The sequence below is a fragment of the Lacrimispora sp. 38-1 genome (assembly GCF_049890855.1).
GTDB lineage: Bacteria > Bacillota > Clostridia > Lachnospirales > Lachnospiraceae > Lacrimispora.
Genome location: NZ_JBANEW010000006.1, coordinates 57,672 through 173,014, shown reverse-complemented (window position 1 = coordinate 173,014; position 115,343 = coordinate 57,672). Strand labels below are relative to the sequence as shown.

Genomic DNA, 115,343 nt, shown 5'->3' with positions numbered 1-115,343 from the left:
CTTCCCCATTTAATACAATCAAAAAATCCTGTTTGTTCTGAGCTGTTGGTGCAAGCATTGCAGCTTCCATTCCTTTCCTGAACCACTCCGGCATATCCCGATCCGCTTTAAATAACTGCTCCATTTTTTTCGATTTATGCGGTACTCCCTGCGTCGTTCCGTATCCCAGTGCCAGTACGCATACCAGCTTCTCATTATCTCCTATGACAGCTTTACTCCTTCCTTTCTTATAGGTGACTGCCACCCAGCAGGTATTTAGTCCCAGCTGCTGCGCCTTTAGCGCAATATGTTCTCCATAATACCCCGCTTTTTCTTCCAATTTTTCTCCAATTGGTCCCACAAGTGCAATATAGTTTGAAACTCCGCGAAAACCTCCATAATGTGCCATTAAACCTTTGAAAACATTCTTATCATTTAAAATCAACTGTGTGGTTAACGTTCCCTCATGATTGCATTTGTTGATTTCTTCGTTCAACGCCTCAATAACACTTTCTTCTATTTTTTTATCTTCATAACTCCTTACTGCGTGACGAGCTTTCATTGCCTCATAAATAGTCATGTTTTTCCCTTTCCAGATTATGTTTGCTTATAATAAATTAATTTTTGTATTTAAAAGCTTCTCCGTTAGCCCGCCCCAATCGCCCTCATAATGGAAACCTTCCATATTGGCCATAGCAGCCAATCCATGTACTGTTGCCCACATGACAATCAGATTATCACGATACTTTTCTTTACCTACGTGATTGTATTCCATACACTTTAAAGCAACTTCCTTGAAAATGCGGAAAGGTTCAAAATTCCCCTCAAATGTATCATCCTCTAATTCAATCCTATAATCTTCATTGTCATAAATGTACGAAAAATAGTGTGGATTTTTCGAAAAAAAGTTCACATATGCTTTTCCCATGCTTATTGCAGCGTACTTAAGTTCACCTTCATCTACTTTCTCCAGTAAGGCATCACAAAATTTCTTTGTAACATAATTTTTCATCTCTCCCAGCAATTCTTCTGCGTTAGAATAATGGTTATAGCAAGCAGTAGGGGATACGCCTAACCTTTTTGCCAATTTTCTTAATGAAAAATTCCCTCGGCCTTCTTCGTGAATAAGCGCTAACCCCTCCTCAATTAATTCTGTTTGCAAATTTCCGTGATGGTATGGTTTCAATTTCATGGCACGCCCCCTCTTAATATTGACATCTGTTAACATTAACAATATCACGAATATTAACAGATGTCAACATTTTAGGATAGAGCTGGCCATAGTAACCTTTTCCACAAAGCGGTAATTTCCTGATACTGATGAATTTTTAGACTCTGTAACTCTGAAACAAATGCATTTCCAGTTGCCCCATAATAGAATAGCCACACCGCTTTCAGAATAAACGATGTGGCTATAAAGAGAATAATTTATCTAAGGCAGCTTTGCTCAATTTAAAAACGGCTTAACTACTTTTATCCAATTAATAATTGTGTCAAGAACAAGTTTAGTGTTTCCAGCGTTGCAATGATTTTCAGCGCTCTCTTTTTCAGTAAAAAGCCTATATGTAAGAGAATTAACATTTTTCAACTCGTCGATGATGGGCTTATAAAACTCAACAGGAATAAAATGATCTTTTTCAGCGCCTATAAGCAGAAAATCCTGGGTTATCTGGGTGGCAACATCCATGTATTGGAATTGATTTATCTTTTTCAAATACTCATATGGAGTATGAACACCCATGTTATGTATTCCATGATTTAGGGCCCATTCAATCAGCGGATCTTTTTTCATTAAACTCTTCATTATTAAATTAATAACTTCTTCATTTTCCATTTCCATCAGTAAACGGGTCAACTGTTGAAAACTCTTAGGCATATCATACAGAAACAGGTCAAACAGATTGGGCAGCAAACTCCAGGCAACAACCCGTTTAATCCTTCCTTCAAACGCAGCAGCTCTGGGTGCCAGCATTCCTCCAAGAGATAGTCCGATAATCGTTACATCATTCAGGTTGTAAAAATCCAATATGGTTTTTACCGGAATTTCCCATTGGGGAATAAATGCCAAGCCTTCTTTTCTTAGTGCTCCCCCCTGACCGGGTCCTTCAAAAAGGTAAACTGCAAAGCCGTTTTCGCGAAGATAGAGCATCATTGGTACAAATTCTTCCATATAAGAATCATATCCGCCATGAATCAAAATGGTATCCTTAAATTTACCGTCTTCGGGAATCGTATATAACACAGGAAGGTGCGCCTCACCATATGGTACTAAATCTCTTTTAATCATTCCAGATTTGAATAAATCGGCATGATAATCATAGAAAAGATTAACGGCTTTGTCATACGTCGTGATTTTAGCAGGATGTCCGTCATACATAAAAAATTCCGCCATGCGATAGTAAGCGATAGCATTTTCCATACGTTTTTCCTGCAAGGCTTTTTCCGCTAATTCCAGTAGTTCCTTTTCCCATGTCGCAGCATCCGTAATTTTGGTAGCGGCGGTTTTAAGTTCTTCCAAATCGCCATTGCTCCAGGCATAAGTCCGATTTAATTGATAATTGAAGTTTGGATTGGTATGAAACTTATAAGTTCCCTTTTTAAATTTAATTTGGCTTGTCATCGTAGATCCTCCTTTAATGATGGTTAGGTTGAGACAACTGCTCTGTTTTCAAAATGTCTTAAAACTTAGGCAGATAGCGCAGCGCGGTTTCCTTGTTTATACGGGTTTCACCGTTTTGAAGGGCTTTTTTAGTAATAACCTTTTTTATGATTTCTTCGAACGCAGGAGGAATAGTAGCTTTTAAAGCGTCGAGTGCTTCATTATCCCAGTTAAGCGAATCCTTTACCCCAGTTAAATCAAGATCAATCTGATAGTCTTCTTTGGGTAAGACCCCAGACTTCCAATAAGTTTCTAATCTTTGGCTGATTTCATCGCCAGCCAGCATTCCGCCGATTACATTATTGACGATATGTGCATTATGCTCAAGCGCCCCCGGAGCGGAAAATCGGTTAAAACCGACTGTCGTATCGTTTTCATTTGTATGCTTTAATTCCCCGCCGCAAACTGGACAGATTAAACGTCCATCCTGATAAATTTGAAACACATCCGATAAGCAATGTGGGCATACCAATTTATCTTCACATTCATTCATTGCTGATTTGATGCAGCAATCTTCTTCAATGGAACGACAAAGGTTTTCACCAAGTTCTGACACCAGCTTTAGCTTACTTGGTGCCAGCAAAACCTCTCCTTTGTTAAAAGCATGCCCGATGGTCAATTGACCGGTAATTTCACAGTTATATAATCCCAAAAATAAACTGGTAAAAATTCTCTGCAGCGAAAATTCAATTGGTGCCCCGCCGGCAACCGACACTGCTGCTCCATATTTTTTTTTGCTGCTATTGGCTGTTTTGCTAATGGCCCAAGAAGCAGATCTATCCATAATTGCTTTTAATGTGGACGGTGCAGAAAGGTAATAGCAAGGTGATGCCAACGCGATGGCATCCGCCATTTCGATCTTTTCCTTAACCATATTCAAGTCATCTATCAGAACACAATTATGAGAGTTACTGCAAGCAAAGCATCCTTTGCAAGGTAAAATATTTAATGCCCCCAAATTTAAGATTTCAATTTCATGCCCTGCTTTTCTGGCTGGCCGCAGCAGTTCGTTTAATATAATCGAACTGTTACCGTTTTTGCGATTACTAACGCAGATTCCTAATATCTTTTTAGAATTTATCATCATTTACTCCTTCCATTCAATTGTTTCCGAAACAATCATCTACAATAGTACTGCATATATAAGTTAGTATTATTTCGACTTATTATCAATCACCAAAAAAGCCTCAGGTATTTGATAAGCAACAATTATTGAAATAATTGTTGCTTATTTATATTAATCTAGAAGCCTTGATGGTTTTCAACCTCATTTAACTACAGGAGATTCGCAAATGCTGTATAAGATTACTGGACATAATGTTGTTTAACATTCGTATGTTTGCTTTTCCCTTCTAAATTTAGTAAAATGGAAATAGAAGAAGGTGTACCTATGGATTACAAATTAGATCTGCGTGTAATTAAAACACGAAACAATATAAAAAATACATTTATACAATTACTTAATGAAAAGGATTTTGAACAAATAACAGTTCAAAATATTCTAGAAAAAGCATTAATAAATCGTTCAACTTTTTATAAACATTATGCAGACAAATTCGAACTTGCTAAAACTATTTCTGAAGAAATTCTTACTGACTATTCTCTTTTTCTGGAGGAAAGATTTGCAGACAAAAATAGCGATGATTTATCACAATATATAACAGCCGTCTATGACAGACTTCTGAATCAAAAAGATATAATATGCGCTCTTTGGAAAATTAATACATATTCTATACATGTTTACGATGATATGCAGCTGCTGTTGAAAAACAAATACAAGGCTTATATAGCCACGCACAACGTGTCCAATCCAGAACTTGCCGATTACCATGCATGTATCTATGCATCTTTAGTCACAACCACAATAAAATATATTTTTGATAATAATGGACAAAATATGACTCAAAAGATTGTTGAAAGTTTAAAACCTTTTTTAGATTCAGTTGCCTTTCATCAAGATATAAGCTTGAAGTAATACTAATATTACGGTACATTAAATACGGTCAAAATGACTTTAACTGATGAAACTTATTCCGTGCTTTGCTCTTTGCAGTGCCCTTCTGCTTTTAACGAGGATAAAATAATTTTCGAGATTTCTGCATTGGGACATGTGATCTGGATCTTCAGCTACACCCTCGGATCACTGCTGAGACAAGCCATTCCTTTTGACATGACGGGAATTGATTTTTCCGCAACTGCATTTTTTACTGTTGTTGCAGTCAACCAGTGGGGACAATTTAAAACCACATTCCGGCCATCACAGGGCTAGTCAGCGCTCTTGTCTTTTATTTGTTACTGGGAGCCAATCATTTTATCCTTCCGTCATTGTCTGTCAGTTTGCTGGTATTAGCCGTAATGAAAGCCCCCATTCTCAAAAAGACAGGAGGCGTTCCCCATGCCGACTGACGTACTTACAACTCTTTCTGCTATAGCAATCATTAGTTTAATAACCTGGGTTACCCGTGCACTGCCTTTTCTAATTTTCACTAGCAAGAAAGAACTGCCAGCGACCATACACTATTTAGGATCAGTGCTGCCAGCAAGCATCGTAGTTATTTTAGTGGCCTACTGTATGCGGAATATTGACTTTTCAAATTTTCCTTTCGGCGCAGCTGAGTTAATTTCCATAATATTGGTGATTGGATTGCAGGTATGGAAGAAAAACAATTTTCTCAGTATACTTACCGGAACAGCCTGTTACATGATTTTGATCCGCACCGTTTTCTCTTCAACATAATACATTCTTGGTAAGCCTAATTTCTTTATCTCCTTTTGACTTGTTGTACTTTACGTTATTTTTCATGTATAATATAAATTTAGAGTACTTGTCAGAATTTATATACTATTGAAAGGGGCGTATACCATGCAGGAATTTTCCATCAGCGAAGTCACTCAGATTACAGGATTGACACGCACAACAGTTTTATACTACGAAAGTAAAAATCTGATTCATCCCCGATTAGAAGGAAATGCTGGCTATCGAAAATACTCTATAGATGATATCTCTCAGATTATGTTCTATCGGCGACTAAAGCCTCTTGGCATTAGTGTGGATGAATATGCTGCTACTGTAAATAAACATAGTACCATACACAATCATGATGTGTATGAACTTATTCTTATGAAAAAAACCGCCTACATGAAACGAATGAGTTTCTATATCACAATGTGGGAGGAAACGTTAACTTTTACTCATTTAATTCGAAATAAGGGAATCTACTATCAGATACAGGATAGTCGGGACGCATGGTCATTCATAATTGATCAAAAAAACACTCCCACTCAGCAAAATATACTAAAAAATTGGGATCAATATTTTTTACAAAGAAATCTTAGTTATTTTTTTGATAGAAAAGAACTTCAAAATGGCAATTTAAATTTTTCCAGAGGATTATCTTGTTATGCCGATTGTGCACTTTTATTAAATAGAGAACTTCGTGAAAAACTAACCTATATTCCTAGTTGTAGATGCTTACTGATTGCACTTCCAATGAAACTTAAAGAAGAGGACTTTAATCCAATTTTTAAAAAAGCATTAAACTTACTGAAACAGATGCATATGGAAATTTGCGATGACCCATGGGGAAATATAGGCTATCGGAATGAATGCAGCGATGAAACGAATGACTACTTTTTTCTCTGGATTCCAGTAACAGAATCTGGCTGTAGCTAATTATGTGTTGACTAAGGTAGACTATTGAATGAAATTATCTATTAAAGATAATTTCATCAATAATACCATATCTTTTTGCTTCATCTGCTGTCATATAAAACTCTCTATCTGTATCTTGATTAATTTCATTTATTGTTTTACCTGTATTTCCTGCTAATATTTCATTTATTTTCTGCTTTATTCTCGCTATTCTTGTAGCCTCAATGTCGATATCAGTTGCCTGTCCCTTTGTTATTCCTGCTATTTGATGTATCATAACTTCACTATTAGCTAAAGCATATCTTTTGTGCTGTGCACCTGCTGCAAGCAGGAATGCTCCCATACGAGCTGCAATGCCAATGCAAATAGTCAATACATCGCACTTTATGAAATTCATTGTGTCAAAAATTGCCATACCTGCTGTCATGCTTCCTCCAGTTGAATTAATATACAAATTAATATCCTTTTTTGAATCTTTACTTTCTAAAAAAAGCAATTGTGCTATTACAGTCGATGCCACATCGTCTGTTATTTCATTATTTAGAAAAATAATTCTATCCTCTAGCAAAGTAGAGTAAATATCATTTTCTCTATCTCCATTACTAGTAGTTTTAATTACGCTTGGTATCATTTTCATCATACACAATTTCCTTTCCTGCATTTAGCACTATATAAGAAAACAACCACCCAAAATCCGTCTAACATTAGGTTGTATGCATAGGCCTTCCTCTTTTGGATACGCCCAATAAGCTGACATCTCAATAATAGAACCATTAGAATCATAGAACATCAACCTGAGCATGCCCACTACTATAATTACTATCGTAAACCCGTCTATTATAGACAAGTCAAGAAGAGATTTGAGTTATCTTGATTATTGGCACCCACAAGAACGCACTTTTTTGTGGTGTGGTTTCCCAGAAGTTACACAGTATATTTTTTAATCTCAAGTAAAAAAACCACTTCAAATGTTCTCAGTGAACAACGAAGTGGTTTACCATTTGTGTTGGCACGTTTTTCTTCTTCAAAAACAGCCTCCATTAACTCTGCAATTTTAATTATTACATTTATTTTCTGATTTTTTCACGAATAAGTTTCATATCTTCCGGCAGTTCATCTTCTGTCATATTATCGGGCGCGGAAGTGGTTCCAGCTTTTTTAGCAGTTTCATAATACCAGCATTTATAGCTTACAATATCCATTGTTGTCTGAAGTGCTTCCAACTGTTTTTCTACTGCGTCTTTTTGCTTTCGGAACAACTCAAGACGCTCATCAATTGAATCATCGCCACGCTGCACCATTTCAATAAATACCTTTATGTCCTTGAGCTGCATTCCTGTAGATTTAAGACACCCAATAATTTTCAAAAATTCATAATCAACATCCTTAAACATTCTCATTCCACCTTCCGCCCTCTCTACAAAAGGCAAAAGTCCTTCTTTATCATAGTATCTCAAGGTAGATGGCAATACACCTAATTTTTTTGCCATTTCACCTACTGTATATAGCATAAAAATTCCTCCATAATTTTTTTCAAAACCCCTTGACTTAAAGTCGTCTTTAACTTTTACAATCTACTTTATGGCATTATATCTTGTTTATGTTTTGATGTCAATTACTAGAAGGAGGTTATATACGTTATGAACCAAAACGAAATAAGCATATTCCCACTCGGTGAGGATAATAGAACTTATGCGAAATATTTTATTGGTAAAAGCTATTTAAAAATGCTTTCAACCGAACAAGTTGTCGTTGCAAACGTCACGTTCGAACCTGGTTGTCGCAATAACTGGCACATTCATCATGCTCAAAATGGAGGTGGTCAGATTTTACTTGTTACAGCTGGCAAAGGTTTCTATCAGGAGTACGGTAAATTGCCAAGAGAACTTCATCCTGGTGATGTTATCAATATTCCTGCAGGTGTTAAACATTGGCATGGTGCTGCTCCAAACAGTTGGTTTGCACATTTGGCAATAGAAGTACCTGGTACTGTCTGCTCTACTGAATGGTGCGAACCAGTAAATGAAAAAGAATATAATAACTTAGTGCAGGAGGATTGATTATGGAAAAAGTAACTGCCGGCAGAGATCAAGTGGGTGATTTTGCTCCAAAATTTGCACAACTAAACGATGATGTTCTCTTTGGGGAAGTGTGGTCAAGGGAAGAACAGCTTTGCGCAAGAGACAGAAGCATTATTACCGTTACAGCCTTGATATCCAGCGGTATATTAGACAGTTCATTACAGTTTCATATTCAATATGCAAAAAATCACGGTGTAACAAAAGAAGAAATGGCTGAACTTATCACACACACTGCCTTTTATGCAGGCTGGCCTAAAGCGTGGGCAGCAATGCGTATTGCAAAAGAAATTTACAAATAAAATTTAGGAGGAATTAATTATGTTAGGAAATTTTAATTATTGTAACCCGACAAAACTTTATTTCGGCGAAAATGCTATCGAAAATCTTAGGGACGAACTATCAAGTTATGGAAAGAATGTGCTGCTTGTTTACGGTGGTGGTTCTATTAAGAAAAATGGTATTTACGATAAGGTTGTACAGATTTTAAAAGACTGCGATAAAAACATCTTCGAAGATGCAGGAGTAATGCCAAATCCAACCGTTAATAAGCTGAATGAAGGCTGCGAAAGGGCAAGAAATGCCAAGGCTGATTTAATTCTTTCTGTAGGCGGAGGATCATGCTGTGATTATTCCAAGGCAGTTTCTGTATCTGCTTACTGTAATGATGACCCCTGGGAGAAATATTTTTTACGCTTTGAGGACGTTCATAAAGATACTAAAATTATACCTGTTGCTTGTATTTTAACCATGGTGGGAACAGGCTCTGAGATGAACGGTGGTTCTGTTATTACAAACCATGAAAGCAAGCTGAAAATCGGTCATGTGTTTGGTGAGAAGGTATTTCCAAAGTTCTCAATTCTCGACCCAACCTACACCTATTCTTTACCGAAACAGCAAATGGTTGCAGGATTTTTCGATATCATGTCCCATATTTTAGAGCAATATTTCTCTGGAACCGATGACAATACATCGGATTATATTATGGAGGGCTTACTGAAATCGCTGATTCATAGTTCAAAAATTGCTGTCGAAAATCAAACAGATTACGAAGCAAGAAGCAACATTATGTGGACGGCAACCTGGGCACTTAACACACTTGTTGCAATGGGTAAATCTTCAGACTGGATGGTGCATATGATTGGACAATCAGTAGGCGCATACACCGACGCAACCCACGGTATGACGTTATCTGCGGTTTCTCTTCCATATTATCGTCACATAATGCCGTATGGACTTGCAAAGTTCAAGCGTTATGCAATTAACGTGTGGAATGTAGACCCTTCTAACAAATCGGAGGAGCAAGTGGCAGAAGAAGGTCTAATTAAAATGGAAAACTATATGAAGTCACTTGGGCTTGCAATGAATATTCGTGATTTAGGTGTAACAGAGGATATGCTAGAAGGAATCGCAAACAGTACTCTCATTTTGAAAGGCGGGTACAAGGTACTTGACAATGCTGAGATTAAGCAAATATTGAGAGATAGCATGAGGTAATTAAGTGGAACTGAAATCTTTTTTAGAGCACGTTAATAATGGAAAGCCTATACTGATGAACTCAGAAATGCATCAGTTTATGGTTTTTCTAAGTAACGAAGCATTGCAGATAACCGCAGAATTAAACGGCTCATATCATACACAAGAAGAAATTCGGATGTTGATGTCAAAACTAACTGGAAAAGAAATAGAGGAAACCTTTTCTATGTTTCCTCCTTTTTATACTGACTGCGGAAAGAATATTAAAATTGGTAAAAGCGTATTCATAAATTCAGGATGTCGATTTCAAGATCAAGGCGGAATTGTTATTGGTAATGGTACATTTATAGGACACAACGTTGTTCTTGCCACTCTGAATCACGGTATTTCACTTAATGACAGATGTAATACATTTCCTAATCCTATTTTTATTGGGAATAACGTATGGGTTGGTGCAAGTGTGACAATAACACCCGGTGTTACGATTGGAGATGGTGCTGTAATTGCCGCCGGTGCTGTTGTTACAAAGGATGTACCAGCCAACACCATTGTTGGAGGTATTCCTGCAAAAATAATAAGAAAACTTACATTGGATGAATTACAATGAATAAAAAAATAACATTCACATTTCTTTCCTTGGTTATAGTATTTTTACTTACTGCCTGTTCGAATGCGCAAAGTAGCACAACACCTTCTGATTCGGAGCTATCTGTTTCAGAAAATTATGTTCCAGGTAACGATAATTCCTCATTATCAAAAATCATAGAGGAACCAATCGAGAATAATCAGTTAATTAAAAACAGCGATTCACCTGCGGCAGAAAATAGTACAAAGTTAACTGTTTCTATTGATGACTATCATTTTTCAGCGTTTCTATATGATAATGATTATTCTAAAGCTTTTTTCAAGATGCTTCCCATCACATTAGAAATGAGCGACCTAAATGGAAATGAAAAATACTATTACCTGGATAATACTCTCCCAACTGATTCGGAAAATCCGAAACAAATTAAAAGTGGTGATATTATGCTGTATGGTGATAATTGCCTGGTTCTGTTTTATAAAAGCTTTTCTTCCTCCTATAGTTATACAAAGCTTGGTTACATTGAAGACACAAGCAATTTAGAGAAAGCTGTTGGAAGTGGCGATGTACCAGTAACAATTAGTATTCCTTGATATTATGATAAAAGTTTTTTTAGAAAAGAGCCTTCAATCATTCATTAAGGCTCTTTTCAAATTATAAGTTCTGTTTTAATTTACTAATATTTTTCTTCAAAGCATCACTCAGTCTAATCATATTCTCAACTAAAAACTGCTGCATACCTTTTTCGTTATAACAAAACTATAGCCCAAACCGTTCATACCTGCGCCATGTCGTCAAGACCTGGCGCGGCCTTGGCAGTAAAGTATTCACTTTATTCGTCAATCATAACTACTCTAAAAATAACATTACCATTGTCAGGGCACGCCAACTTCCCTTTTGATTTAGGATTATCTTCAAAATTGAATCTTGCACCATTGAATAATGCAACTTGGATCGGAAAAAGTGCGATGTAAGCCCCACCACAGAAATGAGTATCTGGTGTATTCATTCCTTTACATCTGATAATATCCCCAACCTTATATCCACAGGAACAATACCCCAATACTGATTCTACATGATATTCAAATTGCTTCATAAGGTATTTGCCCAAGTAGCGATTTTAGGTAATATAAGCATTTTGACGCTTTGCTTGTCAAGGGATTTTACAAAATCCTCAGCATCTTTATCTTTAAAAATCTTTTTTGAAGCTTGCTTTAAGTCGTCTTTAGAATTCCAATGCTGTATCATATACCATTCATTCTCTTCATCATGATAAAGTAGTTCTGTATCAATAAAGCCTTTCTGCCTTGAATGAAAATTCCTTTCAAGTCCATCAACAATTCCAATAAATTCATCTTTTGTGATTCCTTCAACTGTCTTCATCCTTACAATTTCCGTTATTATCATAACACAATACCTCCTGTTTTTTCTTAATTATAGTAAGAATACAACAGAAATTATTGTACTAAATCGACAGAATCAAATGTAAATGGTATTTTCAATTACTGTATTTTTTTCCTGTCGAAATGTTCTTGGGGACACTCCGGTAAACGTCCTGCACTCCTTAGTAAAATAAGCTTGATCTGTGTAATTATGATCATAAACAATTTCAGATATCTTTGCAGACTTATTAAACAGCAATTGATTACTTGCAACCATATAACGCTTTATCCTACGTAAATTTACCGGTGAAAAACCCGTCATATTAACAACAAACCTTTCAAACATCTTCTGACTTATTCCATTATTTAAACAAAATACCGATATCGGAATATCATCATTTTTCATGAATTCATCAATAATCTCCGCTCTTTTCAAGCAACTATCAGTTATTTCCAATTCAGAATCTAAAGACTCCATGATACTTTTAATTTTACACTGAGTTGTTTCATTCGTTACAGCTACTTTCAATTTATCAGCCAATGATATCGATAAAGAATTCAAGTCTATTATTTCATTCTGAATATTTTTTAATGATTTATTAATAAACGGATACAATCCAAAAGCATAAAAAGAAATGCCCCATACATCAATATTTCCTTTCTGATGCATGAAACTATGCCAACCTCTTAAGCCGTTTACATGTAGTTTGGGTGCAGTTATCCTATCAGTTGTTGTTTCATATACCATATCGTCCGCCAAATTTATAATTATATCAATACTATCCATCGGCAGGAGCTTGTGATCAACATCTACATGATCTGCTTCAAAATGCCAGATAAATTTTACCCAATTCTTAAGATTATCGTTCGATAATTGATATCGTTTTATCTTAAACAACTCAAATCCCCTTTCTTGGCTAACTCTAATTCCGTTGCAAAAGACAAATGCTCTCACAATGTGTCGTCCACGGAAACATGTCACACCCTCTTACCCTAACAAGCTCATACCCTCTCTCCGCCAGATATTTCAAATCCCTTGCCAGAGTTGCCGAATCACAGCTGACATACACCACCCGCTTGGGTTTCATCTTCACAATGGTCTCCAGACATTTCTCATCGCACCCTTTCCTTGGCGGGTCCACAACGATCACATCAGCATAAACATGATTCTTTTCATACTGTTCCGGCAATACCTCCTCTGCCTTCCCTACGAAAAACTCCGCGTTCTCAATACCATTCAGTCTTGCATTCTCCCTTGCATCATCAATTGCCTGGGGAACGATCTCCACTCCATAGACCTTCTTCGCCTTCTGCGCCAGAAACAGAGATATGGTTCCGATTCCGCAATACAGATCCCAGACAGTCTCGCCGCCGGTAAGCCCCGCATACTCCAAAGCAGTTCCGTATAACTTCTCTGTCTGCACCGGATTCACCTGATAAAAGGATAGAGGGGAAATACGGTATTGTACGGAACCAATAGAATCCGTTATATATCCGGGGCCATAAAGGTTCTCCACCTTGTTTCCAAGAATCACATTGGTCTGTTCTTTATTTACATTCAGGGATATGCTTGCCATTCCGGGAATCTCAAGCAGACTTTTCACCAGCTCCTCGCTGTGAGGCAGCTTATTTCCGTTGATTACCTGACACACCATCAGCTCACCTGTCTGAAACCCTTTCCGGATCAGCGTATGACGAATCAGGCCCTTATGAGTGCTCTCCTCATAAGGAGCCAGATGATGCCGCTCCATGTGAGCCTTAATCCGCCTCAATACCTCCTGGTTCTCCTCAACCCCTAACAGACAGTCCTCGCACCCGATAATGGCATGAGTCCTTCCTGCATAAAAGCCTGCGACAGGTCTTCCTTCCTTATCCAGCCCCCAGGGAAACTGCGCTTTGTTACGATATCTCCATGGCTCGTCCATTCCCATAATGGGAAGCATGGGGACTTCCGTAAAACCGCCGATACGGGTAATGTTGCCATATATTTTACGTTCCTTATAACGAAGCTGTTCTTCATAGCTCATGGCCTGCAGCTGACAGCCTCCGCACTGCCTCGCTACCGGACACCGGGGAGTGATTCTGCCTTCTGACGGCTTGATGATCCGCTCTAAGTGTGCAAAGCCGTAGGATTTTTTCATCTTCATCGCTTTTGCTTCCACCAGATCCCCAATTACCGTATCCTTTATAAACCAGGTGAAGCCATCGGTTTTTCCGATTCCTTCTCCGGTTTCACTAAGATCCTCAATCAACACCTGGATCCTGTCATTTTTCTTCCACTCTGCCATTTCGTCCTCCAATTGACTCCTCATTTGAACTAATTGTATCCTGTTTTCTTTCAGGAAGCAAGAAAAAAACAGGAGCTAAACACCTCCGGTAAGACAGGCCGTCTTCCTTCGTTGTTCAGCTCCCGAAAATTTATCTGCCTTTTCCGTTGGCTTTTTCCATATGGATATTTTTACCTTTGATTTTTACGTCCTTCATGGCAGTTAACACGGCATCAGCACTTTCTCTTGGAACTTCTACAAATGTATATTTGTCATACATGTCGATGCTTCCAACCATCTTGCCGGGCATACCGGATTCTCCGGCGATGGCACCAAGAATATCTCCTGGTTTTACGTTCTGGTTCTTACCAATGTTAATGAATAAGCGGGCCATGTCATCTCTGGAAGAAGAATCATATCTTCCGCCGTTTCCTCCGCGGCCGTTGCCTCTTCCTCTGCCTCTGCTGCCATTTCCGCCTCCAAAGCCTTCCAGCTCGTCAAGGGAACGTGGTTCTCTGGTATCGATGATGTCTTCGTTTTCTTCACCCATCATCATGCGCAGGAGGGCTGCCGCCAGATCAAGAGAAGTGTAATCCTCTTCCAAGAGCTTCTTCTCAATGATGTTAACAGTCTTGCTTATATCTGTATCACCGATGGTAGCTGCAACGCCTTCCAGAATCTTATCTACCTTGATGGCGGTTACATCGTTGAGTGATGGAATTGCCTGAGGTACGATCTTGGTTTTACAGTAACGCTGAATGTCACGAAGCTTGTATACTTCCTTGCCTACCACGAAGCTGAATGCGATTCCTTCACGGCCGGCACGGCCTGTACGGCCGATACGGTGTACATAATACTCGTCATCCTGGGGAAGGTCATAGTTAAATACCGCTTCTACGTCGTCTACGTCGATTCCACGGGCTGCCACATCGGTTGCCACAAGAATCTCTGTCTTACCGTTACGGAAGCTGTTCATAACGCGGTCACGCTGGATCTGCTTTAAGTCTCCGTGAAGACCTTCTGCAAAATATCCTCTGCCCTGGAGTGCCTGTACCAGCTCATCTACCTGCTTTTTGGTGTTGCAGAAAACAACGGAAAGCTTCGGCGCATACATATCTAAAAGACGGCACATTACTTCCACTTTGCTCTTTTGCTTTACCTCATAGTAATACTGGGTTACTTTCGGTACAGTCAGTTCTTTCTTTACTACCTTTACATTTACCGGCTCCTGCTGGAACTTTCTTGCAATATCAAGAATTGCCGGAGGCATGGTAGCGGAAAACATCACTGTCTGACGTTCTTCGGGAAGCTGGCTTAAGATCGTTTCCATATCCTCTAAAAATCCCATGTTCAGCATCTCATCTGCCTCATCCATAACTACCGTATGAACAAAGTCAAACTTAACGGTTTTCCGGCGCATATGGTCCATAACACGTCCCGGTGTTCCGATGATGATCTGAGTACCGTCTTTTAAGGAACGGATCTGTTTCACAATGTCCTGGCCGCCATAGATCGGGACAACCTTCACACCATGCATATATTTAGCAAGCCTGCGGATCTCATCTGCCACCTGAATTGCAAGCTCTCTGGTTGGACAGAGGGCCACCGCCTGAAGCTTTTTTACCTTAGGGTCAATTTTCTGTAACAGGGGAATTCCAAAGGCTGCGGTCTTTCCAGTTCCTGTCTGGGCCTGACCAATGATATCTCTTCCTTCCATCTGAACCGGAATTGCCTGGGTCTGGATCGGAGATGCCTCTTCAAATCCCATATCTGCTACTGCCCGCAGAATTCTTTCATCTAATTGTAATTCATCAAATCTTACTGTTTCCATAAATGATTAATTCCTTTCTCATTGCCAGCCGGGTTCTTATGTTGCCGACGGCCGCACAAACACACTATCGCAAACAAAACGAGAGGTATCAGGCACGTCTCAGACCTTCATCCTCTCGTTTCACACGAAAGTAAAGTATAGCAGAATTTTTTTTCCGTGTCAAGGGAATCATATTAATTTTATATTGATTTAATTTAAGCAAATTCTTGTGAATACTATTTTTTTAACCACCCTTTTCTGGTGAAATACCATATTTCCAGAACAATCAGAAGTATGCTTATGAGGATACAAAGCGGATATCCGTATGTCCAGCTAAGCTCCGGCATATTTTTAAAATTCATGCCATACCAGCCTGCAATGAGAGACAGGGGAGCAAAAACAGCGGTCACCATGGTAAGAAAGGACAACGCATGATTCTGTTTCATTTCCATACGAACCTGATACATCTCACGGATCTGCTGGGCATATTCCCGCAGTTCCCTTCCGTACTCCGAAAGCCTTGCCATTCTCCCTGTAAATAAGTGAAACAACGCCCGTTCTTCCTCCTTTAACAGCCCGTTGTAATTCTCCGTTAAGGTCTGGCTCATGTTCATCAGCTGCCCGTAATAGGACGTAACCTTTGCAAGTTCCTTCCTGGCCTTTAGAATGATTCCCAGCACGTCTTCCTTTTCCTTTCTGCCGCTCATGATTCTGTCTTCCATTTCTGTTAAGTGTTCCTCATATTTCTGAAGATATTCAATCTCGTCCCTGACCTGGTATTCCAGAAACTCAAACAGCAGATGTGCCGGGTAAACTTTGTCAAAAATCTGCGTCTTATCCATCTCCTTCAGCATTCTGTCAGCTTCCCCACTGTCATCAATCAGGATCAGGCGTTTCTCATTCATATAATAACCAAACACCAGCGGGCGCTTTAAAGGATTTTTCTTCACAGGAATTATCAGCGTACCTACAATACATTCTTTTAATAAATCCGTCCTGCAGTACTGGCCCCGTTCCAGATTCCGGATCAGCAAATGATCCTCATAACGGGTATGATGTCTGTTTGTATACTCTTCCCTGCTTAAAATTTCAATCAATACATCATCCTCTGATACAGATTCTTCCGCCTTCACAGGAATCAGTCTTTTGTTTAATTTATATCTCACATCTGTTTCCTCCTAAAACCCGATACTTGGTCTTTTCCCAGACCTGCCTTTTTAAAGTTTAGTACCTGATATTCCTGTTGTCAATAGAACAGGCCCTTTTGGCAAAAGCTACGGACTCTCATCCTGGTTTCACCAAAAAGGCCTATTTTAATAGGAAACTTCTGAATTCATTTTATACTTCAAATAACTGATGCACAATCTCTGCAATCAGTTTTGCAGTTCCGGTCACACCAAGTAAAGAGGAGTCAATCATCAGCTGTTTATGCTCCGGATCACCGGGTAGATAGCCTGCATATTTTTTGTGGTATGCATTCCGGGCTTTATCTACAGAGAGGATCATTTTTTTCGCCTCAGCCTCTGTCATGCCAAGGGTCTCCACACAGTTTTCCAGACGTTTCTCATAAGAAGCGTAAATAAAAATGTTGATGTTATTCTTATGTTTCTCCAGAAGAAAATCAGAGCATCTGCCAACCAGAATGCAGCTTGATTTTTTTGCCAGATCCAGAATAATACCTTTCTGCACATCAAAGATAATATCCTGCATGTATTCCTCATCAGTTCCAAGAGGAAACATTCTTGGCAGAAAGCTTTGCCTGGACTTTTCCTCTTCGTTGCTCACCGTAGAGACCGGCAGATTCAGCTTGTTTGCAACTTCCTCCACAATATCCCGGTCATAAAACTCAACCCCCAGAATCCTCGACAGCTCCTTTGCAATAGAGCGCCCAAGGCTGCCAAATTCGCGGGTAATGGTGATCGTAAACTTCTCCATAACAGATGTACCTCCCTAACCGGTTACAATTGTTTTCTGATATCCCCTGACTACACAGCTGAGCGTGAAGCAGATGGCAAAATAGCAAAGGGCCTCAAAAGCAAACAGCATCATCATTCCCCGGACATCGTAGATGCTGCCCAGGACTACGGCGCAGTTCCTCATGAATTCGGCTACGTCCACCATTTTTAAGAATGAGGTATCTTTGATAATGGTAATGACCTGGCTTAAAAGAGCCGGAATGACCTTTTTATACGTCTGAGGCAGTACTATATACCACAATGTCTGTAAAAAACTAAAGCCCTGTGACTGCGCCCCTTCAAACTGCCCCTTTGGAATGGAGTTTAATCCACCACGGAAGATCTCCGCCATAACTGCAGAAGTGAACAGGGAAATGGCAAATACTGATACTCCCACTTTATTCCCTTTTACCGTAAAATAGATCCAGAGAATCCACAAAAGGTTGGGGGTGCAGCGGAAGAATTCTGTATAAACTGCAACCAAAGTCCCGGCCCATCTCCATTTGCCGGAAGAATAGGTCCGGATCAGTGCCAGTATTGTTCCGAAAAATATACTGATTATGGTAGCCAGTACGGCGATCATTACCGTCATCTGCAACCCCTTCAGCATGAAAAGTACATTTGCCGGTGTAAATATCTGTTGAAATAATTCTAACATGCTGCCTCCTCGTCTGCCTGTATATCAAGCTTTTTTGCAACCGGCAGCCGCATGGAGCGGATCTCTAAATATCTTGCCAGTCTGGCTAACGGGAAACAGATAATAAAGTACATCACTGCACTGGTAAAATATGCCTGGGCAAAATACCCTCTGTCAGCGCCCCAGGAATCGGTAAAATACATCAGATCCATACCGGCAACCATGGCCAGGATGGAAGTATTCTTAACCAGATTTAAGGCCTGGTTGGCAAGAGGGGGCATAATAATCTTAATGGTCTGAGGCAGAATGATATGATACATGGTTTCCAGATAGCTAAAACCCTGGGATGCTGCTGCCTCGGACTGCCCCTTCGGTATGGCTTCAATTCCGGTTCTTATAACCTCGGAAATATAGGCACCATGATAAACGCCTACACCGATCACCCCTAACACAAACTTGGGGATTCGAAACCCGGAACTGGAAAATAACATGGGAAGAACCGAGTAATAACACATGACCTGCAAAGCCAGAGGCGTATTCTGTATAAATTCCACATAAATTCGTGAAATGATCTTGAGCAGCTTCCACTTGGATGATGAGAACATGCCGAATACCACTCCAAGGACCAGCGCAACCGCCAGTCCTACCAGTGATATTTTAAGTGTCATAAGAAATCCAGGGATATAATATTCGGGGAATGCCGCAAAGAGGGCACTCCATCGTTTTCCATCAAAAAGACCTTTAATCATGTCATTTTTCCTTTACTTAAAACAGCTTACTGTAATCCCCACTGATCCTGAAGTTTCTTCATGGAACCATCAGAAAGCATGGAAGTGACTTTTTTCTCAACCGCCTCTGCAAGACCTGTGTTGCCCTTTGCAGCTGCAATACCGTAATCCTGCTCTGCAAAACGGTCTTCCAGAATCTGATTGCCGTCATTTACATAACCTGCAAGAATCGCACGGTCAACAGAGAAGCAGTCAATCTGCTTGGTTGCCAATGCCTGAGCCAGTGCAGGATATCCGTCAAATTCCTGGAACTGCGGGTTAACCTTTAATCCCTTTTCATCCACGTATTTCTTAAATCCGTCCTTTGTTGTGGAGGACTGGGCAACTCCGATTATTTTTCCGTCTAAATCCTCAATGGAGCTGATGCCGGAATCTTTATTTACTAAAAGACCAACTGCATCGGTATAGTATGGGGTGGAGAAATTATAGGTTTCTTTTCTTTCCGGTGTAATGGTAAAGGTTGCAATAACCAGATCGATTTCGCCATTCTCTAATAAAGGTCCTCTTGTTTTTGCAGTTACACCCTGGAATTCCACCAGTTTCTTTTCCTTCGCCTCGGCTGCGCTGCATCCAAAGATCGATCCGGCGATCTCATATGCCAGATCATCTTCAAAGCCTTCGTATTCTCCAGTCGCTGTATTTTGTAAGCTGAACTTGGGAATATCTGACTTACAGCCAACTTTTAACACACCGCGGTCAATAATCTTCTGTACATCTTTTGCATCAGCACCTGCTGCGCCTGCTCCGGTTGTTGCTTCTGCAGAAGAACCTGCAGCTTTCGTATCTGCCGGTGCAGCGGTTGTCTCCGGTGCTTTGGAACCACATGCAGTTAAGGCAGCTGTCATGGCAAACGCCATTGCCAGGGATAACATTTTCTTCATCATAATTGTTTCCTCCTCAATATTTTTATTATATTAAACAACACCCTAATGAAGGATTTTGCTTAAGAACGCTTTTGTCCGCTCATGTTCCGGACATTCAAAGAAGTGTTCCGGTGTTCCCTCTTCCAGAATATACCCGCCATCCATAAAAATTACCCGGTCTGCAACCTGACGGGCAAAGCCCATCTCGTGCGTTACACAGATCATGGTAATATTTTCATGAGCCAGCTCCACCATAACATTTAATACCTCCTGCACCATCTCAGGGTCCAGGGCGGAAGTCGGTTCGTCAAATAAAATCAGCGGCTGCTTCGTGCATAAGGCTCTGGCAATCGCCACCCTCTGCTGCTGTCCGCCGGAAAGCTGAACCGGATAATTGCCCGCTTTTTCTTTCAAACCCACACGTTCCAGACATTTCATTGCCATTTTTTTTGCTTCTTCCCTGGGAACATGCTGAAGTTTTACGGGTGCCAGTGTCAGATTTTCCAGAACCGTCAGATGGGGATATAAATTAAATTGCTGAAATACCATAGATGAGTATTTTTTTGCCATTTCCAAATGATTTTTCTTTGTTACCTGTGTTCCTGCCACGGTAATGGTGCCGCTGGTAGGTTCCTCCAAATAGTTAATACAACGGATAAACGTGGATTTTCCGGAGCCGGATGGTCCGATGATAACCAGTTTTTCCCCTTCCCTGACCGTAAGACTGATATCCTTTAATACCTCAAGGTCTCCGAAGTTCTTTTTTAAGTTTTCAACTTTCACCATATCTGGCATGTTTCCAGCCCCTCTCTGTATAATTTCCGAAAAAAAGCACAAAGACGCCTAAGAATCTTAAGTTCTTAGGCGTCTTTGCCCTGTTACGTTTTTATATTGTTGTTATTATAAAAAGTTTTGCATCAAAAGTCAAGAATTATTTTCCCTGGCATAGGGGCAGGATACGAAATGACCGGGAGAAATTTCCATCATTTCCGGAATGTGATTTTTGCATTCTTCCCTGGCATACACACATCTCGTATGGAAATGACAGCCGGCTGGTACACTCATGGGGCTTGGAAGCTCACCGCTTAACATAACCCGTTTTGACCGGGCCGCCATCCTGGGATCGGCCAGGGGTATGGCAGAAAGCAGTGCCTTTGTGTAAGGGTGAAGAGGATTCTCATAAAGCTCATCACTGTCCGCAATCTCCACAAGCCTTCCTAAATACATCACACCGATTCTGGTAGAGATGTGGCGGACCATGGATAAGTCGTGGGCAACAAACAGATAGGTAAGCCCCATCTCCTTTTGTAAATCCTCTAACAGATTAACCACCTGGGCCTGTATGGATACGTCAAGGGCAGAGATGGGTTCATCGCAGAGAAGGAACTCCGGTTCCACTAACAGCGCTCTGGCAATTCCAATTCTCTGACGCTGTCCGCCGGAAAATTCATATGCATATTTATACATATCATCGGGCTTCAAGCCCACCTTTTTTAAGATTTCTTCCATTCTGCCTTCCATCTCATCCGAAGATAAACCGGATACTGCAGTCAGGGACTCTTTTAGAATCTCCCGCACATTGTGGTGGGGATCTAAGGAAGAATATGGATCCTGGAAAATGATCTGCATCTGTTTGTGAACTGACAGAAGCTGCCTGCCTTTTAAGCCGGTGATATCCTGACCCTTAAACAAAATGGAACCGGAAGTGGGATCATACATACGGATTAAAGTACGGCCAAGAGTAGATTTTCCGCATCCGGATTCTCCTACCAGACCGAAGGTTTCCCCTTTTCGAATCGCCAGATTAATTTTATCTACCGCCTTTACCTCAGCTTTTTTCCTGCCGAAAAAGTCTCTGGCCGGGAAATATTTACAAAGATCTCTGGCTTCCAGAAGGATTTCATTATTTTTATTATCCATGCGGTTATACCTTCCCCTCCTTATGATCCAGTTCTTCCCCTGAATAGATGCACATGGCTCGCTGGGTGGGGCTGTAAGTGCGGTACTGAGGAATTTCCTTCCTGCAGTTTTCGCAGGCAAACTTACACCGCTCCGCAAATGGACAGCCGGAGGGCGGATTGATCAGAGATGGCGCCATGCCGGGAATCGGCTCCAGACGTTCTTTGCTTCCCGACTGGGGTTTTGGAACGGCATGAAGAAGCGCCCTTGTATAGGGATGCTTCGGGGAATAAAAGATCTCCTCTGTGGTCCCCTCCTCCATTATGAGGCCGCCGTACATGACAGCGATTCTATGGCTTAAACTGGCTACCACTCCTAAATCATGGGTAATGAGAATGATGCTCATCCCGGTTTCTTCCTGGAGATTCTTAAGCAAATCCAGAATCTGGGCCTGAATTGTCACATCAAGGGCAGTGGTAGGTTCATCAGCAATCAGAAGCTTCGGTCTGCAGCAAAGAGCCATGGCAATCAGAACCCTTTGTCTCATACCACCGGAAAACTCGTGTGGATACTGTCCTAACCGTTTCTCCGGCGAGGGGATTCCTACCTGGTTTAATACTGCAACAGCCTCTTTCTTCGCCGCCTCTTTATCCATGCCGCGGTGGCGCTTTAACACTTCCATCAAATGGGAGCCTATGGTCTTTAAAGGATTTAAGGCAGTCATGGGATCCTGGAAAATCATGGCGATTTCTTTTCCCCGCATCTTTCTCAGCTGCTCCGGATCCATTGTGAGCATATCTTCTCCCGCAAATGTAAGCTGATCTGCTTTCACCTCTGCATTATCAGGCATCAGCCCCATGACTGACTTCATAAGTACACTTTTTCCGCTTCCTGATTCCCCTACAACTGCCAGGATCTCACCGGATTCTACATGCAGGCTGACTCCGCGCACTGCCTGCACGGTTCTGCCATGAGTATGAAAGGTGGTACGAATGTCTGCAGCAGACAGTATATTTTCTTTATTTTTTAATGTCTCATCCAATTCTTCGTCCCTCCTTTACTCTTTCTCTCCGCTCATCACCTTTGGCTCTACATAAACACGAAGCAGATTACCCAGCTTATTAAAAGCAAATATCGTAATAATAATCAGAAGACCAGGAATTAGTGCCATATGAAAGCTGTTCTGCATGGTTCCCTGGGCATTCTGCAAAAGGCTTCCCCAGGAAGACATGGGCTGCTGAATACCAACTCCAAGAAAGCTTAAGGAAGATTCCGTCATAATGGCATCTGCCATGCTGGTAGTTGCCGCTACAATAATGGTCGGGAAAACTGATGGTATTATATGGCTGATAATAATCTTCCATTTGCTGACTCCGGAAAAGCTGGCATAGAGAATAAACTCCCGTTCTTTTAAAGAAAGTGTCTCGGCCCGTACAAGCCTTGCGATCTCCATCCAGGTAAATAGACCGATAACCAGAATAATGGACTGAATTCCGGGCTTTAAAAAAATACTGACAACGGTAACCAGAACCATCCACGGAATAGAGTGGAGAATGTCAACAATTCTCATCAGAATCATATCCACGATTCCTCCGGTAAGTCCTGCGATAGTTCCTGCCGCCACACCGATGGTTAAGCTTGTGAGCATGGCTAAAAATGCCACAATGAGTGAAACTCTTCCGCCATAGATTACCCTTGCAAAATAATCTCTCCCCACTTCATCCGTACCAAACCAGTGGGCAAAAGACGGTTCTTTCAGCCTGTTGGCAATATCCGTAGCATTGGGTTCCATGGGCAGAAATGGAGCCAGAAGTGCAAACAGGATAATGATGCTTAAAAGGATCAGGGAAATGACTGCCGCCTTATCATGCTTTAATGCCAGTTTCACACTTGCGATACGTATTGATTTATCTTTACTTCTCTTTTCATTTTTCATATCCCGTCACCCCATTTCCTTAATCCGTGGATCGATCAGACAGTACAGGATATCTGACAGCAGATTTCCTAAGATAACCAGAGTAGAGGACAGCACCAGAATAATCATGACGATGGGGTAATCCATACCCTGAATCGCTTTAATAAAATATGGCCCCACTCCCGGCCAGCTGAAAACTGACTCCGTGATGATGGCTCCTGTCACCAGAAGAGGCAGTGCCATACCGAGGCGCGTGATAACAGGCAGAAGCACATTCTTACACACATGCTTAAACATGATCTCACTCTTTGTTGCGCCAAACGCCCGCTGAACCAGAACATAATCCTCAGAAAACTGGGTCAGAGTAGAAGAGCGGACAAATTTTATGTTGGCCGGCATAAAGGAAACCGTAAGAGTGAGAAAAGGCATAATAAAGTGCTTTAAAAAGTCAGCTATGGAATTTTCCTTCCCTACCGCATGCATTCCCACAATAGGAAGAAGCTTCAGCTTATAACCCAGAACAAAGATAAGAAGCATGGCAAACCAGAAGGAAGGAACTGCAATCCCCACAGAAGTAACTGCATCTATAATCTTATCAGCCCTTTTGTTCTTATTAGCACCCGCTAAAAGCCCCAGCACAACAGCCAGGATATATGCGGTTATAAATGCAGGAAGCACCAGCCTTACCGTATTGGGAAGTCTGACCGCAAGGTCTGCAGCAATACTCTGTTTCGTCACAATGGAATATCCGAAATTACCGTTCATAATCCCGTCAAGCCAGCGGATGTACTGAACATACACCGGCTGGTCATAACCGTATTTTGCTTTGATTAAATTGATTGTCTCCTGTGACATCTTCGGGGATGTCATGGCATCAATGGCATCATAGGGCGCAAAATGCATCAGCGCAAAGCATAGAACCGTTATGAGAAGGACCATGGGGATGGCTGTTAATATCCGTTTCAGTATATATTTGGCCATATCATTTCTCCTTGATAAAGAAAGAGGTGTCTGCTGCAGCTAAGGCAGCGAAACACCATTCTCTCTCTTATTTTGCAGATGCAATTACTTTTTCTGTAACTTGGAGGTATCCTCAAAGGTATAAACAGGAACCAGCTTTGCATCTTCAATTCCTGATACATTTTTAGAAACCACTAAGAGGCGTTTGTTGGAATATAACGGATAGAAGCAGGCTGTATCCTGAATTTTCTTCTGAATATTGGTGTAGATTTCTTTCCGCTTTGTCTCGTCAGTTTCTTTGCGTCCCTGTGCAAACATCTCATTGATTTCCGGCTTATCATAATGCATGTAATTGAATGCACCGCCTGATTCAAATAAGCTGGAGAATGTGTCAGGGTCAATTCCCATGATATAACCGCCAAAGTACATATCGTAAGTATTGTTCTTATCCTTCATCTGCTGGCTGAGTGCCTTGGAATCAATACCGGATAAGGTAACCTTAAATCCTGCTTTCTCAAGCTGCTCCTGAACCAGTAACGCTGAGGTGGACTGTAAGCTGTCTGATCCGCTGTATGCGAGGTTCAGTTCCGGTTTCTGTACGGCGGAAGCCGCAAGATACTCTTTTGATTTATCAAGGTTCTGTTCGTATTTTTCTACGTCCTCTGTAAAGAACTTGCTGTTAGGCGGCATGAAGCTCCATGGAAGATCATAATAATCTGAGCTTAACAGAGCTGCATCTGCAATTGCCTTCTTATCCAGAGCATACAGAATCGCTTTTCTTAAATCCTCATTCTGTACACGTGCTGCATTGATCATCATATATCCCACACGGCCTTCCTGATAAGGATAAACCGTTAAGTTGGCAGAATCCAGATCCATCTGCGCTACCTGGGCCGGAGTTCCGATCCATGCATCTACTTCGCCGCTCTGAATCGCTGTCATGGCTGTATTCTCATTCTCTATAATACGGTATACGATGTTGTCAATGGAAGGAGCTCCAAGGAAATAGTTCTCATTCTTTGTGAACTTCACATAGGAACCTGCTGAGTATTCAGACATTACATAAGGACCGGTTCCGACTGGTTTGGTATTCACATCATTGGTTTCAAAATTGGTTACATTTTCATAAACATGCTTAGGCATGATAAAAATCTGGGAGAACATCTCAACTGCTGCGGAGTTTACGAAAGGCATGGTTAACTTAACAGTATAATCATCAACCTTTTCAATCTTTACCGCACCTTCCGGATAAACTAACTGGGAATAGGCCCAGCCCGCATTCTCTTCCTTCTCCATAGCCTCAAATGTAAAGACAACGTCATCAGCGGTAAATTTCTCTCCGTCTGACCACTTTACGTCATCCCGTAAATGCATGGTATAAGATAAATTATCATCGGAAGTATCAATGCTCTTTGCCAGGAAATAGTTGATTCCATCCGCATTATACATATATAATGGAGAATAGATCATCTTGAGAGTCATAAGACCGAAACGGTCACTGGTTGTAATTACATTCACATTTGCACCCGGATCTCCCGCTATGGCATAGGTAAATGTACTCTCTCCACCTTCAGACGGTTTGGCCGCCTCCGCTGTTGTCTCGCCTGCTCCTGCCGTGCTGCCGGATACTGCTGTGGTTCCTTCTGCTGACGGATCTTTTCCGCCACACGCGGTAAGTCCTCCAAGCACCATAAAAGCTGCTAAAAGAAAGCCCGCACGTTTCATAAAATTCTTTTTCATAATTTTCTCCTTTCTTTTACTGTCCCATAGAACTCATCTGTCCTTAACCAGAAAAAGTTAAAATCATTATATACCGATCTGCATACTTTTTTCAACATATTTCGACACATTTCCTATTTTTCTATAGTTTTAATATGTTTTATGCAGTATTCCAATAAATCAGGTAGTAAAAAAGACAGTTGTCAAGCCGCACAACTGCCTCCTTTGGCATATCCTTTATCTATTATGAACAACATTGTAATTATGGCTCTGCCCTTTTTATATAGTTCGAATGGAAAATGTTCTTTCATAAGGGGTATAGTCATTGAAGTAAAGAGTAAAGCCAGTGGTGTTGATCTCTTCTCCTGAATAATGACCGCCGAACTCGTGGGTTCCATATCCGGGTCCTATCAGAAGCTTCTGATCTCCGTGAATCAGATTGATAAAACCATCGCGAAGCACCATCTCCCCGGCTTTTTCCGCTCTGATGTGGAAATGCTCATTTTCCAGAACACTTCCTGCCGGAATACAGATTTCCACACGGAGAGGCGCCTTATCAAGTCCCTCTGCCTTAACCGTCACTTCCATACCGTCAGAGAGTTCTTTCAGCGTAACTGTCATACGGATTTCACTGCTGTTTAAGATCTCACGCTTCTTATGATCCATCTTCCACCAGTCAGTTGTATTCTGCTTTTCCTTAAACGGAAGATAATACCACCCCTTTGCTACAGAAGTTAACACACAGACACCGTCTTTTTCTTCAATCGTCTGTGGAATGAAATTACGGATATCACAGTAGCTTTCTCCTATTTTTAAGTATATCAGTGTTTCTTTAAATTTCAGAAACAGAAATGCGCTCTTTCCCTTCAGGATGCTGTAGCCATATTCAGAAGTCTTCCCTCTGATTACGCCTGCTTCCTCAAAATGCTTGTGGTAGGTATCCAGAAATCCATAGCCCTTAAACTCATATTTCTCCATAAAATCATGAAGCATAATAATATGCAGGCATTCCGGAGCCATATCGCCCCGTTCCATATTGTCTTTTATTATTTTATGAGCAGCCCGGTCAAAGATTTCCTCTCCTGTTTTTGCCGCCATATATAAATACTGGTACAAATACTTGTCCGGATAATCGGCTTTGCCCTGATCCTGTCTCGTAGAATTCTGAGTGAAAATGGTATCGTCCGGATCAATGTAAAAGAGCATCATTTTTAAATTCCGCTCCACATATCCCAGATAGCTTTTATCACCGGTTTCTTCATACATCGCCATCATGGCATTATTTACCACTGCATTATAATTGCCGGTAGAGCGTTCTGCATACTCCCCTTCTTCATTGCCGTCAATGCCTTCTGCCAGATACTGGTCTGCACGGGCGAGCAGCTGGGCAGCAAACTCCGGATTTTCTTCTTTTACAAGATTAGCACCCTGCATGAGTGCTGCAGTGATTCCCCAGCGGTGATTTGGCGTATGAAAGCCGCCGGTTAAAAGAGCATTTAAGGATTCTTCCAGTATAAAACGATAACCGTCTTTCAGTTTGTCCAGTTCGCCCTCATTTGTATATTTTAAAAACAGACGGTACGTTGCAATGAGACGTTTAAAGCAGAAAGAGGTATCCGGTGCAGATTTAAAATTGCAGGAAGGATAATCGAAGCTTCCATCCTCTCTCTGGCAATTGGCAATAAAGGTCACAGCCGCTTCCATGGCACGAAGAAGATCAGCATCTTTATAATACCTGCTTTGAGAATTTAAATATACCGATGCAGCATCTGCCATAACATAAATGGTTGGCTTAACCTCTAAAATAGCCCGTTTCATTCCTCCGTAAAAAGGGTCCTTCTCATCTGTTACCTGTGTGCTTAAAAAGTGATCCACCCGCTTCTCAGCGGAACGTATCAGATGTCCCATATATCGTTTCATAATTTCTGTCCTCTTTTCTTCTATTCTAATAAGGCAGCTCCTATGAGCCCTGCAGCATTGTCTAACCTGGCTGCTGCGATCCTTGTCCTGCGTTTTGAGGTTCTTGCATAATCTTCCTGGTCAATGATTCTTTTTAACGGATCTAAAAGTAAATCTCCGGCTTTGCTGATGCCTCCGCCGATGCAGATTAACTCCGGCTGGAAAATATTGATTAAATCCAGAAGACCTGCCGCCAGATATTCGATGTACCGGTCAAATACAAAAAGTGCCGTTTCATCCTGCCTTCTGACACCGTCAAAGAGCGTCTTACCTTCCACATGGTCAATCTCCCCGCCGCACAGTTCCCAGAGAACGGATTGTGGGTTTTCAAGCATTGCAGCCTTTGTCTGCGAAATCAATGCAGTGGCAGAGGCATAAGCCTCAAAACACCCTTTTCTTCCGCAGTTACATGGAATACCGTTCCGTTCAATGGTAAAATGACCGAATTCTCCCGCTGCAAAGTTGATCCCTTCATAAAGCTTTCCGTCAAGAATGATTCCGCCTCCTACGCCGGTGCCCAGAGTAACCGCCAGCATGGAGTTCGTACCTTTTCCGCTTCCTGCCGTATATTCTCCCCAGGCAGCCGCATTGGCATCATTATCAAAACGAATTTTTTTACCAGGAAGCACCTTCTCCATCATGGAGACTACCGGTTCATCATAAAACCCCAGATTATTGGCATATTCCACCATGCCGGTCTCTTTATTGGCTGTTCCCGGCACTCCAAGTCCGACTGCTTCGATCTCCTCCCAGGAAACATTTCCTTCCTCTGCAGCCTTTTTAGCAAGGTCTGCCATATCCTGAACGATTTCCATTGCGCTTCTTCCGCTTCTGGTTGGTACAGACAGGCGGGTAAAAAGTGTTCCATCCTCTCCTACCAGACCGGCTGCTATATTGGTTCCGCCTAAGTCTATTCCGATATAATACTTCATTCTCTATCCGCTCCCTTCCCGCGCACAACTGCCGGGGCGCAGCTGCGCTCCGGCATTCTTTACTTTCATTATCCTCTCCGCTTGCGAAGAAACCAGGACTTTAACTGTTCCTTATCTGCATTCACCACCAGCTCTTTGGGAAAGTCCAGGCTGTTTAACATGGAAAGAGCCTCATCAAATACTCCCACACTCCGGCAGAAATGTGCATCTGAACTGACAATGACAGGAACGCTGTATTTCATGCATAGTCTGGCAATGATCCGGCAATTTTCTGCGGAGCTTTTCCTGACGCGGAATGTTCCTTCGTTAATCTCCACCAGCTTTCCGTTCTTTCCAAACTCCGGTATCACCCGTTCATAATCATACTCATAGCAGGCAGTTCCGCTGTGACCGATGATATCCACCATCGGATTTTTTGCGGCACAAAGATACGCTCTTGTATGATCTTCCATACTTCCCGGCGCAATCACATCTTCATGAAAAGAGGCTATGGTGTAATCCAGCCGGTTTTCAATGGTATCGGAGCTTAAATCAATCCCACCTTCAAAACTGGTAAAATTCAGTTCTGCTCCCCGATATACACGGATACCGTCCACCCATTCCGGAATCACCCGGAGATTTCTAAAATGCCCCTCAGGCGCTCCATCGGGGTGGGCCGGACAGTGATTGCTGATTCCTACAGCCAGAAGACCGGCATCCTTTGCTGCAGTTATATTTTCATAAACGGTACTGTAACCGTGCCTGCTTATATCTGTATGGGTGTGTAAATCCGCAGCAAGATGTTTTATCATAAATTTCTCACTTCACTTATTCTCATTTTTCTTACTCAATGAGTATATCCCTTTTTATTGCAAAGCTTCTACCTTATTTTTGTCTTTCTTCAAATATTTATTGCAATTTTTGTTTTTATGATCCTATCCATTGACAGAATCAATCCGTTTATCATTAGACAGACGTATCACAAGATCATTTTTTTCATAACCGGCCGGATAAAGTAAATCCAGTTCGATCTTGGTACCATCCTTGGACTTTCCTATTTTTACATTCAGCACTTTCACCTTTTCTTCGTTGAGCTTATGAAACAGCTCTGTAATAACGGCATCGTAATGAGATGTGCTGATTTTAAGCATACACCGGTATGGCTCCTTTGACAAAAAGGGAACGTCATGGAGCAGAACCTGTATCATAATCAGAAGAAACGCAGAACCACAGCCCAGATAATAAGCACCGGCTCCTATGGCCATTCCCACTCCTGCTGTTGCCCAGATACCCGCAGCGGTAGTCAGTCCGCTGACCGAATTATTCTTTACAAAAATAACACCAGCTCCCAGAAAGCCGATTCCTGACACGATCTGAGCTGCAATTCTGGAGCCGTCAAAATTCGGAATATCCCGAAAGCCGTACTTGGATACCACCATCATAAGAGCAGCTCCCATTGCCACAATGGCATGGGTTCTCATTCCAGCTCCTTTATTCCGGTTCTTTCTTTCATATCCGATTAAATACCCCGAAAAGCCGGCGGCAATGATTCGAAAAAGCAAACTGGTCTGATAGACCAGATCATACCGCTCCACCCAGCCAATCAGCATCTGTTCCAATTGATACATGATAACTCCTCTTTTCTGTAATGAACTATATCTTATAAAATATGCTATTAATTTAACATGTTTAAACCGAAACGTCAGCGCAGAATTTGCTTTTTCCATGCTGGTTTCTATGCACTTTTTGTACTTTGCCGTTTAACCGGAGGATATTGAAAAAAAGACCTGCCAGGAAGCGGCAGGTCCTTACATTTACATTGTGATTTCAGAGATTTTAACCGGTCTGTGCTCTTCAACCGATTTCTTTGCTGCGATTCCCATTAATACCGGTTTTAAGCCATCTAATACGCCAAGAGGGGTATCTGTATCATTTACAATGGCCTCGATGAAGCAGTTTACTTCCTTTGCGAAGGACTGCATATAACGCTCTAAGAAGAAGTAGAGAGGCTTCTCGCCTGTCACACCATCAGCAGTGCTTAATACTGCGCTGGATTCTGTGTCGTTGGAGGTTGCAACCATACCTTTGGAGCCGAATACTTCTGCTCTCTGGTCATAGCCGTAAACAGCTTTTCTGGAGTTATCAATCACTGCAATTGCGCCGTTCTCCATCTTTATGGTGATAACAGCAGTATCCACGTCACCGGCTTTTCCAATGGCAGGATCAACTAAAACTGCAGACTGAACATAGATCTCTTCTGCATCACAGCCAGCCAGGTAACGTACCATATCAAAATCATGAATGGTCATGTCAAGGAACATACCGCCGGATACAGCAGCGTATTCTGCGCTGGGCGGCTCAGGATCTCTGGAGGTCACCTTGATGATATGGGGATCTCCGATTTTTCCTGCTGCAACTGCATTTCTCACTGCCTCAAAGTTATGGTCAAAGCGGCGGTTAAAGCCTACCTGATATTTTACCTTGCTGTCCTTTAATGCATCGATCACTTCTTTGATTTTGTCAATATCATGATCAATTGGCTTCTCGCAGAATACATGCTTGCCAGCCTTAATTGCTTCTACAGAGATTGGAGAATGTGTGTTTGTAGAGGAGCAGATTAAAACTGCATCGATCTCCGGATCTGCCAGGATCTCTTTATAATCCTTGGTTGTATTGGTTACGCCCATGCTCTTTGCCCAGTTTGCTGTTTCCTCGTTCATAAATGGGTCAGCGATTGTTTTAATTGTTGCATTCTTAACGATATTGCAGATGCTTGTGGTATGAACCTTTCCGATTCTGCCTGCTCCGATAATTCCTACGGTTACCATAATATTCTTCTCCTTTTATCCTCTAAATTAAAGACCAGTTTTTTCAGCAATGAATTTTCTTGCACGGATTGCATATTCTAACGGATTCGCCTTAGCCGGATCCTGCTCTGCTTCCACTACCATATATCCCTCATAGGCTGCATTTTCCAGCACCTTGAAGATCGGATCAAAATCTACACAGCCGTCGCCTGGAATTGTGAATGCGCCTGCACGTACGCCTGCTAAAAAGCTCATCTTCTCTTCTCTCACCTTTTTTACTACTTCCGGACGGATATCTTTTAAATGAACATGTTTAATACGTTTGATGTGCTTTGTCACCATCTCAACCGGATTCTCTCCGCAGTATGCAAAATGGCCGCTGTCAAAAAGCAGGCTTACGTATTCCGGATCCGTATGCTCCATCATACGGTCTGTCTCTGCTGCAGACTGTACTACGGTTCCCATATGATGATGGAATGTTAATGCCACACCGTATTTCTCTTTGGACAGCCTGCCAAGGCGGTTTAAGCCTGTGCACAGAAGATCCCATTCTCTGTCATCCATCTCATGCTTTCCTTCGAAAACCGGCTGGTCCTGAATTCCCTGTGTGCTGTAGCTCTGCTCGGAAACACCCACTACCTTAGCGCCCATGGCAGCTAAGAATGCTACGTGCTTTTCAAACTCTGCCTCAGTCTCTTCATAAGGCTTGCTGATTAAGAATGTGGAGAACCATGCGTTGCAGATCTCAACACCTCTTAATTCCAGAGCCTTCTTTAAAACCTCCGGATCCTTCGGGTATTTATTACCCACTTCAGAACCGGTAAATCCTGCAAGTGCCATTTCGCTGACACACTGCTCGAAGGTATTCTCCTTACCTAAATCCGGAAGATCATCGTTTGTCCATGCAATTGGTGCAATTCCTAATTTAACTTTCTCCTTGTTTAACATTTTTGTTTCCCTTCCCTGTCTTATCATATTTTTATACCGCTGGTTTCGCGGCGATTAACCCCTATGTTGTTTAAAACTCGGCATCATGCAGCCACACGTACCGTTCATCTTCATTGCGGTCTGTCTGATTCCATGGATTGCCCTCCAGATGGCGGATCATCCAGCAGGTATACATCTGGTATCCCGGAGCCACTGCCTGAGGATGAAGCTCCCCTCCCGGAATTGCGGAAAAGCTTCCGTCTGTGCTTTTAAATACCTGGTCGCCTACAAAGCTTGCTCCAAATCCTTCCGGGTGGTCAAAAAGGAAATAGTAGGTCTCCGGCTGTGGATGTCTGTGAGGAAGATAACCGGACCAGTTTCCCCGGTCATTTAAAACCTCTCCTAAAACCATATTGGAGTAAGGAGCGATCTCTATGTCAAAAATCGTATTCACCCGCCGTTTTGCCACATTGCCAAACTTACCCACAGAAGAGTATTTCCATGGTGCATCTTCGGGTTGATACAGTTTTGCTTCAAAGGTTCTTTTATTTTCTGCTGACTGAACTAAAATTTCTGAATCCTCTTTTGCTTCCACGGAAATCTCTGTTCCTGCACAGCCATGCAGACACCATGGTCCCTCTGTAAAAACATCAATTCTTGAGGCCTCCTGTTCCACATTGCCGCCACGGTATACGATCTTTCCCTTTAAAAGAAGCACAGCAGTTTCCTCTTCCTCTTTTAAAAAGGTTCTGATTTCCCCTGCTTTCATGCGGTAAACACGGATGTCCATGTTCATCTCCTTATACTCATTGGTATAAGTTGTTAAAATCTTTTCTCCGGACTCATCAAATTCCGGATATCCGAATACCTGACTCATATTATCTTCCTTTCCGGTCATGTCCGGCCGATTAATACTTTCTTGCTGCGTTTCTGCCTTCCATGACTCTTCCAAACGCTTCGTTTACGCTGGTTTTTTCAGACGTATCAGCAAGTCCCACATTCCACCAGGATTCATATCCGTCGGACATGGTCTTAGGAATTACCTTTAAGTCAAACAGACAGGCTTTTTCCTGGCTCTTGGCATCATTTAATGCATCTTCCAGCTCTGCGATGGTGCGACAGGTATAAGTCTTTAATCCGTAGCCCTCTCCCACCTTTGCATAGTCAACAGGGATTAAATCGCCGGTTGGTTTTTTTCCGTCTGTATAGCGGTACTCCGTTGCCAGGCTTCCGATTCCATGGTTCATCTCCAGGTTGTTGATACAGCCAAAGCCACAGTTATCAAAGATCAGGATATTGACTTTCTGTCTTTCCTGCATAATGGTCATGATTTCACTGTGCAGCATCTGAAAACTGGAATCGCCGACTACGCAGTAAACCTCATGTTCCGGCTCCGCAAATTTAACGCCCAGGGTTGCTGCCACTTCATATCCCATACAGGAATATCCATACTCAGCATGATATCCGCCCCGCTTATCAGTGGTCCACATACGCTGCATACAGCTTGGAAGGGAACCTCCTGCCGTAATGATTGTGGCATCTGCATCAATCGCTCTTCGGATCGCTGCCAGTGCTGCGGTCTGGGTGATCTTACCATTGGTCAGACGGACAAATTCCGGAATTGTTCTGGGATCTCTTGCTTTGATAATGGGTTCGAAATCATCTCCTGTATACTCAATGCTGCCCAGGCGAACCATCTCTTCATCCCACTTTTTCTTTGCGTCTGTAATCTCATTCCGGTACTGGGACACATACTGTTTTTCTCTCAGTTTTTCTGTCAGTGCCTCTACCGTTACTTTTGCATCTCCCACTGCCATGGATGCATCCATCTTATAGGCATGGAATCTGCTGTTATTTATAGTAACAAATTTAACGTTTTCTCTTTTAAACAGCCACTTGGAGCTGGTAGTAAAATCGCTTAGTCTGGTTCCGATGGCGATTACCACATCTGCATCCTTTGCAATGACATTGGAGGCATAAGTACCGGTTACTCCGATTCCGCCAAGGCAGTATGGATGGCTTGATTTGCAGGCACTCTTTCCAGCCTGACTCTCTCCAAAGGGGATCTTAAATTCTTCACAGAATTGTTCTACAACTTCTCCTGCATCCGAGTAGCGGACTCCTCCGCCCACAATCACAATAGGTTTCTTCGCTTCAGCAATAATTTCAGCAATCTCTTCCAGTTCTTCTTCCACTGCCACAGGTCTTGTAATCTTATGAACCCGTTTCTTAAAGAAATACTCCGGATAATCAAAGGATTCTCCCTCTACATCCTGACAGAGGGAAATACAGCAGGCTCCCGTCTCAGCCGGATCTGTGAGCACACGCATGGCATTAATTAAGGCGCTCATAATCATCTCAGGTCTGGTAATTCTGTCCCAGTACTTGCATACCGGTTTAAATGCATCATTGGTGGTAGTTGCAAGGCTGCTGCTCTGCTCTAACTGCTGAAGCACCGGATCAGGCTGTCTGGATGCGAAGGTGTCTGCAGGAAATACCAGCAGCGGAATGTTGTTGACGGTTGCAGTGGCACAGGCAGTCACCATATTGGCAGCGCCAGGTCCTACTGAGGAAGCACAGGGAATAATTCTTCTGCGCTGATTCTGTTTGGCAAATGCAATGGCTGTATGGCACATACCCTGCTCGTTTCTTCCCTGAAAAACCCGAAGTTGTCCCGAATTTGTGTCCAGAGCCTCTCCCAGACCAACTGCAATTCCATGGCCGAAGATTGTAAAAAAGCCTTCAACAAACTTAATTTCTGTTCCATCCACTGAAACATACTGGTTATCCAGGAACTTTACAAGTGCCTGTGCTGTTGTCATTCTTATTGTTTTTGACATGTTCCGCTCTCCTTTATATTTTTATACACGGGCGATCATCTCACCGAATTTTTCCTTTTCCTCTTTTATAAATGCATGCACTTCCTCTGGCGTAGGAAGAGAGTCCGAGCAGTTATTGCTCTTTACCATCATGGACGCTTCTGCAGAACCAAATTCCAGGCAGTCAATAATATCCCATCCCTGATACAGACCATATAAGAAACCGGAACCATATCCGTCTCCGCCTCCAAAGCCCTTTCTTGCCTCTACCGGAAACGGTTTAATGGAAAATGACTGGCCATCCCGGGTATATGCGGTAGACCCCTTCATACCATGCTTGATCACCACGATTGCTGCATGATATCCCTGCCATAAGGCAGCGCTTTCTTCATCTGTCATGCCCGGTTTAATCAGCTTTTCTGTCAGATCAAATTCTTCTCTTGATCCCATAATAATATCCGCTTCTTTTGCAACAGTTGAGTAGTAAATGGATAACTCGTCTGTATTTTTCCAGTTGTATGCCCTGTAATCAATATCAAATATAATTCTGACATCGTTTCTCTTAGCCAGCATCACAGCTTTAAGAGCCGCTTCTCTTGACGGGCTTTCGGCAAGTGCCGTACCTGAAATTAAAATAGCTTTCGCCTTTTTAATGTATTCTTCGTCGATGTCTTCCACACTCAACTGTAAATCAGCAATGCAGTTTCGATACATCAGAATGCTGCTTTCGCTGGAGGACAGCATTTCAGTAAAAGTAAGTCCCAGTTTTTCTCCGTTTTTGCATTTTGTAATGTGGGAGGTATCGATCCCCTGTTCATTAAAATAATCCACTACAAATTCGCCGAACTGGTCATCGGATACTTTTCCGATAAAACCAGCTTTCATACCATGTCTTGTCACGCCTACGGCAATGTTGGCAGGAGAACCGCCCACAAACTTTTCAAACATGTGAACCTTCTTTAACGGTTTAAATTCTTCCTTTACCTGCTCATTGTAGGCAGGGTTAAAATCAATTGCCACTCTGCCAAGAAGTATTAAATCAAGCTCTCTGGCTTCGTTAAATTTTACATATCCCATTGTTACACCTCTCCCATCTGTTTGCGTGCTTTTTCGTTCATCTCATGTGCCTATATTATACCACGCACGCAGTCCGCGTGCAAGTGATTTCGCTCTGATAATAAAAAAAATCAGGACCTGTTTTTTATCATTAACAGATCCCTGATTTTATAATCTTTTAAATATTGTATTTCGTTTTTATAATTATATCCGTGTAAAAAAATTCCTGTTCTTCCCTGCTTCCGGCCTGCATGATATCGGCAAGAATGAACAGGGCACGGTACCCTTGTGTATAGCCGTTCTGGTCAATCAGAAAATCCGCGATCCCCTCTTCCAGCGCTTTCATGTTCCCTGTAGTCAGATCATAGATAATAATATGAGGCTTTCTCTCCAGCTTCAGCTCTTCAAACGCCTTTTTAACGCCCCCCTGACCTCCTGAGAATATCACCGCACCCTGGAGATCCGGATAAGCAGTCAGGGTGTTGACAAGGATTTTTTCCACCTCTTCCTTTTCATCAAAACTGCTCTGCACTCCCACAAGCTCAAGACCGGGAAATGTCCTCTTTATCTCATCCACAAACCCATCCACGCGCATACTGTTGACACTATTCCCAAAATATCCCGTAATAGCGAGAATCTTTCCCTGTCCGCCGGTGAGCATTCCCATAAGCCCAGCCGCCGTGCGTCCGCTCCGTTTGTTGTCCTGGCCTACAAAACAGCTTCGTTTTGTACCTACAATATCCGTATTAAAAGTCACGACTGAGATCCCCTGCTCAATCAGGGAATTGATTTTGTCCCTTATTTTATCGCACTCCACAGGCATGATTGCAATGCCTGACACCTTGTTTTTTTCCAGCCTTTCTATGGCTGCAAGCTGCTCTTCCTCGCTTACAGTAACACACTCTTCCATTACAAAGACAATTCCTCTTTTTTTCAACTCTTTTTGTGCATCTTCTAACCCTTTTCTGATGGGAATCATAAATGACGATTTAGCCAGCTGGGTTACAATGCCGATTTTAACCGATTCCTTTTTTACTGCCGTCTTTTCTTTTTTCGGCACATAACCGATTTCGTCTGCAATCTGAAAGATCCGCTCTTCCACTTCCTTGTCAATCCGCCCCCGTTTATTTAACGCGCGGTCAACAGTACCTCTGGACACACCTGCCCGCTCCGCTATTTCCCGAATCGTTCCCGCCATCTGTTCTCTCCTTTAAGCAATTCACTTCACCAATCATATCACACATAAAAATAGCACGCAAGTGTATGCGTGCTATTTTTTCAATAAAAACAACGTTTAGATTGTTCCATCCCAGGTATTAACAGCCGTGGACTCTCCGGTTTCTTCGTCGAACCATCTGGTGGTAACAACTTTATTCTCTGTATAGAATCTGAAACCATCTTTTCCTAAGCAATGAAGGTCTCCGATAAATGACAGCTTATTGCCGTTGAATGGGAACATACCAACCGGAACCGGAATTCCTACGTTGATACCGATCATACCGCCGTCTGTATGTCTTGCAAACTCTCTTGCATAGCGACCATTCTGTGTAAAGATAACAGAACCGTTGGCAAATGGATTGGCATTCATTACCGCAAGTCCTTCTTCGAAGGTCTTCACTCTCTTAATGCAAAGTACCGGTCCGAAGATCTCTCTTTCGCCTACGCTCATTTCAGGAGTAACATGATCAAGAATTGTGGGCCCTAAGTAGAATCCGTTTTCAAATCCTTCTACTACTACATCACGGCCGTCCAGTACCACCTTGGCACCTTCTGAGATTCCTGTCTCAATCCATTTTACAACAGAATCTTTGTGTGCCTGATTGATAACCGGTCCAAGATTTGTGGTTTTATCATAAGCTGGTCCCACTTTTAATTTCTTGGCCTGAGCTACGATTTCTGCTACAAGTGCATCAGCAATATCTTCCTGAACAACCACTACCGGAAGAGCCATACATCTTTCGCCAGCACAGCCAAAGGTGGAGTTGATGATACCTGCTGCCACACGTTTAACAGGAGCATCCTTTAATACAAGAGCGTGGTTCTTGGCTTCGCAAAGAGCCTGAACTCTCTTTCCTGTTGCTGCAGCTGTGGAATAAATATGCTTTCCAACAGATGTGGAACCTACGAAAGTAATTCCCTTAACATCATCGTGTGTAAGAAGAATCTCTGCTTCGTTTCTGGAACAGGTAACGATATTAATTACACCGTCCGGAAGTCCTGCTTCTTTATACAGCTCAGCGATACGCATGCTGGACTGAGGAGTAAAGGATGCTGCTTTTAATACGATGGTGTTACCGCATGCGATACACATAGGAGTCATCCAGCCCATTGGAATCATAGCTGGGAAGTTAAATGGCACGATACCTGCAAATACGCCCAGAGGCATACGATATAATACTGTGTCAAATCCGCTGGAAGCGTCCATTAAGCTTTCTCCCATCATCAGTGACGGAGCGCTGATGGCCTGCTCGGTTCCTTCTTTTGCTTTCAGCACATCACCCTGAGCTTCTTCCCAGTTTTTACCGTTTTCTTTTGCTACCAGCATAGTCAGTTCATCCATATGCTCGATCAGTAAATCTCTCAGCTTATAAAGAATCTGAACTCTTTTAATAACCGGAGTTGCTGACCAGGATGGAAATGCTGCTTTCGCTGCTGCTACAGCCTCTTCCACTTCATCCGGAGTACAGCATGGTACTTTCGCAATCACTTCACCAGTGCTTGGATCAAAGGCATCTGTATACTTCGTTGTTTTAGATTCCTTCCACTGACCGTTTACAAAATACTTTAATGTTTTTACTTCTCCCATCTTTCTATCCATTCCTTTCTTAGCGGTTTTATTTATTTAATAGTTAATATTATAGCGGCTCTACACAGTTAAAGATCTTTATATGCTGCTTCACATTTTCATATACTCCATGGACCATGGCTTCATTCAGTCCAAAGTAATCATGCTTTCCTTCTGCTTTTAAATATTTTTCAGCTTCCCTTGTCAGGCTGTCAAAGCTGGCTGTTGCAATATTGATCTTACGTATTCCAAGACCAACTGCTTTTCTAAAGTCTTCCGGAGTAATTCCGGTTCCGCCGTGAAGGACCAGAGGAACATCTGTCTTTTCATCAATGGCCTTTAAAACATCAAATGCCAGTCTGGGTGCTACCGGATAGTTGCCGTGTGCATTGCCGATGGCTACTGCCAGTGCGTCCACACCTGTCTTTTCGCAAAACAGTTTCGCGTCTTCCGGATTGGTGCAGCGGATTCCTTCATCTGTGCTTCCGTCCTCACTGCCGCCAACCAGACCAAGCTCCGCTTCTAACGTGGCTCCATATTCTCCTGCGAGCTGAGCCGCTTCTAACGTCTTTTTTATGTTCTCTTCAAAGGGAAGAGTGGAGCCGTCCATCATGACTGATGTAAATCCATAATCCAGGGCCTGCTTTAACACGCCGATGGTCTTGCCGTGATCTAAATGAACTGCAATCTCTACCTTTGCATTCCTGGCAGCTTCTACCATCATAGGTCCCATTAGTGACAGCGGGGAATGGGGAAGGCGTACTTCCGCAATCTGTAAGATAATGGGAGTGTTCATTTCCTCAGCTGCCTTAACAGCACCTTTCACCATCTCAAGATTCCCCACGCTGAATGCTCCCACCGCCCGGTTTTGCTCTGATGCCTGATTCAGCAGATCTTTCATTTTTACTAATCCCATGCCTTGTTTCCTCTCTCTTCCTCCCTTTATGAGTATGTTTTGATTTTGTTTTAGTTATGTGTTGGTTATATTCTAACACCATATTTGAGATTGGTCAAGATGTACTTGAAAAATTTTTTTTGAATTTGGTGATCTATTGGTGATTTCTTGATATTTTTGTTTGTGTCTGTTATAATAGGGGAATAACAGCACATTAAAGGAACCGGAATATAAGGAGTATACGCTATGAGAATTTCCCGAATTGAACAACTGGAACAATATATCCTCGAACACAAAACCGCATCGATCGATACCTTATGTGAACTATTTCAGATATCCAAAAATACGCTGCGCCGGGATCTGGAAGTGCTTGTGGGAAGAGGAACTGTGGAAAAGGTATATGGAGGTGTTATCGCATCCGAAAACATTTTACCCATACCGGACCTTGTCACTTTTCAGGACAGAGCCAGCCGTAATTTTTTAAGCAAGCAGCGGATTGCATCTCTTGCTGCTTCATTTGTACGGGACAGAGATATTATATTCATTGACAGCGGTACCACTACCATGAATATTGTGGACTTTCTCACCCATTTAAATACAGTCACGGTCATAACCAACAGCATTCAGGTCATTAATAAATCCATGAATTATCCCAATATTGATTTAATTGTGCTCCCAGGCACTTTAAAAAGGGATACGGCATCTCTGACCGGCAGCTCCTGCGTGGAGTATCTGGAAGATTATAACATTGTGCGTGCATTCATGGCATGTACCAGTATCTCAGTTGAGTCAGGAATCTGCAATGCATCAACGGATGAATATAATATTAAAAAAGCAGCATTAAAAAAAAGCCAGAAGCATTATCTTCTGGCAGATTCTTCCAAGTTTGGCCGGGCATCTCTTATGACCTATGGAGATATGAATCAGTTCGATTATATTTTAACCGAAAAGATGCCGGATGACGCGTTCTGCTCCTTTTGCAAAGAACAAAACTGCGCCATTTCCATAGCATCTTATGAGGATTAGACCGTGATTTCTTCCGCGTGGCTTAAGGTGACATCCTGCTTGTAGAAAGGTCTCATGCTATCAGCCACCCTGATCTTTACATGATCAAACCGGATATCCTTTGCATACTCAGCATAAATTCCGGATATCTTCGTGCGAATCAGTCCATCTCCCTGGCAGGGGCGGATATCATATCCCTCAATCTCCCAGCGGGAGTTTTTCTCCAGCGTGAGGTGGATGTTTTCAAAGCTTACGTCTTCAATATAGTTGTCTTCGCTTCCGCGGATAAAGATTCCGTTTTCCCCTTTGCAGCTGATATTTTCAAACCGCACATTTCTGATTTTTCCGGCCTTTACGCCCGGTTTTCTGTCGTGGGCCGTGATGCAGATTGGTTCTGCCCTTCCCCACCACTCATGAGAAAAGCGGCGTGTTTCAATGGTAATATTGGAGAATACCACATTCTCCACATTTCCTCCATCCCGGATCTGTATGGAGATTCCACGGTTGCTTTTACTGATGGTACAGTTTTCTACAAGAACATTTCTAAAATCACATTCCCCTTCCGTACCGAACTTAATGGCTGCACTGGTGGAGATTAAGGTGCAGTTTGAGATCACGATATTTTCACAGGGTCCGTAATGGTTATAATCGCCGGAATTTTTTAATACAATCGCATCGTCACCGCATTCAATGTGGCATCCGATGATCCGTACATTCGTGCAGTGATCCGGATCAATGCCGTCGGAATTTGCCATCTGTAAGTTATTAAGAAGACGGATTCCCTCAATCAGAACATCGTTGCATCCCACCAGATGAACGGTCCAGAATGCGCAGTTTACAAGCTTTACGTCACGAATGGTAAGATGATTGAATTTCTCTAAAAGCATCAGAGGGATTCTGGGGTAATAAGTTCCTTCAATGTGATATCCGGAATTATCTCCGTAAAATATGGATTCATTGGCATCTATGGTACCAAAACCGGTGATTGCCACATTCTCCTGTTCATAGCCATAGATAAATGCATGAAATGGCCTGCCGTTATATTCGCTGTTTAAAAAGGAAGGAAGACCTGATTCATGAGCAACGATCCTGCCGCCGTTTGCCAGAGGATAATAATCGTTTAAATCATCACTCGCCTTTAATACGGCACCCATCTCCAAATGAAGCTCTACATTTGACTTAAGAAGGATCGAACCGCTGTTATAGATATGTCCGCCCGGAAGCAGTACACGTCCGCCGCCTGCTCCGGTGCATTCATCAATCGCTTTCTGAATCGCCGCAGCATCATTTGCGGTTCCATCACCTTTTGCTCCGAATTCCAATACATTGTAAATCATAATTTCCTCCATTTCCTGTATCCTAATCAGATTGCACTACCAAACTGCCCAATTATACCAATTTAGCCTGCCAATTGAAAGGTCTAACTATAAAAAAATAGCAGAGGCGCACAAAAAAGCTGTTTTTTGTACTGCCTCTGCCATTTTTTAACCTTTTAAACCAGAAGTGCTGATTCCCTCCACCAGATACTTCTGCAGACAGATGAAGATTAATACTGCCGGCATGATAGAAAGCGTTGCCATCGCAAACATGGCTCCGTAATCGGAGGATGAGCCCGGATCGGAGAACAGTTTTAGCGCAAGGCTCACCGGATACTTTGCGGACTCATTGATGTAAAGCAGAGCGGAAAGGAAATCGTCCCATCTCCACATGAACGAGAAAATGCTTGCAGTAATTAAAGCCGGTGTGATAAGCGGCAGTATAATTCTTGCAAAAATACTGTAATAGGAGCATCCGTCAATCTTAGCCGCTTCGTCAAGTTCTCTTGGAATTCCGTCAATAAAGTTAATCATCAGGTAGATGAAGAAACCCTGGATTGCAAAATAATAGGGGACTATTAATGGCCTGTAGCTTCCTACCCAGCCCAGCTTCTGATACCATAAATACTGAGGAATCATCAACACCTGCGCCGGCAGCATCATGGAAAGAAGCATGGCCACAAACAGGAACTTTCTTCCGAAAAATCTGCATCTGGCAAGCCCATATGCAACAAAGGCAGAAGAGAATACCGTACCAAGAGTCGCAACAATTGCAACAAACAGAGAATTTCTAAAAAATACAACAAATCCGGTCTTTGCAAACCCCTTCCATCCGGTTGCATAGTTGGAAAACACGAACTTCCTGGGGATCAGCTGGCCTGCTGTTGTAAAAATGGTGTTGCTCTCCTTAAACGAGCTCATGATCATCCATACCAGAGGGTATATCATGATCAGACCAAGGCCGCAGACGATGACGTGATAGAAGATCCCGCCGATTCTTTTCCTTGTTTTCATGAATATTACACTCCTTCCGTATAGACCCAGAATTTTTTAGTAGCAAATAAGAGCAACGTAATCAGGCCGATGATCCCAAGCATAATCCACGCCAGTGCTGCTCCATATCCGGTATTATAGAACTCAAAGGATTGCTGGTACATATAAACAGTGTAAAACAAAGTGGAATTTAGGGGTTTCCCCTGTGTAATAATAAAACACTGAGTAAATGCCAGAAATCCATTGATCGTCTGCATAACCAGATTGAAAAATATGGTGGGTGTAAGAAGAGGCAGCGTGATCTTAAAAAACTGAGAAAACCGGTTTGCCCCATCCACTCTGGCCGCTTCATAGAGCGTTACCGGAATCTGTTTGAGTGAAGATAAGAAGATCAGCATGGAAGAACCAAACTGCCAGACTGCCAGTATGATCAGTGTCCAGATCGCTGTATTTACGTTTCCAAGCCAGGGAAAACTGGATTTGATTCCTATGATCCGCAGAAGATGATTCACCACTCCGTCAGTTGCAAACATTCGCTTCCAGAGAATCGCCACTGCCACGGAACCCCCGATAATTGACGGGAGATAGTAGGCAGCGCGGTAAAATGCCGTGGCCTTTGTGGTTTTAAACAGAATCAGTGCTACAATCAAAGCAAATACCAGACGCATTGGAACCGATACAAATGCAAAATAAAAAGTAACACCGATTGTTTTTAAAAACACCGGATCGTCAGTAAACATTTTAATGTAATTTTTCATTCCTACAAAGACCGGCGGTGCCAGAATATTGTAGTCACAAAAGGAATAATAAAGGGATAAACCCATGGGAACTACCATGAACAGAAGAAATCCAATGGTAAACGGAAGGCTGAATACGAATCCTGCCGTGCTTTCCCTGTTCATAAAGTGTCTGAAGTTCTCCCTCTTTTTTTCTTTCATATACGTCCCCTCCGTTCACTATGACTGCTCTTATTGAAAACCGGGGCAGAGCTTTCTCTGCCCCGAATTTACCGGCAATTATTTCTGGCTCATGATCTTGTTGGCGCTGTTAAAGAATTCTTCTGCAGCCGTTTTTGAATCGTATGTACCGTAACAGAGCTGTTCCTGAACCTGATTTAACAGATTAAATACTTCGCTCGCTCCATCCGGCTGGGGAGGATTGATCGGTGAGCTGTTCGGAGTAACAACATCGTTGATATAACGGATAATCTCCTGGTTGATTGCATCCATTTTGGGTGAAAGCTCATCTGCAATCTTGCTGGATGCAGGAACGCCTCTTTCGCCTAAAAGAATGTTGTTTGCATCGCTGGAATTAATCAGATAATCTAATACTTTTACTGCTTCTTCCGGATTCTTTGTATGAGCTCCGATGGAAAAGAACTGGCTGGATTTTAAGTAGCCGGACTTCTTGGGATCAGGTGACGGCCAGGTAGTCATACCGATGGTCACGCCTTCCGGAGCCGCATTCTGAACAGCGGTCAGCTGATTGGAGTTTGCAAATGCACACCAGGACATGGTCTCAGGGCTGGAACCGTATACAAGTGGATCCTGTTCAACAGAACCTACGGAAATCTCCGCATATACGCCCGGATCAATGAGCCAGCCTTCTTTTAAGCCGGTTTCATACATCTGGAAGAATGGAATGTAATCCTCTGCTTTTCCGCCCATTTTTTTATCGCCGAATAAAACCACATCATATGCTCTCATAAAATAATCCAGATAAGTCTGAGCTGTACCATAAACAATGGAAGTCTTATATCCGGTTTTTTCATATACCTGACGGCATACTGCCTCAAAATCGTCAATGGTCATATAGTCCTTGACTGTAATGCCGTTCTGATCAAGTAAAGTCTTGTTATACATCATGGCTGGAGAGTTAATACCTGCACAGATTGCATAAACTCCTCCGTCTACTGTACCGGAAGCCATGGTGTTTTCCGAGATATTGGATACGTCCAGTGTGCCCTTTTCAATATAAGGTTTTAAATCAACCAGAAGGTTGTTCTTCACATACTGGTCTATGTACATGTAATCCATCTGAACCACATCCGGAAGTGACTGGCCTGCTGCCGATGTAGCCAGTTTGTTCCAGTAATCAGACCACTCGGAAAACTGGCCTTCAATGGTTACTCCTTTATTCTGCCCGGAATAAAGGTCTAAAGCCGCCTGCGTTCTCTCATTTCTGACCTGGTTCCCCCACCAGCTCATAGTCAGCTTCACGTCACCGCTTCCACCGGAGGCTTCCTTAGAAGGAGCCGTAGTGGCCGCCTGTGTCGTTGCAGGTGCCTGAGTTGCAGCTGTGGTAGCAGTTGCCGAACTCCCCCCGCATCCTGCCAGAGAGGCCGCCGCCATACAGCATGACATCAGTAATGCAATTTTTTTCTTCATAATACCTTCCTCCTTAAATTTATTACTCATCTTAGGTAGTTTTATTATACGTTTCTAAGGATGCGCCGTAAATGCGTAAAACCGAGTTCAAAGTGGAAAAAACCGAGTTTTTTGTATATTTTGTATATTTTTTCCGGTTTTATGTTGTATTATTATCACATTTTATATATAATCTCTTTATCACACCAGAGCTGTCCATTTAAGGAGGACGTATGAAAGCATTTATCCGGAATCTTACATTAAAAAAGAAGATCCAGTCTATTGTGTTTCTATGTATCCTGCTCCTTACTTCTGTTTCTTTTTTTAATATCCGCATGACCTCAGTCGCCCACCAGAAGGTTCTTTATCAGACAGTGGCATCATCTCTGTCCTTTTCTGCCAAAGAGCTTAATAACCATCTGGACGTGATCAGTACCATGGCAGATATGGTGCTTGCAGACAATACCATGCAAAAAAATCTGGGGATATTAAAGGATACAGAACAGATTCAGGAACGAACGGTAGCTTATAAAGCAATCTATGGAATGTTAAACGAATACTATTTTAACTTCAGAAAAAATAACATCCGCTACATGAGCCTGTACCAGGGTAATTTTTCCATTCACACCCACATTATCAACAAAGAACAGCTGCCCGATTCCATACGCAGGGACTTAATCGCACGAGCCGAGGCAGGAAAAGGAAAGACAATTCTGGTGACGGATTACAGTGACCAGTACGGGCTTTTTATGGTTAAAAACATACGCCGCACCCAGTTTTTGAAGCTGGATTCCATTGGCAGTCTGATTGTAAATATTGACATGAATCAGCTGATTGATTCCTCTACAGATAGCAGTCATCTTTATGAGTCCGCGGATTATATTCTATATGACGGGGGGAATCTGATCTACCATTCTTCTGCTATTACCGCTGAAGATCCGTCTGTGGTTTCAAAAATCTCCCTCTCACGGTACGGACTGTTCCAGTCTGTGGGAAAAAACTACTTTTATGTAAGACAGGCTCTTCCCAATTATAACTGGGATTATGTCTGCATCATTCCATATGACAACATATCCGCTTCTCTTAAGAAAAGCTTTCGGTTCTCTTTTTTTATTACCATCATCGCAGTAATTATTTCCAGCATTCTTTCTTCCGCACTGATTGACTCCATTATCAGGCATTTTAATAACCTGCTGTTAAAAATGAAGAACTTCGCTGACGGGCAGAAAGACGCAATTAACATTTCTTATGATTATACAGGACGAACCGACGAGCTGGGCATTCTTCATACCCGGTTTGACCAGATGGTAAATGAGGTAAATGAACTGATCCGCAGTTGCTACCTAAATGAAATTTTAAGAAAGGAAGCCCAGCTGAAGGCTCTGGAAAATCAGATGAATCCCCATTTTCTCTACAACACTCTGGAATCCATTAACTGGAGGGCCAAATCGGTAGGCGCAAAGGATATCTCTTCCATGGCTGAGAATCTGGGTACGCTTTTAAGAATTACCCTGGATCAGAAAAACAAAGAAGTTCCCTTAAGGAGGGAACTGGAGCTGGTGCAGTGCTATATGACCATTCAGAAATTTCGTTATGAGGACCGGCTGGAATATAAAGTCACTGTGCCTGAAGATCTTTACTCCTGCTGTGTATTAAAACTGACCCTGCAGCCACTGGTTGAAAACTCCATACGATATGGCCTTGAGGAGAATACCGAGGGCTGTTTTATTCACATATTGGCAGAGCGGTTATCTGATGTACTTTATGTTTACATAAAAAATAACGGATCTGTTTTTGAAGACCAGCTGTTAGAAAAGCTGAAGACCAATCAGATCAGCCCCCATGGCTTTGGAATCGGCCTGTTAAACATTCTGCAGCGGATGCAGCTGACCTATGGGGAAGAATATGGTCTCACTCTTTATAATGAAAATGAACAGGCAGTGGCAAGGCTTGCCTTTCCTCTTGTCCGAAAGGAGAATGGAAATTGCTGAAATTAATGATTGCAGATGACGAACGTATGATACGGGAATCCATTTCCTGTTTAATTGACTGGAACAGCCTGGGAATTGAGCTGATCGGCAGCTGCGGAGATGGAATCGAGGCGTATAACATGATACTTGATGAGTCTCCGGACATTGTCCTGACCGATATCCGCATGCCGGGTATTTCCGGTCTTGAGCTGGTTGAGCGGATCTCACAGACAGACATGGATATTCAGTTTATTATTTTGTCCGGATTTGGGGAATTTGAATACGCCAAACAGGCCATGAAATACCGGGTTCATCATTATCTGTTAAAGCCCAGCAATGAAGAGCAGATTATTGAAAGCATGAAAGATGTGATTAAGGAATATTATCACAGGCGGGCATTTAAAGATCTGCAGGACCGGCAGAAGGCACTGACCTACCATCTTCATCACAGTGTACTGGCAAATATCATTAACGAAGGGATATTCACGGAGGACTGTACCCAGCCTGCCTGGGATGTGTATTCCGGATTTATGGATTTTTGCTATACCGGTTATGAGCTTTGCTACCTTCATTATCTGGAAGAACCACTCCTGGAATCCGCCCTGCAGCTGATCTATGATTACATGACTGAAAGTGCGCCCGGAATTGCCGTATACAGCATTTACGTTAAAAATACCCTGATTCTGTTTTTCGAAAGCCATCAGGTTTCCTATGAATTACTGGATGATTTCATGAGCCGGCTTTCATTTGAAGATCAGTCTGTTATACTGGATTATCACAGAAGTACATATCCCAATCTGATTCAGCTGATTGAGGCCTTAACTGCAAAAATCAGGCGGTATGGAATGATCTATTTCATGAATGGACTAAGACCTGTGCCAATCTGCAATTATAAAAATCTCATTGAGAAGATAGAGCATCTGACCAGTCTTTTAACAGAAGTTGATACAGCAGAACAACACGCTGGTTTTAAAGAACTTGAGAGCACTCTTCATGATATCAGTAACCCTGATTTTTTAAAGCAGGCCGGTTCCCGTATTATTATTAAATTAACAGCCGGAAACCGTTATGGCTCTTCAGTCGTGGCGACAGAATATTTAATGACACTGAACCAGCAGACCGATCCGGAGATCATCCGCAATATGCTTATGGAAAAAATCAGCAGGATACTGGAAGACTCTTTGGAGGCTTCCAAATCATACAGTCCGTTCATTGAAAAAGTCATACAGTATGTGGAAAATAATTTAGACAACCCAAGTCTGACACTGAAATGGATTGCAGATAATTACCTGTTTATGAATGTGGATTACGTCAGCGCACGATTTATGAAAGAGACCCGGCAGAAATTTTCCAATTACCTTACAACCCAGCGGATCCAAAAGGCAAAGCAGCTTCTTTGTGAGGGACATGCAGAGCAGATTCAATGGGTCGCGGAAAAGGTGGGCTGCGGTAACAATCCCCAGTATTTCAGCCAGATTTTTAAGAAGAATACGGGAATGTCACCAAGTGCTTACGTGAAGCGTATAAACGGCGGGGATTAAAAAAACCGCCTCTGTCCGGAGTTATCCGGCTGAGGCGGTACGGGTTATTGATAAGTTTTCATTTATGAAATGGAATTCAGTATTTTTACCAGAGCATCATGAGCCATGGTAAACGCTTCTTCTCCGCTCATTTTTTTCTTCTGCTCTCCGTGCTGCTCCAGTGCGGAGAAGCCGGCAAAATCACTGAGATGGGGTTCCAGGGATAAAAAGCCCTGATATCCACTCTCTTTCAGGTTTCCAAGTATTTTTTCCACATTTCCGTCTCCCATTCCTGCAGGAACCACGCTTGCATCTGCCCAAAGTGCATCCTTTATATGAATGTAGGAAATATAGGGTTTTAACATCTCATAAGCTTCCATCGTATCCTGTTTGCATTGGACAAAGTTGGCAAAATCAAATACTGCCTTAAAATGATCCCCGTAAAATTCTTTCATTATTTCCAGGCACCGGTCTGCCATATCCCCATAGATATCCTTCTCATTTTCATGAAGAAGAATTACTTCATTTGCTTTGGCATAATCCACAAACTGGCCAAGCTGATCCATCACCTTATTTTTATAAGGCTCATAGCTGGAATTCTCCGGCATAAAAAAGCTGAACATACGGATATTTGGAGTTTCCATCACATGTGCCAGTTCCACGGTATGTTTAAACAACTCCATATGAGGAGCAAATTCATCTGCGATTTTAATTTTACCAATGGGAGAACCAATGGATGATAATTTAATTCCATTGCTGTCAAGGCGTCTTTTAATCTCTTTTGCCTCTTCTGTCGTATGCTCCACCAGACCCTTACCATTTACTCCGCGCATCTCTACATAAGACATTCCCAGTTTTTTCAACACGTTCATCTGAATGTCTAAATCCATATCAATCTCATCTGCAAATCCGGATAGTTTTATTTTGTCCCACATCATGCTCTCTCCTTTTCTCAATAACTTCCTTCTGTATCAAATACCACGCCAGTTCCATCTTTTTTTCTGGAAGCAGCACGTCGTTTATTTAATTCCTCTAAAAACAGATTTTCATCAAACGGAATCTCTACTTCTCTGTTAAGCCAGCTGGATAAATGCATGGCGTTTGATAATGTCAGTCCATTGATTCCTTCCACTCCTTCTGCCACCAGAGGTGTACCTCTTAAAATTTTCCCTGCAAATGCCTTTAACACTCCCACATGCTGCTCATTGACACCGTCTGTCTCCACCTCTGTGATGGTACATTCCGGTGTATCAAATCCGCCTTTTGCTGTTTTGCAGAAAGTACGCTCATTTTCCGCCAGTTTATAAAGCATAAGACGGTCATTTTCACAAACCACTTTTCCCATCTCCATGGTAATCTCGAACCGGTTTGTACCGGGAGCATCCGCTGTTGAGGTTACAAAGACTCCCGTTGCCCCGTTTGGATATTCCAGATAGGCTGTCACATCATCCTCCACCTCAATATCATGCCATTTTCCGTTGTGACAGAAGGCACGTACCTTATCCGGCATTCCGCAGATCCATTGCAGCAGGTCCATATTGTGAGGACACTGATTTAAAAGTACACCTCCGCCTTCTCCGTCCCAGGTTGCTCTCCAGCTGCCGGAATCATAATAGGACTGCGTTCTATACCAATCAGTCACAATCCAGTTCACCCGTTTGATTGCTCCTAACTCTCCGCCAGTTACCAGCTCGTGCAGTTTTCTGTAAATGCAGTTCGTTCTTTGATTAAACATCATGGCAAATACCCGGTCAGATTTTTGCGCTGCTTCATTCATCTTACTGACCTGAGCTGTGTAAACACCTGCAGGCTTCTCACACAGGACATGATGGCCATGCTCCATAGCATAGATTGTAAGCTCCGGATGCTGATAATGAGGTACAGCAATTAATACAGCATCACACACTCCTGCATCGATTAAGTCCGTTCCTTCTTTAAAATACAAGGTCTCAGCAGTCAGATATTCTTTCGCCCAGGCAATCCGTCCATCCTCCCTGTCAGCCACTGCTGTCACTACAATCTCCGGAACCTTCCCTTCCTGAATACTCTTCAAATGGTTCGTCCCCATATTACCAATTCCGATAATTCCCAGTCTCACTTTTCCCATGGTTTATTTCTCCTCACTTCCTGCAGATTCATAGATATCCATCATTGTATCAAATGTAAGCCGAATCGACTTAAGATCATTTCCATAAGCTTTTCCTGTACTGACACAGTCATAAAAATCGTGAATGCAGGCTTCATGTCCACTGCCCCAGTAAGATTTTCCCGGTACAAGGCTTTTTTTCGAACGCCAGATAACAGGTTCCATCTCTCCTGCCTCCTGATAAGTGACTGTATCTCCTTCCACCCGGATAAATCCTCTTTCCCCTGCAATCTCTATGAGAACAGGCGCGTCACTGACGTATGCAGTCGTAGCGTAAAAGCTGGCTCTTACAGGATCTTTTCCCTGGGTAAACTCCATATAGGCTTCCAGGGTATCTTCCACCTCCACAATTCCTTTTAAATGATGATTCCTCATAGAAGCTTCCGTTCTGACCGGCCTGCCAAGCCAGCGAAGCAGCAGGTCAAGAGCATGTATCGACTGATTCATAAGGGCTCCGCCGCCTTCTGACTCCAGCTTTCCTCTCCATCCGCTTTCTGTGTAATAAGGTGCATTCCTTTGCCAGGTGACAAAGGCTCTGCCTCCCCTCAGAGCTCCGATTTTACCTTCCTCAATCAACTCTGTCGCTTTTTTCGTTGTTTCGTTATACCGGTTCTGAAAGCAGATTCCAAGTCTTGCGCCGCTTTCTGACGATGCCTTTTCTAACTGTTCAAATTGCTGCCGGTTAATAGCCGGCGGCTTCTCCATAAATACGTGAAGGCCATTTTTTAAGGCCATTTCCGCCATGGGAACATGACAGAAATGAGGCGTACAAATATGAATTCCATCCAGATCTTCTTTCTCAAGCATCTCTTCTAACGATTCATATGCATGCCCTTTTCCTTCCGTATATTGGCGGCAGAATTCCTCCGCCCGGTCTATACGAATATCAGCCATGGCACAGAGCCTGACTTCTTTTAATTCCTTTAAGATCATGGAATGGACTTTTCCGATATTTCCGCAGCCAATCACTCCAACCCGAACCATAATCATTCCTCTTTTCTTTTCCTTGTTTCTTCTGTATTTCTATTATATAATTGTTTTAACGCAATTTGTTTGCGCAGATTGACTATAAACATGCGTAGATTGTCTATTTAAGGAGGTGCTCATGAAAAAGGAAAGCCCCTATCATTACAGTGAATTTACCGATCCCATCAGCTGTGATTTCACCACCAGCAATATGGCTGGTAATGTGGATTTTCACATGCATAACAGCCATGAAATTTATCTTCTGGTAGACGGCCATATCCAGTATTTTGTAGAAAATGCATGCTATGACATGAGTCCCGGCAGCCTGATTCTGTTTTCCAACCGGGAGATTCATAAAGCAATCAATACCTCCAATGAACCATTTACCAGGCTGGTAATTCACGTTAATCCATCTTACATCCGGCCTTATTGTACCCCATTAACCAATCTCTTAGACTGCTTTCACAGAGATCCCGGAAAAAACAATCTGGTATTGCTGTCCCAGGCTGATCATGAACTTCTCATTTCCATGGCAAAAAATCTGGAGAAGGCAATAAAAAATCGCCACCCATACGGCAGCGATTTAACAGCGTTAACAACCATTATTCAGATTCTCATACTTATTAATCAGGCCTGGCAGAATACCGGCTCTGTAAAAACAGCGCCAAGGCCTCATAGGGCACAGACAATCATGAATTATATTGATGACCATCTAACAGAACCACTTACACTGGACTCCATCTCCCTTGCCCTGTCCCTTGACAAATATTATTTAAGCCACTTATTTAAATCAGAGACAGAAAGCAGCATCTTCCAGTATATTGTAGTGAAGCGGGTAGCTCTTGCAAAGGAAATGCTCTTAAAAGGTCATACGGTTTCAGAAGCCTGCCATCTGTCAGGTTTTGTGGATTACTCCAACTTTATCCGCACCTTCCGTCAGACAACCGGCTGTACACCAGGTCAATTTAAAAGGCTTAATCCGTAGTGATCAAAACAGACTATTTCTGCTTATAGGGGGGATCAGCAGGATATCCTCCCCTGATCTTTTGCATACCGCGCTGAACGGCATCCTTTGACTGCTTCCAGTCCGCATCCCTGTTTAGATAATCATACTTTTCAATAAACCAGTCTATGTCACCGGAAACCCGTTCCATGTTCTTTAGCATCAACGGAAAAATCACAGAATACAACTGCGCCCGTTCTCCGTCATTTAAGTACCGGTCTGACTCTCTTAACAGATCTCCAAAGTGATGAAGACAAAAACCTTTGCTATTTTTCAGCTTTTCAGTGAAGGAAGCATCCTTTTTATACAGATGATAAAACGTAGCGATATAACGATCATAAACCGCCGATGACCTGTCGCAGATATAGCAGGTCTTCTCTTTTCCATCAATCCAGCGGCATATGGAATTTTCCTCTGCCTTCCTGCCGGTGATCCGGTCTTTCAACGATTTCTTTCCGGGAGAAAAATTTTTAAATTCTTCCTGCATTTCCGAAATCATCTTCTTGTAGTAGGTTTTTAAAATCCAGCCATTCCCAAGGGCATTTCCATATTCAAACATCCGCTTCTGATGGGTCCGGCAAAAACCTGCACAGTCCGTTTTCTCTCTGGTGTCACTTTCCATATAGGAAGCACAGGACCCCAGTACGAAGTCCATCAGCTCTTCTTCCCCTTTCCGTTCCAGATAACAAAACGGGCATTCATCGTCGGCATCCATCGCGTCATTTAGGGGAATCTCGTATAGTTTTTCCTTCATCATTACACCTTAAAGCGGTAACCTACGCCCCAGATGGTCTCAATATACTGTGGCTTCGCCGTGTTGAATTCAATCTTCTCCCTGATCTTTTTGATATGCACCGTAACTGTGGCTATATCTCCGATGGATTCCATATCCCAGATCTTATTGAACAGTTCTTCTTTTGTATAAACATGGTTGGGATTCTGCGCCAGGAATGTAAGCAGATCAAATTCCTTGGTAGTAAAGTTTTTCTCTTCCCCATTCACCCATACGCGCCTTGCAGTCTTATCGATCTTAAGGCCGCGGATCTCGATCATCTCATTATCGGGCATACCGCTGCCGATCAGGCGCTCATAGCGGGCAAGATGTGCCTTTACACGGGCAACCATCTCACTGGGAGAAAACGGCTTTGTAATATAATCGTCGGCACCAAGCCCAAGCCCCCTGATCTTATCGATGTCCTCTTTTTTAGCGGAAACCATGATAATGGGAGTATTCTTCACTTCACGCACCTTCCTGCATATCTCAAATCCATCCACTCCAGGAAGCATCAGATCCAGAATCAGTAAATCAAAATCCTCATGGAGCGCCAGCTTAAGCCCTTCTTCTCCGTTATTTTCAATCTCAACTTCAAATCCGCTTAACTCCAGATAATCCTTCTCCAGCTCCGCGATGCTTACTTCATCCTCCACAATCAATATTCTGCTCATTCCTGCATGACCTCCTGGTATTTTCTTAAAACAAAGTGTATTTCAGTTCCAATTCCTTCCTTGCTGGTGGCCCAGATTCTGCCTCCGTGATCCTCAATAATCTTCTTGACAATGGATAAACCGATTCCGCTTCCTCCCTGGGAAGAATTTCTTGATGAATCAGTCCGGTAGAAACGGTCAAATATGCTGGGTAAGTCCTTAGCCGGAATTCCCTTACCGTTGTCTTCAATCTCCACCTGTATAAAATCACCCACATCCTTAATCCGGATATTGATAATGCCGCTTTTCTTATCCATATATTTTACAGAATTGCTGATAATGTTGTTGATGACCCTTCGCATCTGCTCTGCATCTGCTATAATAATCACATCTTCATCTACATAGTTGAAATAACCAAGCTCAATGTTCCTTGCCTCCATCTCGAGCCCTACTTCATCGATGCAGTCACCGAAATAATTGGATACATTGATTTTGGAGAACGTATAAGGAATCTTATTGGTATCAATCTTGGAATAAAAGGTAAGCTCATCTATCAGCTTATCCATATCATTGGCTTTATTGTAGATTGTTCTGATATAACGGTCCAACTTCTCAGGGGATGAAGCAACCCCATCCATGATTCCCTCCACATATCCCTTGATGGCGGTAATGGGAGTCTTTAAATCATGGGAAATATTGCTGATCAGCTCCTTGTTCTCTTTGTCATACTGCACCTTTTCCTCGGCGGATTCCTTTAAGCGGATTCTCATCTCTTCAAAGTCCTGGCAGAGCTGTCCGATCTCGTCATCGTTCTCTACCTCAAGATTGAAATCCAGGTTTCCGTCCTTGATCTTCTTGGTGGCAACCTGCAGCCGCCCCAAAGGACTTACGACTGACCGGTATACCCACATCATTAAAATAGCGTCGGTAAATAAAATAATCATAATGGCCGCAAACAGCATCTCTGCCATCATGACCTTGATCTCGGGAAGAAGCCCGTCTACATTGGATACAATAAATACACTTCCCTTTTCCTGGTCTGAATAAAGGAAGTCCATCTGCTTAACAAGATGCTGTGTCTCCCCGTCCAGATAAATCGCACCGTCAAGAGTGCTGTCTATCTCCTCATACCTGGGCAGCTGTTCGTAAATACCCTGAGTAATATGGCTGTTGCCGTCATAAATCAGAGTATCCCCTTTTCGCACAATCATATAAGCATACTTGGATGCCAGATTATCATTCAGCTTTTGTAAAAAATCCTGATCATTAAACTGGTCAGGATCGCTTTGTAAGATCCTTTTGATCTCCTTTTGCTCTTCTCTGGTTAAACGGTTAAATATCTGCAGGGAGTTGCCGGATAAAAGATCCACATGCTCCGTTAAATTATAGGCTTTGCGGAATGCCTTCATCTGATAGCTTCCCAAACCTGCTACTACTGCAAAAATCATGGTCAGAGGTATGACCGTTATGATTATAAACGCTACGACCAGGCGTGTTCTTAATTTTAATTTCACCTTTTCGTCTCTCCCACGTTATCATTGAATTGATATTTTATAAAATATTTAATAATATGTAAGGTATTATAACACACATAGCTCTCAAAATTTATAAAACAATTCTAAAATTTAAGTCATTCTGTAAAATAAACAATCTGGTGGATTTCCTAATAAGAAAAAAAATGCTGCATCCTTTCGTAAGTGAAAGGATGCAGCATGGATGATTCTTAAATATTCCGCCCTTATTTATAATTCCTTTGGATCAATTCCAAAATGATCAAAAAGAATCTTTTCCGCTTCCCCATTCCATAATCCCTTATGGGCTTTACAGGATTCACTGAGCTTTTTAAACAGCGGATCAGTCTTTCCCAGCTCTTCAAATTCGTCAATTGCTGTTAAAGGCATATCAAATTGTGTATAAGTAAGTTTTTTCCCTCCGGGTATGGAAGGCAGATTTTTTGTCGCCTCTGCGATACTGTCAATTCCTCCTACATGGGTTACCATAACAGCCGCTTCAATGGCTCCTTGGGCCGACAGCTGATTGGCCTCTACCAGATCATCTGTGTTGCCGCCTGTGGTTCCCATAATATGTGTGCTCGTGTAGTGGCAGTTATAAAGATTGATTTCCGCCTTAAACTGGCTGTCAGAAGGACCGGCAAAAAAGTTCATGCAGCCGTCAAAGGCAAGGAGTTTATCCCCCATCTCTGCCACTTCTTTCACAGGAACATACACAAATACATCATCATAGCCATGGCCTCCGGTAATGGCCGTAAGTTCACAAATGGGATCATCCATTTTAGCTGTATTAACATAGAGAAGCTGAATTCCTCTCGCCAAAGCAGACTCTTCTGAAATCACTTCCCTGGCCCGGGCAATCCGCTCATCGCTGATATCCGTAACCACAATCATTTTGGGTTTATTTTCAAACTGGAGGCCATAACTGACCGCTCCAAGCCCCATGGGACCGCATCCTCCCATAATCAGGATGTTTCCACCGGCTTTGGTTCCCATGGCATGATCATAATTCCTTTTGTTGGTATGATAATTGGCATGGAATCCGCCAATGATGCAGCTCATCGGCTCTCCCAGGGATGCTTCAAAAAAGCTCTCTCCGGTATAATCCAGAAGACATCCAAGCTCCATTACCTCGTTGGGCATGATACAGTAAGTACAGGCTCCTCCACAGAATTCATAAGAATATCCCGGTGAATCCAGCTTTCCCATGTAATTTAACGCTGGCTGCAGAGAAAATTTCTGCCCCGGCTGAAACTGGCCCTTCCACTTGTTCCCAACTTCTACAATCAGCCCCGAACATTCATGACCGACAATCACCGGATTGGTATCCATGTTTTGCGGCGCCCTTTTATGCTTTTTCCCCTGCTTTACCAGCTTGTAGGTGGACATACAGATACTGTCGCTCATGATTTTTACAAGAATCTCATCTTCCTTAATCTGTGGAAGTTCAAACTCCTCCAGTCTCAAATCATCCGTTCCATACATTCTTACCGCTTTTGTTTTCATAGTTCCATCCTCCAACCTTATTCACGAATTTTAATATTAAAGTTCCTGCAGTTCTACCTGCCTGACCAATTCATCCACCAGGCTGCGGTGAGGCGGCTTAGTCCCTATGCTGGTGACAGCGCCTGCAGAAGCTCCCATGCATAAACGGATACAGGTTTCAAGGGGCAGCTTTTCATCCCAGCTGTATGCCATGGCCGCAACCAGAGCATCTCCGGCGCCTACGGTGGAATGGGCTTTTACCCGAAGTCCCGGACAACGGTACCTCTTCTCCTTTGTAAAAAAAATGGCACCCATCTGCCCGAGGGAGATTGCAGCCATGGAGACTCCGTGATCAAGAAGCTTCTCTCCCATGGAAACCAGCTCCTGTTCGGAAGCCCTGTAATCCATCTGATAATACCGCTCCAGCTCTGAACGGTTCGGTTTTAACATATCCGGCTTTCCTTTTAAGGATTCAGAAAACAGTGTGCCGTCCGCATCCAGCAACACCTTTGCCCCTTTTTGGTGAACCTGTTCCGTGATCTTTCGGTATATATCCGTTGGTATCCCCGCCGGTATGCTCCCTGCCAGTACAAACAGGGTATCTGGATTTGCATAGCCATCCAGCCTGTTAAGCAGATCTTCAAGCTGTTCCTTTGATACTTCCGGTCCAGGTTCATTAAGCTCTGTCACCTCACCGGTTTCCTCCACCACCTTTAAATTGGTTCTCGTCTCCCCTTTTACGTCCACGAAATCGGTCCTAAGTCCGAGGTCAGCCAGGACCTGTCTGATGATGGTGCCGCTGGTTCCTCCCACAAAACCTGTGGCAATGCTTTCTCCTCCTAATTCCCTGATTGTCTTGGAAACGTTAATGCCTTTCCCGCCGGCGTCAATTTCCACCCGCTTTATTCTGTTTAAATCTCCCCGTTCAAATTTTCCAATATCCACTGTTTTATCAATGGCAGGATTCATGGTTACAGTAACGATCATTAAGACCACCCCTTTCCGGTAAACATGGTATAGATCTCCTGTGCACTGCACCTGGTGATCCGGTTCACATCTTCCGGATCAGCGAGGCACTGTGCAATGACAGAAAGTATCTCCAAATGCTCCTCTCCTGCTCCTGCGATTCCTATGACCAGTTTCACCATCTCTCCTCCCCAGTCGGTTCCGTCAGGAAACACCATGACTGCAATGCCGGAGCGCCTGATTTTTTTTTTCGATTCCTCCACACCGTGAGGAAGCGCGATCCCATTGCCGATGTTGGTAGGAAAGGTCAGCTCCCTCCGGAGCATTGCCTCTATATACGACTCATCCACACAGCCACTTTCGCAAAGCATTCTCCCCACTTCCCTTATGACTGTCTCTTTTTCTCCAGGTCTGCAATTCAAACGGATATTCCCAGGTTCCAGAAGTTCTGTATTTTTTTCTTTATTTTTTTTTCCGTATCCAAACACGATATTCCCCTCCTCTGCTGGTGTTCTATTAAATTATAGGGTCTCTGTCTTATCTTTTTCAACGAAAACAAAATGGCATTTGGCATCATCAGATGGCGCCAAAACTAAAAAGCACAAAAAAACCAGGTTCTTTACGAACCCGGCTTTCCTGTTTTTATTCCTCACATTTTGTCCAGATAATGTCTGAAATATTGATTTAAATACTGGGAAACAAAGGCTCTTATCTCCTCTTTTCCTCCATGCCTCACAGCTTCCAGAAACTCCTCTTCTTCAATCAGCCTCTCGCTTAAAACCCCCAGAATCTCACTGTTTTCTGCTTCGTGGTCATCCTTTGGCACCAGCATAACCAGCACAACACATACTCCTTTAAAATATGGATCGCTAAATGGCGTTCCGTCTTTTGTCTGGCAAACCGAGAATACCGGTTTTACCACCCCTTCCGTCCTGGCATGAAGCAGGGCAAAGTTTAAATCAGGAAATATCTGGCTGCAAAGCCGTTCTCTCCTCATTAAATCCTCCTGGATCATGATCTGACGGTCTGCGAAGGATGCCAGTTTTTCACTGACGGCTATGAGCAGTTCCTCAAATGTGATCCCATTGTCTACCCGATGGTACTCCATGAGCCTGATGACATTTTTAATCTGAACCGCCATAAAATTCACCTGGTCCAGCTGAATGGTAAACTCCTTGTTATCCTGCTTTTTAGGCATATATTCGCACTGGCGCACCTTACCGGCGATCCGCTCCATTTCCTCGGCGGAAAGCAGCGGACTCACATACAGGATGTCCGCCTCCTCCTTTAGCGGTACCGTGGATACAAAAAAATCTGTTTTGTTCAGCACATAGGGAGATAAGTCCGTCATACCATAAACAGACAGCTCCACCCTGTCTGAAAAATCTCTGGCAATTTTGGATGACATAAGCCGTGAAATGCCGATCCCGCTGGCGCATACGATCCCTATATTCACCTTTCTCCGGCTTTCCTTCCTGCTTTCCATCCGGACTTCAGCCGCACCGAAGTGTACGGCAAGAAACCCGATCTCCGGCTCCGGTACCTCATATCCATATCGGTCTTCAATTACCCTGGCAACGGTCCTGCACCGCTCAAATATAGCGGGATAGTCCCGTTTAATCTGCTCCAGTAAAGGATTCTGGATCTTCATACCATTGGCAAGGCGAACCAGAGTAGGCTTTAAATGGGCAATCAGTCCCTGTATTACAAATTCCTCATCCTGCTTCAGCAAATAAGCCATACCGTCGTTATAGCAGTCAATCATTTCATTGACCACCTCCCACAACTCCCTGGATTCTTCAATTTCACTTTTTGACTTCTCGTCTATATTGAGCTGCTGGATCTTGGAACCTTTGATGTGAAGACAGATATAGGCACACTCAATTTCCGGAATCTGAATCTGAAACTCTTCTTCCAGAGATCTGGTTATGGTTTCAGCCAGATCATAATCCTGGTCTTTCTGCAAAAAATCCGCCATAAGGGGATTTTCCTCAATGATTTCCTGCCGGCGGATCCGGTTCACGGCAATTGCCACATGGATCACCAGACCAAGGTAGGAATCCTGGGTCAGATTCAGTATTCGCTTATCCCGTAACCTTAAGATGCAGGCAATCACCCGTTTTACAATATCGTCATCCAGAATTCTGTAAATGTTCCTCTCACTTTTATTCTGAATTACATTTAACACGGACTGGTTCCGGTCTTCATACAGCCCCTGTATCATCTCTGTATGAATGTTTTCATCGATAAATACCCTGAGGGCCCGGCGGAAATCCCGTTCGCTGCCCTCAATGAACACACCGTATCCCGGCTTTCTCTTTATTTCCAGATGATACTTGTGAAACCACTCTTTGACCGCTTCCAAATCCGAGCTGACAGTGGCCTCGCTGACTCCGAATATATCACTGTAATAATACAGCTTTTTTAACGTCTTATCCTTGAGAATTTCCAGGACCAGACGCTTCTGGCGTTCAATCCGGTCAGAAACGTCAAGGGCATCATCTGCTTCAAGTTCAGCCTTTAAGGCTTCCATTTGGGTCCTGTCTCCTTCCAGCCAGATACCAGTCCCGGTTTTGGAACAAAAAGTCAGACCGTATTTCTTAAGTGCCCTGGGAATGTATTCCAGCTCCCTTTGCACCGTTCTTTTACTGATACGGATCTGGTCTGCAAGCTGCTTTACGGGAACAGGCCCGTGCTCTTTCAGCAAAGCCAGAACGATTTGCTGCATTCTGGGCGTAAAATCATTACCCGCCATTTCATCCACCTCCCATTAACCAGTTCAGGAGCTCCTTATAACCAGACATATCTGTTAAATTATCCACCGTAAAGCATGGAACATGAATTTCTGTCAGGAAACGGGCAAAATCCTTCTGGCAGACAACGGCATCTGCATCAGCAGGAATGCGGTCAGCTGACACATGGAATACCTCTACACCTGCCAGGCCTTCCAGTTTCAGTTTTTTCTTAAACAGGGCACTGGCCATGGCACTGGATCCCATTCCTGCGTCGCAGACAAAATATACTCTGGCATGTTCCATTCTCTTCATCGGCATCTCTTCACCCTTTTGCTCTTTTTCTTTATCAATAAATGGTTTCTCTCTCTTCCCCAACAGGATCAGGCAGGACAGAAGGCAGGACACCGCAGCAGAGACAAAAATCCCCATAACAATCCCCAGCCAATGCTTTTTGTCCGCCATAATCAGTATGGTAATGATGCTTCCAGGTGAAGCCGGACCCAAAAGTCCGCTGCCTGTCATCATAAAACAGTAATTTCCCGCAATGCTGCCGGCAATGGCACCAGCCAATAACCGGATATCTGACAGTACATAAGGAAAATAAACCTCATGGATGCCCCCCAGAGACTGGATAATAAGGCTGGAAACCATTGTTTTCCTCATATTCCGGTTAACCAGGGTGTAAGCAAGAAGGACCCCGAATCCCGGCCCGGGATTGGTCTCCAAAAGAAACAGAATGGAACTACCCTGGGTTTTCAGCTGTTCCAACCCCAGCGGCAGAAAAAAGCCGTGATTGATCCAGTTATTAAAAAAAATAATTTTCAATGGCTCTACCACAAAGCTGATAAAAGGGATGATGCCCCTGTCTATCATAATCGATAAACCATTCCCCAAAAATCCCAGCAGCCATTCTGCCACCGGTATCACAAAAACATAGGCAGCACCTCCGGCAAGCAGCCCTAAAGATGCCAAGTATAAGTTGCAAAAGAGCATCTCAAAGCCGGGGGGGATCCAGTTTTTGATCCGGTCCAATCCCCTTTTGCATAAAAATCCGGCCATACTGCCAACCATAACAGACAGAATCATGGCAGAAGCAGGCTCTGCCATAACAACAACAGAAGCGGCAAGGGTGCCGGCTAAACCGCCGACTTCCCCGCCGCACATAGTGCCTGCTTTATATCCCATAAACACCGGAATCACCAGAAAAGATAAAATTTTAGACATTTCATACAGGTGTTCATTCTGGAATATGCCTGCTGAAAAGACTGACAGCAGCCCTGCTGTCACAAACAAAGGTATGCATTCAGCGATCACCCTGCTGTAATACTTCAGTACTTTCCCCGCTAATTTCATCTGTGAAACTCCCCTTCTGAACCCATTATATATTTTTGTAAGTATTATATCATGGTTTATAATCAGATGAAAGGCCGTAGTTTACTATGAATTTTTATCTAATTGCCTTTTAATGTTTCCACCAGCTGGTCATATTCCGGAGCTGCCATAAAATTAGTGATCAGAACCAGTTCTGCCTCCGGATTGCTGTGAGCCGCTCGCTCCTTCAATTCCTTATGAGTCACCACAATCTGAGCATCCAGCGGAATTGAGGATACCGGTGAGTGAACCACTTCGATATCTCCGAATCCTGCTGCCGCCAGCTTTTTTTTCAATACGGTAGCTCCCATGGCGCTGGAACCCATACCTGCATCGCAGGCAAATACAATTTTTTTAACAGGGCTCTCAGATACCGTTTTCTTTTCTGCTGTCTGATTTCCTTTGGATTCCTGCTTCATCTTCTTAACTTTATCCTTCGATTCATCCAGATCTCCGTTTTTACCTGTAAACCGAAGCAGAGGAAGAGCAACAAGGAAGGAAACAGCTGCAGCTACTGTAACACCTGCCAGCGTACCAAAGTATCCGCCTCTTGGTGTCATTGCAAGGACAGCCAGGATGCTTCCAGGAGATGCCGGTGAGGTCAATCCCACACCAAGAAGCTGGAACACAAAGATTCCGCTGGCTCCGCCTGAAATAACCGCCAGAAGTAAAAGAGGGTTCATCAGGATGTATGGGAAATAAATCTCATGGATTCCGCCTAAAAAGTGAATGATGATTGCGCCGGGTGCTGAGCTTTTGGCAGATCCTTTCCCAGCAATACAATAAGCAAGCAAAATACCGAGTCCCGGTCCTGGGTTTGCCTCCAGAAGAAAGAATATGGATTTTCCCATTTCTTCTACCTGCTGGATACCCATAGGAGAAAGAATACCATGGTTGACGGCATTGTTTAAGAACAGGATCTTAGCAGGCTCAATAAAGACGCTTGCCAGAGGCAGCAGCTTATGATCCACAAAGAAACCTACCCCTGATTCCATCACACGGTTCATAACCTCTACAAAAGGCGCAACTCCCTTCAAGGCGATCACTGTTAAGATGGCACCGATGATGCCCAGGGAGAAGTTGTTAACCAGCATTTCAAAGCCGGCAGGGACCTTCCCCTCTATTTTACGGTCAAACTGCTTAATCACCCAGGCACTGACAGGACCCACGATCATTGCCCCCATAAACATGGGAACACTGGAGCCGACGATTACGCCCATCGCTGTGATTGCGCCGATCACGCCACCCCGCTGGCCATAAACAACCGTACCGCCTGTATATGCGATTAATAGCGGCAGAAGCATGCTGGCCATAGGAGAAACCAGAGCCCCGATGGCTTCATTGGGATACCAGCCCGTTGGAATAAACAATGCCGTAATCAGTCCCCATGCAATAAATGCACCGATGTTAGGCATTACCATACCGCTTAAAAAGCGGCCAAATACTTGTACCTTCTCTTTCATTTTACATACCCTCACTTCATGTTATAGTATTTACTGTGTGATCCGTGGAAGGTATGATTGGCCAATCAATTCCTTTTCATAGCCTTATTATAATCAATGTGAGCTTTAAATTTCAACACGAAGTAACGGGGATTTGGCGCTAAGTTTAGTGCCAAATGTTAAAAACCATAAAATCTTTGCTCTATTCACAAAAAGAAAGATGCCGCTCCCAGCTATAATCAGCTGTTTTTGCGGCATCCTTCTCATATAAGGATTATAAATATTCTTTTAAAAGGGAAACCTTGTCAAGCTTTTCCCATGGCAAATCTAAATCGTTTCTTCCAAAATGTCCGTAAGCAGCAGTCTGTTTATAGATCGGGCGGCGTAAATCCAGCATTTTAATAATACCAGCCGGACGTAAGTCGAAGTTTTCACGGATAATCTCAACCAGCTTTTCATTGCTTACTTTTCCGGTACCAAAGGTATCTGCCATGATGGAAGTGGGGTGAGCCACTCCGATGGCGTAGGATAACTGTATTTCACACTTATCTGCAAGACCGGCTGCTACGATATTCTTTGCAACATAGCGGGCTGCATAAGCGGCTGAACGGTCAACCTTGGTGCAGTCCTTTCCTGAGAATGCTCCGCCGCCGTGACGGGCATATCCTCCGTAGGTGTCCACAATGATTTTACGGCCGGTAAGACCACTGTCTCCCTGAGGTCCGCCGATTACAAAGCGGCCGGTGGGATTAATAAAAAATTTGGTATGATCATCTATAAGCTCAGCCGGAAGTATCTCGTCAAACACATATTTTTTGATATCTTTATGAATCTGTTCCTGGCTGACATCCTCATCATGTTGGGTGGATAATACCACCGCATCAAGGCGGAGAGGTTTGCCGTTCTCATCGTATTCTACCGTAACCTGAGTTTTTCCATCAGGACGGAGATAAGTTAAGGTTCCATTCTTACGCACTTTTGTCAGTTGAAGTGCAAGCTTATGAGCCAGTGCGATGGGATATGGCATATATTCTTCTGTCTCGTTGCTGGCGTAACCGAACATCATACCCTGATCTCCGGCTCCGATGGCATCGAGTTCTTTCTCTGACATCTTGTTTTCTTTCGCTTCCAGCGCACGGTCAACGCCCATTGCAATATCCTTGGACTGTTCATCCAGAGCTACAATCACTCCGCATGTGGCACAGTCAAAACCGTATTTTGCACGGTCATAACCGATCTCTCTTACCGTTTCACGCACTACCTTCTGAATGTCCACATATGCCTGGGTTGTGATCTCACCCATAACCATAACAAGACCGGTGGTGGTACAGGTCTCACAAGCCACCCGGCTCATCGGGTCCTGTTTTAACATCTCATCAAGTATGGCATCAGAGATCTGATCACACATTTTATCCGGATGTCCTTCTGTAACGGATTCGGATGTAAATAATAATTTTTCCATGTTGTCATTTCCTCCTTTACTTTACATGGGGGAATAACAAAAAGAAAAGTCCGCAGCAACGCGGACTTGATTCAACTTTGTATCAAATCCTCTTATTGCTCGATTTCTCGCTCAGGTTGGCACCTTCCAGACGCTTCTTGTGGTTAAAACCACAAAATCGGCCGGGGTTGCCGTGACTTCACAGATCCTTTGTATCTCCATCACTCTGAATAAGGGATATTACGACTTTTCATTTGTTATTCAATTAGCAGTTATGATATCTGCTTTTTCATTCTACTCTAATAACGGACATATGTCAATAGTCTTGCGGATTTTCTGTTAGTCCCAGAGCTTTTCCGGATAAAGGCCTGCCGCCTTAAAACCTGCAATGGCATCAACTACCGTCTTTTTATCTTCCTGATAGGTAACTCCATACCAGCGGTCTGTACTTTTCAGCACAGTTACCTCTGCTTTATTCTCTTTTAAAAGCTCATCAACCACAAACGGCAGGAAGAACTCACATTTGAGGGGATTGTCTTTTAACTCTTTGTTTAAGAAAATAGGGAACCGTTCTTTCAGCTCTTTTAAAACGCTTTCGGTAAATCCCCATAAATTCATGGATACAAGTGTATCTTCCGAAAGCCCGGTCCAGGTTGCTCCGTCATCTTCCGTATATTCCGCTCTCTCCCCATGCTTTTCTATTCTGGTTCTCTCGCAGATGTCGGTCAGCAGTCCGTCTTTTGAAACCGTGCATACCCCTCTCGCCACATGACCATTCTCTGTCAGTGTGTTGTAGAGCTTATAACCAACCATGGAAAACTGATATCTGTCCACTTCCTGGACTTCAGATAAGAAGTTGAAAACAGAAACAAAAGCACTTTTCCCATAGTAATCGTCGGCATTAATCACAGCAAAGGGACCATCAATCACTTCTTCACAGCACAGGATGGCATGACCCGTTCCCCATGGCTTTACTCGCCCCTCCGGCACTTTATATCCCTCAGGGAGTTTAGAAAGTTCCTGATAAACATATTCCACTTTTACGTGCGCCGCCATACGGTCTCCGATGTGTTCCTTAAACTCCTTTTCAATTGCCTTCTTAATGATGAATACTACCTTTTCAAAGCCGGCTTCCACCGCGTCATAAATGGAAAAATCAATGATCTTGTTTCCCTGGGCATCCACCGGATCAATCTGTTTTAATCCGCCGTACCGGCTGCCCATACCCGCCGCCATAATAACCAGCACCGGTTTCTTCTTCATTTCCATAGCCCCTTCCTCCTGTCAAGCAAAACGGCGGGGGAATCCCCCGCCTAACCTACTTTTAATTTAAATTTCTGAGCTTCTTTTTCTGAATCCACCTTTTCAATCATGGCACCCAGTCCCTGAAGCTTATCTTCAAAGCATTCATAACCCCTTTGAATATAACCGATTTCATCCACTACGGTATATCCATCTGCTGCAAGACCTGCAATCACCAGCGCTGCTCCTGCACGTAAGTCGGGAGCATTCACGAAGGCTCCGGTCAGACCGGTCACACCGTCAATTACAGCGACGTTGCCTTCCACCTTTACATTGGCACCCATGCGGGAAAGCTCATCCACATAGCGGAAGCGGTTCTCAAAAATACTCTCAGTCACTACACTGGTACCTCCTGCCAGAGCCAGTGTTACTGCCATCTGAGGCTGCATATCAGTCGGGAATCCCGGATAAGGAAGTGTCTTAATATCTGTGTGTTTCTGATTGGTTTTTCCCACTACACGGACTGCATCATCAAATTCCACCACTTCACAGCCCATCTCAAGAAGTTTGGCCGAAATGGCTTCCAGGTGCTTGGGAATCACATTCTTTACCATAACATCGCCCCGTGTAATTGCTGCTGCACACATAAATGTGCCTGCCTCAATCTGGTCGGGAATAATGGAATATTCCGTTCCGTGAAGTCTGGAAACGCCTTTGATTCGAATGGTATCGGTGCCTGCTCCCTTAATATTGGCACCCATACTGTTTAAAAAGTTAGCGACGTCAACGACGTGAGGTTCCTTTGCCACGTTCTCCAGAATGGTTTGTCCTTCTGCAAGAGTTGCAGCCATCATAATGTTGATGGTAGCTCCTACGCTGACCACATCAAGATAGATATGGCTTGCTACAAGATCAATCGCGTGGGCGATCACTGCTCCCCGTTCAATCTTAACATCGGCTCCCAGTGCACGAAAGCCCTTTAAATGCTGGTCAATGGGTCTGCTTCCAATGTTGCAGCCTCCCGGAAGGGGAACCTGGGCACTTTTATATTTTCCAAGCATAGCTCCGATAAAATAGTAGGAAGCTCTGATTCTGCGTATATATTCATCATCAACCGATACTTCACGGATTGTCTGTCCGTTAATACGGACCGTATGTCTGTCAATCCGCTCCACTTTCGCTCCGATTTCTTCGATTGCTTCCAGTAACACGTTAATATCTCTCACATCAGGCAGATTATCAATCAGCACATCCTCATCTGTCATGATAGCTGCTGCCAGAATTCCCAAAGCGGCATTCTTGGCTCCCCCTATGGTCACTTCTCCAACCAGGGGATTACCGCCTTTCATAATATACTGCTCCATTTCACACCTCTGACTATCCTTTTATCTATTACAATTCTCTTAATTTTTAACATTCGCCTTTCATGATTATAACATATCTTACGAATTTGTAAAGAGAACGCATTTTCTTATTCCAAAAATACTCCGCAGACAAAATCGTTTCCAAGGCCTGAAAAGTAAGCAGAGGCATCATTTAAGCCCATTTTCTGGCTGTCTTTGGTTTCCGGATTGTAGAGGGTCACATTATACTGGTCATAGCCCGAAATGAGCAGAAACCCTCCCTGTCCTGTGTAAGCGGCTACCGGACAGCCCTGTCCGATGAAATAAAGGATCTGATTTAAGGCAGCGCCCCTGGCGTCAATCATAAAGACACCATCCGTTAATCCGTTTTCCGTAAATCCTGACAGATTCCGGAAGAAGGCCGCCCCGGTTTTCAATGGATCCTTCATATTTTTAACAGGAGGCCGGTTAACCCGGTTCCAGAGCATCTCCTGATTCTGGTCTGTCACAACCCCCATCTTATCATAGGCAAGCTCCAAAGCCTTAATGAAGCTTTTACTGCTTCCCAGATAATGACCTCCTGCATAGGCCAGAAATCTGTTTTCCTGAGTTTTGGGGCGGCTCTTTAATTCAACCACCTCAGTCGTTTCATAAGCTACTTTTTTCGGAACTGCAATGGTTACATTCCGGCTTGCTGCTTCCTGGTCTAACTGGACGAAGTAAATCTTTTTACGGTCCTCTGAAGCATACCAGCCGATTCCTTTCAATTCTTCAGAGGTAAGCTCCTGGTTGCAGACAATGGTATCCTGTCTGGAAACCGAATAGGACTGATCCCCGGTTTTTAACACCTGGGTTAAATGAATCCGGCTTCCGTCCACTGTAACATCCGCAATATAAGACTGATCCTGTTCATACTTCTTTACGATGGCTCCGCTCTGGTCCATGATCTCAATCCGATACATGGGAGCATCCAGAACTCTTCCGTTTTGTGTCCAGATATCACCGCCTTTTGCGATTCCGTATATGAAATCATCGCCTACAAAGCCCAGGGGACGGAACTTATTATCCTCTCCTCCGTTGATCTCCCTTTTAATACCTGTATCTAAATCCATCAAATGTATGACACTGGCACCGTAAACGTCACTGCCTTCCTGCCATGCAAAATGGCGTTCTGTACTGCTGACTGCATAACCTCCCTCAGAAAGAGAATCTGCCAGTACCATATATTCGTTGCTGTTTAAATCAATTCCATAAACCGATCTGCCCGCCATAAGGTAGAGCATTCCGTTGGTGCCCAGATGAGAAAGCTGATCCACCTCTTCCTTCAGCATCTCAAAGGATGAAGTGACCGGTGTAAAGAAACGCTCTCCTATGGCATTCTCTCCGCTGTCATAGCGGTAAAGAGCGATTCCCATACTTCCTTCGTGAATTCCCCTGTTCATATAGCCGTAAACAAGAAAATCCACATCGCCGTTGTCACTCACTGACAGAATCTTAATGTCATGCTGGTTATATCCGCTGCGAAGGCCGTCGTCTTTTCCGCTTCGGAAAGAAAATACCTTTACTGCATGCCCCTGTTTCTGATCATATGTCCATAAATCCCGGTTAATTCCATAGGCAATACAATTTCCTCCGGGACTTTTTTTCGTCTGTACTTCATCCGCATTGGTAATTCCCAGTGTAATCCGTTTTCCCGAAAACAGTTCTTTCTGTCCGGAGAAGATCTGATTGGTACTCCGTTCAAAGTCCATCAGATAAATGCGCTTGCTATCCCATTTCATCGTGAAGGAATCTTCCACTTCATATAGCTCTCTGTCATCCCCTTCGCCTGTCCGCGCCGCCTGATACTCCAGACTGACACTGCACATCACGCCGTCTAAATCCTTCAGGGTGGCACGGATCTCCCCTACCGGCTCCATCGTCAGCCCGCCCCATGTGAGTTGGGAAAAGCTGGACCGGATAGACACATGTCCAAGAGAACTGTTATCCTCGGAATTACTGGTCTCAAGATACGTGGTTAAATCTCTTGCCTGATCATAGTGAAATGTCCTGGTGGTGAAATCTACGGCAAAATCGATCATGTCCTTCCCATTGGTACTGTCTGTCCACATGATCCGGGTATAATAATAAAGTGTTCCGTTTTCCGATGTGTCCAGAGTCAGTATCAGTATATATTCCTTGTCTTTTGTCAGCAGATTCTGTATGGGAAGCGCAGCCTTTACTGTTCCATCTTCCTCATCCCACTTACTCAGGCTGGTCCGTTCCACCAGACGGCTTAAATCAAGACTGCGCACTTCATACTGAATGCCGGTTATACTTCCGTTATAATCTGCAATCCCAAGGCTTAAATTCCTGTCCTGGGGAAGAACGGTAAGGGCTTCCCTTGATACAGTCTGTGCCATATCCTGAACATAGCCGTGCAGCAGATTCATCTTTCTTCCGAACATATCCGCGTATACAACAGGAAGTGATGCCTCATCCATGGAGGTATACACCATTACATCGCTTTTTTCCGTATTTCTCTGATTCCACATAAAATAAACTGCGATAGCCAACAGGAATACCACAGATAAAATTCCGATTTTTTTAGCCAAACGATTCATATAAAACATCCTTTATTTTTCCAATTTAATCTACTTTATTGTATACAATAATGGACAAAACTACAACGAAAACTTTCTTAAACATTCGTTAATTGGCAAAAAAACCCGGTTAGCGTAAATTCCATATCCTGTCTTAACTGCTGATATTCCTAAACTGCTCCGCCAGCTGATAGGAAGTACCTTCTCTGGTAATTACGAAGATCGTATTATTCCCAGCAATGGTTCCTACAATTTCATTCCAGCCCAGTTCATCGATAACCGTACATACAGACGCCGCCATGCCTGGCTCACAGTCAATAACAACCACATTTCCTGACAGCTCCACTGCCCTGACTGCCATGGAAAACAGTATAAAAAGCCTGTGGGAAATCTGGTGTCTGGATATAATACTGCTTTGAATATATCCTTCCCCGCTTACTCCCTTTATCAGGTTCATCTCCCTGATATCCCTGGATAAGGTGGCCTGGGTGACATCAATCCCCTCCCTGCTTAAATATTCCTTAAGCATTGTCTGTGTCGTGATGGGCTGCTTCCTGATCAATTTAAGAATTGTCTTCTGACGCCTGGTTTTTACATTATCCTTTTCTAATTCATTCACCTTATTCCCCTTTTACCTGTTCACCTAAAGAATCTCAACTCCAGCTTCCATGTCACGGTCAGGAATCATAAAGGACACATTCCCTTCCCGATCCTCCGCCACCATAAGCATCCCTTCCGATTTCATACCTGCTATTCTGGTGGTTTTCACATTTTCCAGAACCATCACTTTTTTTCCGATAACTTCTCCGGTTTCATAATATCCTTTCAGACCGCACAGGATCTGACATGTCTTGTCCCCAATCTCCACCTGAAAGCATAAAAGCCTGTTGGACTGATTTACTTCCGAACATTTTACAATCTTTCCAACTTTAAATTTCATTTTGAACAGATGATCACATGACACATACTCTTCTTTCTGGTATTCCATCTTTTTCCCTCTTTTTTCATCAGTTGACAAGCACAGCCTGGGCTGCCCGAAACTCATTGGGCAGAACATGCCTGAGCTGGATAAAGTTTCTGCGGAATGTCTTTACCGTTCCATAGCCTACTTCTATAGCAATATCAGTAATCGATTTATCCGTATCAAGAAGCAGTTCACAGGATTTGTCAATCCTTAACCGGTTCACAAAATCAGAAAAATTACATTCTACCTGCATCATTAAATGCCGGTTCATCTCCTCTATGGATATGCCGAATCTTTCTGACGTTTCAAACGCCTGTATCTCCTCCTGATAATTTCTGGAAATATACTCCACCAGCTGGTAAGCCATCTTTTTCTCTTCTATATTTGTTATGTTCAAAACTCTTTGATACGTTCTTCGGTAATTGCTGATCTTATTTTCCATACGGTAGGAAAATACCTTGGATATATGTGCTGCATCCACATATCCAAGAACAGGCGCTATTTCCTCCAATGTCATATCCGTATATAATAAATAATTGATTGTTTTTACAATCCGCATTTCACTGACCAGTTCATGAAATGCAAGTCCTGTCTTTTCGAAGATATACATCCGGACCGATGATCTGCTCAAATAAAACTGTTTCGCTATTCTCTCCAGAGTAATCTTCTCTCCCAGATGCATGTAGATGTAACGCAGGATCAGCAGCCGGTTATCCTCTGATCCGTTTTTTATACATATCTTTTTATCCCTGTTATCAATCACACGGCAAAATGCAATGATCAAAGAAGAAACAAGCATAATTATATTTATCTCCTGATAGGATCTTCTTTCCCTGAAATCCATTACAGATTCCACCCCTGCCTCTTCCCTGATTTTAAGAAACAGATATCCCACCTCTTCTCTCATTTCCTCCGTAAGATACGCATATGGAGTTTCTTCCAGTTTCTTTAAAACAGAAACAGGATCCGACATGGAGGTAGAGGATTTTATCGTTTCCGCCACCACATCATAATTATATTTAACAATTTCAAAGCTTAAGACCTCTTCCACCTCTACGATTTGTGTGCACTCCCATGGCAGTACAGAAAGCAATACTCCTGATTTTAGTTCGTACCGTTCCCTGTCTATCTCGATACTGCCTTTTCCTTCTCTCACTAAAATGAATCTCGGACTTTTGTGATACAACGGCAAAGTTCTTTCCGCGATTGTTTCGTAATCAAAGGTGCATATTTTTTTAATATCTATTTTTGAGCAGAAATGTGACTGCAGCTCAATATACTCCTTCATCTTATCAAATCCTTCCAGATTTTGCGTAATACGTTAATAAGTTATCGTATATTCATTTGTTTCATGATAATATAAGTATTTCTATTCATACCTGGAGGAAAAGTATCCCATTTTACCTGATATAAATAAAATGGGATCGTATTTTCTCCATTAACTTATTTGCTTATAATTCTTGTTCCGGCTTTTCCGCTTAAAGCTTCCGCCGCCTTTTCCAGAGAGCAGATAATGGATACGCCCTCTTTTTTCTGCTCTATAAATTTCATGGCAGCCTTTACCTTGGGAAGCATACTTCCTGCAGCAAAATGCCCCTCCTTAATGTACTGTTCTGCCTGGGCCAGTGTAATCTGGGAAAGATCCTGCTGATTTGGTTTACCAAAGTGAATGGAAACCTTATCTACAGCTGTCAGTATGACAAATGCATCTGCGTCCACCAGTTCTGCCAGCTTTTCAGCCGCCAGATCCTTATCAACTACTGCATCGACTCCATGATAAGAGCCATCCGGCTCCTTAACTACGGGAATTCCGCCTCCCCCTCCTGCAATGACCACATGGTGGGAATTGATCAGCGTATTTAAGGAAATTCTTTCATAGATACTTACCGGCTGGGGGGAAGCAACTACCCGGCGGTATCCCCGTCCGGAATCCTCCGCATACTTCTTACCTGTTTCCTCCATCAGGCGTCCGGCTTCTGCTTCATCATAATATCTTCCAATCGGTTTCGTGGGATTTTGAAAAGCCGGATCCTTTTCATCCACGATTACCTGTGTCAGCATGGTAATTACAACCGTATCCTGAATTTGCTTCTTAACGAGCTCCTGATCAATTGCCTGCTGGAGATGATAACCGATATACCCCTGACTCATTGCCGTACATTCAGGAAGATGCATTTCGGGGACAATTAATGCCTCATGACCTTTCTCAAAAGCAAGGTTGATCATTCCTACCTGGGGACCATTTCCATGGCATACAACCACCTCATATCCTTCCTTCACGATATCCACAACAGCTTCTGCCGTAATTCTTACCCGTTCCAGCTGTTCTTCTGATGTATTGCCCAGAGCATTTCCGCCCAGCGCGATTACAATTCTTTTCACCCTGACCAACCTTTCTAGCAAAGCGTTGCATACATCACAGCTTTAATGGTATGCATACGATTTTCTGCCTCATCAAATACCCTGGAATATTTTGCTTCAAACACTTTATCTGTCACTTCCATCTCAGCCAGACCGAATTTCTGATAGATATCCTCACCAATGGTTGTTTTTCTGTCATGGAAGGATGGGAGGCAATGCATAAAGATGGCCTGACTTCCGGCATTTTCCATGACCTTTTCATTAACCTGATAAGGGCTCAGAAGCTTGATCCGTGTGTCCCATACACTATCCGGTTCTCCCATGGAGACCCATATATCCGTATATACCACATCAGCCCCCATTGTTCCTTCCTGTACATCATCCGTTAATGTTATGGAGCAATGATTTTCTGCAGCAATCTTTCTGCATACCTCAGTCAGCTCTTCAGCCGGCCATAAATCCTTTGGAGCACAGGCTGTAAAATTAAGCCCCATTTTGGCACACGCCACCATTAACGAATTTCCCATATTATTTCTGGCATCTCCCATAAAAGTAAAGTTTATTCCTTTTAAAAATCCAAAATGCTCTTCAATGGTCAGGAGGTCTGCAAGCATCTGTGTGGGGTGAAACTCATCCGTTAACCCGTTCCAGACGGGAACGCCTGCATACTGAGCAAGCTTGGTAACCAGTTCCTGGCTGTAACCCCGGTATTCAATTCCATCATACATTCTTCCAAGGACTCTGGCTGTATCTTCAATGCTTTCTTTTTTTCCCATCTGTGAACTGCCCGGGTCAAGATATGTAACTCCCATTCCCAGATCATTGCCTGCCACCTCAAAGGAACAACGGGTTCTTGTAGAAGTTTTTTCAAATAAAAGAACAATATTTTTTCCCATAAGATATTTATGAGGAGTATTGCTTCTCTTTAAGTCCTTAAAATTCTTAGCCAGATCAATCAGGTAACGGATTTCCTCCGGTGTAAAATCCAGTAATTTTAAATAGCTTCTTCCTCGTAAATTAACTGCCATTTCTTTTTCTCCTTTTTCTTTAGTAATTGACCGGCTCACGGTCAAGCGGCATGCTCATGCAGCGGGGACCGCCTCTTCCCCTGGACAATTCTGCACTTGGAATCTCCAGTACATTCAGCCCCCGCTTTTTCAATAATTCATTGGTTTTTGTGTTGCGCTGATAGGTGACAATGGTTCCCGGTGAGATGCAAAGAGTATTGGAGCCGTCATTCCACTGCTCTCTTTCTGCTGCAATCATATCCTCTCCTCCGCATTTGATCAGCTCAACCTTATCAATTCCGAGGCTTTTCTCAAGAACGGTCTCAAGATCAGAATTCAGAACCTCTACCTTAATATCGCCTTTGCAGTTTCCTTTTTCAATCTTGTAAATCCGCAGAGGTCCCAGAATTCCCGGGTGAATGGTAAATTTGTCGTAATCAATCTGGGTAAACACCGTATCCAGATGCATAAATGCCCGGCTGTTTGGAATATTGAATCCAAGGATTGTCTCAATAGTACTATTCTCATTTCCGAAAATATTCTTTGCCAGCAGCTCCAGGGCATCGGGTTCCGTTCTTTGGGAAATACCAACAGCAAGAACCTTATCATTGATGTTTAAAATATCTCCGCCTTCAATATGAAACGCATTGTAACGGTCATAATACTTATCAACCTTTCCCTTAAAATCCGGATGGTATTTGAAAATATACTCGCCATAAATCGTCTCCCGGTTTCTGGTAACAGAATACATACGGTTCAGACTGACTCCATTCCCGATGCATGCGAATGGATCACGGGTAAAGTAAAGATTCGGCATGGGATCAATCACCAGCTTAGAGGGGTCGCTCATAAGATCAACCAATGAATCGCTTTTCGTATAATTAAGCTCCTTTAGTACAATGCCTTCCATGGATTTCAGCACGAGTGCTTTGCTGTCATCCTTAAACTGCATCATATAATCGTAAATTTTCTTCTTATACAGTCCGGTGGAAATTCCAGCTTCATTGATCCATTGCTTTATGAACTCATCTCTGACTTCATCGCTTAAATCCAGTACCTCAGCCATAACATCTTCCAGATACAATACCTCTACACCATTGTTTCTTAATGTTTCGGCAAATGCATCATGCTCCTGCTGTGCTGCCTCTAAAAAAGGAATATCATCAAAGAGAAGCCTCTCCAGTGTATCTGGTGTCAGATTTAATAATTCCTTTCCCGGTCTGTGCAGCAATACTCTTTTTAAGCGGCCAATTTCACTTTTTACATTAATACTCTGCATAATTAATAACCTCCTTTTATGTTTTATCATTGGCATTTTGTAACGCTTCCGCTTCTTCGCGTTCACGTCTCCCAAAGAATAGCATCAAAAAATCGGGTTTGGAATAAACCTTTTCATTTATTTTTATGAATAATTATACATTTTAGACAAAACCAAGCCTAAACCTTATACATTTTGCACAATTTTTCTTGATCTCTGCTCTCCAGTTTGCTATACTGAAAGAAAAAAGCTCAAAGGTAATTATGAATCTGTTACTTTACTTATACGACAATATACTTTTAATTTTATACTTTGGAGTGTGCCTTCTTGCCTTCTGCCGCTACTTAAGTGAGCGGTGCTGCAGCGCTGCCAGTTTATCCGCACTCTATCTCTGTTTATCTGTCAATCAGCTTGTTGCAGCTATGGCAGAATTTCTCCCTGAATTCGGCCGGTTCTACCAGGCTGTCTATTTCACTATGCCCGTATGGAATACGGTTATATCCATATCCGCTGTTATCTGCCTCTTAAACCTGGGTTATCAGCTAAACCACACATCAAAGCTTCCATTTCATGAATACATGATTCTGTGTATATTCATATTTCTTCTGTTGCTGATTCCCACCTTAAAAAGCAGCAGTACTACCTTGTTTCTTTACAGCTCTCTGTTTCCTCTTTCCTTAATTTACAGAGGCTTTTCCTTTTACGCGCTTATGAATCAGGCAGCCTGCAGTCAAAGCAGGAAGCTTTTCTCTTATTTTCGGCCTGCGCTATTCCTGTCCGTTCTCCTCTTTTCTCTTTCCGGCATTATAGAAAACTATATCAGGATTTTTGTTTTCCCTGCCCGCAGCGGTCGGTTCTTCTGCCGTATCTTTTCCATTGATCTTTTATTTGGTTTATCAGCCCTGGTTTATATCTGTTTTTTTCTGAAGAAAACAGCAGCTCTGCACACATGCAAAGCTGCTGTAAATTCCCGGGAACAGGTACCGGAATCTTTCGCTTCTCCAGATACCGAAACTGCTTCTTATTATTCTTTTTGTAAATCCTATTCCCTTACTCTTCGGGAACAGACCATCCTTACGGAGCTGTTAAACCACACCACCGATCAGCAGATCAGCGCCAAGCTTCTTATCTCATCCTTTACCGTACGTTCCCATGTCCATAACCTTTTAAAAAAAACAGGTTCAAATTCCCGGCAGGAATTATACGCCCTTTACGAGAGCTCAAAAAAACAGAAGTCAGGTTAACGGAGTCTGCTCCCGGCTTTCATAAAACTTCTCATATCTGCCAATCAGTTCCGACCGGTTCCTGGAATCCGTTTTTTCATAGATCCCATGAGCATGAAATTTTACGGTTCCCACAGACAGCCCCAGTTCTTCCCCCATTTCCTGATAGGTCTTGTCCTTCAACAGCAGATACAGTACATCACACTGGCGATTGCTTAATCCGTAAGCCCTGACAAAAGGGTCTTCCGGATAAGGAGTTTTTACCTCGCAGACTGCCGCAGCAGAAAGAGGAATCCCAGGCTCCGGAATCTCAGCCGGTTCTCTTCTTTGTATCAGCTGCGAGAATCCGCTTTTTACTCCGATCATTGCCAGGATCACGAAAAATGTGTCTTCACTTAAATTATGTTCCATAAACACCTTCAGATTCAACGTATTGATCACATATTGAAAGTGGAAGATAACCATGCTGTCTTCAGCAAAAATCAGTACAGAGAAGATGCCTCCTATGACAAAAATAAACCGGTAATGCCTGATCCTTATTTTATACTCCCTGTCTTTCGCAGACGCATAATGGATAAAATAATAAAGGACAAAACATGCCAGATATATCTGCCGGATGGTATAAAATATCCAGTGCTGACTGACTGATCCATTTAAATCTCCCACATAGACCGTCACACAGATCAAAGGCATCATAATGATTACATGAAGAATTCCCGTCTTTTTTTCAAGCAAAGAAGCGGTAAGCAGCATATACAGAGTACTTATGGCAATTCCACAGATAACCTTAACGCTGAAATAAGTCAGTACATTATAGGCACCTTCAAAAAGAGGCAGTTTAAGCAAAAATTCTGACATGAAAATAATCATGGAATTCAGGCAATAAAAGAACATAAGCATGCCGGTCTCAAACTCCCTGACATGCTTTGTTTTACAGTATGCAGTTACATTAATCGTACAGGAACAGGCAAATATTATAATTAATACGATGTCGAAGATAAAAATTGTTGTACTCATTTGGACCTCACATTATCCGTTCTGCTTCTCCTCTGAAACACCTTGCTTCACTGCCGTTTCCAATCATTCTCCTTATGTCGAATCATATCATTAAAAGTAAATTTTTGTCAATTTTGCCGCCTGAATTTTATGTAAGCAAGTCCACACAGGGCCATATAATAGATCCGAATTTCATGATCAGACAGCAATCCCACCAGTTACCAGCATGTAAACAGATATCGCCGCACCAATAAGAATGAACATAATTACTATTCGTTCTTTTGTGGAAAAGACCTTTTCTACTCCGTTTTCTTTTCCTGCTTTAACATAGAGGAAAATGCCAATAATATAAACCAGCATACATAGTAGAAAATACCCTATTCCGGATGCCCATATTGCCCATGCATAAAAAACAGTTCCAAGAAGTCCTATTGCCAGCTGTCCTGCTTCTCCCTTTTTACCTCTGTTTTCATAAGAAAGCTTCACCTGATATACACATACCAGAATCCAGGTTACAAAAATTGCAGCAGTACAGAGTGAATATGCAAAATTATAGGCTTTATCCGTAAACAGCAGAGTGAAGATGAAAATCTGTGAAAGAGCCGTCATAAAAACCAGAGAGAAGGTTGGAACATTCTTGTCATTTACTTCTCCGAATTTTTTGGGAAGAAGATTCTGCTGAGCCATCAGCAGTGTAGTTTCAACCGGAAGCATGGTCCACGACAACCAGCATCCTGCAACAGATATAATCATTGCGATATTAATAAAAGCTGCTCCCCACGGACCAACAATATAAGAAAGAAGATATGCCATAGTGGGCTGCTTCAATTCACATATCTCGGCACGGCTCATCAGCCCATACGGTAACAGAGACAAAAGGAGATAAACACATAAAAGCCCAGCCAGCCCCAACACAGTCGCCTTTCCCGCAGTTGCCTTTGTTACGGCTCGATCTGACATCATAGCCGCTCCCTCGATTCCTACAAATACCCACATAAGCACCATCATGCTGGAATTTACCTGAGATACCATATCCTTTAAAGAAAAGTTTCCTGACAAAGTTCCCCAAAAGTCTGCGGCAAATATATCTGCCTTAAATGAAATAATTGCCGCAACGGCAAAAAGCAAAAGAGGGACCAGCTTACAAACGGTAATTATGGTATTTAAAAATGCAGCGCTTTCAATCCCTCTGTTTACGACCAGACACATGATCCAGAGAATCACACTGGCAATAATAATGGAAAGAAGATTACTTCCATCACCAAGCGCAGGAATAAAATAGCTGAGTGCGCTCATCATGATGGTGGCGAAAGCAATATTTCCCAACCATGCGGATAACCAGTAACCCCAGCCGCTGATAAATCCCCCAAAAGGACCAAAGGTTTCTGTTGCATAGCTGAAAATCCCGCTTAATTCAGGCCTCTTATTAATGATATTGGTAAGTGACAGGCACAGCATGAGAACTCCTGCTCCTGTAATGATCCACGCTGCAATGGCTGCCCCCGGGCTTGTCCCCTGTGCCATATCTGATGAAATCCCAAAAATTCCGCTTCCAATGGAAGAGCTGATTACCAATGCAGTCAGGGCCATCAACCCCAGTTTTCTATTCTCTTTTTCCATAAAAACCTCCTATGTATTGATTCTTTTATAGTAAGGAATTTCAGAAAAAGATGTCTGCCACATTCAGGCTGTTTACTTGTAATTTTGTACTTTATTTTTGCAGATGAATCCGCTTAAAATTCATATTATTTTTTTAAAAAAGCTTCCATGATGATTTTCATACATGATTACCTGATTAAAATTACTTTAGTCGTCCATACCAAATAACAACAAATACTGGTTTTTTCTTCCCTTCAGAATATTCTGCCAGAGGCTTCAGGCTATAAAAAAACAGCTTTCCTTTTTAAAGAAAGCTGCTTTTTTATAGCCTATCTGCACCGTCCGGAATTACATCTTCTGCGGTGCATTTCATTAAGAAGCAATACAGACACAATATCACCCAGCCAGTTATTCCCCTGAGGTGGTCCGGGATTCACCCCCCAATAAGGCGGCTTTGGTCCGGGACCAGGTCCCCAGTACGGCGGCTTTGGTCCAGGGCCGGGTCCCCAGTACGGCGGTTTTTGTCCGGGCGGCCCCCAGTATGGAGGTCTTGGTCCGGGGCCGGGTCCCCAGTGCGGCGGCTTTGGGCCGGGCGGGCCCCAGCCGGGAGGTTTTGGTCCGGGCGGTCCCCAGCCCGGAGGTCCCCATGTGGAGTAGCGGTCATTCAGTTCTGCCTTTTCTACCTCTTCATTCTCCCAGTCCATCGGCTCTGGCTGCGTCTGCGCGGCCGCTTTTGTACTGTCATTGTTCCCCATCAGCAATTCGTCAGTTATGGTCCCCTCCTCGCGAATCTTTGCGCAAATAGAATCACAAACCTGATGAATAAGCAGACGATCGGGAAATTCATCGTACATTGGACTGTCTTTATAATCCAGATGATCACATGCGGAAACGACGTATTCCTGCAGACGTTTCATATGTCCCGGGTACATTCCCTGTAAATATTCCAGATCCTTTGCAATGATATCCTTCGGCTCCAGAGAAATTTCCCTGATACTCCTGTCGCCATAAAGCACATATGGAGGCAGGTTCTCACTATCCTTTCCATAAGTATAGTCCGGGTTGCCTGGCACGGTTGTTATCACTCCCTGCTTTTAGCTTATACAACACCATTCTATGCTAAGGAACGTGAAAAAGTTCAGATATTATCGTTTAAAAAGACGATCCGGATAAATTCCTTTTGAAACCAGTTCTCTGATGGCCGCAGAAACAGCCGGTTTATCTTCCTTATAAGTTACACCAAACCACTTATCCCTTGTTTCCAGCACATGGACTCTGGCTTTATCCTGGCTGATCAGCCGGTCAATGATCTTGGGAAGCAGATATTCAGACTTTATATCCCCTTCCTTCAGGTTTTCCAAAAAGGCCGGAAATCCACGTTCCAGCTCCGCCAGAAATGCAGGTGACAGCCCCCACATATTCATGGATACATTCTGTTCTAACGGTACTTTCACCGGATTACCCGCCTCATCCTTACCGCAGGCTTCACCGTTTTCCATAACGAGCTCATAGGTTTCCGTAACTTTCTGTAAGACACCATCAGTTCCTACCTGACATACCCCTCTGGTCACACCCCCGTTCTCACTTAAGGTGTTGCCCAGAATAAATCCGCTCATACAAAGATCAAAGGGGTTTGCATCCGTATCCATCTGGTTAACCAGATAATCATGTATCTTTACAAACCCTTCTTTGCCATAATAATCATCTGCATTAATCACTGCAAACGGCTCCCGTATCACATCTTTGGCACAGAGAATTGCCTGTCCTGTTCCCCAGGGTTTGGTTCTTCCTTCCGGCTTATGAAAGCCCTCAGGCAGATCATCAAGCTCCTGAAAAGCATATTCCACCGGTGCAATTTTTTCAATCCGGTTGCCGATGATCTCTTTAAAATCCAGTTCCAGATCCTTACGAATGATAAACACAATTTTGTTAAAACCGGCATTTAGAGCATCATAAATGGAATAGTCCATTATGATCTCTCCGCTGGGCCCAACCGGCTCCAGCTGTTTAATCCCGCCGCCAAACCGGCTCCCGATGCCGGCTGCCATAATGACTAATGATGTTTGTTTCATAATACATTCTCCCTGTTTGATTTTATCTGTTCCTTAGTATAACATAGTTTGAGCAGATAATCCACAATCCGGGCTGTTTCCAGTATGTCTATCCACAAAAAAGGGACTTAAACCGCATAAAACGGTTCAAATCCCTATTTGTTATTTTGTAAGCGAAATTCTTACAAGCGCCTTTTTTAACGCTGTTTCCGCTCTTACTATATCTATTTCTCCGCTCTGCTCTTTCAAGCGGCGTTCTGCACGAACTTTTGCCTCTTCTGCACGGCTTAAATCAATCTCCTCAGGCCACTCTGCCACTTCAGCCATTATAACGATCTTCTCCGGTAAAATCTCAAGAAATCCTGACATAAGAGCAGCTTCTTTTATGCCGCCTGCTTCGTGAATTTTTAAGACTCCCGGTGCTACAATAGCCGTCATGGGAATGTGTCCGCGGTATACACCGATCTCGCCTTCTGTGGTGGTAAGCTCTACCATTGAGGCATCTCCCTCATAAAACTTTCTTTCGGGAGTTATGATCTGCAGTTTAAATAAATCAGCCATCTTCCCACCCCCTATTTTTTCACGCGGGCAAGAACGTCATCAATGCTACCTGCATTTAAGAAATAGCTTTCCGGCACATCATCGTGCTTTCCTTCCAGAATCTCCTTAAAGCCCTGAATGGTATCAGCAAGAGGAACATAACGTCCCTCCAGACCGGTAAACTGGCCTGCAACGAAGAAAGGCTGGGATAAGAATCTCTGAATCTTTCTTGCACGGGCTACAGTCAGCTTATCTTCTTCAGAAAGTTCATCCATACCGAGCATGGCGATGATATCCTGAAGCTCTTTATACTTCTGAAGAACTTCCTGCACTCCGCGGGCAACATGGTAATGCTCTTCGCCCACAATACGCGGATCAAGAATTCTGGAAGTTGAGCCTAACGGATCAACTGCCGGATAGATACCAAGCTCTACGATGGAACGGTCAAGAACCGTGGTCGCATCCAGATGAGCGAAGGTATTGGCCGGAGCCGGGTCAGTTAAGTCATCAGCCGGCACATAAACTGCCTGAACGGAAGTGATAGAACCATTCTTTGTTGATGTAATACGCTCCTGAAGTGCACCCATCTCAGTCTGAAGTGTGGGCTGGTAACCAACGGCAGAAGGCATACGTCCAAGGAGGGCGGATACCTCAGAACCGGCCTGGGTAAAACGGAAGATGTTGTCGATGAATAAAAGCACATCCTTACCGCCCTGGTCACGGAAATATTCCGCCATGGTAAGTCCTGTCAGACCTACTCTCATACGTGCACCCGGCGGTTCGTTCATCTGACCGAATACCATGGTTGTTTTATTGATTACGCCTGATTCCTGCATTTCGTGATATAAGTCATTTCCTTCACGGGTTCTCTCACCAACTCCCGTAAATACAGAATATCCGCCGTGCTCTGTGGCAATGTTACGGATCAATTCCTGAATTAATACGGTTTTTCCAACTCCGGCACCGCCGAACAGACCGATCTTACCGCCCTTCTGATAAGGGCACAGAAGGTCTACGACTTTGATTCCGGTCTCCAGAATTTCCGTTTCCGTAGACTGTTCTTCAAAGGTGGGAGCGGATCTGTGAATCGGGAAATGCTCTTTTACTTCCGGTGCTGGTTTCTTATCGATTGGATCGCCCAGAACGTTAAAGATACGTCCCAGAGTTTCTTCTCCAACCGGCACAGTAATAGGAGCGCCTGTTGCTACGGCTTCCATACCACGTACCAGTCCATCGGTTGTGCCCATGGCGATACATCTTACGGTATCATCGCCAAGATGCTGGGATACTTCTACAACCAGTCTGCCGCCGTCTTTTGTGTTGATATCAATGGCTTCATTGATGTCCGGCAGCTTACCCTGGCTGAACTTGATATCCAGTACGGCACCGATGATCTGGGTGATCTTACCAATATTTTGTTCTGCCATCTTGTTTCTCCTTTATTTATATTTCATTATTTATTAAGGAAGTTCGGCTCGTTTCGCTCTCCGAACAGTTATGATATTGCATTGGCACCGGCTATAATTTCGGTAAGCTCCTGGGTAATGGAACCCTGTCTTGCCCTGTTATAAATCAGCCCAAGCTCTTCTATCATATCTTCCGCATTATTGGTTGCAGAGTCCATGGCAGTCATTCTGGCCCCGTTTTCACTGGCTACAGCCTCTAATAAAGCGCCATAAATCAGACTGCTCATATATTTGGGAATAATGGAATCCAGAACCTCATCTTCATCCGGCTCATAGTTCATAAGTGTCAGATCCGCTTTTTCGCTTCCCTCTGCCATCTCAACAGGGAGAAGTTTCTTTAAGGTCGGAATCTGGGTCACCGTATTTTTAAATGAAGTATAAACCAGATAGATCTCTCCGATCCGGTTTTGCCCGAATGCGTCCAAAAGCTCCATGGTTATGTCAGCAGCATCGCGGTAAATGGGCTCATTGATTACCTCAGAATAATCCTGGGCAATATTGTAACCCTTTTTCCCCAGCGCTTCCTTTCCCTTACGGCCAATGGCATAGATATCGGTAAGCTCCGGTTTTAAACGCTCATCCTGAAGGACAAGCTTTGCAATATTGCTGTTGTATCCGCCGGCAAGACCTCTGTTGGAAGTAATGACTATCACTGCCTTCCGCTTTGAATCTCCTGCCTTTAGATACTTATGCTCTATTGTTCCGGACTTCCTAAGCATGGAGTTTATGGTATCGTACATCATATCATAATATGGCTTGGAAGCTTCTGCTTTTGCTCTGGATTTCTGCAGTTTTACGGTAGATATGAGTTTCATGGCTTTGGTAATCTGTTCGGTACTTTGAATACTATCTCTTCTTCGTTTGATATCCCTTATGGATGCCATGATTTTCACCTGCCTTTAAAAAACACCTGCTTTGCACTCATTGATTGCTTTCACCAACAGTTCTTCTGTCTCAGGTGTAATCTGTTTTGTTTCACGTATACTTGCAGGAATCTCAGAATATTTGCTGTCAATAAAGCTCCTTAAAGCCTTCTCAAAGTCGAGGATTTTCGCTGTTGGAATATCCAAAAGCAGTTTTCTCGTCGCTGCAAAGATAATGATGATCTGATATTCAACCGGAATTGGCTGATACTGACCCTGCTTTAATACTTCCCTGATTCTCTCACCCTGTGCCAGCTGCTCGGTTGTTTCCTTGTCAAGCTCGGAACCAAACTGGGCGAAGCTTGCAAGCTCTCTGTACTGAGCCAGCTCCACACGGATCGGAGCAGCGATCTTCTTCATCGCCTTAATCTGGGCAGATCCACCAACTCGGGATACGGAAAGACCTGCGTTGATTGCAGGACGGAATCCTGAGTTAAACATCTCTGTTTCCAGATAAATCTGACCGTCTGTGATGGAAATAACGTTGGTCGGAATATAAGCCGATACGTCGCCTGCCTGTGTCTCAATAATCGGAAGTGCAGTTAAGGAACCTCCGCCTAACTCATCGGAAAGTCTGGAAGCACGTTCAAGAAGTCTGGAATGAAGATAAAATACATCTCCAGGATAAGCTTCACGGCCCGGTGGTCTCTTAAGAAGAAGTGACAGGGTACGGTAAGCTGCCGCATGTTTACTTAAATCATCATAGATAACAAGCACATCTCCACCATTCTCCATCCACTCTTCTCCGATTGCACAGCCGGAGTAAGGAGCGATATACTGAAGAGGAGCTAAGTCGGAAGCAGTGGATACCACGATAGTGGTGTAATCCATAGCGCCGTACTCTTCCAATGTTTTTACGATTGTAGCAACGGTAGATGATTTCTGACCGATGGCTACATAGATACAGTGCACGCCCTGGCCCTTCTGGTTAATAATGGTATCGAGAGCAATGGCTGTCTTTCCTGTCTGGCGGTCTCCGATAATCAGCTCTCTTTGTCCTCTTCCGATGGGGATCATGGCATCAATCGCCTTAATACCGGTCTGAAGCGGAGTATCTACTGACTTTCTGTCAATAACGCCATGAGCAACACGCTCAATTTTACGGAACTTGTCTGTCTGAATCGGTCCTTTTCCATCGATCGGCTGTCCAAGGGCATTGACTACACGCCCGGTCAGAGCATCTCCTACCGGAACCTCTACCACTCGTCCGGTAGTTTTTACTGTATCGCCTTCACTGATCGCGCCGGTACCAAGTAAAACTGCACCAACGTTGTCTTCTTCCAGGTTGAGAACCATGCCGTAGATTTCTCCCGGAAATTCCAGAAGCTCTCCCTGCATTGCATTCTCAAGACCGTGAATACGGGCGATACCGTCCGCTACCTGAATGACTGTACCGACATCAGAGACTTCCAGCTTCGTTGAATATCTTTGAATCTGTTCCTTGATGACGGAACTGATCTCTTCTGGTCTTAAATTCATTAAGGTCTGCACCTTCTTTCTGCAAAGTTTCTGTTACGATATCTGCAGCTTTGACAAGCTGCGGCGCAGCTCATAAATCTGCGTCTTAATACTGGAATCCACTACCCGGTCACCGATCCGGATTACCAGTCCTCCGATAATGGAAGGGTCAACCTGATAAACCATCTCAAACTCCTGATAGCTGGTTGTTCCCAGCAGTTTCCCCAGAAGCTGGGCTTTCTGTTCTTCTTTTAATTCCACAGCGCTGGTCACATGTGCCACGCCGATTTTTTTATATTCCTTGACAGCGTTAATAAAGTACTCACAGATTGCATTGATTTCCTTTTGTCTGCCCTTTTCGACAATGACTGTCAGGAACCCCATGAGAGTTTCCGATACCCGTCCGCCGAATACTTCCTGAATAATTCCGTTTTTTTCTTCCTTGCCTATCTTCGGATTATCAAGAAGTCCTGCAAGATCCTGATTCTCAGCAAAGACTGTCTGCAGGCTCTTTACTTCCTCGAACAAAGCGTCCACTTCCTGTTTTTCCAGGGCTTCCTCAAACAATGCATCACCGTATACTTTTGATACTAGCTTTGCCATGTACTCTCACCCATCTCTTTCAAGGTTTCATCAATGAGAGAATCCTGTATGGAAGTATCAATGGATGCAGCCACGACTTTGCCAGCCATGACAGATGCGATGGATATGATCTGTTCTTTCATATCATCAAGCGCTTTCTTTCTCTCCAGTTCCACTTCACGATTTCCTCTCATAACAATGCGGTTCGCTTCTTCCCTGGCTTCTGATAAAATCTCTGCCTCACGCTGCTTCGCTCTTTTTCTTGCATCTTCCAGAATCTCTTCCGCCTCTTTTTTAACTTCTAAAAGTCTGGCCTCGTATTCTTCCTTCATAACATGAGCTGCTTCTTTATCTTCGGCAGCGCTTTTCAACTCTCCTGCAATCTTTAACTTCCTTTTTTCCAGAGCATCACGCACCGGATTAAAAAGCTTATAGGATAAAGCAAAAAACAGAAGAAATACGTTAATGCCAGTGATAAACGCATCGAAAAGCAGCTGTGGGTCAAATCCCAATAATCGTTCCAAGGTTTCGCCTCCTCTCGCTCTTTCTTTTTATTCCTGCCAGACCTCTGTTTAGCTGAATGGCTTTAAGAACATAAGAATAGCGGCAACTGCGAAACCATAAAGACCGGTTGTCTCGGCAACAGCCTGTCCTAAAAGCATGGTAGATGTAATATCAGATTTTGCACCTGGATTACGTCCTACTGCTGCAGCTGCATGTCCAGCTGCAATACCCTGTCCAACACCAGGTCCGATACCTGCGATCATGGCAATACCTGCGCCGATTGCTGAGCAACCGTAGATAAAATCCTGTCCTGAAATTCCGTTCATAGAAAAATCCTCCTGAATTAAAATAATTAATAGAATGTTTGATTAATCCAACTTATCATTTACATATACCATGGTCAGCATACAGAACACATAAGTCTGTATACAGCCTGAAAACAGATCACAGTATACATGTAAGAATGATGGGATACCAATCTTGACAAAGATAGGCATCATCCCATACCACAATCCCATGATTACAACTCCTGACATCATGTTTCCAAACAAACGGAGTGCCTGGGATAATGGGTTTGTAATCTCTCCGATTAAGTTAATCGGAAACAAAACGGGAAACGGCTGTGCAAGACTTGTAAGATGCCCGATTCCGTGGTTTTTGATTCCCTGGTACTGAACGATGCAGAATGTGAATACACCGAGCATAAATGTGACACCAAAGTCTCCGGTCGGGGTTCTAAGCCCGAACAAACCGCTTATATTGCAAAATAAAATGAAGAGGAAGATTGTTCCGATATAATTGACAAACTTCCTTGCATTATGCCCCATAGTTTCCTTCACCAGTTTATCCAGTGATTCAACCAGCAGTTCCATAATGTTCTGGAATGTACCCGGAACTTCCGTAGCCCGCTTCATCTTCCGGTCTGTGACAAATGCGAGAATTAAGATCACGATTGTCACAATGCTTAGACCGATTTCTGTTGTTGTTACCCATAGATCCTGCCCGAACGCGTGAAACTTTGTGACACCTTTAATCATAAAGTCCACATTACTGGCATTCGCAATGACCATACGCTATAGCCTCCTTTCTTATAATAATGCACAAAACCGCAGCAAATTAAACTTTATTTGTTTCCCTTACGGGATGCGATCCTGTGGATAACAGGCTGCAAAAATGCTCCTGCCTTGAGTCCTAAGACTCCGATTACAACTGCTACCGGATTAAACCAGTCTGAAAACCAATTGATGACTATTACCAATACGGCAACAAGCAGCAGATAACGGATAGCTGCACTTATCATTCCCCGTTTCTGAACGATTCTGGGATCCTGAGATTTCATGGATCGGTCAAGCACCAGTGCCATGGAAAAAAACATGGCAAGAGCGAGCACCATTCCAAGAAGCAGACCTGCGTAAACGGAGGTCCTGGGATAAACGAAAAACGCCCCCAGCAAAATAACCGCAGTAAAAAACACAATTCCTGCCGAAACCTCAGCAATCAGATTCTTTGTTGCTTTTTCCATTACAAGTCCTCCTGCTTATTTAAGCTTCTCGTCACTGCCCTTTTTTATACGGCTTGGCTGCTTGGGTTTACTCACCACAGGCATTCCTTCTCTTTGCCTTTCCATGCGTGCTTTCCGCTCCGCTTCCTTCTCTTCCCTCTCGTTCATTGCAAGTGTGGCTTTTGCAATCTTATATGCGTTTAAACCGCCTGCCAGAAAACCCACAACAAGGAATAACAGCAGCAGATTTGTTCCTGCATACCGGTCAAAGTAGTAACCGGCAAGAATACAGACAAATACAGGCACCATGACACTTAACCCCAGCTGGGTTACCATCAAAAGACTCCTCATTACACTTTTGTTATGACGCATGAATTCACCTGCCTTCTGCCTCCTGCACATATAATAGATATTATACCTAATAAATTTTGCTTTGTCTATTATATACGGAAATTTAACTTGTTTTTTATTAAACATGTATAAAAAACGAGCAATTGTACATAAATGAAGCATAGATATCCATTAATATTTGTAACCAACAAAAAACATTATTATTCTACATTTTTCTCCTGAAAATAGCAAAGAAAATACCTGGTTCTCAACTGGATTAACCAGAAAGAACCAGGTATTTTCATAAGACTGATTTAAACTTCTTTTGCTGCAGGAAGAATTGTTTCAACTTCTGCATGTGGACGAGGAATTACATGTACGGAAACCAGTTCTCCTACACGCTGTGCTGCTGCTGCGCCTGCATCAGTTGCTGCCTTTACAGCTCCTACATCGCCTCTTACCATAACAGTAACAAGACCGCCGCCTACGAATTCTTTACCAATTAAAGTAACGTTAGCTGCCTTAACCATAGCATCTGCTGCCTCGATGGATCCAATTAAACCTTTAGTCTCGATCATTCCTAATGCATCATATTTCATTTTTAAATCCTCCTGGGTTTTTATAATTAATTTTTAATAGTTCCCTATTTTACAATAGTCACCTTAGATGAACCGGAAAGGCCCATAGCATTGGCTTCTTCCGTATCTAAGTGGCATTCTAATGCTGAAGTCTCTGTTACGCGGATTGCCACGTTGTTAAAGATACCTCCACGGATGCCTTCTGTCTCAATTTTAACCGTCTCACCGTCATGTACGCCGAATTTTAAAGCGTCAGCCGGTGACATGTGAATATGTCTCTGGGCAATGATTAAGCCCTCTTTTGTCTCTACGGTACCTTTGGGTCCTACCAGTGTAATTCCTGGTGTTCCTGCCAGTTCTCCGGACATTTTAGGTGTTGTGTTTCTGCCAAGTTTAAAGCAGTCGGCAGCCAGAATTTCCACCTGGGTCTGCTTTCTTACAGGTCCTAAAATGCGGACTTTTTCAATGGCTCCCTTGGGACCGCATACCGTTACCATTTCCTTGCATGCATACTGCCCAGGCTGAGACAGCTCTTTCATATTGGTCAGCTCGTAGCCTTTTCCAAAAAGAGTATCCAGATCTTCCTGAGACAAATGCACATGGCGGTTGGAAACGCCTACCGGAATCGTCAGCTCATCACTGCCGGATTCTGATTTTACAGCATCCATTAAGAGCTTGATTACCGCTTCATACTTATCCATTGCTGTTCTCCTTTTTCAGTTCAGATTACTGGCCTTTCATAGCCAGAACGATTTCCTTTACAAGAGCCGCAAGCTTGTCATTATCTTCGCAGTTACTCTGGCAGGAAGCTGCCGGAGCACTTTCCTTTTTCTCAAAGGAAGCAACAAGCTCAGCAGGGCTTAAGGAAGAGGAAGCCTGTGATTTTTCTTTCCACATGAAAGTTGGGTCGTCATCTACAATGGTTGCGCAGTCTTTTAAGCCGAATGCTACTGTCTTAACGTTCAGTAAATGTTTCGGGCTTACATTTTCAGAAACAGAGCTTCCGCCGCAGGTTCCGCAGCCTAATGTGAAGGCAATTGGAAGACCTGTGCTGATTCCGGTTCCGCCCTGGCTTCCTCCTGTGTTTACAAGAATTCTGGAAGCTGGTTTTGCTGCAAATTTTAATACCATATCTCTGTCCTGAGTATGAATGCTCATGGTATGTCCGATACCGTTCTGTAACAGACGGTAGCTTAATCCACATGCTTCTTCCCAGTCCTTAACAGTATAGAAACCAAGAACAGTTGTCAGCTTTTCGTAGGATAATGGGTATCCTTCGCCAACGCCTTCCTGCTTACCGATTAACACTTTTGTACCTTCCGGAATGGTGATTCCTGCAGCTGCAGCAATCACTTCAGGAGAACGTCCTACAAACTTTGCGTTCATGTTATGACCGTTTTTGAATAACAGGTTGCAAACCTTGTCAGTTTCTTCCTTCGTCATGAAGTAACCGCCCTGGCTCTTTAACTCTGCTACAACTTCTGCATGATTGCTCTCTTCGCAGATGATGGACTGCTCGGAAGCACAGATGGTGCCGTAGTCAAATGTCTTGCTGGCCATAATGGTTCTTACTGCATGTTTTACATCCGCTGTCTTTTCGATGTATGCCGGAGAGTTTCCTGCGCCTACGCCGATTGCTGGTTTTCCTGCACTGTAAGCAGCTTTTACCATACCAGGACCGCCTGTTGCGATGATTAAAGAAACTTCCTTACATTTCATCAGCTCATTGGTTGATCCCATGGAAGGCATGGTCACACAACCGATAATTCCTTCTGGTGCACCAGCTGCCATTGCAGCTTCACGCATAACCTCTGCTGCCTTCTGAGTACATTTTGCTGCAGATGGATGTGGGGAAAATACGATTGCATTTCCTGATTTAATTGCAATCATGGATTTAAAGAATACAGTGGAGGTTGGGTTTGTGGAAGGTACGATACCCATTACAAGACCTACCGGCTCTGCTACGTCAAAGGTCTGCTTTACAGTATCTTCGCAAAGAATTCCCCTTGTCTTCATATCCTTGATCTCTTCATATAAAAGTGTGGAAGCTGCATGGTTTTTATAAGCCTTATCCATCACTTTACCGAATCCTGTTTCTTCAACTGCCATTTGTGCAAGACACAGGGAATGTTCTTCGCCCGCCTTTGCCATACTTCTTAAAATGGCATCAATCTGTTCTGCCGTATATCCGGCGATTTTCTTAGCAGCCGCTTCTCCGCATCTGGCTAAATCCCTTGCTTCCTGGATGGAACGCAAATCATAATCAAAATTTTCCATGTTCCGTATCTCCTCTTCTAAAAATCTTAATCATTTTGTCCGTAATACTTCCTGAATTCTTCCAGCAGCAGGGTTTTATTTGCCTTTGAAATCTCTCTTCCAGCTATGCTGAATTCGGGATATTCCCGGGCAAGCGTCCTAAGCTCTGTTACCTTCATATCTTCAAGTATCTTCATGGTCTCAGCAAGACCGTCCTGGTGCATCCACAGATCAGTGGTCTCTCTCTTTATGGTGTCCACCAGCTCTGTCTCTGAGATTGGTTCTTCGTCTGTTATCTGGGCAGATGATTCAACTGTCTCTTTGACTGGTTCGGCTGCCTCTTCTTCCGGTTCCTTTGCAATCTCCGGTATTGGTGCCTTCTCCGGTTCATCTGGAGTATTGCCGCCGATGACAGCTGCAAGTTCCTCATGAGGCCTTGGAATCACATGGCGTGTGATTAATGCGGCACTGTTAATCCGTTCCACTGCCGCCGCTCCGGCCTCAACTGCTGCCTTCACTGCCGCCACATCACCGGTCACCGTAACAGTAATGAGACCTCCGCCAACTTTGGTTTTCTCTACCAGAGACACATCCGCCGCCTTTAACATGGCATCGGCAGCTTCAATTGCCACCAGCACACCCTTTGTTTCTATAAAGCCAAGTGCCTGCATCATTTACCTCCTTAAACCAAGTCAGCCCAGTTAGCCGGATAGGTTGAGTAGAATACTCTTGCCTTGTCCGGAGAACCCCAGATTACCTTTGATCCTGACGGTACAAAGAGCACATCTCCGGCTTTTGCCGTGAAAGTCTTTCCGTCAATGGTTACTGTTAAGGTTCCTTCGATTACATAGTCGATTTCTTCATAGGTTAATTCCCACTCAAATTCAGAATGGTCAATCACCAGGAAACCAGCGCTCATTTTTGACTCTTCTTTGCTTACAAGCTCCTGATAATAAGCTTTTACATTAGGATCGCCTGTATCAAATACATCCATCTTTACAGAACTTCCGCGGACAACCTTTAGACCGTTGCCATGGCTTTCGGACTCATATGGTTTTAAAATGTCATTTAACATTCCCTTCTCCATGAGAGTCTTAAGTACCATATAAATTTTCTCGCTGTCAATATCCATTCCTGCAAATGCTCCTTTCGCTTCTGCCTTCTCTTCTGCTTTGTCGCAGAAGGTGATTCCGTAAGCATCTGCTGCATCCTTTGCTGACGGTGTGATAATGCTTCCGCTCTCTACGTATAATACATTTTTGCCTTCCGCATGCAATGTTTCTACGTCTTTCGCGCATATCAACTGCTTCATATGATCACTTCCCTTCTATATAAACTGGCAGTCTTCATCAATAATTCCAATTACTACGGCATCAACGGGGATCTCATCGTTTCCCAGCATGCGTCTGGCTGAAGAGCCGGTGGAAATGATCACGCGGTCACCGATACCGGCGCTGATGATGTCTGCTACAATCAGCCGTTCACCTTCCCGTGTACCGCCAATGATCTCGGCAAGCATAAACTTATAACCGTTTAAAGACTCTGCCTTTCTGGTCGCCCAGATATTGTCAATCAGTCTTGCTGCTACCATTCTATCCCGCCTCTCTTCTCTCTCAGTCTGATTTCTTCCATCGCTGCCTCTACCGATGCCGTATCTCCAAAAATCGCTAGCATGATCATATTCTGTGGGCAGCTCCCCTTGATATCTTCTACTGTAACACCCACGGCCTTTTCCGCCACATCGGCGGCACATACCATTTCAATAATCCGGCCCTGAATGAGACCAATGGCATCCACCTTTCCGATGGGAGTGGAAGCCCCTGAGCCTTTTCTGCGGTTTAAAATATCAACGGTTCCAGGTGACGGCGATTTAATAATCCGATATTCCATACGTCCACTTCCTTTTAATCCATTTCCTCCTGAGTACAGGAGAATGCGATTCCCAGAGGAGTCACAAACATGGGATTATCCGGTTTTCTTGTGCGGATCCCAGTCTGCTTCTCAATAATTGTTTCGATCCCTGCAAGACAGCAGGTACCGCCTACTAAGTAAATTTCATCTACGTCATATCCTTTGATATGGCGGTTAATGATGGAAGCTACCTTTTCAATTACCGGCTTTAATACCGGAAGCAGCTCTTTGTGGTTTTCTTCTTTCCGTTTGTAAAGCTCTGCCTCCGAAAAAGACAGATTATAAGCTCCGGATACAACCAGGGAAAAATGAGTTCCTCCCGTGGGCTCATCAGCTACATAAACCACTTTTCCATCTTTTAAAATGGAAATTCCTGTGGTTCCGCCGCCAATATCCACCACTGCGCCGTTTTGTATCTTTAATACTGCATTTGCTGCCGTTGGTTCATCAAGAAGGGCAGTGATTTCAAATCCGGCTCCCTGTACCACATTCTTGATCGCTCCGCCGTCCAGTGAATCGGTCCCCGGAGGAATTGCTGCTGCTGCATAAAGCAGTTCCGTATCCAGCTGTTCCTCCAGTTCTGCCTTTAACTCACGAACAATGCGGATGGCGCCGATATAATCAACCACCATTCCGTCACGGACCACATCCGCATACCGGTAAGCGCCGGCCACTGGTCTGAAATTCTCATCAAGTACAGCCAGTACCACGCACGCTGTTCCTAAATCCACCCCCGTATAATAAACGGAGGAACGTTCTCTGACTGGATTTTTTACCACTGCTTCAAACTGGCTTACCAGTTGGTTACAGCTATCAAATGTTATTTCTTTCTTTGACATGCATTTCCTCCATACAACAGGCAGATCATCTGGGATAAGCGGTTAATGACCGGGTTGAAATTCTTTTCTCCTGCTTCTGCCGCAAGTTCTCTTACGAGACAGCGCAGACGGTGTAACAGGACTATTTCTCTTCCTTTTTCGGACTGGGCATGAAAGCCGGTGATCTCAAAGCAGTCAGAGTATGGTTCGTTTTGGTTTTCCTTATTAAATCCGGTGCAGGGCTCAAATGGATTTATCTCGCTTAAAGCACCTTTCCCCACGAAAGATAACTTCCGCTCTAAATCAAACACCTGCTCAGCTAACAGCACGTCCCTGTCTAATAAGGAAATTCCGGCTTCCAGAAACTGTGCCTTTAAGGTTTCCAGTTTTAATAAGAAACGGTCCGGCGCAGGTTCTGTGACTGGTGCCTCTGTGATTACTTCTGCCGGTTTTGAAGTCTTGCGTTTTGCCGTCAGGGGATCATCACAAAATGATATCTTTTTGTCCAACAGGAACTGACGCGCTCCTGGTGTCAGCTTTGCCTGTGCAGGAAGATCATAAGAGGCAAAGGGTTCTCTTCTGAATAAAATTCTCAAATCTTCTTCGGTGATGAATTTCATTAATAGCCCCCCTTACAAAGCTTGCGGTAAATCGCTTCAATTTCTTCTGCCGCAGGCACTCTTGGGTTGGTCAATGTGCAGTTATCATGAAGTGCTTTCTCTGCCATTTCCCGTACAGCCTGTTCAAACTCGTCTTTATCCACGTTTAAATCGGTGATCTGCTGCGGTATTTTAATCTTATTCATAAGATTTTTAATGTGACGCACCAGGCCGTGTACCGTGGCTTTCTCTGTTCCTGCTGCGATGCCAAGCATATTGGCAATTGCAACATATCTGCTGCATGCTGCAAAATCTCCCGCATCTTCTAAACCAGCGTTATAGCTGATCACATGAGGAAGCAAAATTGCATTGCTTCTTCCATGAGGAATGTGGAAACGGGCTCCCAGTGCATGTGCCATACTATGACAGAGTCCTAAGGACGCGCCGTTAAAAGCAACTCCTGCCAGACAGGAAGCATTGTGCATATGAGTTCTTGCCTCCATGTCGCTTCCTTCTTCCACGGTACGTGCCAGGTAGCTCCATACCAGTCTTACTGCCTTTTCCGCACAGGCATCGGTAAAATCACCTGCATTGGTTGAAACATAGGCTTCTAACGCATGGGTTAAAACATCCATACCGGTATCTGCCGTAATATGAGGCGGTACTGACACTGTAAATCGGGGATCAAGGAATGCCGCATCCGGTACCATGCTGTCGGAGCGCAGAGGATATTTCGCCTGAGCTTCCGGATCTGAAATAACGGAAAAATTAGTTACTTCGCTTCCGGTTCCGCTGGTGGTTGGAACTGCAATTAAATTCAGCTTCTCATTTCCCATCTGTGTATAAATGTGGCTGGCTGCCTTTGCGGTATCGATGGCAGAACCTCCGCCTAAAGCGATTACCGTATCCGGTCCAAAGCCTTTCATTCCGCCGATTGCCTTTGATACAACCGTGATCGTAGGATCAGGCACTACTTCTGAGAAAACTTCAAAGCTGCTTCCTTTTTCTATAAGCAGGTCTGTAATTAAATTCACCTTACCGGACTGGGCCATAAAGGGATCACAGATGATATAAGCTTTTTCTACAGAAAGTTCCTTGATTTTCTCCAGACAGGAAGATCCCATATATACCTTTGTGTTCATTACAAATTGCTCCACGTTACATTTCCCTCCTTTCCTAATATTTGCCCATGTTCTTTGGGCATTGAGGTATACCCGAAGGGTGTTTCTTTAGATTTGCCCACGCTTTTTGGGCATAAAGGGATACCCGAAGGGGTATTTCCTAATATTTGTTCCATCAACTCATCAATTCCCGTCCGGTCCGATAAGTTGATGTGAATACAGGGAGTTGTAATCCCTGCTTTTTTTAACTGACGGATACACCAGCCGTCATTCTCCGGCTTATTTCCGCTTCCTGTAATAACTCCGATTACCGGCACCCGGAATGCTTTTGCAAATCCCGGGGGATAACTCTCCCGGCATGAGGACTGGTCTACCAGCATCAGTACATGGGAGGCGTCCTGAGCTGCCGCGATGATATGCTTGTGCATCCAGGGACTTTCTAAATAAACTCCCGGTACATCTAAGGTTTTCTCCCCATATACCATGTTCTGTGTCCGTTTGACAGGACCGTCTAAACCATTGATTGCGGCTGCAAGGGCAGTTTTTCCGCTGCCTCCCGGTCCGATGATCATGATTCTCTTTTTTCTCATGTTTTGGTTATATCCGGCACGGAAAATCCAAGTCCGCGCCTTAAGGTATCACACACTGCCCGAAGGGCTGTCTCCACACTGTCCACGTCTCCTGCGATGATAACGGAGCCGGTGAAGCGGTCCAAAAATCCCACCTGCACGCTGGCTGCCTTCGCCGCAATATCAGCAGCAATGATGGAGGTTTCAAAAGGAGACAGGGTTAAAATCCCGATGGCTCCAAGCTCATCGATGCCCAGACACTCATATACCTCCGGTATTGGCGACGCGATTACATGAGCGATGGTAACCTGCTTGCCCGGAACGGATTCTTCTATGACTCGCTGTATCTCTGACACGGCGCTCTCCCCTTTCTAGTGCTTCACCACAGTAACCGGGAACTGATACTCATTCATCCAGCCTTCGATACGGTCCAGATCCTCCGCACTTAAGCTTGGATCTCCATCAATTGGATATTCCATATCCAGCTGGTTGTATTTGTTTACCCCCAGCTTGTGATAAGGAAGTAAGTCAATTCCCTTAAAATTTTTGTAATCACGGAACGGCATTAAGAATTTAATCACTGCATCGATTTCTTCCCGGCTGTCATTGATTCCTTTTAACATTGGCATACGGACCTTTACGTTGTACCGGCGGTGAAGCAGTTCTTTTAAATTGATTAAGATCTGTTCATTGTTCACGCCGGCCAGTTCATTGTGGCGAACCGGATCCATATGCTTTATGTCAAACAGGAATAAGTCCACATATTCAGCAATCTGTAATATCGTTTCGGTCTTTGTGTAACCGCAGGTTTCAATGGCTGTGTTAATGCCTTCCTGCTTGCATGCCATCAAAAGATTTAATGCAGCCTCAGGCTGTGCAGTAACTTCTCCGCCGCCTAACGTCACACCGCCGCCTGATATATCATAAAATGCGGCGTCTTCCTCTACAATCTTTAACAGCTCGGAAATTGTCTTTACCTCTCCGGCAATGGAAAGCGCTGAATTGGGGCAGACATTTTTGCATTTCATGCAGCCGATACAATCCTTTTCCCGTCTGATTTCATGTTTTCCGGTCTCTTTGGACATCACATGGATTCCTACGGGGCAAACGCTTTCGCATGCCCCGCAGTCTGCACAGGAATTCTGCTTAAACATCACCTGGAATTTCCGCACCAGTCCTTCCGGATTGGCACACCATTTACACCGGAGCGGGCAGCCTTTAAAGAATACCAGGGTTCTGATTCCCGGTCCGTCATACATGTTGTACTTCTGTACGTTAAAGATGAGCGCCTTACGTTCGATATCTCCTGTATTTCCATGGTCCATTGTGATTGTTCTCCGTTTTCTTTTAGAAATGTGTCAACATGGTTCTGCTGATGATCTCATCCTGTACATCCTTGCACAGCTCTACGAAGAATGCGCTGTATCCAGCTACGCGGACGATTAAGTCACGGTAAAGCTCCGGATGCTTCTGAGCCTCGATCAGAGTATTGTTATCTAAGTAGTTAAACTGCATCTCGCCGTTTCCGAACATGCAGGCGGTACGAAGAAGGGTGATTAAGCTTTCTTCTCCTTCCGGTGTATCAAGAAGTCCGGCCATGATCTTAAAGTTGTGTACCATACCGATGTTCATGCTGTCGTTGGCCATCTTGGACACAGATTTGATGATCGCTGTCGGGCCCTTAAAGTCAGCGCCCTGGGTTGGGCTGATACCATCGGATAATGGCAGCCATGCATGACGTCCGTTTGCAGATGCTCCGGTTAACTGACCAAATGGTGTGTTGTTGGAAATGGATAAGGTACCGTGGCTTAATACGGAATATAAGGTCTTATATTGTCTGTGCTCATGCTCGGTAAAGTCAACTAAATCAGCAGCGATTAAATCTGCGTAATCATCGTCATTTCCGTATTTTGGTGCATTGAGGCAATCGGTGCGGATCTGGTCATAGCCCACAAAATCAGCCTTTAATGCTTCATTTAACTGTGCAAGTGTATATTTTTTCTCATCAAATACCAGCTTTTTAATTGCTGCCATGGAATCTGCATAGGTTGCAAGTCCAGACCATACGACTCCAGGTCCGAAGTTATACATTGCTCCGCCTGCAGATACGTCTTTTGCTTTTTCCATACAGCCTTCATACATGATGGACATGAGTGGCTTTGGAGCAAGCTCTCTGTGAACGCGCTGGGAGATAACCGTTGCAACAGAAGACCATTTCGTAATGTACTTAATTTCTTCTTTCACAGCTGCCTCAAACTCTTCATAAGTCTTAAAGCTGTTGATATCACCCATATCAGGACAAACCTGCTTGCCATACCATAACGGTACACCTTTGTTTAATACAAGCTCGATACAGATTGGCCACTGGGTATATGCGGTAGAGGTCCACTGATACAGACGTCCTGACTTCTGAGGCTCTACGCAGCCCATCAGACAGTAGTCACGTGCATCTTCAATGGAAACGCCCTTTGCAAGCATCATCTTGATGTGTGCATCGTCAAAGTGGCAGGCTGGGAATCCCATACCGGAACGAACAACATCTACGATCTTCTTTAAGTACTGCTTCGGGGACTTGTTGTGAATACGGCATGCAAGGGATGGCTGATAAATCTTCACATGACGGACAGCATCCATCAGAAGGTAGGTTAATTCGTTGGTTGCATCATGTCCGCTTCTTGTCACACCGCCTACGCACATGTTAACGAATGGCTGGTAACCTGCGAAGAATTTGGAACCGCCTTCGCTGGTGATCCACATCATTTCAGACATCTTGATCAGCATACAGCCTGCGAGCTCAAATGCCTGGAAGTCATTCATACGGCCGGATTCGATATCAGCCTTGTAGTAAGGATACATATACTGGTCTACACGTCCGATGGACATACCAGTCTGATTCTCTTCTACTACAAGCAGAGACTCGATGGTCCAAACAGACTGAATTGCTTCCCAGAACGTTCTTGGCTTGTGAGCCGGAACGTATGCATTTACTTCAGCGATCTTTAAAAGCTCATCTTTACGCTTTGGATTGGTTTCCTTTGCAGCAAGCTCTTTTGCATACTCGGAAATTCTCTTTGCGTAGATCATAACACCTTCTGTGGTATCAATGATGGACTTGTAGAAGTAGATCTTCTCGATGTCATCCGGATTTTCGTAATTTAACTCTTTTAAATGATCCTTTGCTTCCTGCTGGATATCAAGCATACCCTTATTCATTAAGATTACGTCGTAACCAGGGTTAGAATCACCGCCGCCGTTTACTGCATGATAGGAACAGTCAGAAACGAAGGATTCACCGGATAATTCCCACACACCAGCTTCACGGTACTGGTCTTCACAGTACTCATCAACGGATTTGCCCTCCCAGTATGGGAAAAGTTCTTCTCTCATGATCTTCTTATCTTCATCAGAGATATAGAATGGATCCTGAGGACGGCTTCCGATGGTATCAATTTCGTCCTTCATCCATCTCCATGCGATATCAGGAGAGAAAGCACCTGCACGTGGAGCGCCGTTTGGAGCACCTACGATCAGCTCGTTGTCCTGAATTACAAGAGGAGCTGTCTCGCAGCAGTAGCGGAAGCATTTTGCACGAAGCATGATCTTTGGCATACCTGGATTTTCTGCAGCAATCTTTGTGATCGCGCGGGCACGGTATGTTGTGATGGATGGCTTATGTGTTAAGTAATTCTCTTTTAAGCGCTGAAGTCTTGCTGTAATACCGTCAGGAATGTTTGTAGTCTCCTCGGTATATACTGCAGCTCCTGCCTTTGCAGGCTCATTTTTATTGATTTCGTCAGAAACAGTTTCAAACATCTTCATCAGGGAAGCTCTTTCTTCCGGTGTCATGTTCTTCGTTGCTTCTACAAATTTATTTGAAAATTCACGAATATCCAATCTGTTTTCCCTCTCTTTCAATTATTTCTCTTACAGTTCCTTTGATAATGCTTCTAAAATCTGCTTTAAAAGTTCTTTTGCATCCCCCTGCTGACCGGCAGATGCCGGAGTCTGCGTACAGGAACACAACTCTTTCTTTGCATTTTCCAGATATTCACCGGCTGTTCTCACTCCATATCCGACTTTCCGGATATAGATGAAATTCATAGGGGAAACATTATCCGATGTAATACCGGCTCCGGCTGTGATACTCCCCAGTGTCATGGCGGGGAATAAACTGGTGGTCATTCCCATGCTGCCTAATGTGGCGGGAGTATTGACAAGTACTCTTCCAACCGGTTTTTTCAAAGCGAACTGGCGGATTACTTCTTCGTCTCTGGAATGGATTACCAGAGTATGGCCATGGCTTTCGTTTACCAGGAGATTCATACACTTCTCACAGGCATGCATCCAGTCGTTTTCGATGTAGTAAGCAAGTACGGGACAGAGAAGCTCTTTTGCAAATGGGTTTCTGTCAGAAATATATTTCTGCCGGGAAACCAGAACGCTTGTGTTCTCCGGTACGCTAAAACCTGCACGTCTGGCAAGTTCTAACGCCGGTCTTCCCATAATTTCCGTATCTGCATTTCCATGTTCCAGGTTAAGAAGATCAATTAACTGCTTCTCTTCTTCCCCGTCCATGAAATAAGCACCGTTTTTCAACATTTCCGCTTTTACTTCTGCAGCGATTAAGCTGTCCACTACCACATACTGTTCTGCCGCAGATACGATTCCATAATCAAAGGTACGGCTTACTATAATGTCTTCAACCGCCTGTTTCAAATCAGCTGTCCGCTCTATAAATACAGGACCATTTCCGGTACCGCCGTAAATATAGGGCTTTCCGCTTTCTGCTGCCTCACGGTTTAATTCCGGCACTCCGGTATTCACCACCATGGCTGCTGCCGGATGATGAATCAGTTCCAAAGCTCCTGCTTTCGTTACCGTCTTTAAATATCCGATGGCTCCTTCCGGAAGTCCATGGCGAAGACCGACTTCCTTCATACAATCAAGAAGCCTGCCTGTGACCTTCACCGCCCGCTCATGAGGAGCGATGACGATGGGGTTGCCGGACTTCACTGCAATCAGTACGTTGTAAATAGCAGTGGAGACCGGGCTTACAGAAGGGGTAAGAGCAGCAATGACTCCCACCGGAACACCTACGTCCATGGTTTTGAGTACAGGATCTTCATTCAGAACCCCAACGCATTTCATGTCCTGTAAGTGCTTCGGGAGAAATTCGCAGACAAAGGTGTTCTTGACCAGCTTGTCCTTTGCACGTCCATAACCTGTTTCTTCTGCGGACATAACGGCCAGCTCTTTAGCCAGCTCCTTTGCTGCTTTCGCAAGTCCTTCGACGATCCTGTCAAGCTTTTCCTGGGGGAAGGTGAGCATGGTCTTACCGGCGTCTCTTGCGCTTTCCATTAAAATCCTTGCCTCCTGTATGGAGAGAAGGTCTTTATCTACAAAATTCATTTCTTTGTTCTCCCTTCAACCGGGATACGTTTTATTCCTGCTCCGGCGCAGCGATTGCATATCTCCTGATGATCTTTTCAAGATCGGGATGAGGTCTTGGGATTACAACACAGCTGTAAATCTCAGCGCCCATATCGCTTACTGCTTTCACTCCTGCATCAACTGCAGTTTTGCAGGCTCCTACATCTCCGCGTACCAGAACGGAAATATATCCGGAAGCTACGTTCTCATAACCAACAAGTTCAACATCTGCAGCCTTGCACATAGCATCAGCTGCTTCTAATGCGAATACCAAACCAAATGTTTCAATTGAGCCGATGGCTTCATATCTTACCATATACTGTTTTCCTCTCTTTACGCGTCAATATCATGTACTGATACAATGTCGCCGACTTCTTTGATCGGTCTTGGCATTACATTATGTGCAGTCAGTTTGCCGATAGCTGCTGCTGCTTCTGCGCCTGCATCTACAGCGGAACGTACGGCTGCCACATCACCCTTTACCATAATGGTTACCAGGGTAGAGCCTACGTTTTCATAGGAAATTAATTCTACATCTGCTGCTTTGAGCATCTTATCTGCTGCTTCCAGAGCCGGAGTTAATCCAAGAGTTTCTACCAGCCCTAACGCTTCATCTCCGTAATATCTCACCTTCGTAAACCTCCTGAAATTTATTTGTGATTGCGGTATTTTTTATCTACGTACTTGTCAACGGTTGCCTTGCCGTCATCGTTAATGGAATAACGCATGCGCAGTTCACCCTTTTCATCCAGGTCGTAGCTTTGTAAGTCAACCAGTCCGTTTGCCTCTAAAGACATTACGTGGTCCATATAACGATCTTTTGTAAACTGACGCTCTCCGCCGTACTGGGACTTTAAAGCCCCCATAATCTGAGCGATATCAGCACTTTCTACTCCGTATAAATAATTTAAAACCGCTGTTCTTGCAGGTAATAACATGTTTTTATTCCCCTTTCCTGAATAAATCCAGTGGATTCATGGTAACCACAATCGCACCAAATACGATTACGATAGAGCCGATTACAATCGTAGGGGTAACTGCCTGTCCCAGAAACAGGATACAGAAGAAAACGCCCCAGAACGCATATGTTACATTTAAGGACATACCAATCGCACAGCCAACCGTGGAGTTGCTCTTATACCAGCAAAGGAAGGATACTGCTGCGCTTAAGCCTGCTGCTGCCAGCCAGATAACCGGAATTCCTGCAGTTAAAGTTCCGCCTAAGAGTCCTAAACCTCCAACGATAGGAAGAATTACGAATAAGTCCACAATACCGGAGATGAGCTGACGTAAGTTTACTGCCACATCAGTATCGATCATGGCTCCGCCGTAGGTAGAGAATACACCTTCCAGTGCCCAGCAGATTGCTGCAACGAAGGAGAAGATAATTCCCAGAGTAAAGTTGTCGCTGCCTTCCGGCTTGGTCCAGTTGATGATGATGGCACCAGCCACACATACAAGCATTCCGACCATAACTCTTTTTGTAATTTTCTGTTTTAAGAAGATCCATGCAAAAATCGCACCAAACAGGCTGCATAATGCGGAGATCGGAATCGCATAAGCTCCCGCCATAGCAAGACCAACCAGGTAAGCGCCGTTTGCAACAGGTCCTCCAAGAAGTGATCCGATTACAATCATTTTTCCAGGGAATGTATTAAGACTTCTGCCCATCTCACGGATACGGCCGCTTTTTGCATTGTATGCAGTCAGCCAGATTCCTGCGAAAAGGTCATTTAAGCCGGATAATACATATGGTCCTGCTAAAAGTCCTGCTGCGCTGGCAAGAGGTTCATAATAGCCGGCTACCAGTACAAGAACCGTATAAATTCCGTAGGTAAGTCCGGATAACGCACCGGTTGTCATTCCAGTTGTCCTGAATTTTTTGTTGATAGCTGCCATTTTCGCATCCGCAGATGCTGATGTCATTCCTTGGTTACCCATTACTTAATCTCCTTTTTATCCTTTGGAAGAATTGTCTCAACTTCTGCGTGAGGACGTGGAATCACGTGTACGGATACCAGTTCGCCAACTCTCTGTGCTGCTGCTGCGCCTGCATCAGTAGCTGCTTTTACTGCACCTACATCACCTCTTACCATAACAGTAACAAGTCCGCCGCCTACAAACTCTTTTCCAACAAGTGTTACATTTGCTGCCTTAACCATAGCGTCTGCAGCTTCGATTGAGCCGATTAAGCCCTTTGTTTCGATCATTCCTAATGCATCATATTTCATTGTTTAGTCCTCCTTTTTATTCAGCAGTTCAAATGGGTCAACAGATACTAAAATAGCTCCGATGATAATGATAATAGAACCAATAATAATGGTCGGGGTTACTGGCTGTTTGATAAACAGGATACAAAACAGCACGCCCCAGAACGCGTAGGTGATGTTTAATGACATTCCCATGGCACATCCCACAGTGCTGTTTGACTTATACCAGCAGAGATAGGAGATTGCCGCACAGAGGCCGGCAACGATCAGCCATGCAACGGGAGGCAGGGAAAAGAGTGTGCCTTTTAAAAGTCCCATACCGCCTACGATAGGCAGAATTACAAATAAATCAACGATTCCGGATAAAAGCTGGCGAATATTAATTACCACATCTGTGTCAAGCATCGCACTTCCGTAAGCTGCAAAAACGCCTTCCAGCGCCCAGCCAATAGCTGCTACAAATGCACAGATGATTCCCAGCGTAAAGTTGGTGCTGCCTTCTGGTTTTACCCAGTTAATAACAATCGCTCCAACAACACAGATCAGCATACCGAGACCGACTCTGGGCACGATTTTCTGTTTTAAAAAGATTCGTGCAAATAATGCTCCGAAAAGAATGTACATGGCAGAAATCGGAATTGCATAAGCTCCTGCCATTGCCAGACCCATTAAATATGCACCGCTGGCAATTGGTCCGCCTACCAGGGAACCAAGAAGAATGATTTTTCCTGGAAATAGTTTTAAGCTTCTTCCGATCTCACGTATTCTTCCGGTCTTAATGTTATACACAGTAAGCCAGATACCGGCAAATAAGTCATTGAGACCAGATGTTACGTAGGGAGCAGCAAAAAGCCCCACTGCCCCGGCAAGTGGTTTGTAGTACCCGGCAATCAGTACAAAGGTGGTATATAACCCGTACATGAGACCGGATATCAAACCGGTTGTAACGCCAATTCTTTTAAATTTCTTTCGCGCTTCCGTCATTTAAGTTTCCTTCCCCATCTGAATAGTGCACAAAATTTAAGTTGCCCTGTTACTTTTTCTTTCTTTCACGTTCAGCTGAAAACGTTTAGAAAATGCACAACGCCTGTTAATGTTACTAATTTTCTACTGGCTGCCTGCATTTTTCTATGCATTTAGTATAGGACTTCCCCCTATGGGGAATGTCAACCGATTTTTTTTTATTTTTCCTGCAATTCAAATGGCAATTTTTTCCGTGGTGCTCCACACACAAAAAAGGCTCTCCTGAAACAGGAATTTTTATTTATTCCTGTTTCAAAAGAACCTGTCAGATTTATTTTTAATCCGGTAAGGCAGCGTTTCATGCTCCCTTACTGCCGGTAAACCGGGACAATAACTTCTGTTACAAACTCTTCCGGATTCCTGGTTGTCCAGTAGTCCACCACATACCGTTCAAAGCTTTCTTTCCCGCACTGATATCCCCGCTTGGCTGCCCAGCTTACAATCCGTTCGTACTCTTCATCAATGGTCTCATGTCTTCCAATATGATAGACTGACGCAACCATGATACCTCCATAGGTCTGGCGGTTTAAGCATTCCTTGCATGGGTGAATGGCTTTCTGCATAATCGTTGCCGTTTTGCACTTGCCGCTCATCTTCTCTTCAAAGGAATCAAACTTAAGGATTACCGCACCTGTAATTTCATTCTCAGCCTTTTCAAGGTGATTGGTCCATTCTATGTTAATAATTGATTCCATATAATTGTATTCGAAGCTCTGTTTCAGGCTGCAGAAGGTGGACTCCTGAAGGAACTTCACGGATACCTCATGTACATTGTTCTGGAGCACCATCTTGGCTTCCTGAATCAGCTCGTACCAGTCCTTAACAGCCACATAGCTGTTATGAATCTGCTGCTCCTGAAGACAGAGCTGATCGATCTTGTTGCGGAAATTCTGTTCCAGATAATAGTAGGTATTGCCCTCGACTAAGCCCTGCATCTCTTCCAGCTTAAATCCCATCTGCTTGTAGTACTTTACAACAGGAACCGTCATGAGTGTTTCCTTGTTGTAATAGCGGTAGCTGTTCTCCTTACATATCATATCCGGTGATATGATCCCGATCTTGTCGTAAAAACGCAGAGCCTTTGTTGAAATGTTGCAGATCTTACTCACTTCCCCTATTGAGTACAGTTTCTTTTCTTCCATGTAAACCCCCATAAGCACTGGCATTGTCTATGTGTTCCCTGTTCGATTTACCTATTTATCATGCGTACTATCTACATATACAACCAGTATAATCCTTCCCGTATAGGGGAATGTCAATACCCACTTCTTTGTTATTTATACTCGCAAAAAAAACCACAGGTTCCTGCTGTCACCGGATTGACCTGTGGTTTAATAAATCTTATTATTTTACCTGCTCTACCATCTGCAGAATATCTTTCTTGGACTTCACTCCTACAGAAGTTGCCGCCAGTTTTCCGCCTTTGAAAATTCCTACAGTAGGAATGCTCATAACCTTAAACTGTCCTGCAAGATCCGGCTCATTATCCACATCAACCTTTCCAATCTTTAAACCGGAATGGTTCTCAGATGCAATCTCATCAAGAACCGGTGCAAACATCTTACACGGACCGCACCAGGTTGCCCAGAAATCCACCAGCACTACATCGTCTGTTTTTAAGACCTCTTCATCAAAATTCTGCTTTGTTAATGTTACGATTGACATATATTACTCCTCCTTCATTCTATTTCTTATTCCAGGGAAATTGCTTTATTCATTAGTCTGATCAATATTTCCAGGATTATGCCCTGTTATGGAAAGGACCTTACTTTGTTTTCTTACTGTTATTATAAAAGTTACAGTTGCATTTGTCAATAGAATTCTATATTTTTATTTCACGTCTAACCCAAGAAATTTTATCATTTCCAGGAATTTTTCCTTTAATTCTGATAGGCTTACAGTCTCTTCCCCTTCTGCAGAAAGTTTATCATGATCCAGTACACCAGCCGAAATTCTTCCGCCCTCATATCCGCCGCTAAGCTTCAGTTTCAAATTTAAGTCTTTTTTATTATATACAATATTTAATTCTTTTATCTGTAAAGTCCGTTTTTCTTCCTCACCGTTTCCAAAATACACCGTTGAATCAAAATTTATCTCACCATCTGCCCCGGTTATACGGCCGGATAAAAGTGCTCCCTGATTCTCCACCTTTTGAAAGCCTGCATATGCAAGCCCTGGTATGATGATTTGTGAAATGGAGAGATCTTTTCGTATGGAGAAGAGTATTTCCTGGGTCTCACCCTCTGTTTTTCGTTCCTTAAGAAGGTTCGCCCAGCTTTCAGGCTCTTTTCCGGGTATTTCCTCCAAAAGTGCTCCAGTCTCTTTGATGACGGAGTCAAACTGATCAGCCGGAACCAGCGCCCGTATGGTAACACCGTTTTTGTCTCTTCCGGTAAACTCAACTCTGCTCTTGCCCATCATATCAACGATGTGGTCCTGCAGCTGCTTTAAGCTGTTTTCCAGTTTTTCCTTTTTCTTTGGAATGGGGGACACTCCAATCTGATCTTTCACGTCAGTCTGGGTTGTCTTTACAACAGCTGCTGAGATCTGGGGCACATGGATCACCACCTGATCTGCATCAGCCCAGTATTCTGCTCCCTCCCGTACTGCTCCAAGAAAATATACATCAACCTTTCCCTGTGCAAACGTATTCTCAAGATCCCGCTGTTCCGTGAAAGAAACTCCAAGACCGCCGGGCAGAACCAGTACGGACTTTCCATTTACGAAGGCTTCATCAATAACCAGCTTGACGGAATCCTCATAAGCATCTCCTTCTCCCTTCTCATTTCCCCAAAGCTCCTTTAATATACCCTGGGTCTGCAGTGCAGAGCGGGCCAGATAAAATCTGGCATAATAAATAGGGAAATAATGCCATCCTGCAGCTGCAAGAGCAATGACAGCCGCTATTCCTGCTGCCCAGATAAACATTTTTTTCTTATTATTACATAATGCCGGTCTGGCTGAGTTTTTCTTCAAAAAATTCATTAAGTTCAAGCACCTTCTTCCTCAATACAATTCCCACCAGCAGGGAGAGCGGAATGTATACCAGAACATTCCTGATATCAATCCAGTAAGCATTTTCATAAATTCCTCCCACACATTCCCTCATGGCATTGATTAAGTGGGTAAATGGAAGGAGGGGATTTACCATCTGAAAAAATCTGGGCGTTACCTGAATGGGGAACGTACCGCCGGACCCAGCCACCTGTATAACCATAAATACCACAACAATTGCTTTTCCTACGTCTCCGAAGGAAACTGTCATGGAAAATGTAATATTTGTAAATATAATGCTTGCAATGACTGCAGCCAGCACAAATTTTCCCGGCTCTAAGCACTGGATCTTCAGCATATAGAGATCTCCAAGGGATACCACCAGTGCCTGCATAATTCCGAAGAGCATAAATGTAAGGTATCTGCCGAAATACATTTCATATAGCTTCAGACCATGGGATCGGGATGGTTCCACTTTTGTTTTCAGCAATGCTACCAGAATCAGGCCGCCTACCCAAATGGCAAGTATCGTATAGAAAGGAGCCATGGCAGAACCATAGTTTTCTACCGGGTATACTTTATTTGTCTGCATATCCGTAGGTTTCATCATAAAATCGCTGAACTGCTCCGGGTCATTCTTCATAATGTCCATTATTTTATTCAGCTGTTTATTATCTGCAACCTTATTCACGTCTGTAATCATGTCATCGACGCGTTCCTGGCTCTTATGAATCAGATTGAGAGCGCTGTCCAAAGCCTCAATCAGACTTTGAGACGATGCATTGACACTGGTTAGTGTGGTATCAATCTGTCCCACCAGGTTTCCGATGCTGCCAAGTGCTCCTGCGGTGGTGCCAAGAGCATCGTAGGTTTTATCAAGACTGTCCTTTAAGGGCACCTCAATCTTTCCTGTATAGTAATTATGAATATCAGAGATAGAATTATAGGCCAGCGACAGACTGGCCCCGATGTCATCTTTTATATCATCAGGTAATTTTCTCGTCTCTTTCACTGTTTTTTCCGCTGACTGCAGTTTTGTTAAAAGCTCCTGCTGCTGTTTTACTGCAGCGCCAATCTCCTGCTGGATCTGGGCCACATCTGTTAACTTAACAGGAAGTTTGCTGTTGATATCGCCTAAAAGCGTACTGAAGCTGTTTAACTGGCTGATCATACCCGAAGTTAAGCTTTCCATGGCTTTTAAGGTGTTAATCGCTGCATCAGCAGATGTATCTGATACGTCTCCCAGCACATGAAACGTCTCATATACTGTCTCCTCGATCTGGGTAATCTGATCCAGTGTATCATCCACTCCGCCCGTAACAATATCAGACATCCCCCTTGTTGAATCAACCAGGGTTCTGGCACTTTGAGCCGTGTCCTCTCCTGATGTTATCATTTTGTTTACATCGGGCAGGGTTCCCTTAACTCCGTCATTTAAACTATTCACTGTATGAAGAGTTGCTTTTAGCATACCGATGGTATCAGTAAGCTGGTTTAAACTGTCCTTAATCTCGTTCAGCGAGCTGACCGCATCACCTCTGTCCGTATCTTTGCGGCTGCTCCAGTCATCGGAATATCCATTTACCAGTTTTCCCATCACTTTGGAGGCGGAACTGATAAATGTTTCATTGATCTGCTGCTGCACGCTTTCCACACCTTTTCCGGTAATCTTCGTTGCAACGGCATTCTTTTTCTCATTTACATAATACTGCAATACCGGCCGTTCAATGTGAGAGGTCAGAACGCTTGATATCTTCTGGCTGAAGTCTTCAGGGACAATGACAGCGGCATAAAATTTCCCGGACTCCACGCCATCCATAGCTTCTTCTTTATCCACAAACTGCCAGCCGATTTTATCATTTTTCCTCAGCTCGTCGAGAATCATCTCTCCTATATTAATAGCCGAATCATCAATATCAGAATCAAAAATGCTGTCAATGGAGGCGCCTTCATCCAGATTGACAACCGCAACCTTTAACCCCTTGGTATTTGCATAGGGATCCCAGCTTGCAGCTATATTGAACCATGCGTATAAGGCAGGAAGTAATGTGAGTCCAAGAGCAATCAGTATTGCTACCGGATTTAAAAAAATATGTTTTAAATCGCCCGCGAATATTTTTAATATGTTTTTTACATGTTGAATCATGCTTGCCTCCTTTGTAGTGGATTCTTAAATATGAAGTAGAATAGCTATGTATTATAATATTTTATTGCAGCAAATGCAATGTCTTATTCTGTTAAAGAATTTTCTTATTTATTATTAACTGGAATGTCAATATTATCAACACAGGTCCGCCCGGATCAGGCATAAAAAAAACGGACTTCCAAAAGGGAAATCCGAATCTTTACCTATTATACGGAACTGGTATTAAAATCAGGCTTCTTCGTTATGTATAATGCAATTGTATCAATTATTTTTATCTTGTTTCCAGCATTCATAACAGCCTCCCTGATCCCCTCATAAAACCTGGTTTTATAGGGTTCCTTTAAGGTTATGTGCTCCACCTGGGTGCCAGCTAAGTAATCCACATATTCGTCTGCATTCAAAACTCTTTCATTTTTCCATTCCCGGTAATTTAAGCCGGCAAATCCGTAATTGAGAACATGTTCGTAGTCCAATCTGCATGTATACTTTGTTTCCACACAAAAATGCTTTCGATATACTTCCTGCATTTGTTCATACAGATCTTCATTCCCGCTTTTGTAATCTGAATAAGTCATAAACATGGCAAAGGTGCCCCCAGGCTTTAAAAGATCATATACTTTGGGAAATCCAATGCTCTCCGGTATCCATTGTATGGTTGCGGCAGAGTACACAAGATCAAACTTCTGTGTTTGAAAATTGTGAGTCTCAAAGTCATCATTCACAATATGGAAATTATGGTAAGTACCAAACTTGTTCTCCATGAACGCTGCAAAATGCTCGCCCAGCTCGATTGCCAGATAGTCACAGCCCGTTTTCAGGAAAGGTTCCGTGGCCTGGCCTGTCCCTGGTCCGATTTCTAAGGCGGATTTGTGAGGTCCGAGATTTGCGGAGGTGATTATTTCGGTATAGAGATCCTCGCAATATCTTGGTCTCCATTTGTCAAATTGTTCCGGGATTGTGTCAAATGTTTTTCTGAAATCCATGTCTTCTCCTTTATGGTTTAAAACTACCGTACAGCTCCATTCTTATAATTATCATACCACTGGTTCATTTCCTCGTCACTGTGAATTTTAAGAGTTTTAAATATCTCATGTAAATTCAACGGCTACGGTTTCATTTAACGTAATGTTCATCTTTGCATCCATTTGCGCTATGAAAATAATCGAGAGAATCTCCGGTATGCTTAACGTGATAAAGGAAACCATTTTACATGGAAATAACTGCACTGCATATAATAGAATAATTAAACAATCGTTAAAACAGATAAAAATTGACGTATAGAGTATGTATTTAAGATATTTAGAAAATGGTATTGCTGAATTACTAAAGTAACGGGTTATACAATGTTATATCTCAAATAATCTTTATTAACGTGAAAAGGACCTGGGGTCGTCCCAGGTCCACACACCCCCTCGTTGAAAAGCAAAAGGAAAAGACAATTAAACAAGCTCTAAAGTTTCTTAAAAGCAAAGGAATAATTCCAACTTCGCAAGAAGCCTTTTAATTACTCCATCTAAATTCAAACTTCTTTAAAAGCTATTTTCTAGATACTTTTTGGCTGTCCTCTACTTTCTTTCACCCTTATGAGTTTGTCATATATGTGCAGTTAAATACTATGGCATTACCCGCGTAAAGAGATTGCCCAGCCATCAATTCAATGCGTATTTGTCCAGTAGATGCAACCAAATAAAGGTTACCGATTGCTACGTTACAGTTTACAGCTGTATCATGTGTTGGACGTGGAAATCCAGATATATAGTATGCCGTACCAATTGATAGATTTGTTGTAAGATTAACGCCTATCTGAATAGTCACCATAGCCACACCATTTAAGTTACCATGCCTTATATATCCACCATATATTGTTCCCCATGTGCACGATAAACCGGAAGAAATTAATCCAGAAATCTGTGTTCCATTATCGTATACGAACATACCCCCAGTACCTTGTAGCATATTAGCCGTACCAGTAGGTTGGGGGCCAGATATTGTAACTCTAGCACCATTAAAGCTTGATATTCCTACAGTATTATTAGTAGACTCCGACCAATTTGAACTCATGCCCACACTATTACTAAAACTTGCACCATGATTTCGATTAGTTACCTTACAACCATGAATACTGCAAGATGACTCATTAATCTGCATTGCTGTATACGTACTTGGTGCAGTAGATTGACAATAATAAAAATATACGCCGTAACTCCCCGTAACAACAACGGTTTCTCTGCTTGTTGCAATAAAATTAAATCCGTTAACACGTAAATATCCTGCACCAAACTTTGATATTGTTATAGCATTTACACGGCATGTATCTGCTAACGTATCTTTCGTGTCACTGTATAGGTTTAATGACCCACTATGAAACCCTAAAACAAACAAATTTTCTGGATATGTACCAGCAGAAACATCTATTGTGGCAGAATACCCATTCAAATCCTTTGGTATAATATCAATCGCATGCTGAATAGATTTAAATGGCTTTTCACTTGTTCCATCACCTGTTGCGTCAGATCCGGTGGTCGCTACGTATAGTATTATGTCACTTGATAGTGTTCCTATCTGCGCACCATAGTTACTTATACTTAAACTACCCAAGCCAAACACCGAAGTTGATGTGCCTAATGGCTGAAAACCTACACATGAGATGATTGAACCAGTAAAGTTTCCTACTGCTTGATGATTATTTATGCCCCCATTATTTTCGGAGTATACTTGACTATTTTGTTGAAGCATAATAGCATAATTATGATTTGAAATTTTGCTATTATATATACGTATTTTTGATGCCCATACAGATACACCAATTTTTTCGGCATTGGATTTAACTAATGATATATATATAAATGAACATTGACTCACAAATGCTAGTTCTATCGCATTTTGTGTTGTATCTTCCTGAATAGAAATGCCTCTAATTTCGATATTTCCGTTACAGCTATGTATAAGCATAGCTTTTATAACACAATCTTCATTAATAGCATCGGGGGTATTTGAACGTACGATCAGAGCCCCCGAATGAAATCCCGCCACTACGACATCTTCTGTATATATTCCATCTGCTATTTGAACTGTCGCAGTCTTGGTGTTCAAATCTTTTGGTATTACGCTTAATGCCTTTGTAACACTGGCATAAGGATTTAATTCACTACCATTACCCGTATCATCAGATCCAGTATTTGCAGATACATAAAGAGTGATATCACCCGTAAGAGGTCTTATATTTCTGAGAAATGTCAGCACTTTCCCAAAAAACCGCTTTACATTCTCACCGGCCGCCGGTAATGGATACTTATCCTCTATAGTATCCAGAGTT

Annotated in this window: 115 protein-coding genes and 1 riboswitch (2 of these 116 cut by a window edge); of the genes, 14 read left to right on the top strand and 101 right to left on the bottom strand. The window is 43.3% G+C overall.

Features of this window, described 5'->3' with window-relative positions:
• From V7D18_RS02510 to V7D18_RS02495, 4 genes are all read right to left on the bottom strand, one after another.
• Positions 1-559: the 5' portion of a nitroreductase family protein gene (locus tag V7D18_RS02510; protein ID WP_426151135.1), read on the bottom strand. It extends 89 nt beyond the left edge of the window; only the first 559 of its 648 coding nucleotides appear in the window; the start codon lies at positions 557-559; the stop codon falls past the left edge of the window.
• A 27-nt stretch (positions 560-586) separates the two neighbouring features.
• Positions 587-1,171: a TetR/AcrR family transcriptional regulator gene (locus V7D18_RS02505; protein WP_426151134.1), complete on the bottom strand. Its 585-nt coding sequence runs from the start codon at positions 1,169-1,171 to the stop codon at positions 587-589.
• Positions 1,172-1,426: 255 nt separating this feature from the next.
• Complete coding sequence (locus tag V7D18_RS02500; RefSeq protein WP_426151132.1) at positions 1,427-2,599, bottom strand: alpha/beta hydrolase family protein; 1,173 nt, start codon at positions 2,597-2,599, stop codon at positions 1,427-1,429.
• Positions 2,600-2,657: 58 nt separating this feature from the next.
• On the bottom strand, positions 2,658-3,725 hold the full coding sequence (locus V7D18_RS02495) for an NAD(P)H-dependent oxidoreductase (protein WP_426151130.1): 1,068 nt from the start codon (positions 3,723-3,725) through the stop codon (positions 2,658-2,660).
• 303 nt (positions 3,726-4,028) lie between these two features.
• On the opposite strand from V7D18_RS02495, the gene V7D18_RS02490 reads away from it, so the two are divergent.
• The 4 genes from V7D18_RS02490 to V7D18_RS02475 all read left to right on the top strand — a co-directional run bounded on the left by V7D18_RS02490 (position 4,029) and on the right by V7D18_RS02475 (position 6,311).
• A complete protein-coding gene (locus V7D18_RS02490; protein WP_426151128.1) occupies positions 4,029-4,613 on the top strand; it encodes a TetR/AcrR family transcriptional regulator in 585 nt (194 codons plus the stop codon).
• Positions 4,614-4,646: 33 nt separating this feature from the next.
• A complete protein-coding gene (locus tag V7D18_RS02485; RefSeq protein ID WP_426151126.1) occupies positions 4,647-4,907 on the top strand; it encodes a hypothetical protein in 261 nt (86 codons plus the stop codon).
• Between the two features lie 126 nt (positions 4,908-5,033).
• On the top strand, positions 5,034-5,375 hold the full coding sequence (locus V7D18_RS02480) for a branched-chain amino acid transporter permease (protein ID WP_426151124.1): 342 nt from the start codon (positions 5,034-5,036) through the stop codon (positions 5,373-5,375).
• Positions 5,376-5,501: 126 nt separating this feature from the next.
• Complete coding sequence (locus V7D18_RS02475) at positions 5,502-6,311, top strand: MerR family transcriptional regulator (RefSeq protein WP_426151122.1); 810 nt, start codon at positions 5,502-5,504, stop codon at positions 6,309-6,311.
• A 34-nt stretch (positions 6,312-6,345) separates the two neighbouring features.
• Here the strand turns inward: V7D18_RS02475 and V7D18_RS02470 are convergent, their stop codons facing one another.
• Together V7D18_RS02470 and V7D18_RS02465 are read right to left on the bottom strand one after the other, a co-directional pair.
• Entirely contained in the window at positions 6,346-6,927 is a 582-nt protein-coding gene (locus V7D18_RS02470; RefSeq protein ID WP_426151164.1) for an ATP-dependent Clp protease proteolytic subunit, read from the bottom strand.
• Between the two features lie 430 nt (positions 6,928-7,357).
• Positions 7,358-7,801 carry a MerR family transcriptional regulator gene (locus tag V7D18_RS02465; RefSeq protein ID WP_426151120.1) on the bottom strand — a complete coding sequence of 148 codons (444 nt, stop codon included), beginning with the start codon at positions 7,799-7,801 and terminating at the stop codon, positions 7,358-7,360.
• Positions 7,802-7,930: 129 nt separating this feature from the next.
• On the opposite strand from V7D18_RS02465, the gene V7D18_RS02460 reads away from it, so the two are divergent.
• The 5 genes from V7D18_RS02460 to V7D18_RS02440 are packed head-to-tail and all read left to right on the top strand — an operon-like array spanning position 7,931 to position 11,020.
• Positions 7,931-8,350, top strand: coding sequence for a cupin domain-containing protein (locus tag V7D18_RS02460; RefSeq protein ID WP_426151118.1), 420 nt, complete (start codon positions 7,931-7,933; stop codon positions 8,348-8,350).
• Between the two features lie 2 nt (positions 8,351-8,352).
• Positions 8,353-8,670, top strand: coding sequence for a carboxymuconolactone decarboxylase family protein (locus V7D18_RS02455; protein ID WP_426151116.1), 318 nt, complete (start codon positions 8,353-8,355; stop codon positions 8,668-8,670).
• Positions 8,671-8,689: 19 nt separating this feature from the next.
• Positions 8,690-9,865 (top strand): iron-containing alcohol dehydrogenase, encoded by a 1,176-nt coding sequence (locus tag V7D18_RS02450; RefSeq protein WP_426151114.1) that lies wholly within the window; start codon positions 8,690-8,692, stop codon positions 9,863-9,865.
• A gap of 4 nt (positions 9,866-9,869) precedes the next feature.
• Positions 9,870-10,451, top strand: a complete 582-nt coding sequence (locus V7D18_RS02445; RefSeq protein ID WP_426151112.1) for a DapH/DapD/GlmU-related protein — start codon at positions 9,870-9,872, stop codon at positions 10,449-10,451.
• Positions 10,448-11,020 (top strand): cyclophilin-like fold protein, encoded by a 573-nt coding sequence (locus tag V7D18_RS02440; protein ID WP_426151110.1) that lies wholly within the window; start codon positions 10,448-10,450, stop codon positions 11,018-11,020. The genes V7D18_RS02445 and V7D18_RS02440 overlap by 4 nt, the downstream gene beginning before the upstream one ends.
• A 239-nt stretch (positions 11,021-11,259) precedes the next feature.
• Here the strand turns inward: V7D18_RS02440 and V7D18_RS02435 are convergent, their stop codons facing one another.
• The 28 genes from V7D18_RS02435 to V7D18_RS02300 form a co-directional block, all read right to left on the bottom strand.
• Positions 11,260-11,523, bottom strand: coding sequence for a TIGR04076 family protein (locus V7D18_RS02435; protein WP_426151109.1), 264 nt, complete (start codon positions 11,521-11,523; stop codon positions 11,260-11,262).
• Complete coding sequence (locus V7D18_RS02430; RefSeq protein WP_426151107.1) at positions 11,520-11,834, bottom strand: antibiotic biosynthesis monooxygenase; 315 nt, start codon at positions 11,832-11,834, stop codon at positions 11,520-11,522. Before V7D18_RS02430 ends, V7D18_RS02435 begins: the two co-directional genes overlap by 4 nt.
• A 72-nt stretch (positions 11,835-11,906) precedes the next feature.
• Positions 11,907-12,707 (bottom strand): helix-turn-helix domain-containing protein, encoded by an 801-nt coding sequence (locus V7D18_RS02425; protein ID WP_426151105.1) that lies wholly within the window; start codon positions 12,705-12,707, stop codon positions 11,907-11,909.
• A 25-nt stretch (positions 12,708-12,732) separates the two neighbouring features.
• A complete protein-coding gene (gene rlmD, locus V7D18_RS02420) occupies positions 12,733-14,097 on the bottom strand; it encodes a 23S rRNA (uracil(1939)-C(5))-methyltransferase RlmD (RefSeq protein ID WP_426151103.1) in 1,365 nt (454 codons plus the stop codon).
• Between the two features lie 130 nt (positions 14,098-14,227).
• Positions 14,228-15,907, bottom strand: a complete 1,680-nt coding sequence (locus V7D18_RS02415) for a DEAD/DEAH box helicase (RefSeq protein WP_426151101.1) — start codon at positions 15,905-15,907, stop codon at positions 14,228-14,230.
• A 215-nt stretch (positions 15,908-16,122) separates the two neighbouring features.
• Complete coding sequence (locus V7D18_RS02410; protein WP_426151099.1) at positions 16,123-17,052, bottom strand: CorA family divalent cation transporter; 930 nt, start codon at positions 17,050-17,052, stop codon at positions 16,123-16,125.
• A gap of 172 nt (positions 17,053-17,224) precedes the next feature.
• Positions 17,225-17,821 (bottom strand): AAA family ATPase, encoded by a 597-nt coding sequence (locus V7D18_RS02405; RefSeq protein ID WP_426151097.1) that lies wholly within the window; start codon positions 17,819-17,821, stop codon positions 17,225-17,227.
• Between the two features lie 15 nt (positions 17,822-17,836).
• Positions 17,837-18,499: an amino acid ABC transporter permease gene (locus V7D18_RS02400; protein ID WP_426151095.1), complete on the bottom strand. Its 663-nt coding sequence runs from the start codon at positions 18,497-18,499 to the stop codon at positions 17,837-17,839.
• Positions 18,493-19,227, bottom strand: coding sequence for an amino acid ABC transporter permease (locus tag V7D18_RS02395; RefSeq protein WP_426151094.1), 735 nt, complete (start codon positions 19,225-19,227; stop codon positions 18,493-18,495). The genes V7D18_RS02400 and V7D18_RS02395 overlap by 7 nt, the downstream gene beginning before the upstream one ends.
• A 26-nt stretch (positions 19,228-19,253) precedes the next feature.
• Complete coding sequence (locus V7D18_RS02390) at positions 19,254-20,150, bottom strand: transporter substrate-binding domain-containing protein (protein ID WP_426151092.1); 897 nt, start codon at positions 20,148-20,150, stop codon at positions 19,254-19,256.
• 42 nt (positions 20,151-20,192) lie between these two features.
• A complete protein-coding gene (locus V7D18_RS02385) occupies positions 20,193-20,924 on the bottom strand; it encodes an amino acid ABC transporter ATP-binding protein (RefSeq protein ID WP_426151090.1) in 732 nt (243 codons plus the stop codon).
• Positions 20,925-21,053: 129 nt separating this feature from the next.
• Positions 21,054-22,049, bottom strand: a complete 996-nt coding sequence (locus tag V7D18_RS02380) for an ABC transporter ATP-binding protein (protein WP_426151088.1) — start codon at positions 22,047-22,049, stop codon at positions 21,054-21,056.
• Between the two features lie 4 nt (positions 22,050-22,053).
• On the bottom strand, positions 22,054-23,070 hold the full coding sequence (locus V7D18_RS02375) for an ABC transporter ATP-binding protein (protein ID WP_426151086.1): 1,017 nt from the start codon (positions 23,068-23,070) through the stop codon (positions 22,054-22,056).
• A 15-nt stretch (positions 23,071-23,085) separates the two neighbouring features.
• The gene (locus V7D18_RS02370; RefSeq protein ID WP_426151084.1) at positions 23,086-23,964 is read right to left on the bottom strand and encodes an ABC transporter permease; all 879 of its coding nucleotides are present in this window, start codon (positions 23,962-23,964) and stop codon (positions 23,086-23,088) included.
• A 6-nt stretch (positions 23,965-23,970) separates the two neighbouring features.
• A complete protein-coding gene (locus V7D18_RS02365; RefSeq protein WP_426151082.1) occupies positions 23,971-24,924 on the bottom strand; it encodes an ABC transporter permease in 954 nt (317 codons plus the stop codon).
• An 84-nt stretch (positions 24,925-25,008) separates the two neighbouring features.
• The gene (locus V7D18_RS02360) at positions 25,009-26,643 is read right to left on the bottom strand and encodes an ABC transporter substrate-binding protein (RefSeq protein ID WP_426151080.1); all 1,635 of its coding nucleotides are present in this window, start codon (positions 26,641-26,643) and stop codon (positions 25,009-25,011) included.
• A 258-nt stretch (positions 26,644-26,901) separates the two neighbouring features.
• Positions 26,902-28,542: a hypothetical protein gene (locus V7D18_RS02355; protein ID WP_426151078.1), complete on the bottom strand. Its 1,641-nt coding sequence runs from the start codon at positions 28,540-28,542 to the stop codon at positions 26,902-26,904.
• 20 nt (positions 28,543-28,562) lie between these two features.
• On the bottom strand, positions 28,563-29,513 hold the full coding sequence (locus tag V7D18_RS02350) for an ROK family protein (RefSeq protein WP_426151076.1): 951 nt from the start codon (positions 29,511-29,513) through the stop codon (positions 28,563-28,565).
• A gap of 68 nt (positions 29,514-29,581) precedes the next feature.
• Positions 29,582-30,304 carry a phosphatase gene (locus V7D18_RS02345; RefSeq protein WP_426151074.1) on the bottom strand — a complete coding sequence of 241 codons (723 nt, stop codon included), beginning with the start codon at positions 30,302-30,304 and terminating at the stop codon, positions 29,582-29,584.
• Positions 30,305-30,427: 123 nt separating this feature from the next.
• Positions 30,428-31,120 carry an MgtC/SapB family protein gene (locus V7D18_RS02340; protein WP_117419262.1) on the bottom strand — a complete coding sequence of 231 codons (693 nt, stop codon included), beginning with the start codon at positions 31,118-31,120 and terminating at the stop codon, positions 30,428-30,430.
• Positions 31,121-31,306: 186 nt separating this feature from the next.
• Positions 31,307-32,320: an inositol 2-dehydrogenase gene (gene iolG, locus V7D18_RS02335; RefSeq protein ID WP_426151072.1), complete on the bottom strand. Its 1,014-nt coding sequence runs from the start codon at positions 32,318-32,320 to the stop codon at positions 31,307-31,309.
• Between the two features lie 27 nt (positions 32,321-32,347).
• Positions 32,348-33,247, bottom strand: a complete 900-nt coding sequence (gene iolE, locus V7D18_RS02330) for a myo-inosose-2 dehydratase (RefSeq protein WP_426151070.1) — start codon at positions 33,245-33,247, stop codon at positions 32,348-32,350.
• 70 nt (positions 33,248-33,317) lie between these two features.
• On the bottom strand, positions 33,318-34,103 hold the full coding sequence (locus V7D18_RS02325) for a 5-deoxy-glucuronate isomerase (protein ID WP_426151068.1): 786 nt from the start codon (positions 34,101-34,103) through the stop codon (positions 33,318-33,320).
• 31 nt (positions 34,104-34,134) lie between these two features.
• Complete coding sequence (gene iolD, locus V7D18_RS02320; RefSeq protein ID WP_426151066.1) at positions 34,135-36,066, bottom strand: 3D-(3,5/4)-trihydroxycyclohexane-1,2-dione acylhydrolase (decyclizing); 1,932 nt, start codon at positions 36,064-36,066, stop codon at positions 34,135-34,137.
• 21 nt (positions 36,067-36,087) lie between these two features.
• The gene (gene iolC, locus V7D18_RS02315; RefSeq protein ID WP_426151064.1) at positions 36,088-37,122 is read right to left on the bottom strand and encodes a 5-dehydro-2-deoxygluconokinase; all 1,035 of its coding nucleotides are present in this window, start codon (positions 37,120-37,122) and stop codon (positions 36,088-36,090) included.
• Positions 37,123-37,279: 157 nt separating this feature from the next.
• On the bottom strand, positions 37,280-38,299 hold the full coding sequence (locus V7D18_RS02310) for a LacI family DNA-binding transcriptional regulator (protein WP_426151063.1): 1,020 nt from the start codon (positions 38,297-38,299) through the stop codon (positions 37,280-37,282).
• Positions 38,300-38,395: 96 nt separating this feature from the next.
• Positions 38,396-39,907, bottom strand: a complete 1,512-nt coding sequence (locus V7D18_RS02305; protein ID WP_426151061.1) for a CoA-acylating methylmalonate-semialdehyde dehydrogenase — start codon at positions 39,905-39,907, stop codon at positions 38,396-38,398.
• Positions 39,908-39,956: 49 nt separating this feature from the next.
• Positions 39,957-40,802 (bottom strand): class II fructose-bisphosphate aldolase, encoded by an 846-nt coding sequence (locus tag V7D18_RS02300; RefSeq protein ID WP_426151059.1) that lies wholly within the window; start codon positions 40,800-40,802, stop codon positions 39,957-39,959.
• A 225-nt stretch (positions 40,803-41,027) separates the two neighbouring features.
• Between V7D18_RS02300 and V7D18_RS02295 the strand changes: the two genes are divergently transcribed.
• Positions 41,028-41,807 carry a DeoR/GlpR family DNA-binding transcription regulator gene (locus V7D18_RS02295; RefSeq protein WP_426151057.1) on the top strand — a complete coding sequence of 260 codons (780 nt, stop codon included), beginning with the start codon at positions 41,028-41,030 and terminating at the stop codon, positions 41,805-41,807.
• On the opposite strand, the gene V7D18_RS02290 is transcribed toward V7D18_RS02295, so the two are convergent.
• The 4 genes from V7D18_RS02290 to V7D18_RS02275 form a co-directional block, all read right to left on the bottom strand.
• Positions 41,804-43,123 carry a glycoside hydrolase family 28 protein gene (locus tag V7D18_RS02290; protein ID WP_426151055.1) on the bottom strand — a complete coding sequence of 440 codons (1,320 nt, stop codon included), beginning with the start codon at positions 43,121-43,123 and terminating at the stop codon, positions 41,804-41,806. The two genes, V7D18_RS02295 and V7D18_RS02290, sit on opposite strands and share 4 nt — an antisense overlap.
• 147 nt (positions 43,124-43,270) lie before the next feature.
• Entirely contained in the window at positions 43,271-44,116 is an 846-nt protein-coding gene (locus tag V7D18_RS02285; protein ID WP_426151053.1) for a carbohydrate ABC transporter permease, read from the bottom strand.
• Positions 44,117-44,121: 5 nt separating this feature from the next.
• Positions 44,122-45,033, bottom strand: coding sequence for a carbohydrate ABC transporter permease (locus V7D18_RS02280; RefSeq protein WP_426151051.1), 912 nt, complete (start codon positions 45,031-45,033; stop codon positions 44,122-44,124).
• Positions 45,034-45,111: 78 nt separating this feature from the next.
• Positions 45,112-46,482, bottom strand: coding sequence for an ABC transporter substrate-binding protein (locus V7D18_RS02275; RefSeq protein ID WP_426151049.1), 1,371 nt, complete (start codon positions 46,480-46,482; stop codon positions 45,112-45,114).
• Positions 46,483-46,694: 212 nt separating this feature from the next.
• Here V7D18_RS02275 and V7D18_RS02270 point away from each other — a divergent pair, with 212 nt between their 5' ends.
• Positions 46,695-48,452 (top strand): sensor histidine kinase, encoded by a 1,758-nt coding sequence (locus V7D18_RS02270; protein ID WP_426151047.1) that lies wholly within the window; start codon positions 46,695-46,697, stop codon positions 48,450-48,452.
• A complete protein-coding gene (locus tag V7D18_RS02265) occupies positions 48,446-49,972 on the top strand; it encodes a response regulator transcription factor (protein ID WP_426151045.1) in 1,527 nt (508 codons plus the stop codon). Before V7D18_RS02270 ends, V7D18_RS02265 begins: the two co-directional genes overlap by 7 nt.
• 62 nt (positions 49,973-50,034) lie before the next feature.
• On the opposite strand, the gene V7D18_RS02260 is transcribed toward V7D18_RS02265, so the two are convergent.
• Genes V7D18_RS02260 through V7D18_RS02250 form a run of 3 tightly spaced genes read right to left on the bottom strand, consistent with a single transcriptional unit; the run spans position 50,035 to position 53,081 of the window.
• On the bottom strand, positions 50,035-50,889 hold the full coding sequence (locus V7D18_RS02260; RefSeq protein ID WP_426151042.1) for a sugar phosphate isomerase/epimerase family protein: 855 nt from the start codon (positions 50,887-50,889) through the stop codon (positions 50,035-50,037).
• 14 nt (positions 50,890-50,903) lie between these two features.
• Positions 50,904-52,058 (bottom strand): Gfo/Idh/MocA family protein, encoded by a 1,155-nt coding sequence (locus V7D18_RS02255; RefSeq protein WP_426151040.1) that lies wholly within the window; start codon positions 52,056-52,058, stop codon positions 50,904-50,906.
• A 3-nt stretch (positions 52,059-52,061) separates the two neighbouring features.
• Entirely contained in the window at positions 52,062-53,081 is a 1,020-nt protein-coding gene (locus tag V7D18_RS02250) for a Gfo/Idh/MocA family protein (RefSeq protein WP_426151038.1), read from the bottom strand.
• Positions 53,082-53,202: 121 nt separating this feature from the next.
• On the opposite strand from V7D18_RS02250, the gene V7D18_RS02245 reads away from it, so the two are divergent.
• Positions 53,203-54,048, top strand: coding sequence for a helix-turn-helix domain-containing protein (locus V7D18_RS02245; RefSeq protein ID WP_426151036.1), 846 nt, complete (start codon positions 53,203-53,205; stop codon positions 54,046-54,048).
• A 13-nt stretch (positions 54,049-54,061) separates the two neighbouring features.
• Here the strand turns inward: V7D18_RS02245 and V7D18_RS02240 are convergent, their stop codons facing one another.
• From V7D18_RS02240 to arcA, 19 genes are all read right to left on the bottom strand, one after another.
• Complete coding sequence (locus tag V7D18_RS02240; protein WP_426151034.1) at positions 54,062-54,820, bottom strand: DUF6062 family protein; 759 nt, start codon at positions 54,818-54,820, stop codon at positions 54,062-54,064.
• Positions 54,821-54,822: 2 nt separating this feature from the next.
• Positions 54,823-55,512, bottom strand: a complete 690-nt coding sequence (locus V7D18_RS02235; RefSeq protein WP_426151032.1) for a response regulator transcription factor — start codon at positions 55,510-55,512, stop codon at positions 54,823-54,825.
• Positions 55,509-56,939 (bottom strand): ATP-binding protein, encoded by a 1,431-nt coding sequence (locus tag V7D18_RS02230; protein ID WP_426151162.1) that lies wholly within the window; start codon positions 56,937-56,939, stop codon positions 55,509-55,511. Before V7D18_RS02230 ends, V7D18_RS02235 begins: the two co-directional genes overlap by 4 nt.
• 294 nt (positions 56,940-57,233) lie before the next feature.
• Positions 57,234-58,508, bottom strand: coding sequence for a zinc-binding dehydrogenase (locus V7D18_RS02225; RefSeq protein WP_426151030.1), 1,275 nt, complete (start codon positions 58,506-58,508; stop codon positions 57,234-57,236).
• A gap of 36 nt (positions 58,509-58,544) precedes the next feature.
• Positions 58,545-59,474, bottom strand: coding sequence for a 1-phosphofructokinase (gene pfkB, locus V7D18_RS02220; RefSeq protein WP_426151028.1), 930 nt, complete (start codon positions 59,472-59,474; stop codon positions 58,545-58,547).
• Positions 59,474-59,941 carry a PTS sugar transporter subunit IIA gene (locus V7D18_RS02215; protein WP_426151026.1) on the bottom strand — a complete coding sequence of 156 codons (468 nt, stop codon included), beginning with the start codon at positions 59,939-59,941 and terminating at the stop codon, positions 59,474-59,476. Before V7D18_RS02215 ends, pfkB begins: the two co-directional genes overlap by 1 nt.
• A gap of 161 nt (positions 59,942-60,102) precedes the next feature.
• Positions 60,103-62,208 (bottom strand): BglG family transcription antiterminator, encoded by a 2,106-nt coding sequence (locus V7D18_RS02210; protein ID WP_426151024.1) that lies wholly within the window; start codon positions 62,206-62,208, stop codon positions 60,103-60,105.
• Between the two features lies 1 nt (position 62,209).
• Positions 62,210-63,541 carry a protein-N(pi)-phosphohistidine--sugar phosphotransferase gene (locus V7D18_RS02205; RefSeq protein WP_426151022.1) on the bottom strand — a complete coding sequence of 444 codons (1,332 nt, stop codon included), beginning with the start codon at positions 63,539-63,541 and terminating at the stop codon, positions 62,210-62,212.
• 98 nt (positions 63,542-63,639) lie between these two features.
• A complete protein-coding gene (locus V7D18_RS02200; protein WP_426151020.1) occupies positions 63,640-65,022 on the bottom strand; it encodes a PTS mannitol transporter subunit IICB in 1,383 nt (460 codons plus the stop codon).
• 253 nt (positions 65,023-65,275) lie between these two features.
• Positions 65,276-66,463, bottom strand: a complete 1,188-nt coding sequence (gene metK / locus V7D18_RS02195; protein WP_426151019.1) for a methionine adenosyltransferase — start codon at positions 66,461-66,463, stop codon at positions 65,276-65,278.
• Between the two features lie 89 nt (positions 66,464-66,552).
• A riboswitch (SAM riboswitch) is annotated at positions 66,553-66,679 on the bottom strand.
• A gap of 102 nt (positions 66,680-66,781) precedes the next feature.
• Positions 66,782-67,705 (bottom strand): nucleotidyltransferase family protein, encoded by a 924-nt coding sequence (locus V7D18_RS02190; protein WP_426151160.1) that lies wholly within the window; start codon positions 67,703-67,705, stop codon positions 66,782-66,784.
• A gap of 50 nt (positions 67,706-67,755) precedes the next feature.
• Positions 67,756-69,048 carry a UDP-N-acetylglucosamine 1-carboxyvinyltransferase gene (locus V7D18_RS02185; protein ID WP_426151017.1) on the bottom strand — a complete coding sequence of 431 codons (1,293 nt, stop codon included), beginning with the start codon at positions 69,046-69,048 and terminating at the stop codon, positions 67,756-67,758.
• Positions 69,049-69,155: 107 nt separating this feature from the next.
• Positions 69,156-71,630: a hypothetical protein gene (locus V7D18_RS02180; RefSeq protein ID WP_426151015.1), complete on the bottom strand. Its 2,475-nt coding sequence runs from the start codon at positions 71,628-71,630 to the stop codon at positions 69,156-69,158.
• Between the two features lie 133 nt (positions 71,631-71,763).
• The gene (locus V7D18_RS02175; protein WP_426151014.1) at positions 71,764-72,228 is read right to left on the bottom strand and encodes an arginine repressor; all 465 of its coding nucleotides are present in this window, start codon (positions 72,226-72,228) and stop codon (positions 71,764-71,766) included.
• A 24-nt stretch (positions 72,229-72,252) separates the two neighbouring features.
• Complete coding sequence (locus V7D18_RS02170; RefSeq protein ID WP_426151012.1) at positions 72,253-72,597, bottom strand: hypothetical protein; 345 nt, start codon at positions 72,595-72,597, stop codon at positions 72,253-72,255.
• 19 nt (positions 72,598-72,616) lie between these two features.
• A complete protein-coding gene (locus V7D18_RS02165) occupies positions 72,617-73,861 on the bottom strand; it encodes an AraC family transcriptional regulator (RefSeq protein WP_426151010.1) in 1,245 nt (414 codons plus the stop codon).
• A 155-nt stretch (positions 73,862-74,016) separates the two neighbouring features.
• A complete protein-coding gene (gene arcC / locus V7D18_RS02160) occupies positions 74,017-74,955 on the bottom strand; it encodes a carbamate kinase (protein ID WP_426151008.1) in 939 nt (312 codons plus the stop codon).
• A gap of 14 nt (positions 74,956-74,969) precedes the next feature.
• Positions 74,970-75,962: an ornithine carbamoyltransferase gene (argF, locus tag V7D18_RS02155; protein ID WP_426151006.1), complete on the bottom strand. Its 993-nt coding sequence runs from the start codon at positions 75,960-75,962 to the stop codon at positions 74,970-74,972.
• Positions 75,963-75,981: 19 nt separating this feature from the next.
• Positions 75,982-77,220: an arginine deiminase gene (gene arcA, locus V7D18_RS02150; protein ID WP_426151004.1), complete on the bottom strand. Its 1,239-nt coding sequence runs from the start codon at positions 77,218-77,220 to the stop codon at positions 75,982-75,984.
• A 242-nt stretch (positions 77,221-77,462) separates the two neighbouring features.
• Between arcA and V7D18_RS02145 the strand changes: the two genes are divergently transcribed.
• On the top strand, positions 77,463-78,443 hold the full coding sequence (locus V7D18_RS02145; protein WP_426151002.1) for a helix-turn-helix domain-containing protein: 981 nt from the start codon (positions 77,463-77,465) through the stop codon (positions 78,441-78,443).
• On the opposite strand, the gene V7D18_RS02140 is transcribed toward V7D18_RS02145, so the two are convergent.
• The 41 genes from V7D18_RS02140 to V7D18_RS01940 form a co-directional block, all read right to left on the bottom strand.
• Positions 78,435-79,439, bottom strand: a complete 1,005-nt coding sequence (locus V7D18_RS02140; RefSeq protein ID WP_426151000.1) for a helix-turn-helix transcriptional regulator — start codon at positions 79,437-79,439, stop codon at positions 78,435-78,437. The two genes, V7D18_RS02145 and V7D18_RS02140, sit on opposite strands and share 9 nt — an antisense overlap.
• Before the next feature lie 177 nt (positions 79,440-79,616).
• Entirely contained in the window at positions 79,617-81,038 is a 1,422-nt protein-coding gene (gene arcD / locus V7D18_RS02135; protein ID WP_426150998.1) for an arginine-ornithine antiporter, read from the bottom strand.
• A gap of 308 nt (positions 81,039-81,346) precedes the next feature.
• Positions 81,347-82,102, bottom strand: a complete 756-nt coding sequence (locus V7D18_RS02130; protein WP_426150996.1) for a hypothetical protein — start codon at positions 82,100-82,102, stop codon at positions 81,347-81,349.
• A gap of 60 nt (positions 82,103-82,162) precedes the next feature.
• Entirely contained in the window at positions 82,163-83,089 is a 927-nt protein-coding gene (locus tag V7D18_RS02125; protein WP_426150994.1) for a sugar phosphate nucleotidyltransferase, read from the bottom strand.
• A 141-nt stretch (positions 83,090-83,230) separates the two neighbouring features.
• Positions 83,231-83,629 carry an ATP synthase F1 subunit epsilon gene (gene atpC, locus V7D18_RS02120; protein WP_426150992.1) on the bottom strand — a complete coding sequence of 133 codons (399 nt, stop codon included), beginning with the start codon at positions 83,627-83,629 and terminating at the stop codon, positions 83,231-83,233.
• Between the two features lie 11 nt (positions 83,630-83,640).
• Entirely contained in the window at positions 83,641-85,035 is a 1,395-nt protein-coding gene (atpD, locus tag V7D18_RS02115) for a F0F1 ATP synthase subunit beta (protein ID WP_426150990.1), read from the bottom strand.
• Positions 85,036-85,103: 68 nt separating this feature from the next.
• Positions 85,104-85,958 (bottom strand): ATP synthase F1 subunit gamma, encoded by an 855-nt coding sequence (gene atpG, locus V7D18_RS02110; protein ID WP_426150988.1) that lies wholly within the window; start codon positions 85,956-85,958, stop codon positions 85,104-85,106.
• Between the two features lie 15 nt (positions 85,959-85,973).
• The gene (gene atpA, locus V7D18_RS02105; RefSeq protein ID WP_117417510.1) at positions 85,974-87,476 is read right to left on the bottom strand and encodes a F0F1 ATP synthase subunit alpha; all 1,503 of its coding nucleotides are present in this window, start codon (positions 87,474-87,476) and stop codon (positions 85,974-85,976) included.
• Between the two features lie 33 nt (positions 87,477-87,509).
• On the bottom strand, positions 87,510-88,058 hold the full coding sequence (gene atpH / locus V7D18_RS02100) for an ATP synthase F1 subunit delta (RefSeq protein WP_426150986.1): 549 nt from the start codon (positions 88,056-88,058) through the stop codon (positions 87,510-87,512).
• Positions 88,046-88,561, bottom strand: a complete 516-nt coding sequence (gene atpF, locus V7D18_RS02095) for a F0F1 ATP synthase subunit B (RefSeq protein ID WP_426150984.1) — start codon at positions 88,559-88,561, stop codon at positions 88,046-88,048. Before atpF ends, atpH begins: the two co-directional genes overlap by 13 nt.
• A gap of 48 nt (positions 88,562-88,609) precedes the next feature.
• Positions 88,610-88,867, bottom strand: a complete 258-nt coding sequence (atpE, locus tag V7D18_RS02090) for an ATP synthase F0 subunit C (protein ID WP_104433759.1) — start codon at positions 88,865-88,867, stop codon at positions 88,610-88,612.
• A 42-nt stretch (positions 88,868-88,909) separates the two neighbouring features.
• Positions 88,910-89,611 carry a F0F1 ATP synthase subunit A gene (atpB, locus tag V7D18_RS02085; RefSeq protein ID WP_426150981.1) on the bottom strand — a complete coding sequence of 234 codons (702 nt, stop codon included), beginning with the start codon at positions 89,609-89,611 and terminating at the stop codon, positions 88,910-88,912.
• Between the two features lie 53 nt (positions 89,612-89,664).
• Positions 89,665-90,063, bottom strand: coding sequence for an ATP synthase subunit I (locus tag V7D18_RS02080; protein ID WP_426150979.1), 399 nt, complete (start codon positions 90,061-90,063; stop codon positions 89,665-89,667).
• 15 nt (positions 90,064-90,078) lie between these two features.
• On the bottom strand, positions 90,079-90,414 hold the full coding sequence (locus V7D18_RS02075) for an AtpZ/AtpI family protein (RefSeq protein WP_426150977.1): 336 nt from the start codon (positions 90,412-90,414) through the stop codon (positions 90,079-90,081).
• A gap of 272 nt (positions 90,415-90,686) precedes the next feature.
• Positions 90,687-90,971 carry an ethanolamine utilization microcompartment protein EutM gene (eutM, locus tag V7D18_RS02070; protein WP_104433751.1) on the bottom strand — a complete coding sequence of 95 codons (285 nt, stop codon included), beginning with the start codon at positions 90,969-90,971 and terminating at the stop codon, positions 90,687-90,689.
• Positions 90,972-91,015: 44 nt separating this feature from the next.
• On the bottom strand, positions 91,016-91,651 hold the full coding sequence (locus V7D18_RS02065) for a phosphate propanoyltransferase (protein ID WP_426150975.1): 636 nt from the start codon (positions 91,649-91,651) through the stop codon (positions 91,016-91,018).
• 25 nt (positions 91,652-91,676) lie between these two features.
• Positions 91,677-93,227 (bottom strand): acetaldehyde dehydrogenase (acetylating), encoded by a 1,551-nt coding sequence (locus V7D18_RS02060; RefSeq protein ID WP_426150973.1) that lies wholly within the window; start codon positions 93,225-93,227, stop codon positions 91,677-91,679.
• A 26-nt stretch (positions 93,228-93,253) separates the two neighbouring features.
• Positions 93,254-93,880: a BMC domain-containing protein gene (locus tag V7D18_RS02055; protein WP_426150971.1), complete on the bottom strand. Its 627-nt coding sequence runs from the start codon at positions 93,878-93,880 to the stop codon at positions 93,254-93,256.
• A gap of 8 nt (positions 93,881-93,888) precedes the next feature.
• Positions 93,889-94,518 carry a cupin domain-containing protein gene (locus V7D18_RS02050; protein WP_426150969.1) on the bottom strand — a complete coding sequence of 210 codons (630 nt, stop codon included), beginning with the start codon at positions 94,516-94,518 and terminating at the stop codon, positions 93,889-93,891.
• Positions 94,519-94,533: 15 nt separating this feature from the next.
• Complete coding sequence (locus tag V7D18_RS02045; protein ID WP_097003135.1) at positions 94,534-94,797, bottom strand: EutN/CcmL family microcompartment protein; 264 nt, start codon at positions 94,795-94,797, stop codon at positions 94,534-94,536.
• Positions 94,791-95,096, bottom strand: coding sequence for a BMC domain-containing protein (locus V7D18_RS02040; RefSeq protein WP_426150967.1), 306 nt, complete (start codon positions 95,094-95,096; stop codon positions 94,791-94,793). The genes V7D18_RS02045 and V7D18_RS02040 overlap by 7 nt, the downstream gene beginning before the upstream one ends.
• A 14-nt stretch (positions 95,097-95,110) precedes the next feature.
• Positions 95,111-95,956: an ethanolamine utilization protein EutJ gene (eutJ, locus tag V7D18_RS02035; protein WP_426150965.1), complete on the bottom strand. Its 846-nt coding sequence runs from the start codon at positions 95,954-95,956 to the stop codon at positions 95,111-95,113.
• Complete coding sequence (locus V7D18_RS02030) at positions 95,938-96,555, bottom strand: hypothetical protein (protein WP_426150963.1); 618 nt, start codon at positions 96,553-96,555, stop codon at positions 95,938-95,940. Before V7D18_RS02030 ends, eutJ begins: the two co-directional genes overlap by 19 nt.
• Positions 96,555-97,691 carry a 1-propanol dehydrogenase PduQ gene (locus V7D18_RS02025; RefSeq protein WP_426150961.1) on the bottom strand — a complete coding sequence of 379 codons (1,137 nt, stop codon included), beginning with the start codon at positions 97,689-97,691 and terminating at the stop codon, positions 96,555-96,557. Before V7D18_RS02025 ends, V7D18_RS02030 begins: the two co-directional genes overlap by 1 nt.
• A complete protein-coding gene (locus V7D18_RS02020) occupies positions 97,676-98,245 on the bottom strand; it encodes a EutP/PduV family microcompartment system protein (protein WP_426150959.1) in 570 nt (189 codons plus the stop codon). The genes V7D18_RS02025 and V7D18_RS02020 overlap by 16 nt, the downstream gene beginning before the upstream one ends.
• Positions 98,242-98,580: a BMC domain-containing protein gene (locus tag V7D18_RS02015; protein ID WP_318066431.1), complete on the bottom strand. Its 339-nt coding sequence runs from the start codon at positions 98,578-98,580 to the stop codon at positions 98,242-98,244. The genes V7D18_RS02020 and V7D18_RS02015 overlap by 4 nt, the downstream gene beginning before the upstream one ends.
• A 15-nt stretch (positions 98,581-98,595) precedes the next feature.
• Positions 98,596-99,549 (bottom strand): choline TMA-lyase-activating enzyme, encoded by a 954-nt coding sequence (gene cutD / locus V7D18_RS02010; protein ID WP_426150957.1) that lies wholly within the window; start codon positions 99,547-99,549, stop codon positions 98,596-98,598.
• Between the two features lie 22 nt (positions 99,550-99,571).
• A complete protein-coding gene (cutC, locus tag V7D18_RS02005) occupies positions 99,572-102,139 on the bottom strand; it encodes a choline trimethylamine-lyase (RefSeq protein ID WP_426150955.1) in 2,568 nt (855 codons plus the stop codon).
• 9 nt (positions 102,140-102,148) lie between these two features.
• Positions 102,149-103,633: an aldehyde dehydrogenase family protein gene (locus V7D18_RS02000; protein WP_426150953.1), complete on the bottom strand. Its 1,485-nt coding sequence runs from the start codon at positions 103,631-103,633 to the stop codon at positions 102,149-102,151.
• A 31-nt stretch (positions 103,634-103,664) separates the two neighbouring features.
• Positions 103,665-103,970, bottom strand: a complete 306-nt coding sequence (locus V7D18_RS01995) for a BMC domain-containing protein (protein WP_277409526.1) — start codon at positions 103,968-103,970, stop codon at positions 103,665-103,667.
• A 17-nt stretch (positions 103,971-103,987) separates the two neighbouring features.
• Positions 103,988-104,284, bottom strand: a complete 297-nt coding sequence (locus tag V7D18_RS01990) for a BMC domain-containing protein (RefSeq protein WP_104433722.1) — start codon at positions 104,282-104,284, stop codon at positions 103,988-103,990.
• A 20-nt stretch (positions 104,285-104,304) separates the two neighbouring features.
• Complete coding sequence (locus V7D18_RS01985) at positions 104,305-104,592, bottom strand: hypothetical protein (RefSeq protein ID WP_426150950.1); 288 nt, start codon at positions 104,590-104,592, stop codon at positions 104,305-104,307.
• A gap of 4 nt (positions 104,593-104,596) precedes the next feature.
• Complete coding sequence (locus V7D18_RS01980; protein ID WP_426150948.1) at positions 104,597-105,595, bottom strand: DMT family transporter; 999 nt, start codon at positions 105,593-105,595, stop codon at positions 104,597-104,599.
• Complete coding sequence (gene eutM, locus V7D18_RS01975; RefSeq protein WP_097003123.1) at positions 105,595-105,885, bottom strand: ethanolamine utilization microcompartment protein EutM; 291 nt, start codon at positions 105,883-105,885, stop codon at positions 105,595-105,597. The genes V7D18_RS01980 and eutM (V7D18_RS01975) overlap by 1 nt, the downstream gene beginning before the upstream one ends.
• A gap of 3 nt (positions 105,886-105,888) precedes the next feature.
• Positions 105,889-106,848 (bottom strand): DMT family transporter, encoded by a 960-nt coding sequence (locus V7D18_RS01970; RefSeq protein WP_426150945.1) that lies wholly within the window; start codon positions 106,846-106,848, stop codon positions 105,889-105,891.
• 347 nt (positions 106,849-107,195) lie between these two features.
• Positions 107,196-108,029, bottom strand: a complete 834-nt coding sequence (locus tag V7D18_RS01965; protein WP_426150943.1) for a MerR family transcriptional regulator — start codon at positions 108,027-108,029, stop codon at positions 107,196-107,198.
• Positions 108,030-108,231: 202 nt separating this feature from the next.
• On the bottom strand, positions 108,232-108,552 hold the full coding sequence (trxA, locus tag V7D18_RS01960) for a thioredoxin (RefSeq protein WP_097003120.1): 321 nt from the start codon (positions 108,550-108,552) through the stop codon (positions 108,232-108,234).
• A 165-nt stretch (positions 108,553-108,717) separates the two neighbouring features.
• On the bottom strand, positions 108,718-109,872 hold the full coding sequence (locus tag V7D18_RS01955; protein ID WP_426150941.1) for a hypothetical protein: 1,155 nt from the start codon (positions 109,870-109,872) through the stop codon (positions 108,718-108,720).
• Complete coding sequence (locus V7D18_RS01950) at positions 109,829-112,027, bottom strand: YhgE/Pip family protein (RefSeq protein ID WP_426150939.1); 2,199 nt, start codon at positions 112,025-112,027, stop codon at positions 109,829-109,831. Before V7D18_RS01950 ends, V7D18_RS01955 begins: the two co-directional genes overlap by 44 nt.
• Positions 112,028-112,233: 206 nt before the next feature.
• Entirely contained in the window at positions 112,234-113,010 is a 777-nt protein-coding gene (locus tag V7D18_RS01945; protein ID WP_426150937.1) for a class I SAM-dependent methyltransferase, read from the bottom strand.
• Positions 113,011-113,608: 598 nt separating this feature from the next.
• Positions 113,609-115,343 carry the 3' portion of a hypothetical protein gene (locus V7D18_RS01940; RefSeq protein WP_426150935.1) on the bottom strand. It continues 515 nt past the right edge of the window, so 1,735 of the gene's 2,250 nt are visible here — the last part of the coding sequence; the start codon falls outside the window, past its right edge; the stop codon is at positions 113,609-113,611.

Coding starts and splice junctions, on each gene's coding strand:
- V7D18_RS02190 (WP_426151160.1), bottom strand. CDS start 67,705: ATGAAGAAGAAACCGGTGCTGGTTATTATGGCGGCGGGTATGGGCAGC.
- V7D18_RS02245 (WP_426151036.1), top strand. CDS start 53,203: ATGAAAAAGGAAAGCCCCTATCATTACAGTGAATTTACCGATCCCATC.
- atpD (WP_426150990.1), bottom strand. CDS start 85,035: ATGGCAGAACAAAATATTGGTAAGATCACCCAGATCATCGGTGCCGTA.
- V7D18_RS02345 (WP_426151074.1), bottom strand. CDS start 30,304: ATGATAAAACATCTTGCTGCGGATTTACACACCCATACAGATATAAGC.
- V7D18_RS02360 (WP_426151080.1), bottom strand. CDS start 26,643: ATGAAAAAGAATTTTATGAAACGTGCGGGCTTTCTTTTAGCAGCTTTT.
- V7D18_RS02000 (WP_426150953.1), bottom strand. CDS start 103,633: ATGAATTTTGTAGATAAAGACCTTCTCTCCATACAGGAGGCAAGGATT.
- V7D18_RS02310 (WP_426151063.1), bottom strand. CDS start 38,299: ATGGCGGGAACGATTCGGGAAATAGCGGAGCGGGCAGGTGTGTCCAGA.
- V7D18_RS02435 (WP_426151109.1), bottom strand. CDS start 11,523: ATGAAGCAATTTGAATATCATGTAGAATCAGTATTGGGGTATTGTTCC.
- V7D18_RS02415 (WP_426151101.1), bottom strand. CDS start 15,907: ATGGAAACAGTAAGATTTGATGAATTACAATTAGATGAAAGAATTCTG.
- atpB (WP_426150981.1), bottom strand. CDS start 89,611: ATGGTCATTGCGAATGCCAGTAATGTGGACTTTATGATTAAAGGTGTC.
- V7D18_RS02430 (WP_426151107.1), bottom strand. CDS start 11,834: ATGATAATAACGGAAATTGTAAGGATGAAGACAGTTGAAGGAATCACA.
- atpC (WP_426150992.1), bottom strand. CDS start 83,629: ATGGCTGATTTATTTAAACTGCAGATCATAACTCCCGAAAGAAAGTTT.
- V7D18_RS02475 (WP_426151122.1), top strand. CDS start 5,502: ATGCAGGAATTTTCCATCAGCGAAGTCACTCAGATTACAGGATTGACA.
- eutM (WP_104433751.1), bottom strand. CDS start 90,971: ATGAAATATGATGCATTAGGAATGATCGAGACTAAAGGTTTAATTGGA.
- V7D18_RS02450 (WP_426151114.1), top strand. CDS start 8,690: ATGTTAGGAAATTTTAATTATTGTAACCCGACAAAACTTTATTTCGGC.
- V7D18_RS02205 (WP_426151022.1), bottom strand. CDS start 63,541: ATGAAATTAGCGGGGAAAGTACTGAAGTATTACAGCAGGGTGATCGCT.
- V7D18_RS02180 (WP_426151015.1), bottom strand. CDS start 71,630: ATGAATCGTTTGGCTAAAAAAATCGGAATTTTATCTGTGGTATTCCTG.
- atpH (WP_426150986.1), bottom strand. CDS start 88,058: ATGGCAAAGCTAGTATCAAAAGTATACGGTGATGCATTGTTTGAGGAA.
- eutM (WP_097003123.1), bottom strand. CDS start 105,885: ATGAAATATGATGCATTAGGAATGATCGAAACAAAGGGCTTAATCGGC.
- V7D18_RS02470 (WP_426151164.1), bottom strand. CDS start 6,927: ATGAAAATGATACCAAGCGTAATTAAAACTACTAGTAATGGAGATAGA.
- V7D18_RS02260 (WP_426151042.1), bottom strand. CDS start 50,889: ATGATGTGGGACAAAATAAAACTATCCGGATTTGCAGATGAGATTGAT.
- V7D18_RS02490 (WP_426151128.1), top strand. CDS start 4,029: ATGGATTACAAATTAGATCTGCGTGTAATTAAAACACGAAACAATATA.
- V7D18_RS01945 (WP_426150937.1), bottom strand. CDS start 113,010: ATGGATTTCAGAAAAACATTTGACACAATCCCGGAACAATTTGACAAA.
- atpE (WP_104433759.1), bottom strand. CDS start 88,867: ATGAACGGAATTTCAGGACAGGATTTTATCTACGGTTGCTCAGCAATC.
- V7D18_RS02340 (WP_117419262.1), bottom strand. CDS start 31,120: ATGTATCAATTGGAACAGATGCTGATTGGCTGGGTGGAGCGGTATGAT.
- V7D18_RS02305 (WP_426151061.1), bottom strand. CDS start 39,907: ATGGGAGAAGTAAAAACATTAAAGTATTTTGTAAACGGTCAGTGGAAG.
- V7D18_RS02480 (WP_426151124.1), top strand. CDS start 5,034: ATGCCGACTGACGTACTTACAACTCTTTCTGCTATAGCAATCATTAGT.
- V7D18_RS02460 (WP_426151118.1), top strand. CDS start 7,931: ATGAACCAAAACGAAATAAGCATATTCCCACTCGGTGAGGATAATAGA.
- V7D18_RS02140 (WP_426151000.1), bottom strand. CDS start 79,439: ATGAGTACAACAATTTTTATCTTCGACATCGTATTAATTATAATATTT.
- V7D18_RS02405 (WP_426151097.1), bottom strand. CDS start 17,821: ATGGAGAAGTTTACGATCACCATTACCCGCGAATTTGGCAGCCTTGGG.
- V7D18_RS02145 (WP_426151002.1), top strand. CDS start 77,463: ATGAATCTGTTACTTTACTTATACGACAATATACTTTTAATTTTATAC.
- V7D18_RS02325 (WP_426151068.1), bottom strand. CDS start 34,103: ATGAGTCAGGTATTCGGATATCCGGAATTTGATGAGTCCGGAGAAAAG.
- atpG (WP_426150988.1), bottom strand. CDS start 85,958: ATGGCATCCATAAGGGATATCAAACGAAGAAGAGATAGTATTCAAAGT.
- V7D18_RS02225 (WP_426151030.1), bottom strand. CDS start 58,508: ATGAAAACAAAAGCGGTAAGAATGTATGGAACGGATGATTTGAGACTG.
- V7D18_RS02275 (WP_426151049.1), bottom strand. CDS start 46,482: ATGAAGAAAAAAATTGCATTACTGATGTCATGCTGTATGGCGGCGGCC.
- V7D18_RS02285 (WP_426151053.1), bottom strand. CDS start 44,116: ATGAAAACAAGGAAAAGAATCGGCGGGATCTTCTATCACGTCATCGTC.
- pfkB (WP_426151028.1), bottom strand. CDS start 59,474: ATGATCGTTACTGTAACCATGAATCCTGCCATTGATAAAACAGTGGAT.
- metK (WP_426151019.1), bottom strand. CDS start 66,463: ATGGAAAAATTATTATTTACATCCGAATCCGTTACAGAAGGACATCCG.
- V7D18_RS01970 (WP_426150945.1), bottom strand. CDS start 106,848: ATGACGGAAGCGCGAAAGAAATTTAAAAGAATTGGCGTTACAACCGGT.
- V7D18_RS02165 (WP_426151010.1), bottom strand. CDS start 73,861: ATGAAGGAGTATATTGAGCTGCAGTCACATTTCTGCTCAAAAATAGAT.
- iolD (WP_426151066.1), bottom strand. CDS start 36,066: ATGTCAAAAACAATAAGAATGACAACAGCACAGGCACTTGTAAAGTTC.
- V7D18_RS02080 (WP_426150979.1), bottom strand. CDS start 90,063: ATGGAAAAAGCAACAAAGAATCTGATTGCTGAGGTTTCGGCAGGAATT.
- V7D18_RS02050 (WP_426150969.1), bottom strand. CDS start 94,518: ATGAAGCAGTTGATATGCGCGAAAGACGTAGAAACATTGCATGCGGAA.
- arcA (WP_426151004.1), bottom strand. CDS start 77,220: ATGCAGAGTATTAATGTAAAAAGTGAAATTGGCCGCTTAAAAAGAGTA.
- V7D18_RS02240 (WP_426151034.1), bottom strand. CDS start 54,820: ATGAAGGAAAAACTATACGAGATTCCCCTAAATGACGCGATGGATGCC.
- V7D18_RS02060 (WP_426150973.1), bottom strand. CDS start 93,227: ATGGAAAATTTTGATTATGATTTGCGTTCCATCCAGGAAGCAAGGGAT.
- V7D18_RS02210 (WP_426151024.1), bottom strand. CDS start 62,208: ATGGCGGGTAATGATTTTACGCCCAGAATGCAGCAAATCGTTCTGGCT.
- V7D18_RS02395 (WP_426151094.1), bottom strand. CDS start 19,227: ATGATTAAAGGTCTTTTTGATGGAAAACGATGGAGTGCCCTCTTTGCG.
- V7D18_RS02020 (WP_426150959.1), bottom strand. CDS start 98,245: ATGAGAAAAAAGAGAATCATGATCATCGGACCGGGAGGCAGCGGAAAA.
- V7D18_RS02505 (WP_426151134.1), bottom strand. CDS start 1,171: ATGAAATTGAAACCATACCATCACGGAAATTTGCAAACAGAATTAATT.
- V7D18_RS02455 (WP_426151116.1), top strand. CDS start 8,353: ATGGAAAAAGTAACTGCCGGCAGAGATCAAGTGGGTGATTTTGCTCCA.
- V7D18_RS02365 (WP_426151082.1), bottom strand. CDS start 24,924: ATGGCCAAATATATACTGAAACGGATATTAACAGCCATCCCCATGGTC.
- V7D18_RS02485 (WP_426151126.1), top strand. CDS start 4,647: ATGACTTTAACTGATGAAACTTATTCCGTGCTTTGCTCTTTGCAGTGC.
- V7D18_RS02500 (WP_426151132.1), bottom strand. CDS start 2,599: ATGACAAGCCAAATTAAATTTAAAAAGGGAACTTATAAGTTTCATACC.
- V7D18_RS02295 (WP_426151057.1), top strand. CDS start 41,028: ATGAGAATTTCCCGAATTGAACAACTGGAACAATATATCCTCGAACAC.
- V7D18_RS02280 (WP_426151051.1), bottom strand. CDS start 45,033: ATGAAAGAAAAAAAGAGGGAGAACTTCAGACACTTTATGAACAGGGAA.
- V7D18_RS02185 (WP_426151017.1), bottom strand. CDS start 69,048: ATGGAGCAGTATATTATGAAAGGCGGTAATCCCCTGGTTGGAGAAGTG.
- arcD (WP_426150998.1), bottom strand. CDS start 81,038: ATGGAAAAAGAGAATAGAAAACTGGGGTTGATGGCCCTGACTGCATTG.
- V7D18_RS02055 (WP_426150971.1), bottom strand. CDS start 93,880: ATGATGCAGGCACTTGGCTTTATAGAAACAAAGGGTGTGCTGGTGGCA.
- V7D18_RS02200 (WP_426151020.1), bottom strand. CDS start 65,022: ATGAAAGAGAAGGTACAAGTATTTGGCCGCTTTTTAAGCGGTATGGTA.
- V7D18_RS02230 (WP_426151162.1), bottom strand. CDS start 56,939: ATGATTTTTGCAGTAGTAGCAGGTTTGGGAAGCTATCAGATGAAGGCA.
- V7D18_RS02370 (WP_426151084.1), bottom strand. CDS start 23,964: ATGAAAAATGAAAAGAGAAGTAAAGATAAATCAATACGTATCGCAAGT.
- V7D18_RS02495 (WP_426151130.1), bottom strand. CDS start 3,725: ATGATGATAAATTCTAAAAAGATATTAGGAATCTGCGTTAGTAATCGC.
- V7D18_RS02255 (WP_426151040.1), bottom strand. CDS start 52,058: ATGGGAAAAGTGAGACTGGGAATTATCGGAATTGGTAATATGGGGACG.
- V7D18_RS02385 (WP_426151090.1), bottom strand. CDS start 20,924: ATGCCAGATATGGTGAAAGTTGAAAACTTAAAAAAGAACTTCGGAGAC.
- V7D18_RS02040 (WP_426150967.1), bottom strand. CDS start 95,096: ATGGAATATCGGATTATTAAATCGCCGTCACCTGGAACCGTTGATATT.
- V7D18_RS02235 (WP_426151032.1), bottom strand. CDS start 55,512: ATGAGCAGAATATTGATTGTGGAGGATGAAGTAAGCATCGCGGAGCTG.
- V7D18_RS01955 (WP_426150941.1), bottom strand. CDS start 109,872: ATGAATTTTTTGAAGAAAAACTCAGCCAGACCGGCATTATGTAATAAT.
- V7D18_RS02355 (WP_426151078.1), bottom strand. CDS start 28,542: ATGAAACGATATATGGGACATCTGATACGTTCCGCTGAGAAGCGGGTG.
- V7D18_RS02250 (WP_426151038.1), bottom strand. CDS start 53,081: ATGGTTCGGGTTGGAGTGATTGGCTGCGGAAATATCGGAAAAGTCCAT.
- trxA (WP_097003120.1), bottom strand. CDS start 108,552: ATGTCAATCGTAACATTAACAAAGCAGAATTTTGATGAAGAGGTCTTA.
- V7D18_RS02350 (WP_426151076.1), bottom strand. CDS start 29,513: ATGAAGTATTATATCGGAATAGACTTAGGCGGAACCAATATAGCAGCC.
- iolE (WP_426151070.1), bottom strand. CDS start 33,247: ATGTTAAACAAGGAGAAAGTTAAATTAGGAATTGCACCAATTGCATGG.
- V7D18_RS02045 (WP_097003135.1), bottom strand. CDS start 94,797: ATGGTAGCAGCAAGACTGATTGACAATATCTGGGCGACCAGAAAGGCA.
- V7D18_RS02400 (WP_426151095.1), bottom strand. CDS start 18,499: ATGTTAGAATTATTTCAACAGATATTTACACCGGCAAATGTACTTTTC.
- cutD (WP_426150957.1), bottom strand. CDS start 99,549: ATGGACCATGGAAATACAGGAGATATCGAACGTAAGGCGCTCATCTTT.
- argF (WP_426151006.1), bottom strand. CDS start 75,962: ATGGCAGTTAATTTACGAGGAAGAAGCTATTTAAAATTACTGGATTTT.
- V7D18_RS01985 (WP_426150950.1), bottom strand. CDS start 104,592: ATGTTATTACCTGCAAGAACAGCGGTTTTAAATTATTTATACGGAGTA.
- V7D18_RS02440 (WP_426151110.1), top strand. CDS start 10,448: ATGAATAAAAAAATAACATTCACATTTCTTTCCTTGGTTATAGTATTT.
- V7D18_RS02075 (WP_426150977.1), bottom strand. CDS start 90,414: ATGCGTCATAACAAAAGTGTAATGAGGAGTCTTTTGATGGTAACCCAG.
- V7D18_RS02030 (WP_426150963.1), bottom strand. CDS start 96,555: ATGAAATTCATCACCGAAGAAGATTTGAGAATTTTATTCAGAAGAGAA.
- V7D18_RS02300 (WP_426151059.1), bottom strand. CDS start 40,802: ATGGGATTAGTAAAAATGAAAGATCTGCTGAATCAGGCATCAGAGCAA.
- V7D18_RS02065 (WP_426150975.1), bottom strand. CDS start 91,651: ATGGATAAGTATGAAGCGGTAATCAAGCTCTTAATGGATGCTGTAAAA.
- V7D18_RS02125 (WP_426150994.1), bottom strand. CDS start 83,089: ATGAAACAAACATCATTAGTCATTATGGCAGCCGGCATCGGGAGCCGG.
- iolG (WP_426151072.1), bottom strand. CDS start 32,320: ATGGTAACCGTAGGAATTATCGGAGCAGGCAGAATCGGAAAGGTTCAT.
- V7D18_RS01995 (WP_277409526.1), bottom strand. CDS start 103,970: ATGGTAAGATATGAAGCCATCGGCTCAATTGAAACATTTGGTTTGGTA.
- iolC (WP_426151064.1), bottom strand. CDS start 37,122: ATGGGATATGTAAAATTTAACGAAGCCAGAGAGCTTGATTTAATACTT.
- V7D18_RS01965 (WP_426150943.1), bottom strand. CDS start 108,029: ATGGAAGAAAAGAAACTGTACTCAATAGGGGAAGTGAGTAAGATCTGC.
- V7D18_RS02290 (WP_426151055.1), bottom strand. CDS start 43,123: ATGATTTACAATGTATTGGAATTCGGAGCAAAAGGTGATGGAACCGCA.
- V7D18_RS02380 (WP_426151088.1), bottom strand. CDS start 22,049: ATGGATAATAAAAATAATGAAATCCTTCTGGAAGCCAGAGATCTTTGT.
- V7D18_RS01980 (WP_426150948.1), bottom strand. CDS start 105,595: ATGGGTAACCAAGGAATGACATCAGCATCTGCGGATGCGAAAATGGCA.
- V7D18_RS01950 (WP_426150939.1), bottom strand. CDS start 112,027: ATGATTCAACATGTAAAAAACATATTAAAAATATTCGCGGGCGATTTA.
- V7D18_RS02270 (WP_426151047.1), top strand. CDS start 46,695: ATGAAAGCATTTATCCGGAATCTTACATTAAAAAAGAAGATCCAGTCT.
- V7D18_RS02170 (WP_426151012.1), bottom strand. CDS start 72,597: ATGGAATACCAGAAAGAAGAGTATGTGTCATGTGATCATCTGTTCAAA.
- atpA (WP_117417510.1), bottom strand. CDS start 87,476: ATGAATTTAAGACCAGAAGAGATCAGTTCCGTCATCAAGGAACAGATT.
- rlmD (WP_426151103.1), bottom strand. CDS start 14,097: ATGGCAGAGTGGAAGAAAAATGACAGGATCCAGGTGTTGATTGAGGAT.
- V7D18_RS02390 (WP_426151092.1), bottom strand. CDS start 20,150: ATGATGAAGAAAATGTTATCCCTGGCAATGGCGTTTGCCATGACAGCT.
- V7D18_RS02465 (WP_426151120.1), bottom strand. CDS start 7,801: ATGCTATATACAGTAGGTGAAATGGCAAAAAAATTAGGTGTATTGCCA.
- eutJ (WP_426150965.1), bottom strand. CDS start 95,956: ATGTCAAAGAAAGAAATAACATTTGATAGCTGTAACCAACTGGTAAGC.